Here is a 115,343-nt window from a genome sequence, read left to right on the forward strand (position 1 = left end):
CTGCAACGGTCCATTCCTGTTTGTTAAGCAGTAGTCCTGGTTTCAGGGATAGTTGCATGGCGTTGTCTTTCAGGAATGTGAAAATGCCGCCCAATTTATATTTGGGTTGTCTTTTTACATCATCTACCTGCAGGTTAAAATCTACTACGCCGGTATTGGCAGTAGCAGTGAAAAAGGTATGATATAGCGGAAACGTAGGATGCGCCATACGTGCCAGTGATATATTTGTTTGGAGAGAAGTGTCCAATATTTTTGCATACACTTGCAGACTATCTACCTGTAAAGAATCATAATTGATCTTTGGCAGATTGGCGTGCAGTATCAACAGACTGCTGTCGCTGTTTAAGCGACCATCCATTACCAGCGGCACTTCCATACGTAGCGCAGGTAACATGGCCTGTAAGCTTTTAGGCCATACCAGGGAAGCATTCCATGATAGTAACTGACCTGCGGGAACTTTAATGATGTTAGTGGAGTCAGGAGGGAGTAATGGTTTGTTGATAACGCCGGTAAAAGCGCCACCTACTTTTCTGTAATCGATATGTCCGTATGCATTGATTAGGCCAAACGGGCTTTTTAGGGTAATGTATTGCTGATCATCGTATTTCGCGAGCAGTGCAATGCTGTCCAGCGGGAATACCTGTCCGTTGGTAGCAATTTGCCAGTTGGTTAAAAAAGCGTTTCCTTCGATGCGTTGTGGTTCAATGCTGTTGAAATCAGCAATCAGATTGCCTTGTATGGTTAGTGGTTCTGTGTACCAGTGCGTGGCATAGAGGTCCGCTTTGGTCAGATCCATGTTCACTTTTAGTCCTTGCACCGTGGTGTCTACCAAGCGGCCGCTGATGTCAAAAGTAGCGGTAATACTGCTGTCGGCACTTTCCCCTTGTGCTTCAAAGTCGCCACTATTAATACCGGCATTTACGCTTACGTTGTGATATGTATAGGCGTTATAGGTAGCTTCGTTTAATTGAATAGCGGCTTTGGCTGCCATTTGTTTAATCGTATAGCCCTGGCCGGTAGCGCTCACTTTTCCGGACATCCATCCATAGGTAGTATCATACAACATGATGCCGGGGTTAGCGCGGAAATAAGGGATACTCACCGTATAGCTGCTGCGAATGCTGTCTGTTATATTTACCAGGTGTGCATTGATGTTGGCGTTAGCGTAATCGCTCTTCAGCTGCAGCTGTGTAACCAGGTCTTTCATCCCTCCTTTGAACATACCGGTAATGAGCATATGCTCTGGTATGCGTGGAGTGTCGGGCAGGGTTCCGGCTGGTAGCCAGGAACGCAGCGGCTTGTTACCAGACTGGATATAGAGGTTCGGCAGATTAGCGCTGAGGAGGTCCGGATTGGCGGCATGAAATACCTGACTATTATCGGCTTTAACCAGGTTCCCTTCATGGTCATTGATGTAAAGTTGTTTGATGTTCAATTCACCCAGTGTTCCTTTTAATATAGCCGCCAGCGTTAGTTCTTTTTTCCAAAGAGGTGCTAACGATTTGTTTTTGCGTGCATCCGGTACAAACGGCAGCCATTCTCCCAATGCTATGTGCACCGAGTCGAGGTTAGCGTCCAGGCCCAGCTGATCCAGTTTATCGGAGATGCCTGCCCAGGAAGGCACCGTTATGAGAATCTGTTTGCGGAAAATGCTTTTATCCGTTTGCAGCAGGAAGTTGCGTAATGCCAGGGTATGTGGCGTAAACAACACATCCATGTTGGCTTTGCGGATGGCAAAACCGGATTTTTCCTGTGCCGTGAGTGATTTTATGGCAACAATGATGCTGTCGGGTTTATACCGGATATTATTGATTTTACTGGAGAAGTGGGTCAGCATCAGGTGATTATAATCCGGATCAGGGCCCGCGGCTTTAGGAGCGGGTCCGCCGTTATCATATTTAAGGGCCAGTTTATCCAGGTTCACCTGTGTGGCGAAAACCTGCCAGGTATTTGGTGTAGTGTCTTTAGGTGCGGAAGGAATGGAGTCTTTGCCAGGTACCATCATTACAAATCCGCTGGTGCTGCTGATGGTCAGATCGCCGACTTGTATACGGGTGGAGTCCTGATCCATACTGCTGTTGCGAAGCAGCAATGCACCAATCTTCCAGGCGGTGGAAATACCGCTGCCATCATCGGAATATACGAAACTACTATTGTTGATCTGTAGCTTTTTCAGCAGCAGGTGCAATGATGAGCTGTTGGTATCTGCAGGCGGCGGCGGTGGCGCCGCAGACGTTACCGCCGGGGCTATATAACTCTGACGGAAGAAGCCTTTCAGGCCATCCAGGGTAATACCTCTGAATGCATAGATTCCATCGTCAATCAATAAATCATCCGGATCTACGTGCAGGCTATCCCAGGTTAATATGGCATTCATGCCACCGGGGGCATCTGCATAACTAAGTTTCACTTTGCGGAGCGAAATGTCTTTTAACCGGAACTGCATGGTGGTACCTGTTTCCGGAGCAATAGTATCAGGGGCTGTTTTTGGACTAACGAAGGCATCTGCCGCAAACTGGTAGTTAAAGGCGGAATCGCCCTGATGCCGGTACACATTTATCAGTACGGTATCCCATTCCAGTTTGTCTATTCTCAGTTCATTATTGATAAGGGATAGCAGGTTATAATGCACTTTCAGTGAGCCGGTATAAAAAAGGGCCTGATTGGAAGTATCACCTACATATACATTGCGGAGTTCCAGGTACTGCCATCCCCTTGCGCGGAGATAGCCGATCTGCACTTTAGTATGTAGTTTCTTGCGCAGGTATACTTCTCCCTGTTCTCTTAAATAATTCTGGACGCCGTTGAGTTGCAATAATAAAACAATCATTACGGGCAAAAGGAGCACCGCAACAATTATCCATATAAGCCATCGCCACCAGGGGCGGCCGTGTTTTTCTCCGGTTTCTGCTGGTTCTGTCACTATGATGTATTACAATAGTCAATTATTGAATATAAACGCAAAAGCACGTTTATGGTTTACTTTACCGGCAGGATAGTTTAACCGGGGCGCTTGCCTTCGGGGAACAACAAAATCCATACCTGAGCGGTACCGGGAGTAAATAGTTATTGCAAGAATACATCAAATACGGTAACGGACATACTATTTTTTGGCAGAAGGCTGACAATGAGGTGAGTAGGAAAATGCACAGATTGACGAAAAGTGATGGATCGGACGGGTGGTGGTTGGTTATTCTTCTTTACGTGTGGCCTGGTTCAAGGCATGTTCATCTTCTTTTTCAATTCTTCTTTTTACTTTATCTACATCTTCAGCAGGAGGAAGGGTTTCTGGCTTTACTCCTCTTTCTACCAGTATTTTTCTGACAGCGGTGTTATTATCCACGTGTTCTTCTGTAATACTGCTTTCTCCTTCAAGGTTTTTCTCTACAACATTGTGGTTGGTGAGTTCCGTTGCCAGGTCTTTGGCCTTGATGGTCAGTGTTGGCAGGAAATCAGCGAGTGGCCGGTTGTCAGGAACCAGTAGCTTTTTCTTCATATCACGGGTATTAAACCCACCAAATAAGGCCTGATCTCCTTTTGAACGGATGCTGGCAAATCCCTTTTCATCAACACCTCTTTCATAAAGAATCCCGGACAATACTTTTTCTGACTGGGATAATTTTTCCCTGGCATTGATACGATCGATGTCCAGTAGTCTTTTTTCAATGACTTCCTGTTTTCGGGTCTGTACAGCAAAATAGGTTTGAGCAAAGGCAATGGGAGCTTTTTGAGAATCACCGTTTTGGGCAATGAGGTAACAGGCGTAGCGGGTAAGGGCGATATCCTGCACTTCTCTTGTTGCATCACTTCCAACAACAACCATTTTGCTGATATCAGCAAAATGGTCAGAAACCAGTATGCCACTGTTTTCGCAAGCAATTTTTGCCTTCTCGATTACTTTTACAAAATTTCTCCATTGTGAGTACCCCAGAATTTCCTGCAATTCTCTGGCGCTCCAGCATTCAATTCCTTTGTGGTCATAACGGGCTTGCTCAAACTGAGCAAACAGCGCTTCAATCAATTCTTTTTTCATGAAAAGAAATGTTTAAAATCATTTCACAATATTGTGAAGCGCAAAAATAGAAGCAAGGAAAATTGCTTTGGTTAACGGAACTTAAACATGCTCAATTTGACTTGAACTAACTCACTGCAACACCGGCTTATTCCTTTGATTGAACCGATATATATAATATTCAAGCTGATCTTTCTTTTCCTTATCTGTCCTGAATTCATCGAGCAGGGCACTGTCCTGTGGAAGGATGTATTTTTTGAGATTGTAGGCAGATAATTCCAGTATTTGACCAGTAACAACGTTCAGTACTTTTTTTAGCGCCACAGGTGTACTGACACTGTTGGTGGTCATATCCGCCTGATTGAGATAGTTGCGGGAAGGTTGAATACCATGTAAGGTATAAATGCAGTAATAGCCGGTTTCTTCTATTTTGTTGAGGCCATTGTCTTTGATGTAGATATTGGTGCCATCGCAGAAGCCCCAGTAATTTTTCACTTTATGTTCCTGGCCAGCGCCATCCCGAAGTACTAATTCGTTTCTGTTTGCCAGCAGGTAGATCTGTGCKGCCGAGCTGCGGTTTTTAATCACCAGGTCGCCTTCTTCAGAGGGATTGTTAGCCTGAAATTCTTCGAATGATTTATATAAGCCCTTTTTCAGCTGCCGCGCATCAGTGATCAGCACCGTTTGTTGCCCTGCGGCAGACAGAGACAGAAGTAACAAAATCCAAAAGCACCCCAATTGTTTCATAATTAACAAATGTATAGGGTTTCGGAGGCGACGGTAGGTAGAAATAGCTGAATGGGGGCATTGTTTCTACTGATGTTGGATTTATGTCTGTAAAATCAGGAGCCTTTAACAATTAATTTGATCTCTTTCCACTGGAACAGGAGCTCCTTTGAGAGTGTTTCATAAACTTCCTGGTTGGACATGTCTACCCATATTTCAATGCCAGCTGTCCAGAAGGGAGTCGTTAGCTCGTTGTCGCCGAACAGTGCGAGGAAGGTGGTTTGGTGGGTAGAGGTTTTGATCTTTGTACGCATTTCCCAGGGAATAGGCTTAAAGGGTTTAATTTTTACGCCTCTCTTTGCAGTAGTTGTATCCTCCACAGATTCCGGAGTAAACAGTAGTAGAATATCGTGTGGATGTCTGGCTGCTGCAGCTGTTACTGCCTCTGTTGACGCCTGTTGTTCGGTCCCCAGGTATTCGAAGTTTGTGGAGATGTTATATTTTTTAAATCGTTTGTTGAGTTCATATTGCAGGTCCTGCACTATTTTCCTGGTAGACATGTTGCCAAAGCAAATAAACAACAATTGTTTTCCCGGATGAGGTGCTGCTGATTGATGTGTTACCTCCATCTGGTAGGTATTCATTTTAGATTGCGCGGTACTTTTTAATATTGAACTACAGGAGATAACAGCCGCCGCCAGGGCAATAAATAAAAGCTTCATTGTACAGGAATATGGTGGAAAAATAGCGAAAATGAGGGGCTTTACAATAATAAGGGGCTAACAGTTTTTAGCTAGTAAACTTTTTTTTAAAAAATATAGGCCGGGTAAAAACCCGGCCCGGCTGAAGGTTACAACAAAATCTAAACCTGCTTATGAGAAAAACTTTAATTAATACAATTGTTTAATTATAATGCCATTGCCTGTAATGAATGGTCCTTACTTTCCAGTTGGGAGCTACCCATCAGGAATTCGTCCACTTTTCTGGCACACTCGCGACCTTCGCTTATTGCCCATACCACCAGTGATTGTCCGCGGCGCATATCGCCCGCTGTGAACACTTTAGGGATGGATGTCAGGTAATCTTTTTCGGTAGCTTTTACGTTACCACGTTCATCTTTTTCTACTTCCAGCTGATCCAGTAAGCCGGTATGTTGCGGATGTACGAAGCCCATGGCCAGTAAGGCGAGTTCGCAAGGCACATCTCTTTCAGATCCCGGTACTTCGGTGAATTTCGCTGGTCGGCCATCTGCGCTGGCAGTCCATTGCAGGTCTACCAGTCGGAGCGCCTTCAGGTTGCCGTTATCATCTCCTATAAAGGATTTGGTAGCGATGGCCCATTTACGGTCTGCTCCTTCTTCGTGAGAAGAAGATGTTTTTAATACCATCGGGTAAGTAGGCCATGGCATATATGCCGTACGTTCGCCGGGAGGTTTCGGTAGCAATTCCAGTTGTGTAATGCTGGTTGCACCATGACGGTTGCTGGTGCCCACACAGTCGGAGCCGGTATCACCACCACCAATTACAATTACATTTTTTCCGGTTGCCCAGATATCGCTGCCATCAACGGCTCTCTCTCCTACTCTTTTGTTCTGTTGTTTCAGGAAGTCCATGGCATAATGTACTCCTTTCAGCTCACGACCGGCAATTGGCAGGTCGCGCGGAATAGTAGAACCACCGGCGAGTACAATTGCATTGTATTCTCTCAGCAGATCATTGGTACTAACGTTAACGCCTACGTTGGCATTGCATTGGAACACGACTCCTTCTTCCTCCATCAGTTTCACACGACGGTCGATTACCCATTTTTCCAGTTTGAAGTCTGGAATACCATAGCGTAAAAGTCCGCCTGGAGCGTCATCACGTTCAAATACCGTAACAGTATGGCCGGCATAGTTTAATTGTGCTGCCGCTGCTAAACCTGCAGGACCGGAGCCAATAACCGCTATTTTTTTGCCGGTACGCATCCGGGGCGCTTTGGCCTGTACCAAGCCTTTATCGAAAGCAACTTCAATAATATGTTTTTCTATCTCCTCAATGGCCACCGGGGGCTGGTTTATACCCAGTACGCAAGCGCTTTCGCAGGGTGCCGGACAAATACGTCCGGTGAACTCCGGGAAGTTATTGGTAGAAGTAAGAATATCGTACGCATCTTTCCAATCCTGGCGATATACGGCATCGTTAAATTCCGGTATCACGTTACCCAGCGGGCATCCGCTGTGGCAAAAAGGCACACCGCAATTCATGCAGCGGGCAGCTTGCTGATTTAATTTGTTATCAGGAAAGCGCTCTACAAATTCATTATAGTGGCCAACCCTTTCCCGGGGGTCTGCTTTCCCGGGCAGCTCGCGTGTAAATTCCAGGAATCCTGTAGGTTTACCCATAATTTTCCTCCACAAGTCCCTTACCTGCAAGGGATATTTTGATGATGAATGTTAATGTTTCTCTTAGTGACCTACTTTCTGGCCCTGTACTTTTCCTGACTTCAACACTGCCTTGTATTCTTTCGGGAATACTTTCACGAAATGACGCAGTTGGTTCTCCCAGTCTTTCAGGATGAACTTCGCCACGGTGCTGTTCGTGTAGGCGTGGTGTTTAGTAATCAGGTCCTGCAGCAAAGCTACATCTTCCTGTGCCAGCGGATCGAGGTCGATCATTTCCCGGTTACAGTGATTGGCGAAAGTGCCTTTTACATCGTACACATAGGCGATACCTCCGCTCATACCTGCACCGAAGTTGCGACCGGTTTCACCCAGTATCACCGCTTTACCATTGGTCATGTATTCGCAACCATGGTCACCTACTCCTTCTACTACCACAGTAGCACCGGAGTTACGTACACAGAAGCGTTCACCTGCTTTACCGCGGATGTAGGCTTCTCCGGAAGTAGCTCCATAGAAGCAAACGTTGCCTGCGATAATATTTTCTTCTGCCTTGAATCCAGCTTCTCCCTGTGGATAAAGGATCAGTTTGGAGCCAGACAAGCCTTTACCGAAGTAGTCATTGGCTTCCCCTTCCAGTTCCAGCGTTACACCTTTAGTGGTGAAAGCGCCGAAGCTCTGGCCTGCAGATCCGATGAATTTGAAGTGCAGGGTATCTTCCGGTAATCCTTCGCTCTTGTAACGTTTGGATATTTCGTTAGAGAGAATAGTACCGATGGTACGATCCGTATTTTTTACAGGGAACTGCTGATATACCCTGGCTTTCTTTTCCAGTGCAGGCTGTGCGGCCTTGAGCAGTTGCCAGTCTATTACTTCGCTGATACCGTGATCCTGTTCTTCCTGTTTGTACAGACCAGTTTCGCCGGCAGGCGCTTCGTTGAATAATATAGGAGACAGATCGAGTTTTTGTGATTTCCAGTTGGTGATGTTATCACGTACCTGTAAGCAACCTACCTGACCCACCATTTCATTGATGGTACGGAAGCCCAGTTCTGCCATGATTTCGCGGAGTTCTTCCACGAGATAGGTGAACAGGTTTACTACGTGCTGTGGATCGCCGGTAAAGCGTTTACGCAGTTCCGGATCCTGGGTAGCGACTCCAACAGGACAGGTGTTTACATGGCATTTACGCATCATGATACAACCTTCTACTACGAGTGCAGCAGTTGCCACACCCCATTCTTCAGCACCGAGCAAGGTAGCAATTGCAATGTCACGGCCGGTTTTTAGCTGACCATCTGTTTGCAGTACTACGCGGGTACGGAGTTTATTTTTTACGAGTGTCTGATGTGTTTCAGCTAAACCAAGCTCCCATGGCAAACCTGCGTGTTTGATAGAGCTTTCCGGAGAAGCACCGGTACCACCATCGAAACCGGAAACCAGTACTACATCGGCATGCGCTTTAGCAACACCCGCTGCAATAGTACCTACACCTGCTTTGGATACCAGTTTCACACTGATACGGGCAGCGCGGTTTGCATTTTTCAGGTCATAGATCAACTGAGCCAGATCCTCAATAGAATAAATATCGTGGTGAGGAGGCGGAGAAATCAGACCTACTCCTGGTGTGGAGTGTCTAACTTTCGCAATCCATTCATCTACTTTATGACCAGGTAATTGGCCACCTTCGCCAGGTTTTGCACCCTGCGCCATTTTAATCTGTAACTCATCGGCATTGGTCAGGTAGTAGCTGGTAACCCCGAAACGGGCGCTGGCTACCTGTTTAATGGCAGAACGCATAGAGTCGCCGTTAGGCAGTTGCTCATAACGCAGCTCATCTTCCCCACCCTCACCGGTATTACTTTTAGCACCAATGCGGTTCATGGCAATGGCCAGTGTGGAGTGTGCCTCATGAGAAATAGATCCAAAGCTCATCGCACCGGTAGCAAAACGCTTGAAGATGCTGGTGGCCGGTTCTACCTCATCGATTGAAATAGACGGACGGTTAGGCTTAAACGAAAACAGGCTACGTAAGGTGGCTGCTTTTTCGCTTTGGTCATTTACCGCTTTGGAATATTTCTTGAATGCAGCGTAATCGCCCATGCGGGTGGCCAGCTGCAGGTAGTGAATGGTAGTAGGATTAAAGAGATGGAATTCTCCTTTACGTTTCCACTGATATACACCACCTTCTGTTAAGCGCTGAATAGGCGTTTCTTTACGACCGTAGCCCATCCAGTGTTTTGCCAGTGTTTCACGGGCAATATCATCCACGCCTAGTCCCTGTATACGGGAAACGGCGCCCGTGAAATATTTATCAACCGTTGCCTGGTTGATACCCAGTATTTCAAATATCTGTGCTCCCTGGTATGACTGCAGGGTAGAGATGCCCATCTTGGAGAATACCTTGAGAAGGCCATCACACACAGCTTTGATATAATTCTTTTTAAGTTTGTCTACATCCAGCGAAGTATCCAGCTTGTTGTTCAGCTTCATATCACGGATGGTGCTGAGTGCCAGATAAGGGTTGATGGCTGTTACGCCAAATCCCAGCAGGCAAGCAAAGTGGTGTACTTCCCACACATCGCCGGCTTCAACAATCAGTCCTACCTGGCCACGGTAACCCTTGCGGATCAGGTGGTGGTGAACAGCGGAAGCAGCCATGATAGAAGGGATCGCAGCGTGTTCAGAGTCAATGGCGCGGTCAGACAGAATGATTACTTCAAAACCATCTTCCACAGCATCTACCGCGTAACGGCAAAGACGGGCCAATCCTTTTTCCAGAGAGCCGGGCTTACCGTCTGCTTTGAAATAGGTATGTAATGTTTTGGCCTGGAATAAGCCAGTGTCGATACTGCGTATTTTTTCAAGCTCATGGTTGTTGAGGATCGGATGACGCAGTGCCAGTCCATGGCAATGCAGCGGATCTTCATTGAGCAGATTACCATTATTACCTACAAAAGTAGCCAGTGACATTACCAGTCTTTCCCGGATAGGATCAATTGGCGGGTTGGTTACCTGTGCAAATAACTGTTTGAAATAGTTACACAGATGTTGTGGCTGGTTGCTCAGTACTGCCAGCGGGGTATCGGTACCCATAGAGCCAACAGGTTCTTTGCCATCAATAGCCATAGGGGCAATGATGTGATCCAGGTCTTCAGTGCTGTAACCAAATGCGCGCTGGTATTTAAAGATCTGATCATGTTCCAGGTGAGTAAAGGTTACTCTTGGTTCAGGCAGTTCTTCCAGGCGGATCTTATATTTATTCAGCCATTCGCCGTACGGTTGCTGGGAGCAGATTTGTTGTTTCAGCTCTTCATCACCAATGATACGGCCCTGTTCCATGTCTACGATAAACATTTTACCAGGTTGCAGACGGCCTTTTTCTTTAATGTTTTTTGGATCGATCGGTAATACACCGGCTTCAGAAGCCATGATTACACGATCATCTTTTGTTACCACGAAGCGGCTCGGACGTAATCCGTTACGATCCAGGGTAGCGCCAATGATTTTACCATCGGTGAAGGAAATGGAAGCAGGTCCGTCCCATGGCTCCATAAGGGAAGCATGGTATTCGTAGAATGCTTTCTTTTCTTCGCCCATATCTTCATTGCCATCCCAGGCTTCCGGTACCAGCATCATCATAACATGCGGCAAAGAGCGGCCTGTCATGGTGAGCAGTTCAATCACGTTATCAAGACTGGCAGAATCGGATTGGCCTTCTTCCACGATAGGAAGCAGCATTTCCATCTCTTCAGTAGTAAAAAACTTAGACACAAAGTCCCTTTCGCCGGCACGCAGCCAGTTGAGGTTACCTTTCAGGGTATTGATTTCACCATTGTGTGCAATGTACCGGTAAGGGTGTGCCAATCTCCAGCTGGGGAAAGTATTGGTAGCAAACCGGGAGTGGATGAGCGCAAAGGCAGAAACCATTTTCTCATCACTCAGGTCTGTATAATAATGACGCACCTGGTAGGTGGTCAGCTGACCTTTATATACAATTGTTTTATAAGAGAGCGATGCAATATAGAACAGCGACTTTTCTTTCGGTACTGTATTGCGAACGGTTTTGGAAATGTAGTTGCGGAGTACAAATAATTTGCGCTCGAAAATTTCCGGATCACTGATATGATAAGGACAGGCGATAAATACCTGTTCAATTTCTGGTTCTACAGAAAGGGCTGTTTCACCGATACCATCCGGACGTACTGGTACTTTGCGGTAACCTAAAATTTCCAGGCCTAATTTTTCTGCGCTGCGTTGAAATATCTCACGACACTCTTCACGCCAGCGTGGTTCTTTCGGAAAGAAGACCATGCCTACACCGTATTTCCCAAATTCCGGCAGGCGAATACCCAATTTCAGGCACTCGTCATACAGAAACTCGTGTGGCGTTTGAAACAGTATTCCTGCACCATCTCCCGTGTTTTGCTCACAACCGCAGGCTCCGCGGTGTTCCATGTTTTCCAGCATGGTTAAGGCATCACGAATGATATGGTGGGATTTACGACCCTTAATATGGGCAGTAAAACCTGTTCCGCAGGCATCATGTTCAAATTCCGGACGGTATAAACCTTGCGTTTGCTTCACTTCATCCATTTGGTTTAGATTTTTTGCTTTGGCACACTCCCCCCTCTGACTTACGCCGCGGGTGATGGTGTACGATATAATTCGGGAACGGTTTAAAGATACTAAAGGAATGCGGTATTTTTTGTATAAACTTTTGTCAGACGGTTAAAATTTAGGAAAAAATAAAAAAAAGCCACTAATTGTTAGAATAATTGAAAAAATGAAAGCTCCCCGGAGGTAAATTGAAGTGTTTGATGAGCCCACATGGAAAGGATGCAAGGGGGAGCCTAAAGGTTCAGGGTTACAACTTCGCATGGTAAATAATTAATATGAGATGAAAATGACTCAAACAGGAAAAGGCGATCAAGTTGAAAACCTGGGGATAGTCTATAAAGAATGAATGCTACAGGTCTAAACCTGCCAGCTGCCCGAAAGCCTGCATCACGGATATTTTAGAGGGAATTTTATCTTCGTTGTCGCTAAATACGCTTTTATGATATAGTGCATTAAGAGCACCATCATTACCTGCAGAAGTGTATTGTGATTATGCAGACTCTGTCGATGACCCGCTAAGTACCTATAGAAGCAGTGCAGGAGAGGTGGACTTGATGCGGGGATGAGTTCCGGATGTATAACCGGGATGAAATTGAATCAGCAAATGGATGGAGGTCAGAAGTGGCCATAGCAGGGCTGCTTCAGTATCAGGCTGTAGCTGAGGAAAGAGATAGACTATTGAAAGGAAACAGGTATAAAGGGATTATTCATCAAAATATCTCCGGAGGCAAAATAGCTTTATTCCAGTTGAATGACAGCTGGATATGCGTGTGTATAGATAAGTTTGGGAAGCAATTTCGTCCGCTTTGGGTAAGTACGTTTATGAGCATATTTGGGTACTTGTGGCGCTGCCACTGCAATAATATCAGCTGCCACATATTGTCTGTTGGCGGATGGGCCGTCTTTGTACATCGCTCTTACCTGGAAAACCACTACCAGTGAACCTTTCCCGGGTACCTCCAGCGAAACATTTGTTTCCTGGAAAGTGGTATCCGGATCTACCATGAGGGTAACCGTTTCGCTACCCGCCACCTGACGTGATGTAAAATCAATACGCGTTGCGATCACTTTTACTTCCAGGGCAGCAATACTTTTATACCCGGCGATGGTTTGTGCGGGAATATTTAATACCCCGTTAGGGAGAAGTCGGGGAGCCACCGTAAAGAAACGATCTACCCCGGTATGCTGATTGAAGCGGAAGCCAGTAAGGGCCTCATGATGATCGCCGGCAGCAATGAGTAGTTTGTTGAGCCGATTGATGTGGCCGCCGTCACAATGGATATCCAGGTGAGCGTAGAAAGTATGACGGATAAAAGCGCCCTTTCTGCTGGCAATGCCGAAGCGACGGGATGCGCGGCGGGTAGCAGCCGTTTGCTGCACGCTTTCGGGCATGGAGCGCAGGAAGTAGTTGCCATTGCGCCTATACCCTATGAGATTGCCGAGTTTTCCCGTAAAGGAAATGATAGACATTTGTTTTGCCATGGGAGATTATTTTGATAAGATAAATATAAGATAATCCGGGGAACCTGTTTCCGGGGCAGATGGAAGATTGGCTAAAGCCAGTGTATCGAGTATTGTATAATATTCAAAGATAATTCGATGGGGATTTGATAATGGCTAACGGGAGTGTATAGGCATTTAGAGCATATTGAAAAAAGATATTCCGCCTGTTTTCAACTTGATCCGAAAAGGGTTTGTACCGAAGAGAAAACAGGGGATAAAAATGAAGGGCCAACCAAATAGACTTTGGTTGGCCCTAACGGGTAATATTTTATTGCGATCGAATTACAAACTAAGCCATGGACCGTAACCATTGGCTTTTGTCCAGGTTCGCTGAATCAGATTATCACTAGGTCCTTTAACAAAGATATCCATTGACAAGGAGTCTGGAGATGCTACAGCAGGTGCAGAATAAATGCTGGCACCAATACGATTCCAACTTTTCCAGCTGTCGGCAACTGACCAGTTAGTCGTGATAAGTTGATGGTTATTGCCCAAAGCAAAAATATCTACATTAAGATATCCTCTTGCAGTAGCAGCTGGAGCGGAATAAATAGAACCACCCAGATTGCTCCATACAGTTCTATCACTCTCTTTTGTCCATATTCCCTGTACCAGGTGATTGGCATTATCCTGCGCATACATCTCTATTGAGTTAGGATAGCGGGAAGCGCTGGTAGCAGCTGAAGACACAGTCGTCACAAAATTCTGCCATTCGTGCCACCCCTCTCCTTCTACATAATACCTGGTTTGCAAAACGTCATTAGCGCCTCTTACCAGTACGTTGATAAAATCGGCACCTCTGGATGCAGCATTGGGAGCAGAAAAGAAGTAGCCACCGAGGTCTGTCCATTGACTCCATCCGCCGGTCGGGGTCCAGGTTTTGAAGATGAGGTTATTGGATGCCCCTTTTGCAAAAACAGCAATTTTGTTTTCATCGCGGGAGGTGGCAGAAGGATCTGAAGTAAGCGTTCCTCCCAGGTCCGTCCAGGCAGACCAGCCGGTACCAGGTGTGTACACTTTCTCCAGAAGCGTATTGTTCTTGCTTCTTACGAATAAGTGCAGCTCTTTGGTGCCTTTTCTATAAGTAGCAGTAGGGACATTGAAATTACCGGCTGCATTGCCATAAAACTGGTTTAAGGCAACCACGTCATTTGGATTAAACGGATGATCCTCATTATTTAAACAGCCGGACATCCAGCTGAAAGCGGCTCCGCTGGTGGGTGTGCCATCAATCTTAATAAGATCTACCTGAGTATCGTTAGCTTTAGCTACCTGTGTATAAGTACAATGGTAAAGATTGTCTGCATAGGTAGTATGTCTGATTCCAATAGCGTGACCAATTTCATGGGCAATCAATGTCGCCAGTCGTTTTTCATCCAGGTTTGTTCCCAGTGCGGTTACGTCCAGGGTTACCGGACTGGATGGGTTTCTGGAAACAGCAGGATAAGCCGGAGTTAATACCAGCGGGCCACCCAGTTTACCATCTTTAATTTGAATATCTGCTTCTGAAGTATTGGCTACTTTTTTAAAGGTAACACGCAGATTAAGTGCATTATATCTTGCAATGGCAATATCCAGTGCATTTGAGTAAGCGGTTGGCAAACCTGTTGCTGAGATATTGATTATACGGGGCAATGCCGTCAGCGTATAAGATAATTTGTATTGGTCGGCTTCAGCAATGAACAGAGCGGTATAGCCTTGTTTGCTGTCCAGATCTTTTTCAGTTAAAAAAAGATCACCCTCTACTACATAACCGCCATTTAGTTTTATTGCATTTAGCGTATCAAAGCCGAGCGCATTGATTTTGCCCATAGTGGAAGCTGGTATTTTTGTGCCCTCTTCCGGGGTAGTAGGATCTTTTGTGCATGCCGACAAAAAAACAGCACCCGCGGCAACGCAGGTAAAAAATTTAGTGTTTAAATTCATTGTTGAGATAATTAATCTTTTGACAATTAAAAGGGTTACAGTATATGTGTTAGTATAGGAACCAGATACCGATCAAGCAATAACAATCGCAGTCAAAAATAGCCGAAAAACAAAAGCAAAAAAAAGTGAGGCACGCATAACTATCCCTTTAGCATGTAACTCCCGTTTTTTCCCGACAGAAAAAATGAGGTCAAACCTGCGGACCACGCAATTTATATGCGCTATGTGAAAAATTTTTGCTTATCGAGAGGGATGTTTGGAATAAATTTTTCCTTATCCCAATTCAAATTATCAACCTGTACAGAACCACTGTTTTTGGACCATAACCAGGTAAAGACAAATCAATTAATTCCCCTATGAGGTTATGGTTCAAACAGGAAAACAGCCCTCCCGTTTTTTATCTGTACCCGTAAGGGCTCTCCTAATAAACTCTCATTTTGCATCCTGTCCAGGGCAGTCACTACATAGATGTACGTTTTCCCCTTTACGTAGGTAATGTCTTTATACACCGGATCGGGCATTTGATCCAGAATGGAGAGGATTTTCGTCGGGTCGCTTACGTTAATCGCTTCATTTTGCTCAAAGCGGTATAGTACATATTGTTTGGTATGGCCACTGGTATCGTCATCCGACCAGTGTAATTCCAGTCCGCCGGGTCGCTCAAACGCATCAATGAAATAAGGTGCTTCCGGCGTTTGTTTGGGCAGCCACGACATTATCGGTCTCAGGGCCGGATATTTAAAAATGCCGTTGCGCAACAACGTTTCTACGCCGAGAGGGTTCCCTCTGAAAGATGCGGCGCTATAAAAAATACTTCCCTGGATCGTATTTAATGTCCTGGCTTCTTCCACCTGAGCAGGTATCTCGTTTGGATTTTTCCAGGCAGCATTGCTGTTTATACGGTATACGCCATGACCAATATACACCTGCCGGCCATAGCTGTGTTGTCCCCACCAGTTCAGCAATATTTCGTAATCTACCAGCCGGTGTCCCCGTTCCCAGTATAATTGTGGTGCTACATAATCAATCCACCCTTTTTTCAGCCACTTCAGGATATCTGCATAAAGGTCGTCGTAGTTGGTTTGACCACCTTTAGTGTAAGAACCTTCGGGATCTTTATCTTTATTACGCCATACGCCAAAAGGACTGATACCGAATTTCACCCAGGGTTTTTCTGCCTTGATGGCCACGCTCAACAGCTGTATAATCGCATCTACATTGGCGCGGCGCCAATCATCTTTCATCATGTTATTACCATACAAACGATAAGAGCTGTTATCGGGAAATTCTTTCCCTGGCGCACGATATGGATAGAAGTAATCATCGAAGTGTACGGCATCAATGTCATATCGTTTTACCACATCACGGATAACCATGGTAACATATTCGCGTACTTCAGGAATGCCCGGATCAAAATACTTCTTGCCATCGTAAGTGAGGAACCATTGTGGTTTCAGGCGGGTAATGTGATTAGGAGCCACGCTGCTGCGGCTTACGTTGAACACGGCACGGTAAGGGTTAAACCAGGCATGAAACTCCATCCCGCGTTTATGAGTTTCCTCTACCATGAACTGCAAAGGATCATAATATGGATTGGGCGCCTGTCCCTGCACACCGGTAAGGTATTCGGACCAGGGTTCGTATGGAGAGGGATAAAAAGCATCTGTAGCCGGGCGAACCTGTACTACCACCGCGTTCATGCCATTACGTTGTTGCTGATCAAGTAAAGCGATGAACTCCTGCTTTTGTTGTTCTGTACTCAGCCCGCGCCGGGATGGCCAGTCAATATTTTCAACAGTGGCTATCCAAACGGCCCTTAATTCGCGTTTGGGTGGCAATTGTGCCCACGACTGCTGCATCAGAATGATCCATAGAATTGTACCTGCTATAAATTGCTTCAACATCTGCCTTACTTTTAACCGTAAGATGCGAAAATAGCAAAAACCGGGGCTGATGCGATATAATTATGTGATTCTTATGAAGATAGCTTGTTTATTCTTTTTCCACCTTCACCTTCATTACCGGCGCTTTATAATCATCTGCCAGGTATTCCGGCGGTACTGTACTCGTATTTCCGTCTCTGTGAGCAATAAAATGCGGCGACATAATTTCCACGCCGGCAGCATTGAAATGATCAATGATATTGCGGTGAAGATCTGAATAAATCAGGGCCATTTTATGTGAATGGTCGGTATACACATTGATTTCATAGGCAATGGCAAAATCGTCCAGGCTTGTTTGCAATACAAAAGGAGTTCTGTCTTTCATAATACCATCTGTTGCCATGGCAGCACCAATCAGCATTTCATGAACCTGTTTCCATGGCACATCATAACCGATAGTAACAGTGGTATGCAGTATTAGCCCCAGATCCTTACTGGAAGTAGTAAAGTTGATGGTATGACCGCTTAATATACTGGCATTGGGGACGGTGATTTCTTCGTTTTTTATGGTGCGTAACCTGGTGACCAGTAAATTTTTTTCAATGACATCACCGGTGATCTCCCCTATTTTCACCCGGTCGCCGATTTTAAAGGGACGCATATACGTAATTACAAAGCCAGCTATCACATTTGAAATGGCGGAGGAAGAGCCCAGTGAGAACAGGATACCAAGGAAAACAGATACACCCTGAAATATTTTTGAGTCGGATCCCGGCAGGTAAGGAAACACCACAACAAACATAAATGCATATAACAGGAACTTGATACCGCTGGCGGTAGGCCTTGCCCAGTCTGCGTAAAAGCCATTAATCGTTAAGTTGCCGGTAGCGATTTCTTCTGCGAGGTAGTTCACCAGTTTTACCAGGTATCGGGTAATAAAGTATATCACCAGTATGGTAAGTAATTTAGGGAGATAATGAACAAAGCCCAGGAATATTGATTTAACCGGAGACAATGTCCAGTCGATGAGTTTATCCGCGATGCCTTTAGTCCAGGGAAATATGCTGAATACAAAAGGTAAGGTGATGTAAAAGATGAACAGGATAAAGATGATCCGTGCAATGCGGAGAACATTAAATACAATCCCTACCTGCTTTTGCTGATTCAGCAGGGCATATTCTTTTACTTTCACGCCTTTGAAGTAACGGTCTTTTTCTCTGACTATTTTTTTCCGCAGTCGTTTGAACAGCCGGTTGATGCCATATACAATCGCTGAAAATATCACGATAATCAATAGCAGCCAGCCTATGCGAATGAGTATACTTTGCAGGCTGTTATCTTTCTTTTCCTGTAGTACGGCTTTTTTGATGATAGCTGCATAATCCTGTGCCACTGTCATTTTATCCTGGCTAAGCCACAGCGCATCATCATCGGTAACACTCAGCAGCACCAGATCATTATAGGCAACATCTATATTATTTTCATTTTGTATAGCGCGAATAGAGTCTGCTGCAAAAAAGGGATCGTCAGATAGTTTTGCCAGTTTGCGATTGATATTCTGGGCTCTGTCGCTGGGTTGCAATGGCCCCAGTTTATTGTAAATATAAAAAAGGGTATCGCCGAAAGGGACCACGGGGAAGCCGCTATGAGTGGCTTTCAGCTGATTAATACGTAGCAGGTTGGCTACTTTCTTCAAGGAGTCGGCCTGTTCAAAGGAGTTGAGTTTTTGTTGCAGTTCTTTTTTTCGGTTGTCGTTATCGTTGCTGAGGAGAAGTTGTTGCTGCAATGCTTTCTTTTGTGCTTCATCTGCTTTTTGCAAAGAATCATTTTCCCGGAGCAGGCGGGTGGTAAGTACCAGTTGTGTATCCGCAAGCGAGTCGCGGGAGGCTTTGCTGCTATCACTTTGTGCGGGGCACAATAAGCTGATACTAACCAGTATAGTAGTGATGAAAAGGGTAAAAACAATTCTCATTCCCGAAGCTTTTCTTTAAAGTACGGAAAATTCGGGGAGTAGCTACCCGCTAAAGCGATGAAAATTTATAAAGTCAGGAAAACGGATGAACGGAGTTATACCTTTCTCTTGGTATACTGACTATAATCCGGCAAGGTAGCTTCATATTCCTGGTGCATCAGGGGAGATGTAAGCAGGAAGTCGGCGGAGGCGCGGTTGCTGGCCATCGGGATATTCCACACTACACCCAAACGGAGTAAAGCYTTGATATCCGGATCATGTGGCAATGCTTCCATGGGATCCCAGAAGAAAATAATGACGTCGAGTTCCCCGGTGGCCACCAGGGCGCCGATTTGTTGATCACCGCCCAGGGGGCCACTCAGTAACTTTCTTACAGATACGTCCAGCGCCTGTTCTATCAGTAGGCCGGTAGTGCCGGTAGCATATAGTTCATGGCGACTTAATACCGTTTTATTATAGATAGCCCACTCGATCAGCTCAGCTTTCTTGTGATCGTGAGCAATCAGTGCTATCCTTTTACGTGCTTTTAATACTTTCGTTGTTTGCATATCTGTTACAAAAGTAATAAGTGGGCCGCAATAAATAGATGTCGAATACTGTAATGTTTTAATGTCTTTCGTTGGTATCCAGTGTAGCCAGGTCGCGGTCAAAAATATATAGACCACCTTTATCCTCTCCTATCAGCTTTAATTTGTCGAGGATGTGCCGGGCCAGGCGCTCTTCTTCAATTTGTTCAGTTACATACCATTGTAAAAAGTTATGGGTGGCATAATCTTTTTCACTGAGGCACATATCTACGAGATTGTTAATCTCTTTGGATACCGCCAGCTCATGGCTAAACACCTGCTCAAAAATTTCATGGATGTTTTTGAACTTCACCGTAGGCTGTTTCAGAGCGGGAACCAGGCCGTGTCCTCCGCGTTCGTTAATGAACTTCAGTAATTTGAGCATGTGAGTCCGTTCTTCATCGGAGTGACGATATAAAAACTGAGCCACCCCATTAAAGCCCTCTACCTCTGACCAGGAAGCCATAGCAAGATAATATTGGGAAGAGGCTGCTTCCATTTCTACCTGTTGATTGAGCGCGGATTGAATTTTCGGCGAAAGTTCTTTCAGTAGCATGACAAAAAATTTGTATAATTAGGAAGATTGAGGTGTGGCGGGGATATCAATGATGCCTATGACCAGATTGTTATTTTCAATAGCGCACGTTTAGATGCATCCCGAAAATCTGCCCGAAAAATGTTACCTTTGCATAAGTAAATTAGGATAAAATGATTAAAACAGGAAATCCAATCATCAGCATATATACGGAAATGACGCCTAACCCGGAAACCATGAAGTTTGTGGCAAACAAACTTCTGTATCCTGGTAAAAGCATTGATTTCCCGGATGAAGCCAGCGCTAAACCATCTCCTTTAGCCATCGAGTTGTTTAGCTTCCCTTTCATTAGAGGGGTGTTTATTATGGCTAACTTTATTACGCTTACCAAAACCAGCGAAACTGACTGGAACGATATAATTCCTACGGTAAAAGCCTTCCTGAAGGAATACCTGGAAGACTCCCGCCCTGTTATCAACGAAGATGAGGTAGTGATTACCAAAGACACTGCCAGCAACGAAGTGAGTGCAGATGACACGGATGTGGTAAAACGTATCAAGGAATTACTTGAAAACTACGTGAAACCGGCTGTAGAAATGGATGGCGGCGCCATTCAGTTCAAAGATTACGACAACGGTACGGTAACACTGATGTTACAAGGTTCTTGCTCAGGCTGTCCCTCTTCCATGATTACGCTCAAAGCCGGCATTGAAGGCATGATGAAGCGTATGATCCCTGAAGTGAAGGAAGTTGTGGCAGAAGCCGAATAAGCCATAGTTGAGTGAATGATAGTGTTAAACGAAAGCACAGTCTTAATGGCTGTGCTTTTTTTTAGCGTTGTAGCCGTTGGGGTTGATAAATACTCACCGTTGCACGCAGACGAATAAAAGCTAAAAAAGCAGATGAAAGGATTATTACTGGTATTTGCCGGTCTGGCCCTCGCCATGCAGCCGGCACAAGCCCAAAGAAAGAACGGCGTGGATAGCGCATCCGCCGTTATTACCTATGGCTTCGGCAGCAATGGTAAAACCATACCCGGCAATGAACTGCAGTTGTTCGTAGATCATCAGCGCGGTCACATCGTTTCCGGCAAAGGGAAACAGAAAGAACAACAGTTCCTGCAAATGTCTGAACAAGTAACCTTGCAGGTATTAAGTCTTCCTAACAACGAAGTATACACGCTGAAAAAATCGTTTAGCGAATACGCTACGCCGGAATTACTGCCGGATACCGCTACCATCCTGGGATATGTTTGTAAGAAAGCAAAACTCTTTATCCGTTCCAATACTATTGAAGTATGGTACACCAATGCCCTGACATTGAAAGGAACGCCTAACATCACTATTGCTCCGGGCCTTGGACTGGTGCTTAAAATCGTACGCAACGGTAACAGTGAGACCCTGGCAAAGAAAATAACCTATCGTAAAATAACGGACGCAGAGTTGGCCTGGCCAACCAATACCGGTACTATGGTAAATGATGCCGCCTACATGAGGCAGGTAATCGACAGCCGTTATACTACGCTCCCTGTTTTTAACCAGGAACAGATCAGCTGGGGAAATAATCCAGCCAACCCACAGGGGGAACAATTAAATCAAACTTATCATTACGCTGGTGGTACAGTTATACTGAAAAAAGTATCGCTGCCTGCGGTAAAGAAAGGTGAAACACTTTTTGCAGAGCTTACCCAATACTCTAATGGCGATGCTTATGACAGAACGGGTTCTGTATTTATGATACCGGCAGACAAAGCCACCTCTTTCCTGGATGGTTTACAAAAAGGCGTACAGGCCTTACCGTTATTCACGGCTAACAATGGTAACCCATACCATGGCATGGTAGCTACAGACAACTATTTACCGGCATTGGAAATACTACGCTTCTTCACGCCATTCGGGGTAAGACAGTTTAATAACCAGGTGAAAATAGCCGGTTATAACTGGGCAGATTCAGTGATCTATAAACAGGATATTACAGAGCTGCATAATCGCCTCCAGGGCGATGTATGGCTGGGTGTATATATTGGCAACTATGATAAAGGTGGCCATAAAGTAAGCCTTAGCCTTAAATATTATCCAGGTGATCCGGAAGATGAAAATCGCCCCGCTCCCAACTGGATATACCCAATCTTTAACACGACTAACCTGATGGAAATGGCCGGACAGGAATATGCTACCCTGTTCGACAAAGATTCTCTGAAGGTGACGGTGAATATTCCGGAAGGACTTAAGAACGTGCAACTGCGCTTTCTTACTACCGGCCACGGTGGCTGGGGTGGCGGCGATGAGTTCAATCCAAAACAGAATGAAATTTTTGTAGATGGTAAACGGATCTATCATTTTATTCCATGGCGGACAGATTGTGCCACTTATCGCCTGTCTAATCCGGCTTCCGGTAACTTCGGCAATGGCTTGTCCTCTTCTGATCTGAGTCGTTCCAACTGGTGCCCGGGTACGCTCACTTCACCGGTAATTATTTCGCTGCCGGATATCACACCAGGGTTGCATACCATACAGGTGGCTATTCCACAGGGCAAGCCCGAAGGTAGCAGCCAGAGTTTCTGGAATGTATCGGGAACACTGATTGGAGAAAAAAAATAGTTTTGTTGTCAATAGTTGCTGCGGAAATTTGAGGCAGCAACTATTGACAACATCTGGGAAAATTTATCCACTTTCGCACTATGAATGATTTATACCAGGGCTTTTTGGACGGCCTGCATCAAATGACTTTACTGGAAGGAATAGCTGTATTCTTTGCTGTCTTGTCGGTCATCTTTCAAAAAAATAATAATATCCTGGTATATCCTACGGGTATTATCAGTACTGGTATTTACACTTATCTCTTGTCGCGTGCGCATTTTAAGCTGTATGCCGATGCCACGCTGAATGCCTATTACCTCATTATGAGCGTATACGGTTGGATATACTGGGCAAAGAAAGGCCCTTCAGAACCGGTAACTCCCATTATGAGAAGTAGCAGCAGGGAGTTGACGACCGCCATTTTTATTGCGCTGGCCGGCTGGGGAATTTTCTACTTCCTGTTAAGCCGTTTTTCGGACTCCAATGTACCAGTGATGGATGCTTTTGTTTCTGCCAGTGCCTGCGCAGGTATGTGGTTGTTGGCAAAGCGAAAACTGGAAAACTGGATATTGCTGAATATATCTAACCTGGTGGCCATACCATTGCTGTTTTATAAGCACCTTTATCTGACAGCGCTGCTTACTGTGTTTTTATTTATCATTGCCATATTCGGGTATATTGGCTGGAGAGCAATTGTGCAGCAAAGAGAAACTTCTCATCAATGAAGAAAGTAGTTGTTATAGGTCCTGAATCTACAGGCAAGAGTACCCTCAGCGAAAAGCTGGCGGCCCATTTTAATACGGTGTGGACACCGGAATATGCCCGTGAATATATTGACCAGCTCGATCGTCCTTATGAGCAAAACGATCTGCTGGAAATAGCTGCCGGTCAGATAGCACTGGAGCATCAACAGGCCATGAAAGCAAATAAGGTCCTTATTTGTGATACTGATTTGTATGTAATAAAAGTATGGAGTGAGCATAAATACGGAAATTGTGATCCCCGCATCTTAAAGCAGATTGCCAAACAACATTGTGATCTCTATCTGCTGACTTACATTGATCTGCCCTGGGAAGAAGATCCACAAAGAGAATACCCTGATCCGGATATGCGTACTTATTTCTATAACATTTATAAAGATATTGTGATGGCTTCCGGTGCCCGCTGGCAGGAAATCAGGGGGAGTTATGAAGAGCGCGAAGCGCTTGCTATTGCGACCGTACAGCAATTACTGGACCTGCCATAATTATTTTCTCCCCGTTACCAGTTCCATAATATCCGGATCAGGCGCCAGGTTACGCATTTGTACGAGGATTTTGCGCTGACGGTAACTGGTAATTCTTGCCGGTGGATTAATTGTGTATTTAACAGGATTCGGCAAACAGGCGGCTATCATCGCAGCTTCTTCGCGGTTAAGACTGGCCGCATTTTTATTGTAATTGGCCAGGGATGCTGCTTCTACGCCAAATACTCCTTCACCCATTTCTGCTACATTAAGATATACTTCKAGGATACGCTGCTTGCCCCATATTTTTTCAATCATGAAAGTAAAGTACACTTCCAGTCCTTTACGAAACCAGCTACGGCCCTGCCACAGGAATACATTTTTTGCTACCTGTTGACTGATGGTGCTGGCTCCTTTTATTTTTTTACTCTGTTGGTTATGCTTCATTGCCTTTTCAATAGACTTGAAGTCAAAGCCGTTGTGGTCGGTGAAGAGCTGATCTTCGCTGGCTATCACCGCGAGTTTGGCGTGCTGTGATATTTCATCATAGCTTACCCATGTTTTTTGCAATTTTTTATCTGTTCCCCAGAGACTAAACCAGCTGGAGATTTCAGTGATGGTAATAGGCGGATTCACCCATTTCAACAGGATGATATAAACAAATTGTGCAACAATTAAAACCAGTAGTACTCTCCTCAATCTCCTCCACGTTCTGGGTACAATGCCTTTTAAATTCATCGCGTAGGTTTAGAAAAATCGGGCCGAAAGGTAGGCTAAAAAGCTGAAAGTGAAACACAATCGTTAACTTTATATATGCTATTAAACGTACACCCTGATAACCCGAATCCGCGCCATTTGAAAACAATTGTAGAATGTTTGAAAGATGGGGGGATCATTATTTATCCTACTGATACGGTATACGGTTTAGGCTGTGATATTACCCAACATAAAGCCATAGAACGTATTGCGCGGATTAAACAGATAGACCCAAAAAAGGCGCACTTTTCCTTCATCTGTTATGACCTGAGTCATTTATCTGATTATGCGAAAAGTGTGGATACGCCTATATTCAGGATGTTGAAAAAAGCATTGCCGGGTCCATATACTTTTATTTTACCAGCCAGCCGGTTGGTGCCCAAGTTGCTGAAGACGAAGAAAGACACCGTAGGTATAAGGGTGCCGGACAATAATATTTGCCGCACCATTGTAAAGGAGCTGGGTAATCCACTGATGAGTACCACCCTGCCCATAGAAGATTATGTAGAAGAATATACGGATCCGGAAATCATTTATGAGAAGTTTGGAAAGCAGGTAGACATTGTAGTAGACGGCGGCCCTGGAGGCATGTCGTTTTCCACAGTGGTAGATTGTACTGGTGCTGAGCCGGTATTGATTCGCGAAGGAATTGGCAGTTTCGAGGAAATATCCTGATAAAATAATTTTTATGAAAAGGAGATGGTGGGTATTGGTCGTTGGTATTGTGTTGGGCAGCAAAGTTGCCGGGGCACAAACATTTGCACTGAAGCCGGTGAAGTTATTACCGGTTGCTAAAACTACTTATCTCCCGCCTGTTCCCCCACCCGTTTACCCCGTTTATATGATGGCGCCTGATACTTATTACAGGCAACACTTCGGTTTTTTCTGCAAACAGGAATGGACCTGGCAAAAGCATACGGGCTTGCCGGTAAAACTCCGTTTGGGTAATTATTCTTACACACAACAGCTGGAAGGAAAGCATTAAAATCTTTTATGATATTGGTGTTGGCCGGTAATGATTGACATTGTCAACTAAGTATATTTGCCAGAAGCAAATATATTTTCTGAGTGGTTAGCCATTGGCAGTTAGCTTTCAGTAAATGTAAGGGATGATAAAATATTGATCTTCGCTGCATTTACTAAAAGCTAAAAGCTAACTGCTAATGGCTATTATTTAATACCCAGTTTCTTTGCAACATCTGCCGGTAAAGCTTTTTTGTTTACCATGAAGCAGGTGGTTTTATATGCGAAGTAAGGTTCAGAAGCATAGAAATATCCCTGGCCAGGATTGTCTGTACCCCAGGAGTTTTTCACGCGGAAATATTTGTTGCCGTTCTGATCTTTTGCCAGACCTACAATGTGCATACCGTGATCATCCTGTGTTTCGAAGTTATCGAAGGCCTGCTGACGCAGTTCAGGAGTGATGGTTTTTTCTTTACCTGGTACCAGGAAGGCGTTTCTCTTTTCTTCAGCAGACATGTCGGCCCAATCCTTTTCAGGAACGATCGCCAGACCATCTTTAAAGTTGAAGCCTTTTTCACTTACATCTGCAGCCCATGCAATGGAGTAACCATTCATGATGGCATTTTCAGCGATGTTAGTAAAGTCATTCAGGTTTACGTTGTATACTTTCTCCCAATTCCAGTTGTCCGGAACTTCCAGTACAAACTGTGAATTGTAAGGATGGTGTGTAAAAGAAGAAATCAGTACATAGTCATCTGCATTGATACCCAGTTCTTTTGCAAAAGACTGCGGCGTGTAGCTTTTACCGTTATACTGAAATTTCTCAGGTGCTTCTCCCATATAGGCATTCAGGACACCATCAAAAGCTTTAGACCAGTTAGGGTTGATAGTGCCGGAGGCATTACCGATTTTATTGGCCATACCTTCCAGGAGACTTTCCATTTCGGCGTGGTTATACATTTTGTCTTTGTTGCCATCGTATACGCTCTGTGGAACCAGACCGTATTCGCGGAGGCACAACAAATCATCCGGGAATCCACCACCTTCACCGAAGTTGGCTTTACCATGCATACGTACATAATTCGCAGCTTTCAATGGATACATTTTACGTACCACATACATTTCGCTGAGATTCAGGCCCTTGTTTTTGCCTGTGCGCAGTATTTCTGATTCAAAAAAAGACAAGCCGGAGAAAGACCAGCAAGTACCAGTACGTCCCTGGTTCTGTACATCACCCGCATCCAGATTCTTTAAAACAGTGAACTGGTATTTGCTTCCCTCCACATTGGTATTGTTTTGTGCAAATGCGCCTATGCTGCAAAGCATGGCTGCACACATCATCCATTTCTTCATGGTGTATAATGATTGATTTTTAAGACAAGGACCAAAAATAAGGGAAAGCAGGTATTTGACTGGTGAAAAGATGGATGAACGGAGCTTGCTACAGCTACTGATTTAACATTGTTCAGATGAATTACAGTTATTTTTCCTGGTACTGACCTCGGGTAATCTCCCATTCCCAGAGATCTTCTCCTTCTTTATTTTTAATAGTACCTACAAATCGCATTCCTGCTTTTTGTAATATTTTAACGGAAGCATTGTATTCTTCCTCTGTATGGGCAATCACACGTTTTACGTAAGAATGCCCAAAGGCAAATCTGATCAGGGCTTCTGCCATTTCTGTGCCCAGTCCTTTTTCCCGGTAATCTGCGGTTATTTCATACCCCATTTCTACCAGCCCTTCTTCATTGGGCTTGCCTTTAAATCCGCCTGCACCAATCAGGCGCTTATCGGCGCGATGTAATACCAGGTAAAAGAACCAGCCCAGCATGGCAGGATCATTGCGTAACTTATCATATGCTACAAGGACCATTTCGGGATATTCTGTCCACCCGTCCTGAATAGAAATGCCAAGCAGGTCGGCCAGATGATCGTTGCCCTGTAATAGCAATTCGAAATGCTCTAGTGAGCACGGCAACAATTGTAGTCGAGGTGTTTGGATCATATTTGAAAACTAGTAAACTGTTTTGGGAAATACAATAGCGGGAGCAAGCTTTTTAGCTTTTAGCCAATACCGCGAAGATCATTCGCTGCATTTGCCAAAAGCTAAAAGCTAACCGCTAAAAGCTGTATCAATGCGCTTCTAGCCAGTTATTACCAATACCCATTTCTGCTTCTACGGGAACAGACAGTGGTAAGGCATTACGCATAAGATCTAATATAAGGGGTTTAATGATCTCTAATTCGGAACGATGTGCATCAAACACCAATTCATCATGCACCTGCAAGAGCATGCGGGATTTAAGATTTCGTTCCTTAAATGCTTTATGGATCGATATCATGGCCAGCTTAATCATATCGGCCGCGGTACCCTGAATAGGCATATTGATCGCATTCCTCTCTGCAAAGCCACGCACTACCGCGTTGGAGGAGTTGATATCTTTCAACCATCTTTTCCTGCCCAACAGGGTTTGTACATAACCATTCTCCTGCGCAAACTTCACCTGGTCTTCCATGTATTGCTTGATAGATGGATATTGCGCAAAATAATTGTCGATCAGCATTTTCGCTTCTGCACGCGGAATACCGAGGTTCTCTGATAATCCGAAAGCACTTACACCATAGATAATCCCGAAGTTCACACTTTTCGCATTGCGGCGCATATCCGATGTAACAGCATCCAGCTCTACATTATATACCTTGGCCGCAGTAGCCGTGTGAATATCTATTCCATTTTGAAACGCTGCAGACATTTCTTTGTCTTCACTAATCGCTGCAATAATACGCAGTTCTATCTGCGAGTAATCCGCAGATAACAATACGTACTCTTCATTGCGCGGAATAAACGCTTTGCGTATTTCACGCCCCCTGTCTGTGCGGATAGGAATGTTCTGCAGGTTTGGATTATTGGAGCTTAAACGCCCGGTAACAGCTACCGCCTGATTATAGGAAGTGTGTACACGATTGGTCCGTTTATTCAGCAATAACGGTAACGAGTCTACGTAGGTAGATTTGAGTTTGCTCAGCTCACGGAAAATGAGAATATCTTCTACTATTTTATGTTTGTTGGAGAGCTTTTGCAGCACATCTTCACCAGTAGCATATTGGCCGGTACGCGTTTTCTTGGCTTTAGGATCCAGTTGTAACTTTTCAAACAGTACCTCTCCCAGTTGCTTGGGGGATGCCAGCTTGAACCGTACACCAGCCTGTTCGTATACACTTTCCTCTGCGCGTTTGATTTCTTTTTCCAGCTCTTTGGAATAGTCTGCCAGCGCCAGGGTATCAATGGCAATGCCTTCGTACTCCATGTCTGTCAGCACCGGTACCAGCGGATTTTCTATCTCGTAAAATACTTTGTCCACTGCTTTATCCGGCAGCATGGGCAAAAATACTTCTTTGAGTTGCAGGGTAACATCTGCATCTTCTGCCGCATATTCCTTGATCTTTTCAATTTCAACATCCCGCATGTTACCCTGCCCTTTTCCTTTTTTGCCAATGAGCGATTCTATGGAAACCGGCTCGTAGCCAAGGTATTGAGCGCTTAATACATCCATGCTTCTGCGTCCTTCCGGCTCAACGAGGTAATGTGCGAGCATGGTATCAAATACGGCAGTAGTAATATCCACACCATACCATTTCAGGATCAGCATATCATACTTCACATTTTGTCCTATCAGGATAATGCTCTTATGCTGAAACAGCGGCATGAATTCATGGATAATGGCACGGGCAGCAGTATTATCTGCCGGCAAAGGAATATAATATGCTTCTCCCTTTTTAAAAGCAAAGCTCATTCCTACAATATCCGCTTCGTTGGCGTCTGTACCAGTGGTTTCTGTATCAAAAGAAACTTCCTGCTGCTGCAGCAATTGGGCTAACAGTGCGGTTCTTTTTTCCAGCGTATCTACCACTTCATACTGATGCGGCGTATTGTGAATATTTTTATCAGCCATCAGGATGTTACCTGATTCAACGATCTCTGTGGTAACCGTAATTTCTTCTGTAACGATGGCTGTTCCAAACAGGTCAGTTTGCACTACTCTTGGTTTGGCATCCGGACTGGCGCTACCGCCAAATCCCTCTCCCAGTATTCTTTTACCAAGGGTTTTGAATTCCAGTTCTGTAAATATGCTGGTGAGTTTTTCTTTATCACAGTCCTTGATGCAGAAGTCTTCTTCATGAAAGCTTACCGGCACATCTGTGATAATAGTAGCCAGTTCTTTAGACATGATCGCATTGTCGCGACCAGCTTTGATCTTCTCGCCCATTTTTCCGCCAATATTATCGGCATTTTCCAGTATATTTTCCAGGGAATGATATTGTGCCAGTAGTTTCATGGCGGTTTTTTCACCGATGCCCGCAATGCCCGGAATGTTATCCACGGCATCACCCATGAGACCTAAAATATCAATTACCTGGTGTACATCTTTGATCTGCCATTTCTCACAGATTTCCCTGGGCCCCATGATTTCTTCCTTGTTGCCCATGTACGGGGGTTTGTAGATAAAGATGTTATCTCTCACCAGTTGTCCGTAGTCTTTGTCCGGCGTTACCATGTATACGGTATAACCGGCGTCGGCGGCCTGCCAGGCCAGGGTACCTATTACGTCATCGGCCTCATAACCATCCAGCTCTACTACTGGAATATTAAACCCTTCTATGATGCGTTTAATATCCGGCAATGCATCCAGGAGATCCTCCGGTGCATCCTGCCGGTTAGCTTTATAATCAGTATAGGTAGTATGACGCTCAGTAGGCGCGTGCGTGTCAAACGCTACGGCCATATGAGTAGGCTTTTCTTTATTGATGAGATCCAGTAAAGTAGTGGTAAAACCAAACTGCGCATTGGTATTTCGACCCGCACTGGTGATGCGGGGATTCCTGATCAGGGCGTAATAAGCCCTGTAAATCAGTGCCATGGCGTCCAGTAAAAATAATTTCTTTTCCATCGCTAAACCTACAAGATTTAATTTGAATCTGCAAAATTAAGATAGTACCACAATATACGGTGAGGGTGTAACTTTAGTGCTGAAAAAAAGTAAGGAATGAATAAAATTTATCATCTGTCTACCTGCAGTACCTGTAAAAAAATACTGGAAGAAACCAATGCAAAAGAGCGTGGGTTTATTTTACAGGATATCAAGAAAGAAAAAATTACGCCGGAACAACTGGATGAAATGCATGCCTTGTCAGGTAGCTATGAGTCATTGTTTAGCCGCAGATCCCAACAGTACCGGCCTATGGGATTACATGAAAAAGATTTAAAGGAATCAGATTACCGGGACCTTATTCTACAGGAATATTCTTTTCTGAAACGGCCGGTGGCCATCGTTGGTGATAAGATCTACACCGGTGCGGATGTGAAAAATATTTAATCAGGGGTTGAATTCATTGCACTTCGGGTAAAGCGTATTTTTTACGGCCCTACTGAGGGGGAACTAATTTTGAATTTACATCACAAAATGACGATGCTGAAGTAAAGAATGAGTAATCCTTGTGACAAATCACCGGAGGCTGCCTGTTTTAACGCAGGCAGCCTCTTTTAGTGAAGAAGGTTTACAGGGATTGTACAAATTGTTGTACTACCTGCCGGTACTGGTTCATATCCTGTTCATGATGAAATGACCGGAATGGAAAGCGGGACGCTTCTTCCAATGCGGTTTTCAAATTGAATTGTTCTTGTGAAAGAGAATAAAAATATCCTTTTTCCATCAGGTATTCGCCCAGGTATACCTGTTCTGATTGGCCAGGTGTAGGGATAAGTATGGCTTTTTTATTCAGTTTTGCGAGGTCCATCAGGGTAGTATAGCCGGAGCGGCTTAACACCATGTCAGAAGCCAGCATGGCATCATTTAGTTCGCTGGCATTCAGGTGATTAATCTGTGTAACGCCGGGAGCTACCTGTTCATTCTGCGGTGTACCAGGCTTGCCACTTACGATTAGTGCCGTGATTTGCAACGACTTAATCTGATCCAGGATGAGTTTTTCCAGATTAGACCGTTGTGGTTCTGGTCCGGAGATCAATACCAGCAGGTCATATTTTTTTTCTACATTGGGTTTGGGCTCAAACCGGCTCAGGCAACCAATATAGGTAGTATGGGGCGGTAACTTGCCGGGGTGAGCCAACTCGCCAGAAAGATTATTCTCGCCGGCAAAATCCGGGATCCAGCAGGCGCCATATTTGTTAATAAAACTATAATTTATCTTTTGCAGGGTCCGCTCTATCCAACCACCGAAAGGTGTTTTTATCAGCAGCTGATGTGTGATGAAAACAGTGGGTATTTTTTTATGGTATAAGCCAAAACGGTTATCCGAAATAACTGCATTTATTTGATACTCAGCTACTATCTTCTTCAGCCATCGTTGCTCATACTTTATGGAGCGGTATATTTTGGGGATTTGCTGAATAATTTTCAACCCAAAAAACTGCCCTTTTTGCGCATATTTAATGCGATAGCCAGGTAGTGGAAATATGGTCAATTGCGGGAATTCCTGCTGCAATAAAGCAGCATGCTTTCCTTCAGCGGCAATAAAAACCTGACAACCTGCGTTTAGCATTTCATGGATCAAGGGAATATCCCGGGTGGCGTGGCCAAGGCCCCAGTCGAGGGGAATTATAAGAATTTTTCGGTCGGTTCGGATTGTGGACAAATAATTTAATATTTTTTACGAATTTAGCTTAAATTACAAATGGGCATTGTTAAGAAAAGGTAAACTCTTTTAGACAGGTTTTTAAATAATAGCTAAGTATATTAAACTGCAGTATGAAAAGTATAAAATGGATCGTAGTCATTTTTCTATGTGGAAGTTTAGCAATGGAGGGATGTAAGGTTTTTAAGAAAAACGATTGCGGTTGTCCTACCATGAATAAAAAACGAATGCACTGATAACGATCTGCTTGACAACTAACGAATTGACAACTAACGAAGACTTTGACAACAGCTGACAACTAACAATTTTTACCTTATCTTTTTGGATTATCCTTGATACCTGGCCAAACAATATTTCGGGGAACAGTCAAATTTTTTATTCATGAAACCTGTAGATAGAGATTTATTAATCTTGCTACATGAAGATAGGTACACGGAACAGCAGATACAATCTGCGGTGAGACAAATCAGCGAAATGCTTTCGTTGATTGAGACGATGGATTATCTCTGTGCAGTTATGGAAGTTATGGATTGTAACAAGAGTCGTATTACCAGCAAACGATCTGTGCTGGAAAAAGCAATTTCACGTAAGTCGCATAAGCCTTTCGAATTTATTATTCACAAGAACTAGTAGCTTTATCTCTACAAAATTCCCGTTATAGTAGTTTTGACCCGCTGCCTTATCTGTCCGATTTGCTTTTTTTTAAATTCTTGTTGTAAGTTCGCCATCAATTAAATCTAATTTACTGATGGCAGATTTTTCGCACCTGCAGGATTTTCTACATCCTGTTTCTAAGGCATTTCTCAACGATGACGAGGAGTATGATCCATTCCAAGTTGGCGGTGTGATTGATGTGTACGAAGACGATCACCAGCCGGACATCGATGCCGCTGATATTATTTTGTTGGGTGTAGGAGAAGAACGGGGAAGTGTATCCGGCAAAACAAATACAGGTGGGCCTGATGCTATTCGCCGTGAATTTTTCCGCTTGTACAACTGGCACCGCGATATTAAACTGGCAGATGTGGGCAACCTGCTGTCAGGCGCTTTTCTCGCGGATGCATATGCTGCAATGAAAACGGTTGTAGCAGAATTATTAGCAGCTAATAAAACAGTGATTATTTTAGGAGGGTCACATGACCTTACCTATCCACAATATAAGGCCTATGCTTCCCAGCAACTAATTATTGAGGCCACCGTAGCAGATGCACTGATTGATCTTAAAGAAGACTCCAGTGTGCGCAGTGAACGGTTTTTAATGGACATACTTACAGAACAACCCAATTACCTCCGGCATTACAATCATCTCGGTTTTCAAAGTTATTTCGTACATCCGCGGATGTTAGAAACGCTGGATAAATTACGCTTCGATTGTTTTAGGCTTGGACGTATTCGTGAGAATATGGAAGAAGCTGAACCCGTGTTGCGGCACTCCGATTTATTCAGTCTGGATATTAACATCATCCGGCATACTGATGCACCGGCCAACCAGCTTTCTCCTAATGGGTTTAGTGGTGAAGAAGCCTGTTCGCTGGCAAGATATGCGGGCATGAGCAGCCGTCTCTCCTCTTTTGGTATTTATGGTTATCGTCCGGAAAAAGATAAAGAACAACTCACTGCCAGGCAAATAGCTCAAATGCTATGGTATTTTATGGACGGGCGTGCGGTAAAGAATAAGGAAGCCTTGCTGGATGATCGGGATGCTTTCTGGGAATTTCATATAGCCTTCTCCGATATAGAAACTGTTTTTCTGAAAAGCAAAAAAACTGGCCGCTGGTGGATGCAGTTACCCGACAGGGAATTTGTTCCCTGCGCGTACAATGACTACCTCATGGCGAGTAATAACGAGATGCCGGAACGTTGGTTACGTCATCAGGAAAGGCTGTAGTCAATCCCCGATAGTAGCTGATTCTATTATTTGGATATGCTACCATATTCAAATAATAGAATCACTAAATATTAAGTAGTGTTCTTAATCGTGCTTTTAGAAAAGCGGCTTTGTTGTCTGTTGATATCATGTCATCGTCCAGGCCTTCCATGGTGCGTTTATGCATCTTCTCCACCCGCTCATCTATCTTCTTAAAATACTCTTCTTTTTTTTCTTCCCAGGCTCCTTGTTCTGTCTGGAGTTGTTGTTGCCGGCCCGGTGTGAGGCTGGAATAGAGGTGTTGTAAAGTGTGATTCAGTAAGCTATCCAGTTGTTTATAGTAAGTAACTGCACAGTTATACATGCGCTGGTTATTACCAAGACATTGCTGGTAGTGGGTTTCGAGTGTGTCCAGCGCTGATTGTTGTTTTTGTGAATACGCTTTGGTGCACAGAAAAACCAATAGGAATAGGACTAGGTTTCGCATAGGTACTGTGTGAGCAGCAAATATACGAAAATAACATTCTGAAAAATGTTAATATTTAATTGGCTTGTTTATCACCAATTGACCCGGTACATACATCGCCCTGGGGAAGTCCATTCAGCCATACCCGGAGTGCTTCGGTGCGTTGATGGGTTAATTCGGACAGGTAATTGGCTTTGCACATAGGAAATACACTACCATAACTTTTTGACGAAGCGGGGTACATGGCTTTCACCTGCGCATCCCGGAATTGTATCCAGATACGCTGCGCATCTTTCAGGTTTTGAATAAATGTTTTATTGGGCGCATAATCTTTCAGAATCAGCTGATAGATTTCATTCAGCTTTTTATCGGCATCCTTATATTCCTGTGCTGCCTGTTTATTCAGTTCTGCCTGTGACTGTGAAAATGCAGCCATACCACCTGTCATTAGTAAAAGAAAAATAAAAAGAGATTTCATGTAATTAAGGTTTGAAGAATTTAAATGAATATACCATTGGTAGTTTTCCTTCCATTCCCTTGATATAAAAGCGACCTTCTTTCTCAACGGTGTTATTAAAGCAGTTATAGGGAGAATAATCAAACTCCTGGAACACTTGTAGCTGCAAGCCTTGCCCGGTTAATGCGGAGATGATTTCACTCAATGGATGATTCCAGGAATAGGACTTATTTTGAATGTTGCTGCTACGGTCGGTATAAGTGCCTTCCGTTTCTTCTATAATAGTTTCTGTATTAAAGTAATCGTACGTGATGGCTTTAAACTGATCATCCAGCATCCAGAGTACCGGATGAAAATCTGCCATAATAAAATAGCCCCCTGGCTTTAGAAAATGATTGACTACCGCAGCCCATTTATCCAGGTCCGGTAGCCAGCCAATAGTACCGTAAGACGTGAATACACGGTCAAATGTACCGGTTAAATGTGCCGGGGCACTATAGAGATCACAACAAATAAAACTTGCGCTGTTTTCCAGTTGTAATTGCTTCGTAAATTCTTTGGCCTGGCGTATCGCTGCATCCGACAGGTCAACGCCGGTGACCTGTGCTCCCATTCTGGCCAGCGATAAGGTATCCTGTCCAAAATGACATTGCAGATGCAGGATATCCTGTTGCGTTACATCTCCCAGCAAAGTCAGTTCTATTTCCTTCAGTGATGTTTTACCGCTGAGGAAGCCAGGTACATCATAGAAGTCAGATGTAACATGAACGGCTGTACGTTTATTCCAGAGCTCTTTGTTCGTTGAAATATAATCTGCTGAAATTTCCATAATTGCTGATTTATATGAAAAGATACTCTTCATTTTCCATTTGTCGCTTGAAAGTTACTTTTGCTTTCAGGGCATTGAATACCTTTAAAAATTGTATCCAGCCAGGCATTGGTGGTGTTGTTTACTTCTTCAAAAGCATGGAGGGTAAAGGTTTCTTTTTCATTTGTTATTGCGATTTTACATGTATGATTCAGGGTTTCCAAAAATAAAAAGGTTTCCATTAATGGAAACCTTTTTAAACTCTTCTCAGATATGACTGTATCTTATATTACCACTAATTCATAGAAATCACCAGGTGTAAAGTATTGTTTAGCCAGGTGTTGTAATTCCTCAGCAGTAATTGTTTTGATTGTTTGAATATTATTATAGAAATAATTTTCGTCCAGGTCATTTAGTATCAGGTTTTTCCACCGCTGAATTAACTGGAAAGCGCCATCGAGGTCGCCCAGAATGGATCCTATCATGTAGTTGCGCACCAGGTCCAGCTCTTCTTTTGGAACCGGTTCCTCTTGCAGGCGTACCAATTCTTTATATACTTCACCGATGGTAGATTCACAAACATCCCGTCCTGCTTCTGTTTGTATATTCAGTGCGCTGGTTTGACGGAAGTTGTATAACTGGGAATAGATGCCATAAGTATATCCTTTTTCTTCCCGGATATTGCTCATTAACCGGGAGCCAAAGTAGCCACCGAATATGGTGTTTAATACCAGCATCTTTGGAAAATCAGGATGGTAGCGGTTAGGGAAATGACGTGCAATACGTACCGCGCCCTGTACGCCATTCTCATCATTGAAAATCCTGAACTTTTTTTCTTCAGCAGGCTGAATAGGCAGATCGAGCTTTACCAGGTGTGCCTCTCCATTCCATGGTGTGCTGCCGAAATATTTGTTCAGCAAAGCAATCATGTTGGCGGGTTGGTTGCCGGCTACAAAGATCTTGCAGTTGTTATAAGTATAATGCTTTTTATAAAACGCTTTCAGTCCTTCCGTTTGCAGGGCATCATAAGCCATCATGGTGCTTACGCGGCCATATGGGTGAAAGTCGCCAAACAGATATTTATCAATAAAGCGGTTGCCCACGAAATCGCATTTCAACAGGTTTACCGCCAGTTTTTGTTTCTGGTTCTGCTTGTACAGACTTAACTCTTCTTCCGGAAATATCGGATCAAGAATTACTTCCTGTAATATGGGTAACAGCACTTCTGTGTGTTTCGTCAGGCAGTGCAGTGTGTAGGTTGCATTTTCATGGTAGGCGTTACGGTTCAGATAGGCGCCATGATAATCTACACTTTCATTTATTTCCTGTGCGGTGTGTGTGCTGGTGCCATTCTTCATCAGGAAGTTGGTAGCAGCGGCTTCCAGGCTTTCGCTTTCATACCAGCTACCTGCCGGAAATACCAGTTCCAGTTGTAATGTTTCCTGCTCATCGGATTTCATTACGTACACGGGGATACCATTGTCCAGTTTGAACTGTTCATATGGTTTCAGCTTTATATCAAAATCCACCGCATCTTTAATGGGAGGGGCTATCGTTCTGTTCATCGGGTCTTATTTAAACTGTAATGGGCTGTAAACAAGCCACAGATTTAGTTTGCAGCGTAATAGTAAATAGTGTTGGAATTCTTTTCATCAAGTAACAGTTTTGCTTCTTCATGTAATTCTGCTGCCGTTACTACTTCGTAATTTTCAAATTCGTGGTTCATCCCTTCGGCATCGCCAAGCAGTTCATAAAAAGCCAGGTTGTTGGCGCGGTTCAGTAAACTCATATCTTCAAAAGCCAGTAAGCTTTCTACGCGGTTTTTTACTTTTTGCAGCTCTCTTTCTGAGATCACTTCGTTTTGTAATTTCTCGAGTTCCTGTTGTATGGCTTTTTCAGCGTCTTTCATCTTTACGCCTTTTACCAGTTTGCCTTCAATGGTGAGTAACCCGGCATCGAGGCTTCCAAAATGATAACACTCAATGTTGCTGAATAGTTTCTTTTCTTTTACCAGTACCTGGTGCAAACGGGAGGAACTTCCTCCGCCCAGAATATCGGAAATCAGATCTGCCGCATAGTAACGCTTGTCGGTGCGGGCATACATATGATAGCATTTGTATAACGCATCCAGTGGCACATTGGCTTTTACTTCCAGTTTATGTGCAGCTGTCTGTGGAGGTTCCACGGGCAGGTTGCGTTGGTATTTTTCTCCGGAAGGAATATCTCCAAACCATTTCTCCGCCAGTGCTTTCACCTGTTCTACGGTAACATTACCGCCAACGGCAAGGATCGCATTGACCGGCCGGTAATACTTAAAGAAAAATGCTTTCACATCTTCCAGTTTAGCATTTTCTATATGAGATAATTCCTTGCCTATGGTCATCCAGCGATAAGGATGGGTGCTGTAGGCCAGCTCGCGCATTTTATGCCATACATCGCCATAGGGCTTGTTGATGTAATGTTCCTTAAACTCTTCTGATACTACTTTGCGTTGTACATCCAGGCTCTTTTCATCAAAGGCCAGGGAGAGCATACGGTCGCTTTCCAGCCAGAAGCCTGTTTCAATATTTTCTGCAGGCAACTGAATATAGTAGTTGGTCAGATCACTGGTAGTATAGGCGTTATTCTCTCCTCCAGCCATTTGCAGGGGCTCATCATAAGAGGGAATATTAATGGAGCCGCCAAACATCAGGTGTTCAAATAAGTGGGCAAACCCCGTTTGTGCAGGGTCTTCATCCCTTGCGCCTACATCATACAGTACATTTATGACCGCCATAGGCGTGGTGTGGTCTTCGTGAACAATTACTCTCAGTCCGTTTGCCAGCGTAAACTTATTATAATGGATCATATCTTTTTATTGGTCAATATGGTAAAAATAGGGAATTACGGGTAGCTTTTGACAGCTTTTAGGGTTTAGCTGTTCGCTTTTAGCAAAAAATTGGGAATGGTATCCTGGGATGGTCCGTTGCATCTGACTGAAAGGTAACGGCTAAACGTTAGCAATTTACTCCAGGTAAAGTTCTTTCCGGTCGTAATTGATGGTAAGCGTAAAGTCCTTCCAGATATCATAACCAATGGAGCCGGCTACTTCGGTAAATACGCCCAGGTCGTCAATATCTTTGCTATAACTGACGGGTACATTTTTAATGCTGTGGCCCCCCATTTCCAGTGAGGGAACCGAACTATTGATATAGTATAATACTTTGACCATATCCTGTACCCTGTCTGTATTAACAGTAGGCAGCAGGGTATTGAGTTTGTTTTTGTCTACATAAGGCCAGTTGAAAAGGATGCCATAATCGCCACCGGTAGTAATGTGGTAGTGGCCGGGTAGCCTGCTGCCATTGGGTAGTTGTATAGAAGCATCTATTACCGGGGTGGTAAAATTAAGTTGAAAATGCAGTAAACGGCCGGTGTTGCCAATAGGGGTTTTCCCTGCTTTGTATAATACCAGTTGTTGTTTGCGGTAATCAATTTTTACAATATAGGTTTTCATCAATGCTACGCCTATGATGCCGTCTACAGCGCCCAGATCATCCAGGTTCTCCAGGTAGGCTTTTACATAAGGAAGGCGTTGTTCCTGCAGATACAATACATTAAGGGTGGTTACTGCTGTTTGCACCATTGCGTTATTGGTGCCACTCATATAGGCTTCTGCGGAACTTTTGAGGCGTAATCTGGCGGCGGTGGTGGTATGTAACACCGTTACTTCTGCTCCGCTGTCAAAAATAAAATGCAGGGTATCCGTACTGCCGGAAATCAGCATAGGAATGATCACATGTTTATCCACCAGTTGGAAAGGGATCACTGCCACCGGCTTTTTATTTTCGTTTGCATCTGCAGATGGTGTGCTTTTACGCTGTGCGTAGGCAGACATCAGGGCATTGCAAGAAAACACGGCTACTATCCATAAAAAACGCCACATGACACAAATAACGTCAAAGTATGCTTTTTATTGGCAACTTTTTGATGAGGAGGTCTTTGTCCCGACTGATCAGGCAAATGGCCCGGGTACCTATATTTTTTAAAATTTCCCTGAATAGCTGCAGGTTTGGGCCGAGGTTATTGTTGATGGCCATAATAATATCGCCTTTCCTGAAGCCCGCTTTTTCTGCCGGTGAGCCTTTGATAATATCAGTTACTTCTACCCTGCCATTGATCAGATAAATGATCAAACCTGTGTAGGAGTAGTCAAACATATCCCGGAAATGCGAGTTGGGCACCATGTATATTTCCTTTTTGCTGTAGTTGAGCGTGATATTAAAACGTCTCAGCAAATCATTGCCTATCATACCTCCCAGAAAAGGGTAGGCGGTAACGTTAGTTTTATCATCGAAGATGTAAGTGGGCACGTTCCGGAAGCTGTAGTTGCCGATGCGGAATTCATTGATGGTGGTGAGAGACATAGCCATCTTACCTCCCAGGCCCTGGGCTTCTGTTTGAATCATTCTTTTGCTACGACGCCTTTTGCCCTGCAGTACACTACTGTCGTTTACAAACTGAGTAGAGAGCAATAAGCACATACCTGCGCCGGTATCAAAATAATAACGGTTGTTGATGGTTCTGAGGCCGGTTTTTAACGGAGCGGATATCAGCGGTATTTGTGTAAGAGAAGGTTTCAGGAGTTGTCCACCTTTTGGGTAAGTATATTTTCCTTTGGAATAGATGAGGATTTCCTCTGTGTCGTAATCTATGGTGACGATATACCTGCTCAGTAAACTGAATCCCATGATACCGTCTACCTGTATACCGTATACCTGGCTGATAAGTTCATAGTCGTTGATATGGAAGTCAAGACTATCTACTGTGAGTCCGGGCAATTTCAGGGAATGATTGCGGGCAAATGATACGGGTTTGGAACTGCCCAATCCTTTGATGATCCGGTCTGAAGGTTCCATTTTGATGCCCAGCCTCATGCAGGTGGCGGTATCGAGGGAAATGCCGGCACTACCTGTATCCAGGATAAATTGCAGGGTATCCGGATAATTACTGACTAATGCCTGGACGACAACTACCCCTCCATAGTATTGTTTGAAGTGGAAACGGGTGATGAGCATGGCTTCGCGAGTACTATCGTTGTAGGACGTGGTATTTCCGGCTTGTGCTCTGGTTGATGTGCCGGCGGTGGCTGCCAGGAGCAGCATAACGTGTAACAGAATTGGTCTAAGCATACTGGGGGATGCAGGGATGTATATGAATCTAAATTTAACATTAAAAAGTGTTCGTATAAAATATATTTATTACGGGCGGTTATTTACCTAAATACTACCTTTGCCTAAGTTTATTCCCGGTTAGAAATATTAGCAAATGGAACTTCAGGATTTATATAAAAAGGCGCAGGATTTCGGATTTCTGACAGCAGCAGAGGGTGTTTATATGTTTGAAAACGCACCGCTGGCGGAACTGATGGAGATAGCCAATGAGTTAAGAAAGCAACAGGTGCCGCATGGTAAGGTAACCTGGCAGATAGACAGAAACGTGAACACCACCAATGTGTGCACCGCCAACTGTAAGTTTTGTAACTTTTACCGTATTCCAGGCCACAAAGAGGCTTATATCACACCCATAGAAGAGTACAAGAAGAAGATTGAGGAAACCCTGAAATATGGCGGTGATCAGCTGCTGTTGCAGGGAGGCCACCATCCGGAGTTGGGCCTCAGCTTCTATGTGAACCTCTTTAAAGAACTGAAGCAGTTATATCCTGAATTAAGATTACATACCCTCGGGCCCCCCGAGGTAGCTCATATCACCAAGCTGGAAAAAAGCACACACATTGAAGTATTGCGTGCTTTGCAGGAAGCTGGTATGGACAGCCTTCCCGGCGCCGGCGCTGAAATACTGAACGATCGCGTACGCCGTTTGATCTCCAAAGGTAAATGCGGTGCACAGGAATGGCTGGATGTAATGCGGGCTGCTCACAAGCTGAATATCGCTTCATCTGCCACCATGATGTTCGGCCACGTAGAAACAGTGTTGGAACGCTTTGAACACCTGGTGGATATCCGGCAGGTACAGAGCGAAAAACCGGAAGGACACTACGGTTTCACCGCCTTTATACCATGGACTTTTCAGGATGTAGATACGTTGCTGGCAAAAATCCGCGGTGTACATAACATGACTACTGCAGAAGAATATATCCGTATGATTGCGATGAGCCGTATCATGTTGCCGAATGTTAAGAACATTCAGGCATCCTGGTTGACGGTTGGTAAGCAGGTAGCGCAACTTTGTTTGCATGCCGGTGCCAACGACTTTGGTTCTATCATGATCGAAGAAAATGTGGTAAGTGCTGCAGGTGCGCCACATCGCTTTACTTACCTGTCTATGCAGGAAGCGATCCGCGAAGCCGGATTTGAACCACAGTTACGCACACAACTCTACAAATTCAGGGAACTCCCTGCTGCCATCGAAGAGCAGGTTATAAATTACTAGAAGCTGTCATTAATTACAAAAGGGCATTCCGGTTTTCGGGATGCCCTTTTTATTGTGTATAAACCACTCATTAGCAAATCGTTAACAAGTGACAAAGAATTGTTAAAACTGTCATGTAGATGTTACAAAATGCTCCCTTCTACGTCTAACAGATACAAACTAATCAAACTAAAGGAGGGAATATGAAAAAGCTGGGTCTTATCATGGCAGGATTTGCAATCATAGCCATGGCAGCCTGTACAAGCACCAAAGTAACGTCTTCCTGGCGTTCTAATGATGCACAGCAGCTGCAGAAGGAAAACAAAATAATGGTGATGGCACTGGTACCTCAGAGAGATCGCACGTTGCGCAGCCAAATGGAAAACTATACAGTAGCGGAACTTAAAAGAAAAGGATATAATGCCGTGTCGGCACTACAGACTTACGGCCCTCAGGAGTTTGGCAAGATGACGGAAAAACAGGTAGTGAAACAATTACAGGGTAGCGATGTAAATCAGGTGATGACCATTGTAATGCTGGATAAAGGCAGAGAAAGAAACTTTGTTCCTAACTATCAGCCTTATGGCTATTATGGATTTTGGCCTTATTACTCTATGTGGTCTTCCAGAATGTATGCGCCCGGATATTATACCTACAACATTAAATATCAGTGGGAAGGTAATCTGTATGATCTGAAGAGTGGACAAATGTTATATTCTGTGCAGTCACAGTCTTTTGATCCGCCAACAACCGAAAGGATGGCCGTTTTATATGCCCAGCAAGTGGTGAAAGATATGGCCAGACAGCAGTTATTGACAAAGCAATAAACAGGAATTAGCATTTAGTATTTAGCCGTTGGTTTTTAGATTGCTCTACAAGCAGACTAAGAACCAACGGCTAAATACTAAATGCTGGTTGGATTTTACGTTAAATCGGTGTAAGTTTAACGCCCCTTTAAATCCAGCTATGTTCGAAATTACTGTAAATGAAAATATATACCTGCGACAACTGCAACTGCAGGATGCCCCACTGGTATATAAACAACTGGATGTGTCGCGGAAAAGTCTGCGTAAGTTTTTACCCTGGGTAGATTATAATACCAACGAAGAACATTCCCTCCGTTTTATACAATTAATGCTCCGCAAGGCAGAAGAACAAGAGGCTGTTGCATTGGGAGTATGGTATCAGCAACAGTTTTGCGGCGTTATTGATTTGCATGGCTGGGATCATCAGTTACAAAAAGCTGAAATAGGCTATTGGATAGGCGAGCCGTTTCAGCGCAAAGGCATTGCTACCGCAGCTTGTAAAGGACTGATCTCTTTTGCTTTTAAAAAACTACACCTGAACAAAATAGAAATCCGCTTCGTGTTACAAAATGAACGGAGCGGGCAAATCCCTATTAAGCTGGGGTTTGCCCGTGAAGGAACGTTACGCCATAGCGCCAAACTGCATGGGCAGTATGTGGATATGGTGGTAATGGGTATTCTGCGGCAGGACTGGAAGTTCTAGCTTTGCAGGGATTTCCGCACCTTACTGTGTTTTTTACCGTAAAACTGATAGATCAGCATTCCTATTGCCATCCATATAATGAGGCGTAGCCAGGTATCCCAGGGCAGAAACGCCATCATTACCGTACAGGTAAGGATGCCCATGATGGGGACAAAAGGAACCCAGGGGGTTTTGAATGCACGCGGTGCATCAGGCATAGAACGGCGCATCATCCATACCCCCGCGCATACTATTACAAAAGCCAGCAGGGTGCCTATGCTGGTCATCTCCCCTACTACCCTTATCGGTACCAGCGCAGCAAATAAACTTACAAACGCGCAAAAGAGGATATTGCTTTTCCAGGGAGTACGATAACGGGGATGTACATCTGAAAATACTTTTGGTAACAATCCATCTTTTGACATGGAATAAAATACCCTTGACTGTCCCCATAAATCCACCAGTATGACGGAAGTATAACCAACGATAATGGCCAGAATAATCATTTGCCCCAGCCATTTAAACGGCGTATGTGCAATGGCGATAGCCACAGGTGCCGCACTGTTTTTAAACTCCTGGTAGGGCGCTAAACCCGTTAGTACGTGCGCAAAAAGAATAAAGAGCACTGTGCATACCGCCAGTGAGCCCAGAATGCCGATAGGCATATTGCGCCGTGGATTTTTGGTTTCCTGTGCAGCCGTACTTACAATATCGAAGCCCAGGTATACAAAGAAAATGACGCCAGCGCCTCTCAGGATGCCGGAAACGCCGTATTCGCCGAAGTTCCCGGTGTTTTTAGGAATATATGGGGTGAGATTGGCCGGCTGTATATATTTCCAGCCCAGAATGATGAAAACGAGCACTACCCCTACTTTCAGGGATACTACCACTGCATTCCACAGCGCAGAGCCCTTGGTGCCGCGTATTAAAATGGCAGACATTAATATCACCACCAGCGCAGCCGGCAGGTTAAAATAGCCGTGTGTAGTTACACCATTGGCCAGGGTAACGGTTTCAAAAGGAGAATGTATAAATTGGGCAGGAACGTATACTTTATACCTGGCCAGGAATTCTACCAGGTAGTTGGACCAGCTGATGGCTACTGTGGCGGCGCCTACGGAAAACTCCAGCACGAGGTCCCAGCCAATAATCCACGCCAGTTGCTCCCCCATAGTGGTATAAGCGTACGTGTACGCACTGCCGGCCACTGGTATCATGGAGGCAAATTCGGCGTAGCAAAGGCCCGCAAAAGCGCAACCTACTCCCGCAACGATAAAGGAAAGTGTAATGGCTGGTCCGGCGTTATTACCGGCTGCAGGCCCTGTCAGGGAAAATAACCCTGCTCCGATAATAACACCCAAACCCAGCATTAGCAGCTGGAAGCCGTTCAGCGTACGTTTCAGCGTATGCTTACTTTCATCGGCCGACTCGTTGAGCAGCCATGATAAAGGCTTTTTGTAATATTGTTTCATTAGTATACCCTACTATTTTAGTGGACTAGTGTGCGAAAGTAGGATATATTTATGAATTTAAGCGATATCGCAAATTCCGATGGCCTGTGTGAGAGAGGCAATCTGATCTTTGTGTGCGGGAATAAACTCCTGCGCCACATGACCTTTGAAACCAGTTTCATAGATCGCCTTCATAATAGCCGGGTAGAACAGTTCCTGGGTTTCATCAATTTCATGACGACCCGGAACGCCACCAGTATGGTAATGTGCTATATATTCATGATGATCACGGATATTGCGGATTACATCTCCCTCCATAATCTGCATATGATAGATATCATATAACAGCTTGAAATTAGGAGAACCCAATGATTTACAGAGTGCTACGCCCCATGCAGTGTGATCGCACTGATAGTCGTGGTGATCTACTTTACTGTTCAGCAGCTCCATTACCAGGGTCACTTTTTTCTTTTCTGCATAGCCAATGATCCGCTGCAATCCTTTGGTACAGTTGTCAATGCCTTCCTGATCGCTCATGCCATTACGGTTACCCGAAAAGCAGATTAAGTTGGAGAAGCCGGCTTTTGCGGTTTCGTCTATATAATGTTTGAAATATTCTTCCAGTTTATCGTGGTGTGCTACGGTATTAAATCCTTTGGTGATGCCCCATTCAGGACCGTTGCTGGCTACCATGGCGGTGATCATGTCATTCTTCTTCAGTATGGAGAAGTCTTTCGGATCTACCAGATCAATAGAATGAATGCCGATATTTTTAGCGGCTTTGCACAAATCATCCAGTGGAATACTATAACACCACGCGCATACGGAGTGGTTAATTTTGCCTTTTAAAGGCTGGTCTACTGCGTTTTCATGTGCAGATACCCGGTTAGTGAGAGATGATAGCGCGGTGGATGCCAAGGCCATGGTGGCTACTTTTTTAATCATATCGCGGCGTGAGTTTTCCTGATGCATAAAAAGGTTTGCTTTAAATGGAGATCAATGTAGTTGAAATTATGCTTACTTACAAGCCCCTGCTCCCTTTTTTGGGATGAAAAAAGACGTGGAAATACGGATTTTATTTTTTGAGTAGAACTATCTGCTGTCCTACTACGTTTATATGTTAAATTGCAGGTAGTATTCACAGTTTGGTAAGTAATTTGTTTAAGTACAGAAAAGCGGAGGTTGATATGGACAAAAAATATACTCCCAGTTTATGGATCTGCATCCTGATGGACGTTTTAGGATGCGCCAGTTATGCGGTACCGGTTTTAGGAGAAGTCAGCGACTTTATTTGGGCCCCCATTTCTGCCATTATTTTCTACCGCATGTTTGGCGGTACACTTGGCACCTTTGGTAGTGTTTTTAACTTCATGGAAGAATTATTTCCCGGAACAGATTTCATCCCCACCTTTACACTTTCCTGGGTGTTGAAACGAGTGCTGGCAGGAAGAAGAAGAACGGTATCTATTTAAATAGCCGAAAGCAAAAAGGCGAAAGCAAAAAGCTATTGAAGCGAAAGACCAAAGCGGATAGTAATTCCTCTCTGACGTTTCGCTTCAATAGCTTTTTGCTTTCGCCTTTGTTTAAAATCCTCTGCCCGGACGGAATCCTCCGCCTCCGCCGCCCCGGCCTCCGGGGAAGCCCATACGGTTACCTCTGTCTCCGCCTTTGGTATTACCTCCAAATTTGTTCAGGAAGTAGGTGAAGCTCACCATAAAATATTGTTGCAGCACATTGCTTTGCGTATCCTGGATATAGTTATCAGCCACCGAACGGGTTACACTGATATACTGTCTCAGTAAATCAAAGCCCTGTACCTTAATCATACCTTGTTTCTTAGGGAATACATACTTTGAAATATTGGCATTCCACATAGTAGAAGTCAGATTATATCCTACAGGTCTGCCGCGGTTTAGGGTGCAGGTGATATCACTGCCTATCATAAAGCCTTTAGGCAGGTTGATGTTAAAGTCGGTGTTGATGTTGTAATCCAGGTAACGGGTATCTTTCTGATTGTCATTTGCTGCCTGCGTATAGTGGACAGCGTTATAGTTGATACTACCGCCCAGTGATACATCCAGCAGCTCCTTATACATATAATTCACATTGGCAGACTGAGATAACTGCAACGTCCCTGTGTAACTGGTGGTATTATTTACCATAATAACATCCCTGCTGTAGCCGATAGTAGTACCAGTATTCAGGTTTTGTCCGGGTGTTTTAGACAATGGAATAGAGTTGTGCACCATACCGCGGACACTAAAAAATCCATTTACGTTAACAGGTTTCACGGTTTGCTTACCAGTCGTATTATCCAATGTGGTGGCGTTGATGATTTTATTCATCGAGTACGATCCGTTCAGGGAGGCAAACATACCACGGAAAGTGATATTGTTAAACTGGTTGAAATTGATGTTCAGGTTATTGTTGAACGATGGTTTAAGGTCCGGATTACCCAGCTGTATGTACAACTGATTGCTGTTGTCCGGCACGGGCGCCAGCTGCTGCACGGTAGGCTGTTGCGTGCTTCCGTTATAGTTGATGCGTAACCGTTTGCTTTTTGAAAACATATAGTTAAAAGAGGCCTGCGGTGCAAAATTAACTGTACGTTGCTGAATGAGTGTGTCTTTCCCTGTGAGGAAAGAATGGGTGGTATTATCCAGGTTGTTGAACAATACATTCAATCCGAAAGAGTAATCGTATTTCAGCTTGTTGGTCCGTATGGATAGCCCGGCCTGCTGGTTCAATGTGCTGTTGGTGAAAACGTTGCTCAGTGAGTCATTCATGAGGGTGTATTCATCTTTTCCTGCATCATAATCATAGGTATACTTGGTACTGGTGCTGTTGTATTTCGTGATACCATAGTTCGCTTCAAGGTAACGGTCTCTCCCTATAGGCTCTGTATATGTGAGGTTGACACTTTCATTGCGACTATCGGTATTGATCTGATTACGCTGGTTAAAAGCATTCACACTATCTTTATCGAAGAAGTAAAAACTGGACTTCACATAGTTTTGCTGATCGTTATTACTGTTGCTGTAATTGAAGTTTGCACTCAGTGACCGGCCTTGTTTTTTAAACCTTTTACGGAATAACAGTGAACCGCCAACGTTGGTATTATTGCCCTGCCCATCGTTTACTGTAACACCTTTGTTGATCGAGTCTTTAGCAGTATTCAGCGACACATTATTGGTAATACTATAGCTGTTCCCGTTAGTAAGGGAATAAGTGGGTGTAAAGATCAGGGAATGTAATGAATCGATCGTATATTCTATACGGGCCGAAATGCGGTTATTGCTGTTATCTGTTTGTGATACGGAATTAGAATTATCGTAGGTGGTATTTGACTTACCGGCTTTGTCTGTGGAGAAAGTTTGTCTTTCCTGTTTTTGTTCTACATCCGTTTTGGTATCATTGAAAAAGTAGCTACCATTTACGATCAGTTTTTTGCTGAAGTCCTGGTTAAAGTTCAAACCGGTGTTCCAGTTCCGGGTGATACCGGAATTGTTACCACCGCCTCCGAAGCTTTGTGCCATGCCACGCATGCCTCCGCCTCCACCACCGCGGCCACCACCTCTTCCTCCGCCGGCGGAACTGAAGCTCATCTGATCCTGCTGTGTATAACCCATGTTGTTCACATTGTTACCGCCGCCTAACAGTGACATCTGTTGATTTTCACGGAAGCGGTTTAAGCTAAGGGAAATACCATAGCGGTCATCTGTTCCATACCCTGCTGTGGCGCGGCCAAACATCCCTTTTTTCTTATCTTTTTTGATGGTGATATTGATTGTTTTTTCTGTTTGTCCATCATCGATCCCGGTAAATTGTGCCTGATCAGATTTTTTATCTATCAGCTGTACTTTATCAATGATGTTTGCAGGAAGGTTTTTGGTGGCCAGTTTCGGGTCATTGCCGAAAAAGGGTTTACCATCTACCAATACTTTTGTAACGGTTTCACCTTGTGCGGTGATCGCGCCATCTTTATCCACTGTAACGCCGGGTAATTTTTTTAGGAGGTCTTCAACTACCGCATTCTCGCGGGTTTTAAAGGCATCTGCATTAAATTCAAGGGTATCTTTTTTCACTACAATCGGTGGTTTTTCGTCCACGATTTCAACGGTGTTAAGATTTACGCCTTTATGCCCCATCGCAATGTTGCCGAGGGAAATATCTCTGTGGTCGGGAGTTATCAGTACTTGTTTGTTGAGCGGTTTGTAGCCCAGGAAGCTTACATAGAGGCGGTAGGCGCCATCTGCCACACTGGTCAGTTCAAAATTGCCTTTGGTATCTGTCATGGTCGTGCTGGCAACGCTGGAGTCTTTTGCATTTAGCAGCACTACTGTGGCAGCCGGCATCGCCTCCCTGCTGCTGGAGTCAGTCAATTGGCCTTTAATCTTTCCTTGTTGCGACTGGGCCTGGGCATATGATATGCCCAAACCCAGTATCAGCAAGAGTTGTATAAGTTTCTTCATAAATGAAATTAACAGGAAAGGGGAAAGTTAGGATGAAATTCACTATTGTTGTTGCCGCTTACGTAATTTATCCATTTCCTGTTTCCTGATTTCTTTCATTTGATCCTGCGTTATTTTTTCAGCGCCTGCAGGGAGGCTCAGATCTGCATCTGTTATGGCTTTCAGGGTTACATTTTTTGCAACGAAAGAACGGTTACTGCCTTCTGCTGACAGTACTACTGCATTGTTTTCAGGTAATAAGCCATTGAGAGGAGAAAAGCTGAACGGTAGTTCTGTGGTATACCAAACAGTATAAGTGTCGTCTTTCAGCTGTATGGTGGCCTTTTTGCAGTTGTATCCGGCTATTTTTTTAGTCTTGTCAGATGGCTTGGTATTAGCGGTAATGATGAAATCCTCTTCTGTGTAATAAGTTTTCTTATCATCGCCAAAGGTGCTGAATACCTGTTCGTATTTTTTGTTGGCCAGATCTACGTACTGGGCGTTGTTACCACGACCCATGCCGCCACCGATGCCGGGTCTGCGTCCGTTGCGGTTGCTGGTATCGCCTTGTGGACGCTGTCTTCTGCCTGCACTGGTGTCGCCATCGGCGCGTTGTCTTCTGCCGCCACCAAAGTCAGGACGTTCTATGGTGATTTTACCAATGTTGTTACTGAAAGTAAAGGTTTGTTTGAAAGTGATGACATCCGGGATAGGCGGTGCATCATCGCCACCGCGCTGGAAACCGCGCATGCGCTCTGGATCTGTTTTCGCAGTGACTTCATATTCAATAGTACCTGATTGCTGTGCAAATACCGGGCTGGTAGCAGAGAGCAGCGTGGCTGCCGCGAAGAATAAACGGGTAGTTCGGTTCATACCTGGTTGTTTTTGTTATCACAAAAATGCTCCTTCGCTTTCATTTTTTGGGTTAAAAAGCTTTATTTACTGTTATTTACTGTTAAGGCCTATCTGTAAGCGTTAATCTTCCTTATTTACTGTTAATTACTGTTAAGAGATTAGCCTGTATTAAGCCGGGAATGGATAGTTTTGTAAGGATCTTAAAATGCTTCATGAGACAAAGAATCAGAAATATCCTCATCCTCATGTCTGTCTGTATCCTGGGTATATTTCTATTMCAGGGCTACTGGCTGTACAATTCTTACAAGCTGAGAGAGGAACAATTCAGCAAAGAAATTAATGAATCGCTTCGTATGGCGGTTTTTAATAAACAGTTTTCTGATGTACGCCGCTATATCAAATATTTCGGGAAGGATAAAGATTCATTGAACCGGCCTATGAGAGGGCTCGCTGATCAGCTGGAAGAAATTGGTATGCCTAAAGGGAAACGATTCAGGGGCCAAAGAGACTTTGACCGCTATCCTGGTCCACCTCCACCAGAAACCCTTCATAGTGATTCCCCCTCAAAAGTTTATGTGGATACTTTAGCCAGACAGATCTCTGAAATACTCATTACCAATAACTTACATAATGATAGCACTAACCTTGTAAAGCTGGATTCCGTTTTTAAGGTAGAACTGGCGAACCGGCAAATTGCCACGCCATATGAAATGGATACTTTTCATCTTAACTATAGCGGCTTTGAAAGAGAAAGTTTCAGAGACAGTATCCGCCGCCGTGAGCCCCGGCAAACGGCCAAGATCCCCTTTAACCCTGCCAGCAGTCTTTTTGTACAGGCCAGCTTTGATTCTCCCCTGCAGTTTATTCTGCAGAAAATGATCTGGACCCTGCTGAGTTCATTGGTGCTACTGGTGCTGACCACCCTTTGTTTTGTTTATATGCTGAGAACAATCCTGAAACAAAAAAGGTTGTCAGAGGTAAAGAATGATTTTATCAACAACATGACACATGAGCTGAAAACGCCTATTGCCACTGTGTCTGCTGCGGTAGAAGCATTACAGAATTTCAATGCGCTCAACGATCAGCGCAAAACACAAACCTATCTCGACATCTCTAAGAATGAATTACAGCGCTTATCCGACCTGGTAGAAAAGGTACTGCACATTGCTGCCGAAGAAAAAGAAGATATTGAGTTGTTCCGCGAAGAAACAGACCTGAATGAAGTCATCGATAATATACTGTCCAATCATCAGCTAAAAGCAGGAAAACAGCTGCAGCTGCGCTACGACAATAACCTGGCCGGTAAAATGGTGTATGTGGATAAAACACATTTATCCAATGCTATCAATAACCTGGTAGATAATGCGATCAAATATTCCGGCGAAGTGGTACAGTTATATATACAAACCAGCCTGGAAAATGGTATCTTAAAGATCCGTGTGAAAGATAACGGTATTGGTATCCCGAAGGTGTACCATGGAAGTATCTTTGATAAGTTTTTCCGGGTCCCTACAGGTAATCTGCATAATGTGAAAGGCTTTGGTTTGGGTTTGAGTTATGTGCAAAAGATTGTGGAAATGCATGGAGGTACTATACATGTGCAAAGTGAGCCGGATAAAGGCAGCGAATTTACTATTATCATCCCTTCAGCATAGCAACAATAAATAAAAGACGTTATGGCAAAAGTATTATTAATAGAAGATGAAGTACAGCTCGGACAGATTGTAAAAGACAGTCTTGAAATGCGGGGGTTTGAAATGTTGTATGCGGCCGATGGCAAGGAAGGTTTACGTTTATACCAGCAGGAGCACCCGGATGTGGTAGTACTGGATATTATGATGCCTAATATGGACGGGTTTACTGTTACGGCAGAAATCCGTAAGCAGGATAAATTTACGCCGATCATCTTCCTGACGGCCAAATCGCAGACAGCAGATGTGGTGAAGGGTTTTGAACTGGGAGGGAATGACTATCTGAAGAAGCCTTTCAGTATGGATGAACTGATTGTACGCATTACCGCTTTACTGAAACGTTTCGGCGACAATCCCGGCACCCGTGAAATGGAAGAAGGAGCCGTATCTATTGGGCAGTATGTGTTTAATTATACCAAGCAAACCCTTGCCCGCAATAATACCATTGATTTCCTGTCTCACCGCGAGGCGGCTATTTTACAGCGGTTATACAACAACAAAAATGAGGTAATGGAGCGGAAGTCGGTATTGTTGGATTTATGGGGAGATGATAATTTTTTTAATGCCCGTAGCATGGACGTTTTTATCACAAAGCTCCGCCGGTACCTGAAGGATGATTCCAGGGTACAGATTGTGAATATCCGCGGAGTGGGTTATAAATTGATTTTTTAGCGGGCGGTACTCATATTGGGGTCTACTTCAAAAGTGATGTATACACGGGTACCCTGTACGGTGTTCTCTTCTCCCGCGAGATCAGTAATTTCAATATTAAACCGGGTATGATACGTGGAACTATAAAGGGAGGCTCTCTCCATGCATATTTCCATGCCCCGGGAGTGATGGTTATTCGTCTTCAGACCATCATGATGATATTGCAGGGCTTGTACGCGGCCTATGCCGTTGTCGGTTACTTCACAGGCGTAAAGATTAGTTTGTAGCTGCATCCAGCGAATATGTAGTTGCCGGTCTTTTTCCTTATGCATCAGCCCATGCCAGATGGCATTTTCTACAAAGGGTTGTACCAGCATACAGGGTACAGGTAATGCAGAAGGAGAGATTTGGGGATCGGTGGTGAGCGTATATTCAAATCCGTTATTGGTGCGTAGCTGTTCCAGTTTCAGGTATAGTTCCAGCATATCAGATTCTTCCTGCAAAGAGATAAAATTTTTATCTGCCAGCATTAATACTTTCCTCAGCAACATGGCAAATCCGGAAATATATTCCTGGGCCAGGGCTGTTTCTCCGGTCATAAGGGCGGTATAAATACCATTCAGGCAATTGAACAGGAAATGCGGATTTACCTGCGACTTCAGGGTGAGGAGCTTTAGTTCCGACAATTGTTTACGGAGTAGCAGGAGTTCCTTTTCCTGTTGGTTGGTATGGCGGACCATGGCGACTTCACTGCCTTTGAGGACAAGGTAACGGGATCTGTAATGGAGGAAAAGGAGTAAGAAAACGATAGATACAGCCGTAACAAGTGACAGCAGTGTTGTGTGTATAGTTGTAGGCATACCCCTTCAGATTTGCTAATGAAAATATACGTCATTTCCGGGAAATAAGCTATGGGTTTATGCCGGTAGATTTACTTCTAATCGCTTATCTTTGTTGTTTATGGAACAGTTAGTACAGCAAATAGCAGCCTACAAAGAAGAAATAGCGGCTTTTACGCCTGCCGGCGCAGCGGATCTGGAACAGTACCGCATAAAATTCCTGGGTACAAAAGGTATCGTGAAAGCTCTTTTCGGGGAGATGAAGCAGGTACCAAATGACCGTAAGAAAGAATTTGGGCAGATATTAAACGAATTTAAACAACTCGCGGAGTCCCGTTATGAGCAGTTCAGTGATCTGAAAGATGCTTCCGGCGCAGATACCGGCGATATTGATTATACTTTGCCGGCGGCGCCACACCGGCTGGGCACCCGTCATCCTATCAGTCTGGTGCGGAATAAAATTATCCGCATATTTGAGCGTCTGGGCTTCAGCATTGCCGAAGGTCCTGAAATTGAAGATGACTGGCACAACTTTACTGCATTGAATTTACCGGAAAACCACCCGGCCCGCGATATGCAGGATACCTTTTTTATCAGCAAAAATCCCGACTGGTTGCTGCGTACCCAAACTTCCTCCGCCCAGGTGAGGGTGATGGAAGCAGGGAAGCTGCCGATCCGCATTATCAGCCCGGGAAGAGTATACCGTAATGAAACCATTTCAGCCCGTGCACACTGCTTCTTCCACCAGGTAGAGGGATTGTATATAGACGAAAATGTTTCTTTCGCGGATCTTAAACAAACGCTTTACCACTTCGTGAAAGAGATGTTTGGTGAAAATACGGGCATTCGTTTCCGCCCCTCCTATTTCCCTTTCACTGAGCCCAGCGCCGAAATGGACATCGTATGTTTCATTTGTGGGGGTACTGGTTGCCCCGTATGTAAACAAACCGGCTGGGTAGAAATACTGGGTTGTGGAATGGTACATCCGAAAGTGTTAGCTAATTGCGGCATTGATCCGGAAAAATATACCGGCTTCGCCTTTGGTATGGGAATAGAACGTATTACCATGCTGAAATATCAGATTAAAGATTTACGCCTGTTTTCCGAGAACGATACCCGTTTCCTGGAACAGTTTGAAGGTGCTATATAGCGGTTACATTATTTAGTTATTTATATAAATGCAGCGGAGTTCTTCGCTGCATTTATATAAATAACCCACCTGAAAAATCCTCAAATAGTGATTCAATCTATTGCCGTATGCGGCGCAGGTACCATGGGTGCCGGAATAGCACAGATAGCAGCCTATAGCGGATTTAATACGTTGTTGTTCGATATACAACAGGAAGGTCTGGATAAGGCGAAAGCACAAATTGAGAAGAGTTTAACGGTAGCGGTAGAAAAGGGTAAACTGGCTGCTGAAGAAAAAGAGCTTATCCTGCAGCGCATCCGTTTTACCGCCGAAATTGAAGATTGTATAGCCGATGTGATTATTGAAGCTATAGTAGAAAAAATTGCCGCCAAAACAGCCCTGTTTAATCAACTGGCGGCTATCAACGCTCCGGATACCATCCTTGCTACCAATACTTCTTCCCTTTCTGTTTCTGAAATAGCGGCGGCAGTAGTAGGTCATTCTTCCAGAGTGGTGGGAATGCATTTTTTTAATCCTGCACACCTGATGAAGCTCGTGGAAGTGGTGAGTGGTAAAGATACTGCTCCCGAAGTGGCAGACACTGTGTATGCACTGGCGCAGAAGATGGGTAAGGTGCCGGTCAGGGTGAAGGACTCCCCGGGATTTATTGTCAACAGGGTGGCCAGGCACTATTACCTGGAGGCCATGCATGTGGCAGCACAAGGACAGGCCGACTTCAGTACCATTGATCAGCTGCTGGAAAGCGCCGGTTTTAAAATGGGGCCTTTTGCCTTAATGGACCTGATAGGTAATGATGTGAATCTGGCAGTAACACAGTCGCTATACGATGCATTTGCCCAGGCTCCCCGTTTTAAACCGAATGCACTACAGGAGCAAAGGGTAAAAGATGGTAAGCTGGGACGCAAAACGGGATTGGGTTTTTACAGGTACGAACAATAGTTTTAGTTATTTTTGGTCCTCTTATAGTTTTAGAATTTAGTCTTCATGATTTTAGTCACCGGCGGTACAGGTTTTTTGGGTAGTCATTTAATTCGGGCATTAGTTGCTACAGGGAAACCTGTAAGGGCATTGTACCGTCAACAACCTTCTCCCCGGTTGCAGGATATTTCAGATAAGATAGAATGGGTACCTGGCGACATCCTGGATATATTCACCCTGGAAGATGCGCTGGCAGGTGTAACTCATGTATATCACTGTGCCGCGATGGTTTCTTTTCAGGCGGCCGACAAAGATCGTCTCCTGAAGATTAACGTAGAAGGAACGGCTAATGTGGTGAATATGGCATTGGATGCTGGTGTTAAAAAGCTGTTGTATGTAAGCTCGGTAGCTGCCATTGGCAGGGCTAGGGATAATGCCGCAGTGAATGAGGAATGTGAGTGGCAGGACAGCAAAAACAACTCTCGCTACAGCATCAGTAAGTTCCAGGGCGAAATGGAAGTGTGGAGGGGGATTGCTGAAGGACTGGACGCCGTGATTGTAAATCCATCTATTATTTTAGGCGCCGGTTTCTGGGATGATGGATCCGGGGCATTGTTAAAAAATGCCTGGAAGGAATTCCCCTATTATACGGAGGGTGTAAATGGTTTTGTAGATGTGGAAGATGTGGTGAAGGCTATGATACAGCTGATGGACAGTGATATCAATGCAGAACGGTTCATTCTGTCTGCCGACAACTGGGGGTATCAGCGTCTTTTTACTACTATGGCACATGCCCTGGGTAAGAAGCCGCCGCATATCGCTGCAAAGCCCTGGATGGCGGAAGTAGTGTGGCGTTTGGAAAAAGTGAAAGGGATGGTGACGGGAAAGCATCCACTGGTAACAAAAGAAACTGCCCGTACCGCACAAATGAAAGTTAATTACGAAAACACGAAGGTGTTGAATGCGTTGCCGGGTTTTCAGTTCCGGTCATTGGAAGATACCATTAAACAAATTGCAGCTGCTTTCCTGCAGGAGCGTTCCGGAAAGCAATAAAAGCGCAATGGCGGCATCTTTTGCCGTTGGCCGGGAGAGTGGTATCGCCTTATTCCCGGATGCCTCAAACGGGTGTTATTTTAAATCAGTACGTATCTCCACTAGAACAAAAACGCCGCGATAGCCGCCGACAGCGTTTTAGCAATTTCAGGATCTGCTTCCCTGCTTACCCACACTCTTGGTTTGTCGCCGGGTATTACAGCCGCCACTGGTTGTCCGCGATATTGGAATTCATAGCATATGTTTTCATAAGAATTCACCTTGCCATAGCGGTTATGTGCCGTGATGCGTATATCTGTATCCGTAGATCTCAGGACGCCTACCGGTTTGTTTTCGTTCAGTTCCAGGTAATGGGGGGCTTTAACGATCATTTCCCAGCGCTTTAGCGGCTCATTTTTGGTGCCGTTGATCAGGGTGTAGCGAAGGTCGGTGCCAGCAGCCAAACCACTTAAATAAGACGGTAAATCACGGTTGGTAAAGGCGACGGCGGAAGTGTTCATGGTCTGTACCAACAGGTGTTCGCTATTGCCGTTCAGATAAAAATTAAAGGCGTTTTTAGGGTCTTTAATGAAGGTGGCCTCCGCTACTCCATTTTTGCGGGAAGTAGTGGAATAAAGGCCAAAAGAGATGGTTTTAGCGGTAAGCCAGCCATCTTTCACCTTGGTTGCCCATTCCTGGTCGTTGCTATAGAGAGAACTGGTGGTATTTGTCTTTTTGGTGGTGCTGCAGCTCCAGAGGAGCAGGGGGATTAAAGCGGCAAATAATAGCTTCATGAAGCGGGTGGGTTTTGAATGTGGTAGCACGGGTTAAAGCGGATTGTTTATCTGCTTTGCGGCAAATAAACAATCCGTTGTTGAAAAGCCTATTTGAGATCTTTTACTTTTTCCCATATCTCAGGAATGCGTTTGATCCAGCTGATTTCTTTCTTTCTTTCGCGGGCATCAGTTACCGGGCTGCCAAAGTATATTTTACCACCTTCGAGGTCACCAGGTACTCCGCTTTGTGCAAGTACAACGGCGCCTTTTCCGATAGTGAGATCTTTGTTCACACCTACCTGTCCCCACAGGATTACATTGTCTTCAATATGGGCTTTACCAGCGATACCTACCTGTGCAGCAATGAGGCAGTTCCTGCCGATTACAGTACCATGACCTACGTGGATCATGTTATCCAGTTTGGTGCCACGACCAATGATCGTGTCGCCACTTACGCCTTTGTCGATGGTACAGCCGGCGCCAAGTTCCACATCGTCTTCTAAGATCACCCTGCCGCAGCTTACCATCTTATCATACATGACTTCCCGTTCCGCTCTTTTCTTGAAGTAAAAAGCATCTGCACCGAGTACGGTACCTGCATGAATCACTACGTTATCTCCTATTACACAGTGATCGTAAATAGTTACGTTAGGATGAATCAGACAGTTACGTCCAATACGCACATGATTGCCAATGAATACGTTGGGTTGAATTACAGTGCCTTCTCCAATGACAGCGCTATCGCTGATGGCTTTGGTTGCCGGTTCAAATGGTCTGAATCTTTTTACCAGTTTTACGTAGGCACTGAAAGGGTCATCAAGTACCAAAATTGCCTTGCCTTCCGGACAATCTACCTTTTTGTTAATGATGATAATTGTTGCTGCCGAATGCAGACTGGCGTTATAGTATTTCTCAAAGTCAACAAAGGAAATATCTCCTGGTGTTACCTTATGAATTTCATTGATGCCAGTGGCCATCAATTGACTGTTGCCAATCAGCTCTGCGCCTATGTATGCTGCTATTTCAGTTACTGCAACAGGTGCTTCGAACTTCATATACTCTGAATTATTAAAGAATGTTAAAGAGTAACAAAGGTAGTGAATCAACGATTGCAATAATCAAAATATGGGGAGATGATGACGATGTTCGGAAAGTTTCAATCTGCTGTTATCCACAATTATTTTAGTGGTGTGAATAAATTTTTTTGTAAAATTTTTCTTTTGTGATGAAATTCTTTTTAATATTGTGTAGGGAATTTTGTTTCCCTGTACTTACTAACCCATTCACATAACAAGAAAGTCTGATTGTTAAAACGGTCAGACTTTTTTTATTGCCTCTGAAACCCGCACGAATAAAGCGTTACAGCTGATCGCTATTTTATCTTACTAAAAAACATACCTACTGCTCAATTACTTTTTTACCTTTTTTAAGCGAGTCCGGTGAAAACCGACCAACCCTCATTTTTTATGTTTTTTGGGAATTTTACCCTGGAACGGCGATTTTTTATCCTTTTCAACCCAACTTTTTTATGTTTTTTATGATTCACCCGAAGCGTGAAAAATTAAACGAATCCTTATCACTGATTTTTGGTTCTCCTGTGAATCATAAAAAACATAAACAACCTGGTTTAGATGGACTTGCTAAACAATTGTGAATGTGGTACTTGTCGCCACAGACGTGCATCAAAAGCCATGCAGATGTTGCGTATAAACGGCTTGCCTTTAGCTGTCACCACCACCTTTTGAGGAGATACCTGTACCAGTTCATCCTTCTCCAGCTCCTGTAGTCTTTGCAACCCATCTATCACAGCATCGCATTGTGTGTCTGCCTTATGCCAGGTAGTTTCAAAGTGACACATCAGGTCGTGAATATGTTTTCTCAACAGCAGGTCTTCTTCATTGAGCAGGTGGCCACGTACCACCGGAAATTCTCCTTTGTTGACCAGCTCCTGCCAGGCATCAATCTTTTTCTCATTCTGTACATACGCGTACCAGTTATCACCAATGGAAGACGCGCCCAAACCCACCAGCAGGGAGGTGTGAGAAACCGTATAGCCCATGAAGTTGCGGTGTAACCTCCCCTGTTTAAAAGCAGTATCTAACGCTTCTCCCGGCAGCGCAAAATGGTCCATCCCGATCTCTGTATATCCATTGCTGTCGAGAAGCAACTTGCCCAGTTCATACAGCTGTCTCTTTTCTTCATCTCCCGGTAAATCTTCTTCTGTATATCTGCGCTGACCAGTACCTTTTATCCAGGGAACATGTGCATAACTGTAAAAAGAGATCCGGTCAGGGTGTAATCTAACCACCTTGTCGATGGTGTTTTGCATACTGTTGGTCGTTTGCAACGGCAGCCCGTAAATCAGGTCGAAGTTGATGGAAGTAAAACCAATCTTCCTGGCGTTCTCTACTACAGAAGCTACCATCTCAAAAGGTTGCAGGCGGTTAATAATTTCCTGTACCCGTCTGTCGAAATCCTGTATCCCCAGACTAATCCTGCGGAAGCCCAGGTTGTATAGTGTTTGCAGATGCTCTGGTGTGGTATTGCCCGGATGACCTTCAAAACTGAGGGAGGCATCAGGAAGTACTTCCGCAAGACTGTAAATACCTTTCAACAAGGTGGTTAAATTTTCTGCACTGAAGAAAGTAGGGGTGCCTCCTCCCAGGTGTAGTTCGCGGATACGCGGCTTGCTGCCAAACATATCTGCATATAGTTGCCACTCTTTCAGCAAAGCAGCTATATACGGCACCTCTACGCCGTGATTAACGGTGATATATTTATTGCAACCACAGTAGGTACACATGCTTTCGCAAAACGGAAGATGAATGTAAATGCTGATGCCCTCCTTACCGTTGGACTCCAGAAAGGATTTCTTCAGCAACGCTTTCCATCTGTCCGGATTAAAACTGTTTTCTTCCCAATATGGTACGGTAGGGTAACTGGTATACCGCGGCGCGGCGACATTATATTTACTGATGAGGCTCATGATATCCTATGATTTATGACAACAATTTTCGACGACATGTTCACTATGTGGTACCAGTGTAGGACTGATATAAGGGATGCCCAGGTTCAGGCCCCGGAGGATCAGCAATATCCCCATTACGCTCACTACAACCGGTATCATGCTCCGCATTTTATTTCGGACAGTAAGACTGATCAGATGACTGAACCAGGTAACTCCTGCCATAGCTGGTAGTGTGCCTGCGCCAAAGGCAGCCATGAACAACATTCCTTTCAGCACATCGCCAGTAGCAATAGCGCCGGCAATTCCCAGGTATACAAGTCCGCATGGCAGGAGTCCGTTCAAAAAGCCAATAGCATACAGTGTGCTAAAGCGTTGTTGTTGCAGCAACCTGCCCAGCAGGGATTTTATTTTTGTAGTAAATGCGTTAGGGAGATGTCCGCCTTTTGTCCAGCGGATACCAGTGTATTTTAGTGTAGCCACCAGCAACAACAAACAGCCGGTAATGATAGATAACCATTGCTGCAGCCCGCCCAGGTACAACTGTTTTCCTAGCCAACCAAAGACGAGTCCTAATATGGAATAAGCACTGATACGACCGGCATTATACAGTAGTATACCTGCCATCTTTTTGCTGCCGGTAAGATGTTGCACCGGTAACGTTAAGGCAATAGGACCACACATACCAATGCAGTGAAAGCTACCCACAAAACCCAGCATAAAGGAGGCGATCATAGTATCCGTTTTATTGGTTAGTTAATATTGATAGGTTGTTCCTGGTAAAATGGCCGGTCATTCATCATCCATTGCACCTTGAAACGATACAGCCCTTTGATGAATAACTGTCTGTTTATCAATTGATGTCCGGCATCGTCAGGCTGTAATGGCAGCTGTATATCTTTCCCTGAATCGGAAGGCCGGTAGAAGGTAACTTTGCCTGTAATCGCTTTGCCCTGCAGCTCATGTGGGAACGTAAGCAGGATACCTTCTGCCGCTTGTGCAACGTTGACAGGGGCAGAAAGACCCGATGCATTTTGCTTACCGTCTATTACCTGCTGATATTTTAGTTCTTCACCATAATAATCCGGCGTCACCATATCTATTTTGGTACGCATACTTTTGGTGACCAGTGTTAAAATGCCGGCAGCAAACACTACAAATACAATAATGATCTTGTGTCCCCAGTTCATAATAATCAGTTTAAAGAATGTTATGTCGATACCTGCTTACTGCACCGGGCCTAAAAAGGTGGTACGTAACCTGGTAATTTTTTCATGATGCTCATAAAGCCCTATGTATAGTGTGGACTTGCGCTGATGCACCATCGTCTTTGGCAGTACAATAAAAAACGTACCTTCTCCCTGTCCTTCAGCTTTTACATGGATCACGGCATTACCAATCATCGACACCTCTCCGTTCTCGTCTTCCAGCTTCAGCTCAAGGGGAATATCTTTACTGGTTTTGTTCACCAGCTTAATGCGGTAGAGGTTAGATATACTATCTACTCCCCGCTCCTGGTATAACATTCCTGCGGTGCGCATGATAGTACCGCTCACCGGTTTACGGCTGCCGAGCATAAAGCTGATGACTAGCAGCAGCAATGTCAGCACTGTAGTATATACTTTTAACCTGGTGGTAAAACGCAGCTTTTGTTGTTGTGCAATCCCGTTTTCAGAAGCATAGCGTATCAGTCCTTTCGGCCGGCCGGTTTGTTCCATCATGAAATCACAGGCATCTATGCAGGCGGTACAGTTTACACACTCCAGCTGTGTTCCATTCCGGATATCTATACCCGTAGGGCATACCTTTACGCACTGCATACAGTCGATGCAGTCGCCATGCGCCCTGGAATCGTCTTTACGGAACTTACCACGGGGTTCTCCCCTTTTGTAGTCGTATGCAACCAGGATGGAGTTTTTATCAAGCAATACCCCCTGCAAACGACCGTAAGGACAAACAATCGTGCAGATCTGTTCCCGCATAAAGGCAAATACACCGTAGAATACTCCGGAAAACACCAGTATAGCAATAAAGCCACCGGTATGAGCCGAGAGAGGTTCCGTAATGATATGGCCCAATGCTTTGGCGCCAATGATATAAGCCAGGAATATATTGGCGATAAGAAACGACAGCGCGTAAAAAGCCAGTTGCTTCCCTGTTTTGCGGATTATTTTGTTAGTGTTCCAGGGTGATCGCTGCAATATTTTCTGAGCTGCGGCATCTCCTTCTATCCAGTATTCCAGCCGGCGGAAGAGCATTTCCATGAAAATGGTTTGTGGACACATCCATCCGCAGAAGAGCCTACCGAAAGCCATGGTGAATACTACGATGAAGAGAATGAATGACAGCATCGCCAGTCCGAAAATGAAAAAATCCTGTGGCCAGAAGATAGCGCCAAAAAGTATAAATTTCCCCTCTATCACATTCAGCAGCAATAAGGGCCTGCCATTTATAGAAATAAACGGCAGGCTGAAAAAAACACTAAAATAAAAGAGGCTCACCCAACTGCGGATATTATACCAGCGCCCATTGGGCTGCTTCGCGAAAATCCAGTTGCGCTTGCCTTGCTTATCAACGGTGGCTATCGTATCTCTGAATGTGCTGTCGGTCATGATGTATTCTGTTTATCCCTGCTTGTCAATGATGCTGTTGTATCTATGCCTGTACTATTGGTTTACTCCTTCGTTCCCTGTGCTTCCTTGGCATTAGGTGGGTTGCTGCCATGTATAGACTTAATAAAGCTGGCCAGCTGCGCCAGTTGTTTTGGAGAGAAGTCTTCCTGCCATGCTTTCATCCCTTTATCGGCCACGCCATATTTAATGGTTTTAAAAACCTCATTTATTTTACCGCCATGCAGCCAGTAATCGTCTGTAAGATTAGGCCCTACCACCCCTTGTCCCTGTGGCCCATGACAGGGCGCACAATTAGAGATGAACATCTTCTGACCGGCAGCTATGTCATTAGGATCAGCGAGCAGGGTGACGTTGTTTTCATCAATATTGCTGGCGGCTTTTTTGAGGTATTCCTGTTTGGCAACAGCTGCTTTTTCTTCTGCAGCGGCCAGTTCTTCCAGCTGGCCTGGCGCTGAATGTGATATTTCTGTTCGCCAGAAGTACACGATCCCAAAACATACCGTGAAAATGAAACCCCATTTCCACCAGGGAGGTGTAGGGTTGTTTAATTCATGAATACCATCAAAATCGTGGCCCATGTCTTCATCAGCTTCTGCTACAGCATCCACGGTTTTGGTATTGTTTATTTTCTCCAACCAGGATACCTGCGGTTTTCCCGGTACCGGTACTTTAGCTGGCTTACGCTTGCGTTTAATACCTGCCAGGAAGCGTAACACAAATAACAGGCTGATGATGACCAACAGTTCCACGATGATCACAGATACCAGCAGGTAAAAGGACGTTTGTGATAAATGAGTGAAGTAAGGAGAAGAAGCCGATGCAGGATCTGCTGACATGGCAAATGAGGATTGACTCATGAGTGTCAGTGAGACAATACCTATGGTGACCAGGGCTTTGCCGGCATCTTTTTTCATCTTCTCTCTGAAAATATCCATAGCGCCTAGTACGACATTGCCAAGAAGAATAATGGCCAGCAGCAGCCCACCAATTACTACGAGCAACAGTAAGGCAACCGGATCATATAATTCTGACGGAGCATTGGCGCCGCTATCGGCGATAGCCGGCATGCTACATAATAAACTGCCGCTGAGTAGCTGTATAAACCGTTTATTCATACGTTTTCTTTTACAGGAGATTAGTCTCATCATTATCTAAAGGAATACGGCTGATCTGATCCACCATTTTTTTATCTGCTTTAAAAGCCCATAACGAAGCGCCTATGAAGAAGGTAAAGAGCAACAGCAGTGATGCCATCGGATAAACGCTGATGCCGGCTATGGATTCCAGGTAATTAATGAACTTCATGATGTGTGATTTAAAATGCTTGTTTATCGGCTACAGGCGCCGGTTTAGGTGCAGACTTAATATCTTTCCCCATGCGTTGCAGGTAAGCTATCAATGCAATGATTTCACGATCTGCTTTAATGGGCAGCTTATCTTTTTGCAGAGATGCCGCAATTTCCTGTGCCTGTTTTTCGAGATCAGCGTTTGCCTGTTTTTCATAGCCCGCCACATAAGGTACTCCCAGCTTGCGCATCACATTGACCATGGCCGGTGTTTTGCTTTTATCTACCCGTTCCTCAAATAACCACGGATAAGCAGGCATAATAGATCCCGGCGACATAGAGGTTGGATCCAGCATGTGATTGAAGTGCCAGGAATCAGGATACTTGCCGCCGATACGCGCCAGATCCGGACCGGTACGTTTGGAGCCCCACTGGAAAGGATGATCATATACAAACTCACCAGCTTTGGAGTATTCACCGTAGCGCGCTACTTCATCGCGGAAAGGACGTATCATTTGTGAGTGACAGTTATAACAACCTTCTCTTAAATAGATATCACGACCATGTAGTTCCAGTGGTGTATATGGTTTTACACTGCTGATAGTAGGGATGTTACTGCGTATCAGGAAGGTAGGCATCATTTCCAGCAAGCCACCTATGGATACCACTACCAGGCTGAATACCACCAGCTGTAAAGGACGGCGTTCTATCCAGTTATGCCAGTGAGCTTTGCCATGGGTAGCAATAACTTTAGGTAATGGTGCCGCTTCCGCTGCTTCGTTGGCAATGAAGGAACCGCGGCGGATGGTTTTGGAAAGGTTCACAATCATTAACACCAGCCCACTGATATATAGCATACCTCCTATTGCGCGCAGAGCATACATGGGCACTATGGTGGTAACTGTTTCCATGAACTGATACTTCAGTTGTCCCTCTTCCGTAAACTGTTTCCACATCATGCTTTGTGTAAAGGCTGCCCAGTAAAGCGGAATTACATAAAAGATGATGCCCAGTGTACCGATCCAGAAGTGGGTGTTGGCCCATTTGCGGGAATATAGTTGTGTATCAAAGAGGCGCGGAATGAGCCAGTAGAGAATTCCGAAAGTCAGGAAACCATTCCACCCCAGTGCGCCCACATGTACGTGTGCAATGGTCCAGTCTGTATAGTGACTGATGGCATTTACGTTTTTCAATGATAACATCGGACCTTCAAAAGTGGCCATACCATAGCAGGTAAGTGCTACCACAAAGAACTTAAGGATAGCATCTTCTCGCACCCGGTCCCATGCACCGCGTAGTGTTAGTAAACCATTTAACATACCTCCCCAGGAAGGAGCAATGAGCATAATGCTGAAGGCGGTTCCCAGCGACTGTGCCCACTCAGGCAGGGCAGTGTACAACAGGTGATGCGGGCCCGCCCAGATGTAAATAAAGATCAGTGACCAGAAGTGAATAATAGACCAGCGGTAGGAATATACCGGTCTGTTGGCCGCTTTAGGTACAAAGTAATACATCAGTCCGAGGTACGGAGTGGTCAGAAAAAAGGCTACTGCATTATGTCCATACCACCACTGTACCAGTGCATCCTGCACGCCCGCATACCAGCTGTAACTTTTGAACAGGGATAATGGGAACTCGAAGGAGTTAATAATATGTAACATGGCAATCGCTACCCAGGTACCAATGTAAAACCAGATGGCCACGTATAAATGAGATTCGCGTCTGCGTAAAATGGTGCCCAGCATATTGGCACCAAATACTACCCAGATAAGGGTAATGGCGATATCGAAAGGCCATTCCAGCTCTGCATATTCTTTACCGGTAGTATAGCCGAGGAATAAGGTGAGGGCGCCGCCAGCGATGATGGCCTGCCATCCCCAAAAATGTATTTTACTTAACAGGTCACTGAACATACGTGCTTTACATAACCGTTGCAGCGAATAGTACACACCCATGAATATACCGTTACCCACAAAGGCAAAGATCACAGCATTGGTATGCACGGGTCTTAATCTGCCAAAGGTGATGGGGGCAAATCCCATGTTAAGGCCAGGGATCACCAGTTCCAGCGCAGCCCAGAGACCGGCCAGCATGCCTATCAGCCCCCAGAACATACAAGCGTAGGCAAACCATTTTACCGTGCGGTTGTCGTAATAAAATTTTTCGAGTGACATAGTGGTATTTAAAGGTGTTGATGAATGCGTTTATTCGTTTACGTTATCATGTTTATCCTCAAACAGGATGCGGTGTGCCGGGGAGAAATCATCTTCGAACTGCCCGTTTTTTACAGACCAGATGAAGGCTGCCAGGAAACCCAGTGCTACCAGTAAACTGGCTCCGAGTAATATGATGATAACGCCCATGGATGTAGTTATTTAATGAGAATAAATCGTGCTGTTTCCAATGCCTGTAAAGCATGTATCTCGTTGGCAGGAAAGGAAAATACGTCGCCGGTTTCCAGTATGGTCACCTCTTCGTTCAGCATAAATGCGATCCTTCCTTCGAGTATAAGTATCATCGCATTTGCCGGCGATGTATGCGGTGGAATCTGGTGCCCTTGCTGCATAATAAGCAGTGTGGCATCAAAGCGTTTAGTTTTCAGAATAGCACAGCTCTTCACTCTTTCATTTCCTGCTACCTGCATTACGTTCATACCTTTCATTTGCTGTTTGTTGTGATGTAATACAATGCTGCATTTCCGGCATGCCTCACCCGCTGCGTGTAAACAGTCACTTTTTTTGCGACTGCTTACACACCCATTTCATGCGAGTTTCAAATGAGGTTTGCTTAGATTATACTATGTATGTTTCGTGTGATAGCAAAGGTAGCCTCCTGGTGCGGCCACTACTATGACTTTACTCAATCAGGAATATGATTTTTATCAGTCATTTGCTGTAATCCTTTATTGTAAAGCTTTTTCCCCTGCCACTCACTACATGCGTAAGTGATCAGTATAATACTGATGGAACTTGCAGGCATTAGAATAGCAGCTACCAGCGGTGATAAAATTCCTTGCACAGCGAAGTATAAACCAGTGATATTATACAGGAGCGACAACGCAAAACTCACAAGGATAATTCGTTTGTTGGCTTTACATAACTGTATGAAATTGAATAGTAAAGGAAGTTGTTCCGCCGCCATAATACCATCGCTGGCAGGTGTAAAATTGTTACTGTCTTCTGTGAGGGAAATGCCGATGTCACTTTGTTTTAATGCACCTGCATCATTTAATCCATCACCAATCATCATTACCTTTTTTCCTTGTTGTTGAAGGGAGATGACGTAAGCGAGTTTATCTGCCGGCTGTTGTTCAAAAAGCAAGGTGGCATTGTCGCCCATGAGTTTGCGTAGCTGAGTGGCGGTATGGTTGTTGTCTCCGGAAAGTACAGACAAGGGGTAATGTGTTTGCAATAATTGCATTAATTGCCATAACCCGTTGCGATAGGTGTTTCGGATCGTAAACAGTCCGGCAGGTTTTTCATTGACAGATACGTATACAATGCTACCCTCCTGTTCGTTTTTTTTATGCGCCCCGATGAAGTCAGCGTTGCCTAAACGGATAAAAGATCCATTTACCCAACCACATACGCCTTTTCCTGTAAAGTGTTGAAAATCATGTATGTGTTTTGTATTTGGGGTGCCGCAGTATTGTACAATGGCCTTGCTGAGTGGATGAGTTGACTGTGCAGCCAGTGTTGCAATCATCACTTCCTGCTCTGGTGTTAACCGGGTGCCATAGTATATAACAGAGCTTCCGGTTTTGCCTGTCAGTGTACCTGTTTTATCAAAGATAATATGTGTGGTGGCCGCCATATTTTCAATAGCCTGTGCATTACGAAGATAAAGCCGCTGCCGGCTGAGGATACGTAATATATGTCCGTTGGTAAACGAAGATGCCAGTAGTAATGCACAGGGGCAGGCAATAATCAGGATGGCTGTAACGGCAGGCCATATACGTGTTGGTTMCTGAATAGCCCAGAAACCTGCTGTGATGGCGGCAATCAATAGTACTACCCATGTAAAATACCGGCTTAGCAAATGCACAAAGGAGACTTGCCTGGTGGCTTTATTTTTGAGTTCATCCCTGTTCCATAAACTGGTCAGGTAACTTTGTGCCACTTCTTTAATGGTCAGTATTTCCAGGTTGCCCTCCAGTTGCCGCCCCCCGGCATAAATAATTTCTCCGGTAGATTTGCTCACAGGGGCGGATTCTCCCGTTACGAAGCTGTAATCTATCAGTGCTTTACCTCTTACAATAATGCCATCTGCCGGCACCAGCTCATTATTATGAATGAGGATGGTATCGCCGGTTTTAAGTTCCGGCAGCGTGGTGGGAATTTCTTTCTCCTCTTTAATAACGCTGACGGCAATAGGAAAATAAGCAGTATAGTCCCGGTCAAAGGAAAGCCCCTGGTAGGTTTTATCCTGCAGCACTCTGCCTATCAGCATAAAGAAAACAATGCCTGTCATAGAATCGAAGTAGCCCGCATGTCCCTGCCATACTTCCACGAGGCTACGCGCAAACGTAACAAAGACGGCCAGTACAATAGGAACGTCTATATTCAGAAATCCATGCTTTAAGCCGCTCCAGGCTGATTTATAAAAGGCCTGCGCACTATAGAAGAGAACTGGCAATGCCAGTACCAGGTTCATATACCGGAACAGGCGGTTAAAACTTTCTTCCAGTCCGCCTGCGCCGGCAAAGTAATCCGGGAAACTAAGCAGCATGATATTGCCGAAACAAAACCCGGCTACGCCCAGTTGATACACCAGCTTACGATTGGTCCCGGGTTTTTTATGTTGCAGATCCTGCAAACTGATATACGGTTCATATCCGATAGCCGTCAATATTTCCGCTACCCTTCTTAATGATGTTTGTGGATGAGAAAAGATGATGAGTACTTCTTTTTTACTAAAGTTAACGGTTACACGTTGTATGCCATTTTCCAGCTTGTGCAGATTTTCCAGCAACCATAAACAGGAGCTACAATGGATTTGGGGAATGTAGAAGTTTACATGCGTTTGTGTTTCATCTTTGTAGAGATATAACTGTTGCGCAATTTTTTCATCGTCCAGAAAAGCGAACTTGTCTCCGCGCACAGCAATACGTTGATTAATACCAGGTTTGTTGTTAAGGTCATAATATTCACAGAGATCGTACTGGTTTAATATTTCATAAACCATTTTGCAGCCCTGGCAGCAGAAAATTTTTTCCTGCAGCGTAATGTCTTTATCAGTACAGTCTTCCCCACAATGGAAGCAGGTAATTTGTGTATTGGTGTGCGAAGTAACAGCCATTAGTCAATAATTACGTTATTAATATCGTATTGGGTGATCACTATGGTATGGCCTGGAATGGCTGCGGGGTAAAGGTGCATTTTACCAAACAGTAATGGCTGCAAATCGGCAGTAGCAGGGAGGTTTCGGTCTTCTTGTCTTTCCTGGTTAAAATAAGTCATTACCTGTTCTGCCAGGTGGTGAACAGGGAAATGGAATTTGTTGGCAATAACATTGCACAGATTTCCGGGTGTTTGTTCATGGAAATTGATGATGGAATAAGCGAACATGAAGCGGACGTTTTATATTGCTACAAAAGTACCGGTAGCCGTAACGGGGGGCAATGATATGCGTCAAGGGAAAGTATGACATTTGTCACTTTAGCTGTTAGCCGTTAACTTTTAGGGGGTGGATGTGAGGAGTAGGTTAGTCCTGCAGGTTGGCGGTCCTGATAATTTCGGGCAAGTCGAGCAGGCGGATTTTTTTGCCTTCCAGTTCTATCATGCCGTCTTTCTTAAATTCAGAAAGCAGGCGTATGGCAGATTCGGTGGCGGTACCAACGAGGTTGGCGATTTCATCGCGAGACAGACGTACGCTGAGGGTATGGCCGTCTTCTTCGAGGCCATAGGTTTCTTTGATGAAGAGTAAAGTTTCTGCGAGTCGTTCTCTTACCGGCTTTTGGGCCAGATGAGTGATTTTCAGTTCTGCCTTGCGCAGCTCACTTGATAAGATACGCATCATTTCAAACGAAAGGGAGGCATCTTTCTGGAGAATGCTGAGAAACAAGTCTTTAGGGATGAAGCAGATGGAGGAGTCTTCCAGCGCGGTAGCTGTGGCGGTATATCTTTCGTTACTGAGCAATGCTTTGTAACCCATGATATCGCCGGCTTTAATGAGGCGTACGATTTGCTCGCGGCCGTCATCGCCACTGTGAGATAGTTTTATCTTGCCGTCATTGATACAATATACGCCGAACGGGTAAGCGCCTTCGTGGAAGATCACCTGTCCCTTTTTGTATATGGAGCACACCTTTGCCTCTGAAATTTGTTCCAGATTGCACTGTTCCGCTTTGCAGAATATTGAAGAGAAACGATCCTTACAGTGATGACACGAAGGATTGTGGAACGATGTAGCCATAATCAATTTGCAAAAGTACTAATTTACGGCTCCTTAACCAAAGCAAAAGTATTCGTGGCGCTTTATTATTATATTATTTATAAACCATATGAGGTTTTGACGCGCTTTACTCCGGAAGGCAATAAAGCTTGTTTGGCAGATTATTTCAAAGTGCCGTCAGACGTATACCCGGTGGGCCGGCTGGATTACGACAGCGAGGGCTTGCTTATTCTCACAAACGACAAGGCGTTGAATCAGCGATTGTTGTTGCCGCAGCATGCACATGAAAGAGAGTATTGGGTACAGGTAGATGGGGCTGTTACGCCGGAAGCAGTGCAACAGTTACAGGCAGGTGTGCAGATCAACGTAGATGGTAAGCTATACCGGACCAAACGCTGTATGGCAGAGATATTCCAGGAAGAGCCACTATTGCCGCCCCGTAACCCTCCTATTCGTTTTCGCAAAAGCATCCCTGCACCCTGGATCAGGATGGTGCTGGGCGAAGGAAAGAACCGCCAGGTAAGACGCATGACTGCCGTTGTTGGATTTCCTACGTTGAGGCTTGTCCGTTATCGCATCGAAGATATTACCATTGCTGGCATGCAGCCCGGAGAAATGGTGCAGCTAAGCCGGGAAGAGATTTATAGTAGGTTGAAGCTGAAAGCATAAAGCCCAAAGCAAAAAGCCACCGGAGCGATACTTAAAAAGATTTCGCTTTATATTCGCTCCGGTGGCTTTTTGCTTTGGGCTTTATGCTTTCAGCTTTTTTAACTAGGTTTGTCACCTACAAATTTCTATTATGCTGAAATCAATGACCGGCTTCGGAAGGGCAGAAAGCACAAGAGGCGAAACTAGTATCGTAGTGGAGATCAAATCGCTGAATGGTAAGCAGTTTGAAGTGAATCTGAAGTTTTCTCCTTTGTTAAGACCCTATGAGTTCGACATCCGCGCCCTTATGCAACAAACATTGCAGCGGGGGACACTGGATGCAACTATTAATATCCGTCAGAATGGGGCTACCCGACCGGTTGTGATTAATACAGACCTTGCAAAATATTATTACCAGTCTATCACCATGCTGGCAAACCAGCTGGAACTGCCTCAGGGCGATATGCTCAACGTACTGATGAAATTACCGGAAGTGGTAAGTCCTGCTACCGAGCAAATGACAGACGAAGAGTGGAAAGACGTGGAAGATACCCTGCGCCAGGCATTAACCGATCTGGATACCCATCGTTTAGATGAAGGACAGATGCTGGAAGCTGACCTGCAACAACGTATAGAAAACATTGACGCCTCTATGCAGAAGGTGAAAGAACTGGATCCGCTGCGTAAAGATCGTATCCGTCAACGCCTGGAAGGATTGCTGGCTGAACATGTAGGTAAAGAAAATGTAGACAGTAACCGACTGGAACAGGAGCTCATCTTCTATCTGGAAAAACTGGATATCTCAGAAGAACTGTCCCGACTGGAGAATCATCTGCGTTATTTCATGGAAATATTGAAAGATACTGATTCTGCCAAAGGAAAGAAACTGGGTTTTGTGTTACAGGAAATTGGTCGCGAAATAAATACAACCGGCTCCAAAGCCAATGATGCCGGTATACAGCAATGGGTAGTGTTGATGAAGGATGAACTGGAAAAAGCCAAAGAACAAGTTTTAAACGTTTTATAGTAAGGCGAATACCGTATGAACAGACTTTTCCTGGCAACAGCAGGCTTGTTATTGTTGGCTGCAGCCTGCAAGCCGCCTAAAATGGACACTTACGAGAAGAACCTGGAAATCCCGGGGCATGAGTGGACGTATGATTATAAACCGTCTTTTGAAGTAAAAATACAACCGGAAGACACGGCGTATCTGTATAACATTTATGTAAACATCAGGCATACAGATGCTTACCCTTACAGCAATATATGGCTGGTGGTAGGAACGCAGACTCCCGGCGACAGTACCGTCAAAGAACAGCGGGTGGAATTACCACTCGCTGAAACATCAGGCAAGTGGGCAGGTTCCGGTCTGGATGATATTTATGAACACCGCGTATTCATTCAACAGCGCGCGATCCTTAATAAGCCAGGGATCTATAAGTTTACCTTTGAACAAAATATGCGGCAAAATCCGCTACCCCATGTGATGAATGTTGGCTTGCGGATTGAGAAAGCCGGTACGAGGCAATGATGACAAAAATTTTCAATAAAATGCAGGAGGGCAAATCCGTTTCCCTCGTCTATTTTTTAGTACTGGCATACACAATAGCAGCCCTGGTGTGGTGGGGCATTCTCCTGTTCAGACAAAGTGAACAGATCAGCGGCTTTGAACGGCAAAATCTCTATTTACGTGTAGACAGTCTTGCTCAACCGATCGCTCATCAGCTGGAATTGCAACGCATTAACAAGGAAGAGCATATGCGCTCTTTCAAATACCTTGGCGAAGGCCTCATTTTTTTAGGTATCATTTTACTCGGCGCACTCTTTGTATACAGGGCAGTATGGAAATATATGAAGCTCAGCAGACAGCAACAGAATTTTATGATGGCCGTCACGCACGAATTGAAATCACCTATTGCAGCCGCCAAATTAAACCTCGAAACCATCCGCAAACACCGGCTGGACGAGGAAAAACAACTGAAGCTTATCAATAATACCATTCGTGAAACCAATCGCCTGGACCAGCTATGTAACAACATCCTGCTGGCAGCGCAACTTGAAACACACAAATATCAACTGTATAAAGAACCGCTCGATTTTTCAGCATTGGTGGCAGGTAGCATCAAAGATCTGGATGGCCGCATAGGCACCCATCAGATAGAAGCTGATATTTTACCTGATATATGGCTGGATGGTGATAAACTAACCCTACAGATTATACTCAGCAACCTGGTGGAAAATGCCGCCAAATATGCACCCAAGAACACCGTTATCATTGTAAAACTCTTTGAAAGCGATGACCAGCTGAAGTTACAGGTAATTGATGAAGGACCGGGGATACCGGAAGAAGAAAAAAGAAGAATCTTCCTGAAATTTTATCGCGTTGGTAATGAAAATACCCGCAAGGCGAAAGGCTCTGGCCTCGGCTTGTTCCTTACCGCAAAGATTGTGGAACAGCACGGCGGCGAGATAGAAGTAAAGGATAACTTACCTGTAGGTAGCTGCTTTGAAATAACCTTGCCTGAATATTCCGTGCAAACGGCGTAAATTAGATGACGGATTGATGAATACCGGAGAATCCGGATTCGATGTAAAATCAAACAATAACACATGAAGGAAGCGACAAAGGCATCAATACTACTGGTGGAGGACGAAGAAAATCTCCAGGAAGCGCTGAAGCTGAACCTGGAGCTGGAAGGATACGAGGTTACCGCAGTAGACAACGGCACTGCTGCGCTAAAAGCAGTAAAAAACGAATATTTCGATCTCATTATACTGGACATCATGTTGCCCGAAATGGATGGTATCGCGGTATGCGAAAACATCCGTATTCAGAACAATGAAATACCTATCCTGTTTTTGAGTGCCAAAAACAGCAGCGCAGACCGTGTGCTCGGACTCAAGAAAGGCGGCGATGACTACATGACCAAGCCGTTTAACCTGGAAGAACTGTTGCTACGGGTGGAGAAACTTATCGTAAAAAACAAGAAGATCCAGGACAAAGACAGCGTGCCCAATGTATACCGCTTCGGAGACAATATGATCGATTTCGCTGCACAGGAATGCGTAGGCAAAGATGGTAAGCATTATGAGCTGAGTAAGAAAGAAGCCATGTTGCTCAAATTACTCATCGAAAACAAAGGCGAAGTAGTTACCCGCGAAAAAATACTGCAGGTGGTGTGGGGATATAACGTATACCCTACTACCCGTACCATCGACAACTTTATACTCAACTTCCGGAAGTACTTCGAAGAAGACAGCCGCAACTCCCGCTATTTCCACTCTGTCAGAGGTGTAGGATATAAATTCACCGAAGCATAGAAATAGCTTTTGGCCATTAGCTGTTAGCTATTAGGCAATGCAGCGCATGTTCAACATATCGTGATCTTCGCTGCATTGCCTAATAGCTAACAGCTAATGGCTAAAAGCTGTCTCGCCACTTTTCACCTTATTCTCCCCGGTTTCCGTTAAAATTCAACCTCGTAGTAAATCCCACTTTCTTAAGGTGATTAATTAGCCGATATTTATTCCGCTTATATGAGAAGAAGATCATCTTCCTGTAAACCTAATATGTGGCACATTATTACACAGAAATAGTCTTTGCTGCGGAGTGGCCGTTCTGGCTGTTTTTTTTGTTAAGTCTCGTTACCCTAATAGTATTTTTTACCCTGCGTGAAAGAAAAATCAGGAGAGCCTCAGCGAAAGAAATAACCAAACACCATACACAGATAAACCTGGAGCTACATGCTTTCCAGGCGCAAATGGACCCTCATTTTATCTTCAATAGCCTCAACGCTATTCACCACTATATTCTTACGACCAGTACAGATATGGCTTCGCTGTATCTTACCCGCTTCTCCCGTTTAATGCGCCTCATGATAGGCAACTTCAACAAAGAATGGATTTCCCTGCAGGATGAACTGGATGCACTTGAACTATATATACAGCTGGAACAACTGCGGTTTGACGAACAGTTCAACTACCAGCTGAATGTGTTGCCTGAAGTAAACAAGCAGTTTACCCTGATTCCTCCTCTGATCATTCAGCCATACGTGCAGTATGCCATCTGGCACCGGATCCTTCTCCGACCCGAGAAAACAGGCGGAGAGCTGTTGATCACCATCCGTAAAGAAAAAGACCGGCTTCTTATTCAACTGGAAGATAATGGAATCCTGATCACCGAATTGCTGGATAGTACCGGCGAACGGCAGGCCTCAGGAATAGATATCGCTTCAGAAAGATTGTATATGATGAGCGAGAAATACCATATGCAAGCCAGCATCAAGGCATTGCAGGTATACGATGAAAAACTGTTGCCAACTGGCAACCGCTTAATTATCAGTATGCAGCATGTAGGCAACCGGCAATCCCTGGCGGGCTGAGTCTTTAATTGGAAATATGCCATTAATTGTTTAATTTCTACATGGATTTTTCGAATCAATGACCATATTTAGCAAGATCTCACTGCAAATCTGTAATACCCGGACTTTTAATACAATCTGATCAAATGCGTACCATTATTGTGGACGACGAGAAACATAGTCGGGATGCGCTGCTAATAATGTTGGAGAGGTATTGCCCGCAAGTTACTGTTCAGGCCGTTTGTAGTAATGGTGCTGACGCCATCACTGCTATTAATGAATTACAGCCCCAATTAATTTTCCTGGATGTGGAAATGCCCGGCATGGATGGTTTCGAGGTACTGGAAGCCTGTCATCATCACGATTTTGTTGTCATTTTCATCACAGCCTACGATCAGTATGCCCTGCAGGCCATTCACCACAGCGCATTGGACTACCTGCTTAAGCCCATTGATATTCAGGAATTGAAAGATGCGGTAGAAAAAGCCGGCACCCAAACCCGCGCAGATAGTACCGACAAGGTAGATAACCTGCTGCTATTTCTGCAACAGCATATGTACCAGGACGAAAGACTGGCACTGCCTACTATGGAAGGTTTACGCATGGTAGCCGCTAAAAATATTATCTATTGTAAATCTGCCGGTATCCAGACAAAGCTGCATTTACAGGAACCCGAAAAGCCGGTAATGGTATGCCGCACTCTCCTCGAAATGGAAGAATGGCTCTCTGATAAAGGCTTCTTCCGGGTACACAACAGCTTCCTGATCAACCTGTCATTTATGGACAAATATATTAAGGGAGATGGAGGCGAAATAATTATGTGTGATGGGTATAGCGTTCCGGTAGCGCGTGAAAAGAAACATGATTTCCTCCTGCGTATAGAACGGTTATAGTGTTTATAACCGCTTGATGTAAGCACAACTGATCCATCCGTTTTTACCGTCTGCCAGTTCTATTTTGCAGTAGTCCGCCGTGGCATCTGTGATATGTACTTTCATACCCTCTCCTACTTCAAATGCATCGCGGCTGTTTTCATCGGGAGAGGATTTTGCTTTGATATTGCTGTTCATCACAATACCGGATTCGTGGTTGTTGGACGAGAGATAGGTGTCGATGGCCATGAGCAGGTAAAGTAAGCATAATGCGCCCAACACATAACTACCCCAGCGGAGGAACTTATTTCTCCATCCGGGAAGAAAAGTATTGAGCATAATGCCCGTAATCAGCAACCAGAATAACACTACAGTACCTATTGCCCATCCATTGGCTTTATGAAGATGTTGTAACTGTAGCCACCACTGCTGAAAAAACACCAACGGTAATTCTTCCACAAAGCCATTTACTTTTTGATTGGCAATTGCCAGGTTATGCTTTACAGCAGGATCGTTGGGCGATAGCTGTAATGCTTTTTCGTAACTATATATAGCCTGTCCGGTTTTACCTGCTTTATACCAGGCATTACCAGCATTGAAATAGAGTTCTTTTTGAGCATGACCTTCGTCCAGCAGTTGCTGATAAGTCCTGGCAGCTTCAGTATACTTGCTCTGGTTGAAAAGAAGGTTAGCCTGCTCAAAGCGTTGTTGCTGGTTGTTTTGAGGAACCTGCGCCTGGCTAACGATTGCTGTCAGCAGCCATGCTATTGCAAAAAAGACCGGTTTAATATTTCTGTAGTTCAGCATTTTCGCCTTTCGTTAAATAGTTAGTTCTTCAACGCTTCTTCCAGGTTACTGATAATGCCAACAGCCTTTTCATAAGTGCCCTGCATTTTACGGTCATCCTGACCAGGTGCATACAGTGCTACTTCACAGTTGTCTATCAGGTTAAACAGTTCGTGGGTATTGCTGCCGTTGATACTGCGGGCGCTCAATTTATCCTGCACGAGTTGTTTGCTCAGATCAGCCATTGGTATTTTCAGTTTCACACTGAGGTATCCCCATACAGCGCGGGAAGTTTCTTCATAAAATGCTTTATCCTTTCCTTCTTTCAGGTAGCGGGCGGCCAGCTCCAGTCTTTTCAGTGCTACCTTATTGGCATAACGGTGCTTCAGGATAGCTGCATTGGTAGTATTATAGTCTTTTCTGCGTTTGTAGAAAATGATACCTGCAGCAATCAGCAATGGCAATAACAAGAGAATATAGAACCAGGGGCTGAGAATAAACCAGCTGTGACTCCTTGTCCAGTCGAGGATACCGGTATTATTTTTCACCAGGTCATTTTTGCCGGTGCCATAATCCTGTTTATCCTGTTTAATATGTTTGCCCTGGTCAATGTGTACATTGAAAGGTTGAGAGCGCAGTGTTTTAAAGCTGTTGGCAGCCGGATCAAAGTAAGAGAATTCAACGGCCGGAATGGTATGATCTCCGGCTTCCTGCGGCATCAGTACATACTCGAAAGTACGGCTGCCGGAGAGCGGGTTGCTGTTCTTTTCTATGTCATCGGTTACCTTGGGGTCGTACCTGTCAAACCCGGTAGGGGTTTCTATTTTAGGAGAGTTGAGCAGGTTTACGTTACCCTGTCCGCTGATGGTTACCTTTAGGGTGAGGGCATCATCGGTGGTCAGTTTATTTTTATCTACTACGGCCGTCATGTTGAATTTACCTACGGCGCCATTATAGCTGATAGGTCGTTCATCAACAGGAACGGGTTTTACATTGATCTTAATCGGGTTGCTTTGTATTTTGTACGGAACATCCTGGTATTCAACTTCGGGCCGGTTAAAGAAGTCATCGAAGAAGGGATCTTTAAAGGCTGGGTCATTGAAGAAATCTTCAAACGGATCTTTGGCGCGGCCACCACCTCGTTTGTTACTGACCATTTTCACCAGGCGTACCTGGTTGTCTACTTCCACAGGATCCAACTCCAGTGCGCCTGATTGCAGGGGGAACAGGAGTGTTTTGCGGATGGTAAATACTTTATAGGGGATACCATTGACCCTTTCTTCCGTAGCCTGTGGAGGATTGGGTAGCTCAATATCTTTAGCGGAAAAGCCTTTGAAAGCCGGTACTTTGGTAACACTTGAATTAGTTGGGAGGCGTGTATAAAGTTTATACGTGGCCGTTAGTTGTTCACCTTCGTATAGGTTGGTTTTATCCACATCTACTTTCAGGAAAATATTCTTCTTCAGTTTTTCATTGATGTCTTCTCCCTTTTTCAGGAAGCCTTCTGGCAGGTCTTCCCCGCCACGGTGGGGCTGGGAGCCGGCTGAAGCCTGGGGCACCTGCTGTTGCGGTTGTTGCTGCTGTTGGGCATTGCCTTTTCTTACCTCAATTAAAACCGGATTTGATTTAACCACGTTTCCATTGACGCGGGCTTGTGCGCCGGCAATGGTGAAGCTGCCTACATGCTTGGGTTGCAGCAGGTAGCTCAGTGCAATGTATTCAGAGCGCTTGCCATTGAAGATAGATTGCCCCTGCATTTGCGAGGGCCCCTGCAATACTTCAAAGTCTTTGAAACTGGGTGGTGTAAAGCTGGCAACATTCACCCCGTTTTCCAGCATAAACTGAATCTGGAACGGTTCATCCTGCGTCACAGTGTTATTGCTCACAGTGGTAGTAAAGCGGAACTCCTGAGCGGAGGCGCAGGCTACCAGTCCTAAACAAAACAAAATGGAGTAAATACACTTCCTTATGCAATATCTGTACATCATAATTATGTCAACAAATTTAACCAAAGCCGCACCGGAAGCGCTGTAAGGCCCCGTTAAAAGTTAGTTAAAACATTTTAATATGTTCTTATTTAGTTATTTGGATAATTTGTGTTGAAACAAATCTCCCAATAACAATCTCCCAAAATAATAAATGCTTTAAATATCTCCCAGCATGGGTCTAAGCAAAATTTCTTCAATAACGGTTTGTTTGGCCATGGTCCAGGCAGACCATATCACGCTGGCAATATCTTCGGGGGGCATCATTCTGTCTGGGGCCGCTTCAAAGCCTTCCCATGAAGCTGTCAAGGTAGGTCCCGGACTCACGGCGGTTACCCGGATATTGTGGGGTATCAGTTCTTTCCGCAGGTTTTTGGTAAAACCGAGCAGGGCATATTTGGTGATGCTGTAGGAGCCTCCATTAGGATAAGCCCCATAACTGGCAGTAGAACACATATTGAAAATATGGCCTTTACGGTCGGCGATCATAGCGGGTAATAGGGCCCTGGTGAGATGATAAGCACTGTATACGTTTACGGACATCAACTTTTCCAGCAGGCCATCTGCTTCTTCATGGAGACTACCAGGCACAAAGATCCCGGCGTTATTCACCAGTATGTCTACACGGGAGAAGGTGGATTTGATTTTCTCTCCAAAAGCCAGCACCTGTAATTTATCTTCCATATCTACCACCTCCGCCAATACGGTTACTGCCGGATTTTTTTGCTGAATATCAGCTTTGGCGGTTGCCAGGGTATCTGCATTTCTTGCACAAATCGCTACATTAAAGCCTTCCAGCGCCAGTTTTTCCGCAATAGCCTTTCCAATGCCTTTGCTGGCGCCCGTAATTACTGCATTCATAGTTTCGTTGATTAGTGCAGTAAAATAACGAATTTACTTTTAACAGACAGGGGTGCTTCCATCATGCCCGAGGTATTTTGTACCTTTGCGCAGTCATGAAATACAAACATCTTTTCTTTGACCTGGACCATACACTCTGGGACTTTGAAACAAATGAACAGGAAACCTTGCTGGAGCTGTACAACAGCCATGGTTTGGAAAGTAGAGGAATACCATCTTTTGAGGCGTTTTCCGTTTCTTATGTGGATCACAATGAACGCTTGTGGGATCGCTTTCGCAGAGGATTCATTACCCGCCGCGAATTGCGCGACAAACGCTTCCGCCTTACGCTGGTTGATTTCAAGATAGGAGATGAAAAACTGACGCAAAAGATCAGTGAGGAATTCCTGCAAATCCTCCCTTACAAAAAAGCATTATTTCCCGAAGCAAAGGAAACGCTGGAATACCTGGCAGCAAAGGAGTATCCAATGCACATGATCACCAATGGGTTTGAAGAAACACAGCTGCTGAAAATGAAAAATTCCGGTATTGACCAATTCTTTACGCATATTGTTACCTCTGAATTAGCGGGCAGCTTAAAGCCTTACCGCGAAATTTTTGACTTTGCCATCAGCAGAGCTGGTACCAGTGCTACAGAAAGTGTAATGATCGGAGATGCGATGGAGCTGGATATTAAGGGGGCTCACGGTGTGGGTATGGACCAGGTATACTTTAATCCTGGCAAACCACCGGTCGATTTTCAGCCTACTTATGTTATCAGCCATCTGCGGGAGCTGAGAGAAATATTATAAATAGCTGAAAGCATAAAGGATAAAGCAAAAAGCCATTGAGGCGAATGACTTAAGCGGGTATTAACCTTTCGCTCAGATCATTCGCCTCAATGGCTTTTTGCTTTATCCTTTATGCTTTCGGTTTATTTTTAGTGGCTGCAGCCATTCTCAGGCTGGCGGTTTTAGACGGTTGCTGGCAGCAGCTTTTACCTTTTGCAGTGGTTTTACAGGTGGCAGCAGAACAGTTCTTTTTAGTGGACTTGTCTGCGGTTTTGCTGTTTGTTTTTTCCTGGGCAAATACAACACCTGCCAGTAACAGGAGGGCTGCAGCGCCGGTAAAAGCTTTCTTTATCATAAAAATGCCATTTAGCTATTAAAGATACTAGATTTTAGCTATAACAGATACACCGCCCTGCACTACTTCTTCCAGTTTTACCGCTACTTCGGTGCCAATGGGGAGGTAGAGATCTACACGGGAGCCGAACTTAATAAAGCCCATTTCCTCATTCTGTTTTACATCCATTCCTGGTTTCAGGTAGTTCACAATTCTGCGGGCCAGGGCGCCGGCAATTTGTCTTACCAGGATATCCGTTTTACCGTTGCCGATCACCACGGAATGTCTTTCATTTTCAGTAGAGGACTTTGGATGCCAGGCCACCAGGTATTTACCTGCATGGTATTGCGACAGTTTTACCACACCGCTGATAGGATTACGGTTTACATGCACGTTAGCGGGACTCATAAAAATAGACACCTGCAGGCGTTTATCTTTGAAATATTCCGGCTCATATACTTCTTCAATCACCACTACCTTACCATCGCAGGGAGAAACTACCAGCGAATCTCCTGTTGTGTATTGTCTTGCCGGAATCCGGAAGAAGGATACGATGAACAGGAAGAATGCCAGGGATATAAGAGATACTGTCCAGCAAAGGCCGGATGAATTACCGAACCAATAAAATACTGCTCCGTTAATTAACGCCAGTACCAGGAATACAAGGGAAATGGTAGCAAATCCTTCACGATGGATCTTCATTGTTTTTTTATTAAAATGATTGATTTATGTGTTTAATCAAAGTGCGAAGTTAGTTCAATTCAATTTTTTCAGCATACGAAATTATGATTAAGCCATCATAAAGAACTGAACATAGATCCAGGCGAAGGGAGCGGCCAGGAGCAATGAGTCGAAACGGTCCATGAATCCGCCATGGCCGGGCATGATGCGGCCGGAATCTTTTACCCCAGCCATTCTTTTCAGTTTGGACTCTATCAGATCCCCGATAGTGCCGAATATGGCGGCTATGAGCGCCAGGGCTATCCAATGCTGCAGGGCCAGGTATCCGGCTCCCCAGAAATGACCATATATGCCTGCAGTGGCTACTGCCAGGATCATACCGCCAACAGTACCTTCAATGGTTTTTTTAGGAGAAATGGCCGGTGCAAAGGGGGTGCGCCCAATAAGCGATCCCACGATATAGGCCATGGTATCATTTATCCAGATGAAAATGATGAGCAGTAAAGGAATCAGCCATCCCGGGGCAGTACCTACGTCCGAAGGCGTGTAGTGAATATTGATGGCGTTGAGCCTAATATTTATCAGCAGCCCGAATGGAATGATGATATACAGCAGTCCAATGGCCGAGTAGCCTATGTTCTTTAAAGAGAAATCTTTACTCATTAACACTTCTCCCAATGGCATTACCAGCAGGAAAATAACAGCTATCCACCAACCAATAAGGCCAGTGGGGATGTGGGCTATCTGGAAATTATTGCCGGTAAAAGTGAGGAGTATAGCAGCTCCGGCGATGGTGGCTCCCCATTTATGCCAGGCAGGAACACCCGCATAATCAGGATCTATATGCCGGATTAATTTAAAGTACTCCTGCAGGGCGAAACAGCCAATCAGGAAAAAAAGCAGAAAAAATGTATAGTCGGTCCATAGGATACCTCCCAGCATTACTGCCACAAACACAAGCGCAGAGGCAGTGCGGGTGAAAAAAGTCTTCATTATGCTTAAATCTGGTGATTAAATTGCTGCCCGCAAATGTGGATAAAATAACCCGTTGGAGCAAATCCCTGTCAGACACCAATCAAGTGGGTAGACGCCTGACAGGAGTTGATACCCCTACTCAGGATCTACCTGGTTGGGGTCGCCGGTGGGCAGATTGTTGTGATTATGCACCAGACTTTTGGCAGTTTCTTCCTGGGTTTGATGAACATATAGTTCCGCCTGCCCAGGTAAGGTAATGTTATAGGAAGATGACTGCCTGTTCAGTAATACCGCTTCTACACCATTGTCCAGCAGCATTCCTTTCACTATTTCTGCTTCAAATGGCCTGTCACTTGAAAAAATTTTAACCCAGTCTTTTTCCATAATTATAGCTTTAATGTCTTAGTAAGATTACAAATTTTCGTCCATTCCTATTTCGTCTACCCCGTCTTTCTTTTTTTCCTCCACCGGATCAATCATCGACATAGGTGTTGATTTTTTACTTAACGCCCAAAACAGAGCAATGGTTACAGGAATACTCAAAGCTACATAATACCAGGCTACAGGTGTGTCTTTCATCGGATCATCCTTCATCATGCCATGCTGGAAAAGGTATAGCATAACTACCTGTGAGCCATTGTTGAGTATATGTGCCAGGATGCTTAACCAGAGGTTGCCACTGATCACGTAGATGGCTCCCAGTCCAAAGCCCAGCACCACACGGGGCATAAAGCCCAGCATTTCGCCATGAATGGCGCTGAATAGAATAGACGTGATAAATACGCTCAACCATACCTTACGGGTGGCTTTTATGACAAGACGTTGCAGCACACCCCGGAAGAACAACTCCTCCCCGATGGCCGGTATAATGGCTACCAGTACCAGGTTGATAAAGAGGTCCTTCATCGTAGGCATGCGTAACATGACTGCCAGCAGCTTTTCTGCCATGGTCTGCATATCCTTCGCAGATTGGGATATAGGCCAGGTTTCATTCCATTCGCCTAACAGGCCTGCCAATGGTAATACGCCATACATGGCAAACAGGGCAATCACTATCTGGATACCTTTAGGTGCCGGTTTTAAACCAAGATAGGTAGCAGGATAAGGCTGCCACAGATAGGCAAAAAGCGCGGCTGGCACAAAGAATGCCACGATGGTATAAAAGAATTGTGTTATTTTCAGATAGCCGATGAGGTTAGGATCATTAAAGGCACCACTTTGAATGGCCTCCAGGCTTTGTCCGGTCATAGCAGGCGTTATAGTCTGCAACGCTGCAATGTATAATGCAAAGAACCCAAAGAAAAAGCCCAGGAAGGTAACAAACTGTAATAAAGTGGAAGACTGCTTCAGATAACCGGTCATAAGAAAATACTGTATTAAATTTTGCGTAAATTTACAGCGCGAAATCCAGTTTTTGCAGTTACGTATTGATCATTACAGCTGGTTGGCGTTAGCTGTTACTGCAAAGAAATCCTGCTTGTAAAAGAAATAGTATATAAAACATTAAAATAATAACTACGGCAAAACCTGCTGTGGTTATATAAATTATGGTGAAGATAGGAAATATTGAATTGGGAGAATTCCCTTTATTACTGGCGCCCATGGAAGATGTGAGCGATCCGCCTTTTCGTGCGGTGTGCAAGGATAATGGGGCCGATCTCATGTATACTGAGTTCATATCTTCGGAAGGACTGATACGTGATGCTATCAAAAGCCGTAAAAAGCTGGACATTTTCGACTACGAACGTCCGGTAGGCATACAGATTTTCGGAGGTGATGAGGAATCCTTGTCATTGGCCGCGCAGATCGTAGAAACCACCAACCCTGATTTACTCGACATCAACTTCGGTTGCCCGGTAAAGAAAGTAGCTTGTAAAGGCGCTGGCGCAGGTATCTTGAAAGATATACCTAAAATGGTAAAACTGACGGCAGCCGTAGTAAAGGCAACAAGACTGCCAGTCACCATTAAAACCCGCCTGGGCTGGGACGATGATACCAAAAATATTGAAGAAGTAGCGGAAAGGCTGCAGGATGTGGGGATCAAAGCCCTTACCATTCATGGCCGTACCCGCACACAAATGTATAAAGGTAGTGCCGACTGGACACTGATCGGAAAAGTAAAAAACAATCCACGCATACAAATTCCTATCTTTGGTAACGGTGACATATGTACGCCGGAGCAGGTAATTGCTGCAAGACAGAAATATGGTGTAGATGGGGTAATGATAGGCCGGGCTGCGATTGGTTATCCATGGATTTTCAGGGAGATCAAGCATTTTATGAAGACTGGCGAACATTTGCCACTACCAACTGTTTTAGAAAGAGTGGAAGTTTGTAAAAAGCACCTTCACCAATCAGTTTCCTGGAAGGGAGAAGTAGTAGGCATACTGGAAATGCGCCGCCACTACACAAATTACCTCAAAGGGTTGCCACATATAAAGGAATTCAGACAACAATTAGTAACTTACAATACATTAGCTGAAATAGAGGAAGTACTAGACGCGGTGGTGTTACAATACAAGGACCATATATTCGAAAGGGCTGCTCCCCAATTAGCTGCACACGATTTTCTGCCGGCTGATACTGAAATGGCCGGTTGTAACGTTTACGGATAAACGGATAAACCCCAGAGTATAAAAAAATAAAAATACTTTCACATGACCACAATTAAAAATCTGAAAAATGAAGTCTGGAAAGACTTACAGATTAAAAACAAATCTGCCCTGCGTAAAAAATACGCTGTATCAAACATGGGGAGAGTGATCAGTTATCATGAAAGTACCGAAGATGGTAAGCTGCTCACGGGGTCTACCGTGGAAGGCTATACGGTATTAAACGTAAAGCCCGCAGATAGCTATCAGTCACTCTACCTACACCGGGAGGTGGCCAAACTTTTTAGTAAAAAAGGAGGACGGGCGCATAAATATGTGATTCACCTGGACTACGATAAAAAAAATAATAAAGCAACCAACCTCCAATGGGCAACCAAGGAGGAAATGGAAGAGCATCAGCAAAAAAGCCCTGCGAAGCTGGCCTATAAAGAAAAGCAACGTAACCGTGTAAAAGGTCTGAAGCTGAATGTGACCAAAGTAAAAAGCATTAAACGCCTGCTGAATAAGCCTGGTAAGAAAACTATGAAGCAGATTGCTGAGCAGTTTGATATCAGCGAAATGCAGCTTTACCGCATCAAAAGCGGTGAAAACTGGGGGCATGTAACATTGGATTAAAGCCTGGATTTCCAGGAGTGATCATATATGATGTTGTCTAAACTGTGGCCATACTACCAGTATGGCCATAGTTATTGGTGGCTGGTACTACAGCACCCCTCTCACCATCTCCCCCAACATCTTCCGGTAATGTGCACTGTCCTGAAGTACCGGCTCATATCCCAGGATAATTACCTGTTTTCGTGCACGCGATAACGTTACTAACAACTTACGGTCTACTTCTATCTCTTCTTCTTCCCAGTTAAACTGTCCCAGGCACTGTAATGTCTGCACCTGCGCCGCATGATATACCGCCAGGGAAACGATGATAATGTCGTTTTCAGAGCCCTGGAAGCGTTCTACGGTATCTATATTGATGTCCTGCAGGGCAGTATCTTCTGCTATCAGCTCGCGGATAAGACTGATTTGTGTACGCCATGGCGTCACCACGCCCACCGTGTCTTTACTGAAGCCGGTGCCATAACGACTTTTCAGATGTTGTAACAAGGATACTACCCATTGCGCCTCCGTTCTGTTCATTTTGGAAGTCGCCTCATAGGGGCTGGCAATAAATATCTTTCTTCCTAAAGATAAAATCCGCTCCCACCCTATGTTTTCATGATCCTTATACAAATCAAAGCCTGCCTGTTGTTCCGGCTTTCCGGAAGACAACTGTCCCGCATAGTAATGATTGACCAATGCAGCGATACTGTCGTGCATCCGGAAATGTGTATTCAGCATGCCCCAGGCATGGCGCCAGTGGCTGGTTTTACAGCGTAGTATTAACCTTTCGAAAATCGAAGTCCGCAGATCACGGATGCCCAGCTCCACTAAACAGTGGGCTTTTACCCGGCAAAAATATTCTTCCTGTGCTACCACCGGCGGCAGCTGATTCTGATCTCCTATCAGGATAAATTTGCGGAAAGGCATCAACAAGCCCAGCAGCTGGGGTTCTGTTAACTGAGATGCTTCGTCCACAATTAAAGTATCGGTAGGAATCCCCATCATTATTAATTGTTCCAGACGTGTGGCCATCGTGGCTACCGTGGCCACAAATACCCGGTGACTGGTAATATAGTTACGGGCCTCGTCCAGCGAGCCATCCAGGCAATATTGTTTCAACGTTAGCGAAGCCTCTGAGCTGCGACCACCCATACGGAGATGGGTAATATTTTTAGCCGTCAGCTTATGACAGATTTCCTCTACTGCTTTATTGGTAAAGGCAACAATAATTACGTAGGTATCCTGCTTAACCATTTCTCCTACGATGGTGGTTAACAGGGAAGATGTTTTACCAGTGCCCGGAGGTCCCTGTAAAAGGTAGTAGTCCTGTGCTTCCAGGGCTTGCTTTACAATCTGTTCCTGGTTGGGGTTAAACATAGCTGGTGTGGTACGTTGCAGCGGGTACCAGCGTGGAGTGGTAAGTCCCAGCAGCATATTGGTGCGCTCCCGGTAGCGTGGCGAAATCACATGAAACAGCGAAGCCGCTGCAGTCCAGTAATTAGACTCGTATATGTCGTGTTCAATAATCCATTCATCAAACTGCCGGAAAAAATCCAGGGTCATCTGCCGGTTATTCAGAGAAAAACTCAGCTGCTCTTTTCCCACTTCCTCTATCCTGCCTTTCAGCAGCTGTTGTTGCATGGGCTGCAGTTCTGTGCTGGTACGCGGGTAAATAATTGCGGTATCTCCCCGGCGGAAGTTATGACTAACGGGTACGACTATATCAAATAATACAGAACTGTTTATCGTATCAAATTCCCGGAAACGTAGTCCTGGTATAATATTGAAGCGGGAAAGCTTGTCTTTTTCCTGTTGCAGCCAGAGTGCGGCAAATCCATCGGCATCATCTTCCCGGTTAATTTCTGAAAACATACCGCACTTTGCCTGCAGGTATTCACGCAGCATAAACGCCAAAAACTCGTGGTAGTAAGCTTTTGCCACTGGTGGGGCTGTTTGCCAGGCCTGTTCAAAGGAGGTAAAATGTGCCGCGCTGAAAGATGGTAGTCCAAGCGCCGCTGCCGTGGTAATGGTAGACAACACTTCAAACTCACAACCTGCCAGCCGGAGGAGCATGCCCACTACTTCATTGCGGAGCAGTAATAAATCATTTTCTGTGAGATGGGTACTGCTCACATTCCTCAATGGGCTGGTTGCTGCGGCGGAGTACAGGATGGCCGAACTACCTTTGCGGTGCCGGCCAAAGGTAGAACGGAGCAACAGGTTATATCCTACTACCTGCATTTCATGGTTCTTCCAGGTATTGAAGTCCGGGCACTTTCCACTTTTCAACTCGAATATTTCTTTACGGTATTCATCGGTATCATCTTCTGCCATCAGGTCCAAACGTCCTTGCAGCCCGTATTGGGCGGAGAAGAAGGTGGGCTCTATACGTACCGGTTTGTCCTGTAGCTCTTTCACTGTATTGTGGAGGTTTCCCCAGTGATGCTGCCGGATATCGCGGAACATTTCGTTTATTTTTTCCCTGCCGTAGGCTGCCGCCTGTAGCACGTTTTCAGCTACCGCCTCTACAAAGGAGCTTTTGAAATCTATTTCCCTGTTGCGCAACATCTCATCGAGCAGTGCATTCACCAGGTTTCCCTTGAATGCTGCCGGGCTGGATTGCTGCGGCGTCAGTTTTTTAACGAGATATAATAAGCGGTTAGGACCTTTATGGGTAAAGCATTCCGCCAGGTCACTGATATCGATGAGCAGGTCGGGTTCCAACACCACCTGGCTTTCGCTGGTGGTGGCGTATTCATGCCCTTCTGCACCCTGTCGGCAATGAAGCACGTTAATGGTGTCGTAAGGACGTAACAGGCCGTGTAACGATACTACTGTAACCGATTCCATGTGTTCCAGCCGTAGCTGGAAATCGCCTTGTTCATCATTTTTTACATCCAGCAGCAGGATATATTTTCCCTGAGCCCCTGTAGTGAGTGGGCCTACGGCAGTTACCATGCATTTCAGGAGGGCTAAGCTACCGGGGCGGTGCTGATACGCCAGCGATAATTTGTGTGCACCTGAAGGAGCGTAGATCTCTGTTAATGCTGTAGGTGGTTCTACCTGGTAGCACCATGCCACCGATTCGGTAAGGGCTTTAATACAAAGTAAGTGTTCTGTTTCCTGCAGGGGGAACATACCACGTGTAGCCTTGTTCGTTAGTATGCGCAGGGCAGTTAGTTGTTGAAGAATATCAGGAGGAACTGTCTGCCGGTCAAAGAAGAATTGCATGCGTGCAAACAGGTTCCCGAAGGAGCGGGTTTCTTTCCTGGTAAGTTCTCTGAAAAGGATTTCCAGTATCTGTTTATAGTGTCGTGTTTTTTCTTCTGTATTCTCAACACCGTGAGCTTCTTTAATCCTGGCGTAAAACGCAGTTGCTGTGTGTAATGCCTGCATAGCTGCAAGGTAAGCAGAAAGCGAAAAGCAGAAAGCAAAAAGCTTTTGTAGTGGATGAGAAGTGCGATTAAATACGCAGGTTGGGCGGGGAATGTCCGCTGCAATAGCTTTTCGCTTTCTGCTTCTTGCATGGATGCAGCATTTGTTATACCTTCCGTAGGATTTAAAGTGTAAACATAATTTGTTATGTCAGCCAAAAAAATAGCCATTATAGGTGGAGGAAATCTGGGCTCGGCCATTGCCCAGGGATTGCTGAAGAGCGGTTTTTCAAAGGCCGGTGATATCACTGTTACCAAGCGTAATACCAGCACCCTTTCTGCGCTGCGAGATGCGGGCGTAAGGATAGAAACGGATAACGCTGTTGCCATCCGCGAGTCAGAAGTGATTGTGGTGGCATTAAAGCCGTACAATGTGCGGGAAGTATTGCAGGAGTTCCAATCATCTTTTGATCCGAAGCGGCATATACTGATCAGCGTGGTTACCGGTGTGAGTATCGATGACCTGGAACATGTAGTGCCAGGAATGCCGGTAGTACGTGCTATGCCCAATACCGCTATTGCCATACAGGAATCTATTACCTGTATTTCGCATAAACATGCTACCGAAGAACAGATCCGGTATATAAAAACCATGTTTGATCAATTGGGCGCTACTGTTACCATCGATGAAAAGCTGATGGATGCTGCCACCGTACTGGGGGCTTGTGGTATTGCCTTTGCTTTGCGTTATATCCGGGCCAATATACAAGGCGGTATTGAAATAGGCTTTGATGTACGCACCGCCAGTCTTATTGCGGCACAAACGGTAAAGGGGGCAGCAGAACTGCTGATCCGGGAAAACCGTCATCCGGAAGAAGAAATAGATAAGGTAACTACGCCCAAAGGCTGTACTATTGCTGGTTTAAATGAAATGGAGCATCAGGGGTTCAGTTCTTCGCTGATAAAAGGGATTACAGCATCTTATAACAAAATAGTAAAAGATTAGTCTTTCCGGGGGTATTCAAAGAAGAGGAACTTTTTCTTTGCCAGGTCAAAATCTTTCCAGTTGTCCGTATCTGCCTGTATCCCAAAGACGCCGGCGGTAGGCACGTTGTCTATTCTGATTTCTTCCGTCAGGTAATTGGCGAAATCGGTAATACCGGGATTATGTGCAAATATGGCCACTGCGCCGAAGTCATCATCTATTTTGGTAATGACTTTCAGAAAGGTGGCTGCATAGCAGAGGTAGAGTTCTTCTTCCAGCAGGATGGCCTGTTTGGGATACTTCCACTCGCTGGCCATCATTTTAGCAGTAGTTCTGGCTCTTTTGGCCGGGCTCGAAATGATTAATTCCGGCACCATACCCCGTGTAATGAGGTGTTGGGCCATTTCCGGGGCATTTTGTTTTCCCCGTTTATTGAGGGGCCGGTCAAAATCATCCATGTCTGGATCTGTCCAGCTGGATTTAGCATGACGTATAAGTAGTAATGTTTTCATGGGCTGAAAACCGATAGTTAACGAAAACGAAAATACAGATTTTACAGGAAGTTAACTTGTTAGACTTATACTGTTCGCGGGAAAGGGGTTATTTAAGATAAAATTAACATGGAAACATTTAGCCATCTGATGTAGGCTGATGGCTTAAAGGATAAAGCAAAAAGCGATTGAAGCGAATGATTAAAGCTGGTATTCACCTTTAGCTTTGATCATTCGCTTCAATCGCTTTATGCTTTATCCTTTAAGCTTTATGCTATTAAATTAATATCCTCTTTCGTTTTTGCCTTCCATGAAGTTCATAAATGCTTTATTTACGACACGGTTGCCGCCCGGAGTAGGGTAATTACCAGTAAAGTACCAGTCACCCAGGTTATTCGGACAAGCCTGATGTAAGCTTTCGATAGATTGATAGATCACTTCTATTTCGGCACGGATACCGCCGGGGTTGAGGATTTCAGCAATTTTTGCGGAGATCTGTTCCGGGGTAAATGGTTTGTATATATTCTTCACTACGTTTTGTGCGTGAAGGGTATTGGTGCGTTGCAGTTCCTTACAAAGACCATAAGCTTCGTTCAGGATATGTTCCTTGCCGTGGTCTTTCAGGAGAGCAATGGCGGCCTGGAAGGCTACGAAATCGCCCATCTTGCTCATATCAATACCATAGCAGTCCGGATAGCGGATCTGAGGGGCGGAAGATACGATGATGATCTTTTTAGGTCCTAAACGATCCAGCATTTTAACGATACTTTCTTTTAAAGTAGTACCGCGAACGATGGAATCATCTATTACCACAAGGGAGTCAATTCCGGGTCTTACTTTACCGTAGGTGATATCGTACACGTGTTGTACCATTTCATTACGGCTGGAATCTTCGGTAATGAACGTACGCATTTTTACATCTTTGGTAGCGATCTTATCGATGCGGATACGGCGGTTCACCATTTCAGTGAGCTTTTCCTCATCAAAGTCGTTACCCCAGGAAAGAATCCGTTCTACCTTTATTTTGTTGAGATAATCTTCCAGTCCTTTTAACAGGCCATAGAAGGCTACTTCAGCGGTGTTTGGAATAAAGGAGAAAATGGTATTGCGGAGATCATTATCGATGGCCTTTAAAACCGTACCGGATAACAGACGGCCCAGGTCAGTACGTTCMTTGTATATTTTTTCATCGTTACCACGAGAGAAGTAAATCCTTTCAAAGCTGCAGGCTTTACGTTCTTTAGGTTCGAGAATTTGTTCGATGCTGTAGTCGCCGTTGTTTTTAACGATGAGGGCATTACCTGGCATCAGTTCCAGTACTTCATTTTCCCCTACGTTAAAGGTGGTGCGGATAGCGGCTCTTTCGGAGGCAGCCACAATCACATCTTCATTAATGTAGTAGTAGGAAGGACGGATACCATGTGCATCACGGATTACGAAAGCATCTCCGGAACCAATCAGACCGCAGGTATGATAACCTCCGTCAAACATAGAGAATGCCTGCTGCAGGATTTTTTTGATATCAAGGTCATTGCTGCCTTCATTATCTTCTTTAGCGAGGAAATGGTGTACCACTTCCAGCATAGCGGCGAGATCGCTGTTTTTGTGTACTTCACCTGGTTCTGCTTTGGAGAACTCAAACAGTTCATCCGTATTGATCAGGTTGAAGTTACCTGCCATAGCGAGGTTACGGGCAGGAATGGTATTGTAGCGTACAAAAGGATGGCAGAGTTCCACGTTGTTTTTACCCTGTGTAGCATAACGGATATGTCCCATCATGAGTTCACCGAGAAAGCGTACATGGCCTTTCATCAGCCCTGGATATTTGGTAATTTCCGGCTGATATTTTTCTATCTCCTGTATTTCGTCACGTACTTTTGCGAAGATATCACCGATCGCTTGTGGAGCTGCACTACGGATGCGGTGCATAAAGGGAACGCCGGGTTCGGTGTTCAGTTTTACGGTAGCCAAACCAGCGCCATCCTGGCCTCTGTTGTGTTGTTTTTCCATGAGCAGGTACAGTTTGTTTAGCCCATAGAAAACGCTCCCATATTTTTGTTGGTAGTAGGAAAACGGTTTTCTTAATCTTATAAATGCCAGACCGCATTCATGTTTGATCGCATCACTCATGGCAGAAAATTGAAGTCGCAAAGGTACGGCAAAAAAGGAGAAAACCAGAAAGGGGATGGTAAAGGTATCAGGCTTTGCTGATAAGCTATTAGCAGTTAGCTATTAGCTTTTAGTGTTTTATGTTGTGGGGTGTATAGTTAAAAGTGAAGAATGGCGTGGAGGCGAGGGTGTATCCCGGTTAATTTTTGCCATAAAAAAAGCGGAGATAAAAGCTTTTCGCTCCTATCTCCGCTTTATTCACTGCTGATAGCTAAAAGCTAACCGCTGATGTTATTGTTTGGCCAGGGATGCCATCCACTGGCTGATGTGATTGCAGTTTTTGTATTCCTCATCTACGTGTACATAGAAGGTTGGTATCTTTTCGATAAGCCATTTGTTGATAGCTTCCGCACGTTTGATATCCAGGGTACGTTGCTGTATGCGGGAGTAGTCATCCGTAAGATTTTCTCTATGTGGTTGAGAGCGTGTTTTCAGGTAAACGATACGTACCGCCTGGCGGCCGCTTTCGTCTGTGAACTGCACAGGTGCAGAAATTTTACCTGGTTTCAGGGTGTCGAGCATCAGTACGATGTCTCTTTCGCCTGGATCGTCCAGTTGATCAATGGTGATCAGGGTGCTACCATCGCCTGTTTTAGACTGGAGCATACCACCATCAAATTTGGCGCTTGGCGCGTCGCTGTATTTAGCAACCGCTTCGGCAAAGTTAATTCTGCCTGCCAGGATGCTGGAGCGTATAGAATCCAGTTTGGCGATATTAGCTGCCAGGTCGGATTTGGTAACAGCTGCTCTCAGGATGATGTGTTGCACGGTGATGTTATCGCCGGAACGTTTCAGCATCTGGATCAGGTGGTATCCGAACTGGGATTTAACCGGAGAAGACAGTTCGCCTTCTTTCAAACGGAAGGAAGCGGCCATGAACTCAGGATCCCAGTTTTTATCACCGCGGTTGAGTACCATGATACCCTTGTTATCCTTTACGCTTGGATCTTCGGAGTACAGGATAGCCAGTGAGGTGAAGTCTGATTCCTTGTTTATTACACGTTTTTTGAAATCGAGGAGGCGCTCAATGGCGTATTGGTCCATTTCGCGGGTAGCCTTCGGTGTTAACACGATGGTACCTATTTCCAGTTCTGATTCGTAAAATTTGAGACTATCTTTAGGGATGGCATCGTAGAAGCGTTTTACTTCTGACGGTGTTACTTTTACCGGTTCAATGATTTTGTTACGCATTGCCTGTGCCAGCAATCCTTCCTTGATGGGTGAACGGAAGCGTTCGCGGAGCTGGTAGATGGAGTAGCCGGTAATTTCCTTCATCTTTTCTTTGGAGCCGTACATCTGTTCGAAATAGCGGATACGGTTTTCCATTTGTGCTTCCACATCTCCATCACTTACGGGTAAGCTGTCTCTTTCCGCTTGAAGCACCATCACCTTCTGGGAAATCAGCATTTCCAGGGTTTTGCAGGCAGCATCAGGCATCAGATTTCCATCTGGTGAGTTGTGCATCTGATCGGCCAGCGCCCCATCCATATCGGATTTGAGGATAATCTTATCCCCTACTACGCCGATAATCTTGTCTGCAATCAGTTTCTGCTGAGCCGAAGAGGTTTGCCATAGCAGCAAAGCGCCTGCGGATAATGCTAAAAGTTTCTTCATACAAAAGCGGTAAAAATCAAAAATAACCATTTAAAGGTCAGTAGCATAGGGAAAGTCGATGGATTTAACAAAAGTTTAGATAAGCAGGGAGAATTCAGCTGTTAGCCTTTAGCTATTAGCTTTCAGGAAAAATGCAACGGAGAAAAAAACGGCTACAGGTTTTACGCTGATAATCGCTCTTTTCTCCGTTGCATTTTTCCTGAAAGCTAATAGCTAAAGGCTGATAGCTGTTTTATAATGTTCTCTTTACTTCTACTTCTTCAAATCCTTCGATGTTATCGTTAGGTCTGAGGTCGCTGAATCCACGAATACTCAAACCACACTCCATGTTGGCGGCCACTTCCTTCACGTCATCTTTATAACGTTTCAGGGAGCCGAGTTCGCCGGTGTGAACCACGATACCATCGCGCACCACGTTGATACGGGTGTTTCTTGTCAGCTTGCCATCGGTAACGAAGCAACCTGCCACGGTAACTTTCTCGAATTTGTAAGTTTCGCGCACCTGAACGTTGCACACCACTTTCTTTTCGATTTTTGGTTCCAACATACCTTCCATGGCGCTCTTGATTTCATCGATCGCGTCATAGATGATGGAGTAGTTACGGATCTCGATATTTTCTTTTTCCGCCAGCTTAGCAGCCTGGGAAGAAGGACGTACCTGGAATCCGAGGATGATGGCGTCAGAAGCGGTAGCCAGCAATACATCGGATTCTGTGATCTGACCTACTGCCTTGTGTACGATGCTGATAACGATTTCTTCGGTAGACAGTTTCTGCAGGGAATCGCTCAATGCTTCTACGGAACCATCAAAGTCGGCTTTGATGATCAGGTTCAGCTGTTTGAAGTTACCCAGTGCCAGACGGCGACCGATTTCATCCAGTGTGATGTGTTTCTTGGTACGGATACCTTGTTCACGAACGATTTGAGCTCTGCGGTTAGCCACTTCTTTTGCTTCAGACTCGTCTGCGAACATTTTGAATTTCTCACCGGCCTGTGGTGCACCGTTTAAGCCGAGCACCTGTACCGGCATAGATGGACCTGCTTCTTCCATTTTCTGACCACGTTCGTTGAACATGGCTTTGATTTTACCGAAGAAGGAGCCGGATACAATGGTATCGCCCTGACGGAGAGTACCGTTTTGTACCAGCAGGGAGGCTACGTAACCGCGGCCTTTGTCCAGTGTTGCTTCCACGATACTACCGGATGCTTCGCGGTCTGGATTTGCTTTCAATTCCAGCAGTTCTGCTTCCAGCAATATTTTTTCGAGGAGGATATCTATATTCAATCCGTTTTTAGCGGATATTTCCTGACTTTGGTATTTACCGCCCCAGTCTTCTACCAGGAGGTTCATGCCGGCCAGTTGTTCTTTAATTTTTTCAGGGTTGGAGCCTTCTTTATCCACTTTATTGATAGCGAATACCATTGGCAGACCAGCAGCCTGGGAGTGGGATATTGCTTCCCTTGTTTGTGGCATGATGGCATCATCGGCAGCTACCACGATAACAGCGATATCTGCTGCTTTGGCACCACGGGCACGCATCGCTGTAAACGCTTCGTGACCAGGTGTATCGAGGAAGGTGATTTTTTTACCACTTGCGGTAGTAACCTGGTAGGCACCGATATGCTGGGTGATACCACCGGCTTCACCGGCTACCACGTTTGCACTACGGATATAATCGAGCAGGGAGGTTTTACCATGATCGACGTGACCCATGATGGTCACAATCGGAGCACGTGGTTCCAGGTCTGCAGGATCATCTACTTCGTCTTCATCATCGGATTCTTCTGCATCTTCCAGACCGATGAATTCCACTTCGTAACCAAATTCGCCGGCCACCAGTTCTATTACTTCCGCATCGAGGCGTTGGTTGATAGATACCATGATACCGAGGCCCATACATTTAGAGATAACTTCTGCGAAGCTTACATCCATCAGGTTAGCCAGTTCGGATACAGAAACGAATTCTGTTACCTGGAGTTTGTTGTCTCCATCTCCTTCCTTCGCTTTCTGGTGGGCTCTTTCTTCACGTTTTTCTCTACGGTGTTTAGCTTTCACGTTTTTACCGCGACCGCCACCGAGTTTGGCCATTGTTTCCTTGATCTTATTCTGGATCTCGTTCTTATCGATTTCTTTTTCTTCGGTAGTGCGTTTGTCTTCGCCACGGTTACCCTGACCTGGTCTGTTGTAACCGCCGCCGCCCTGGCCTGGCCTGTTATAGCCACCGCCTTGACCGCCTGGTCTGTTACCACCACCGGTTCCGCCACCTGGACGATTGTATCCGCCACCTTGTCCGGCTGGTCTGTTACCACCACCGCTTGCACCGCCTTGTCCGGCTGGCCTGTTATAGCCTCCGCCCTGACCCTGACCTGCAGGCCTGTTGTAACCACCGCCACCGGTTCCGGTGTTGGCGCCGCCGCCTGGACGGTTATTATTGTTGCGATTATCGCCTTGTGGGCGATTTCCGCCACCACCCTGGTGTCCCTGACCCTGATGACCGCCACCGCGGTTATCATTATGGTGAGGGCGATTTCCGCCACCACCTTGTCCGCCGTGTTGATGAGGGCGATGTTCGCCCGGAGTGCCACCTTCTTTGCGGTCGCCTTCCTTGAAATCTTTAGGCTGAACAGGTTCGGGTTTCTTTTCCACGATGATACGCTTGCGTTTGCGTTTTTCGTCCCTGCTAAAGTTGTTCTTATTATTATCGCGTCTGTCAGATTGAACTGGCAGCTCAATTTTGCCGATTACTTTAGGGCCGGTTAATTTTTCGGCCTGAATATTTTCAATGACAGCAGCACCAGCTGGTTCGTCCTGTGCCTGAGGGGCAGCGGGAGGAGGTGTTGGTGGTGTGTTATCGACAGCAGCAGTGGGTTTGCGATGTTCTGTCTTTACGACTTGCTTAACAGGAATGTGCGCCGGTTCTTTGACTGCAGCCGGTTTTGCCTCTTGTAATACTTCTTCCACTTTTTTAACTACAGGTTTATCTTCAACCGGTGCGGCTTTTTCCGTTTTTTCTGTCGTATCGGTCTTTTCTGTTTTCGCTACTTTCTCTGCCGGAGGGGTAGTTTCGGCTTTAGGGGCTTGTTCTACTTTTACGGCTTTATCAGCTTTCTCAACTGGTTTTTCAGTTGGAGCTGTAGTTGCTTCCTGTACAGGAGGGGCAGGAACTGGTTTAGGTTCCGGTTGTTTTTCAGCAACGGGAGGAGCAGGTATAACTGGTGCCGGGGTAGGTTTTTCTTCCTTCACCGGAGGTTTTACAGCTTCAGGTTGCGGAGCCGGAGTTTCTTCCTGTTCTGCTTTTTTAGCAACTGGTTTTTTATTGCGGTTTAATGCGTCCAGATCGATGGTAGTAATGACTTTAGGGCCGTTAATTTTCGGCGCTTCTGTTTTTACTGTTTCTGGTTCAGCCGGAGGAGGCGTTGCCGGTGCTTTAGGAACTTCCGCAACAGGGGGAGCTGTAACAACGGGTGGTTCAGGCTTCGGTTCTGCTTTTTCCTTTGCGGGAGGTGGTGTTGTTGCCGGGGCAACAGTTGCCTGTGGTTGTGGTTCCGGTTTAGGGGTTTCCTTTACTGGTTCCGGTTGAGGCTCACGTTTTTCTTCCTTAGGCGCTTCTGCTACTGGAGCGGGAGTTGCCTCATTTTCTTTATTGGTATTCTTTTTAGCCGCCGCTTCCGCTTCCTCCTTCTCTTTCTTCTTCATCGTTTCTAACACGCTTCCTTTGGGCAGGGCTATCTGGTCGCTTTTGCGCTTGTTAGCCTTGTCCTGCTGGAACTCCGACTGCAGTGCTGTGTACATAACAGCCGTAAGGCGGGCATTGGGAGAACCAAAGCCACCCATGTCAAAGCCTTTATTGCCAAGGAAATCGATGAGGGTTTCCTTACCAATATTAAACTCCTTGGCTGCAGCCAGCAAGCGTGGTGTGTTGTTTGTTGTTTCAGGCATATCGTATTTCGGGCCTCCCCTGTTTCCCGTTTCTTCAAAACGGGATGTTTTTTTACGTTTAAACAATAACTCGAAAAAATCAATTCCCTTTCTAATAAGGCCTTTACCTGGGAAGGGTTGTGGCTCGGCTTTATTCTTTGTCAAACTCTTCCTGTAATATTCTTCTTACATCCTGCACTGTCTCTTCTTCCAGATCTGAACGGCGAACCAGTTCTTCAACAGTCAGTTCTAATACGCTGCGGGCAGTGTCACAACCTATTCGCTTCAGTTCATCTATTATCCATTCTTCGATTTCATCCGAGAATTCTTCCAGATCGATATCAAACTCAGACTGTTCTTGTGCTTCATCACGGAATACATCAATCTCAAAACCAGTCAGTTCGCAAGCCAGCTTAATGTTTACGCCTTTTTTACCGATGGCCAGTGATACCTGGTCAGGGTTGAGGTAAACGGAAGCATATTTGTTTTCGTTATCCACTTCCATGCGGCTGATTCTGGCGGGTGTTAAGGAACGCTGAATCAACAGTTGAATGTTGGTGGTAAAGTTAATGATATCTATATTTTCATTTCTCAGTTCGCGCACGATACCATGTATGCGGCTACCTTTCATACCAACGCAGGCACCTACCGGATCGATACGATCGTCGTAGGATTCTACTGCCACTTTGGCTCTTTCACCAGGTTCACGAACTATTTTCTTGATCACAATCAGGCCGTCAAAGATCTCAGGCACCTCAATTTCCAGCAATTTAGCAAGGAAGGATGGATGTGTACGGGAGAGAATGATGAGTGGTGCGTTGTTTTTCATTTCCACTTTCTTCACCACCGCTCTTACGTTCTCCCCTTTTTTGAAATAATCTGTGGGGATTTGCTCAGATTTAGGCAAAATTAACTCATTCCCTTCATCATCAAGCAATAAAACTTCTTTTTTCCAAACCTGGTATACTTCACCATTTACAATTTCACCTGCTTTGTCGGCGTATTTCTTGACCAGAATATTCTTTTTCAGGTCGCCGATACGGGCAGATAAAGTTTGTTTAGCCGCCAGGATAGCCCTGCGACCGAAATCCATGATCTCTACCTCTTCATATAAATCTTCACCTACCTGATAATCCGGTTCTACCTTGATAGCTTGGGAATATGCGATCTGTGCGTTTTCATCTTCTACTTCTCCATCGGTTACGATGGTACGACGGCGTAATATTTCAAGGTCACCTTTTTCGGTATTTACAATCACGTCAAAATTCTCATCTGAGCCATACTTTTTCCGCAGCAGTGTTTTGAACACATCCTCCAGGACCTTCATCAATGTAGGACGGTCGATATTTTCCGCCTCCTTGAACTCGGTAAATGACTCAATCAAGTTAATACTAGCCATGTTTAGTTGTTATATTTTAAAACACGATGCACACCTTTGTGTGCTTTATTTCATTAAGTTTTAAATCGGTTGATTTCTTCTCTTTCTTCTTGCCTATCAACTCTTCAATGTTAATCTCTTCTTCGGTTGCTGATTGCAGGGTACCTTCCTTTACTGAGCCATCCAGCAGGGTTACTTCCACTTTGCGTCCAATATTTTTAAGGTATTGTCTGTGCAGTTTGAGCGGTTCATCCAGTCCGGGGGACGAGACTTCAAGGGAGAAATCATTGTTAGGGAACAGTTCAGCTGCTTCCAGCAAAGGATATAACTGACGGTTAAACGACACCAGTGTAGCCACCGGCACCCCTTTATCTCCGTCCAGAAAGAGCTTGATATTGTTAGTGGGCTTAATTCTGATGTCTACCAAAAAATTGTCGGGATCGTTAGCCAGCAGTCCTTCTGCCATTTCCCGGATAGTTTTTATCACGTGTTCGTTTGCCATACAAAAAGCGCGAAGGGGACAATATCTCGTCCCCTTCGTTTGAATCATTTTTCCTCATACAAAATTAGGATTTTATTTTGATTGAAAAACTATTTCTTTAACTTGTATATAAATATTTAGATGAGAGGCTCTGCCATCATTCATATGTATTTTTAAAATATTTGATGTGAGCACTGCTTTCTGGCAAAAAATAAATATAGAACTGATTGCCTGGCCCCTGGGGCTGGTTCTGCTATATTTAATGACACCCGATGAAAATGCCGCTAGCTTATGTTTACTAAAAAACCTGGGCATCCCCTTTTGTCCCGGTTGCGGCTTAGGCCACGGTATCCATTATTTTTTACATGGCCAATGGTCTGCTGCGATCCACCATCACTGGCTGTCGCCCCTGGTAGTAGTGGTATTGCTATACCGCACCATACAACTGGCCCGCCTCCAATACGTTGACCTTAAACAACAATAAACCCAATACTATGACCGCTTTTTCATTCGTAACGCTTCCTGGAATTGAAACCGAGGAGTTGATATGGTTACAGGAACTCACTAAAGGCTATTCTGAAGAAAATAAACAACGTTTTCTGACTGTATACCAAAGCAGACGTAAGGATCCGCAGACTGTTCTTATCTGCAGCCTGATTGGATTGCTCGGTCCTGCAGGAGTTCAACGCTTTCTGTTGAACCAGATTGCCATGGGAGTTATATACTTCATTACACTGGGCTTTTGCTTTGTGGGAACCATCATAGACTCCATTAACTACCGCAAAATGGCCTGGGAATTTAACAAGAAAGAGGCATTAACCTGCGTTGCTTTGCTTGGATTTTAATCCTACCGGAAAGTTAAAAAAACCTTAAAATGAGGTGATTTTCAAGGCGCCGGATACTATATTCCGCTAACTTCGCACCATTATGTTGAAATTTCTCTTTTCCATATTTATTGCCTGGCTGCTGTACAAGTTGGTATTTGACCTGCTCATACCGGGCTATAAAATGACCAAGCAAGTACGTAGGCAGATGAGCGATATGCAGGATCATATGCGGCAGCAATATGAAAGCCAACAAGGTGCGCAGCCGGGAAATCCCAAGCAGCCCTCCTCTCCTCCTGAACCCAAGAAAGTGGATAAAGGAGATTATCTTGATTTCGAAGAAATTAAATAACAAAAAAGGCTGGTTTACTAAACCAGCCTTTTTCTTTATACCGCACTTGCCGGGCGGAAAATATCCAGTATCGTTTTAGGAGCTTCCAGGTGAATGGTTTGTAACCCTACTGCTTTAGCCCCTTCTATATTAGGTAAAAGATCATCTATAAACACTGTTTCCGCCGCTTTCAGCCCATTTTCATCCAATACCATCTGGTAAGATGCTTTATCCGGCTTCCGCTGCCCCATCAGATGAGAATAGTACGCCCGGTCGAAGAAACTACTCAGAGAAGGGATTCCCCGGGTTTCCTGCAGCATCCTGTTGAACTCCTCCAGGTGAATAGCATTGGTATTACTGAGTAAATAAAGATTATAATGTTGCCGCAACTGCTGCAATAACTGCAGGCGCTGTAACGGGAAGTCGAGTAACATGGCATTCCACGCAGCCTTTAACTGCTCATCTGTTACGGTTTCCGGTACATGCTGATGCATTTCTGCGAGAAACTCCTGCGTTGACACATGCCCTGTTTCCAGGTCGTTAAACAAACTGGAGCCATGAAACTGCGAATACAGCTCCTTAAAGTTCTTCACCCCCAGTTGGGTAAAAGCGTCGCTGGTAAGCTGGTAGTTAATATTGAGAATTACGCCACCCAGATCGAAAATGATGTTTTTGATGCCTTGCATATGGTGAAAGATTGAAGGCAAATTTATTAAAGTATAGGCGTAAGCGTTGGGGTAGAAAAAATATTTTAGGTTAATTCAATAAAATAATTAATTTTGCCGTCCCTTGAAAAGGGGAATTTTTGTTCTTCGGAACGGGTCCTATAGCTCAGTTGGTTAGAGCACCTGACTCATAATCAGGGGGTCCCTGGATCATGCCCAGGTGGGACCACACTACAGGAAAGGCTTTCAGCGGATTGACGCGGAAAGCCTTTTTTCATTTGATACATGTTTTGATACATACTGTGGATCAAGTTGAAAACCTGGGGGAACCGCAAAAAATATTAAGCATATAATTTAGTTAATCAGTAGAGAAAAAAACGCTACATCCCATACACCTTTGAGTGCATTCTTAATTGCAGCTATACCTGATTTGTATGAACTGGTAGGTTCCCAGTTCCAGAAAATCAGCCAGGGAACCACCAGGATCCAGTACTTTGGCATTTTTTAAATTAGAAGAAGTGCCAAAAGCCAATGGCAAGCCCCGCTTATTGTAACTATCTGCTTTAATAGGGTTATTCAGGCTGTACATCCTGTCCAGAAATTGCCAAACAGGATGTGTTCTGTGCATATTAATTTTGTTGTCGTAATCACTTATAATAAGGCTATCCCTTAGCCCAGGGGTAGACCCAGGCAGAAATAAAACTTTTACCAAATTACCTTTCGTATCATAGGTATAGTACCTTGTAAGTTTGCCATATCCCCATCCAATAGAGTCTTCTGTTTTACTTATTCTCCCAAGGTTGTCGTATTCAAATGTAGCATATCCACGAATAAAAAGATTTGGTACAATTGGCGATGGTCTTGGAACATCGCCCAGTAATCCGAACTGAAAGATGCTGTCGAACACAATTTTATTTTCATGATAGTAATACCTATGCCAGGTCTCAAACTCAGTGCTGTTGGGAAACAATGTAATATAGTCCGTAAGCCGGTGAAATTTATCATATCTGAATTGGTAGTTAGGGAAGCCTGTAGAAGGTGCGGCCCTTATTACACTTACGGGGTTTCCTATTGCATCATAGTTAAATGTTATGCTGTCTGGTCTGGCATCAAAACTCCCTTTAATATTTAAAATGTCACAATATGACAAAGGGAAATTATTGCCTGGCTCCTTTTTACAGCTGATGGTAATAAGCATTGTAATGCCAACGAAAGAACACAAATGAATAAAGTAGTTCGTTTTCATAAAACTGAATTTAGGTTTGAGGTTATAATAACATTGATTGGAATAAGCTAAAGGAAAACCCACGTGGATATAGGCAATTACGTACAGAAGAAGCAATAAAAGAATGATCTTCATCAACATTTTGTAATTCTTTTCTTTTTCAGCGATAGCCTCGCTATCTATCGGCCTTTACGGACCTTGTGCATGGCATTTTCATTTTACATATTTAGAAAATGCCTTACTGAGTATCCATATTAATTTATGATAAATTGGATATTGAACATATAGATTGCCTTTTGATAGATATTCTTTTATCAGTATTAATATTTTGATTGTCAATTGTATTTAAAGGTGAAAACCTTCTCTATCCTCTCTCCCCATTTATTTTTCCCATGATTTATTCCAAACCGACTAACTTTAACGTTAGTACGAAATATTCGTTACATAGGTTCGGATGCCTTTTCAGAAAATAAAATACTTATCCCTTGAACCCCTACTGCTGTCATTAAATTAAAAGCACAAATTATATTAGAGTTTAACAACGATGCCATCGGCGACGTTATTAAGAGATCAGCTGCCGTTAACATTTGCCTTATGCTTCTGTTCTGTCGCTTTGATATTTTATTTTCATGTCTGATTTTACTGATATCCCTAATATGCTATAGGGCAAATCAAATTATCAAACTTTGCAAAAAGAATCCGAGAAGGCGATGATTAGGCAGGTAGTAGTGAGTGTCCCATCTGTAGTAAAAGATTAAACAAAGAGAAAGAATATACTTAGCAAGGGAAGGATTTAAGGTTTAGTAGTTTGGTGAAGGTGGTTAGTGCGTTTGGAATGACGATGGAGGAGTTTTTTGGAGAAGGATATTAAACTTTGTTTTCAATAACGGAAGATAGATTTTTACAATCAGATCAGCCCTAATTGAGCTTGGGCGATCAAGTTGAAAACCTGGGAGATAGTGTAAATTTTAAGCAAACAGTTTAGTTAATCTACAAAGGAAGAAGCCTGCCAGCTGCCCAAAAACCTGCATCACGGATATTTTAGAAGGAATTTTATCTTCGTTATCTCTAAATACGCTTTTAAGATATAGTGCATTAAGATCACCCTTTATTATAGTCAACATTACCTTTTCATTATGTAGACGCTGTCGATGCTATGCTTAGCACCCGCTATGTACCTATAGAAGCAGCGCAGGAGAGGTGGACTTGATGCGGGGATGAGGTCCGGATGTATAACCCCGATGAAATTGCATCAGAAGATAGATGGCGGTCAGAAGTGGCCATAGCAGGGTTGCTTCAGTGTCAGGCTGTAGCTGAGGAAAGAGATAGACTATTGAAAGGAAGCAGGTATAAAGGGATTATTCATCAAAATATCTCCGGAGGCAAAATAGCTTTATTCCAGTTGAATGATAGCTGGATATGCGTGTGTATAGATAAGTTTGGGAAGCAATTTCGTCCGCTTTGCGTAGGTACGTTTATGAGCATATTTGGGTATCTGTGGCGCTGCTACTGCAATAATATCGGCGGCCATATGTTGTCTGTTGGCGGATGGGCCATCTTTGTATAGGGCTCTTACCTGGAAAACTATTACCAGTGAGCCCTCCCCGGGTACCTCCAGCGAAACATTTGTTTCCTGGAAAGTGGTATCTGGCTCTATCATTAATGTAACCGTTTCGCTACCCGCCACCTGACGTGATATGAAATCAATACGCGTAGCGATCACTTTTACTTCCAGGGCAGCAATACCTTTATACCCGGCGATAGTTTGTGCGGGAATATTTAATATCCCGTTAGGGAGAAGTCGGGGAGCCACCGTAAAGAAACGATCTACTCCGGTATGCTGATTGAAGCGGAAGCCAGTAAGGGCCTCATGATGATCGCCGGCAGCAATGAGTAGTTTGTTGAGCCGATTGATGTGGCCGCCGTCACAATGGATATCCAGGTGAGCGTAGAAAGTATGACGGATAAAAGCGCCTTTCCTGCTGGCGATGCCGAAGCGCCGGGATGCGCGGCGGGTAGCCGTGGTTTGCCGTACGCTTTCAGGCATGGAGCGCAGGAAGTATTCGCCATTGCGCTTATACCCTATGAGGTTCCCGAGTTTTCCCGTAAAGGAAATGACAGACATTTGTTTTGCCATGGGAGATTATTTTGATTACTATAAATATAACATAATCCGGGGAACCTATTTTCTGGACAAATTGAAGATTATCTAGAACCAGTGTAATGAGTATTGCATAATATTCAGCGATAGTTCAGTGGGGATTTGAGAATGACAAATGCCAGTGTATGAGCATTTAGAGGATATTGAAAAAAGATATCCCCCAACTTTTCAACTTGATCCACCATTTTTGCCATGTCATACTACAGTAGAATTATCTGAATTCAATTTCTTAAATTGTTATTAGATGAAGCAGGTGGAAGGAGGATAGAGCCATTAGCATTTCAGCGATATCTGTTATATATTAGTGGCATCAAAGATGGTGTACATTTCTTAAGAATAAATGCTAAAAAAGAATTGTATTGTGCCAGGAAATTCTGATCTGATAGCTATTGTTTAAAATCAAGATCGTGTTAACCTAATCATCAAATTATATTTTCAAATTTATCTCTCTATGAAATTTTCAAAATTATTATTGCTGTTCCTTTTATCAGGTTCATTGAACGTTTTTGCACAAAATGCTTTACCTGCCGCCAATGGGAATGTGGGCATTGGAACGGCCACTCCCACCAGCAGATTGCAGGTAGTGGACAATGGCAGGAATTATTATGTAGACAGGGGGATTCCCGGACAATCAGATGATAATATAACCGAAAATTACATCCTGCTACATGTTATGTATACGGGTACTATTTTGCCTGCCGATTATCATGTAATGGGACGTTTTAGTGCTGTGAGAGGCAGTCAGGTTGGATCAAACCGGAAATGGATCGTTGATGTGAACACAGCTTCTGCGTACAATAAGAATACCGGTAACCTGGTGTCTTTTAGTGATCGTGCTGCGTTGGTGACACTAACGTACAATTCGATTCAATATCTGGCGGTTTCCATTCCTCAAGCGTCAACCCTTTTCAATTTCTCCTTTACAGGATATGCTATGAATGATGCTTTAAAACTAGTGAAGGGTAATGAGGTCACTGATGTAAACATCTTCAATGCCACAGAGGAAGTGGGAATCCAGGGGGCTGTTGTGATAAAAAATGCCGCAACTTCTAATCGCCTGGTCCTCGCGGGCAGTGACACTACTTACTCTAATATAATGGCGATTACTCATGGAGGAATGAACAACTCTCAATTGTATATCGGAAACACTGCATCCAACTATCCTGTAATTACGCAGCGTAATTCCAATATCATCGAAAGCTACAGGGATCTGCATATCGGAGCGGCTAATATCGGCAGCAAAATTATTTTCGAAAATGGAAGAACCGGTACCACAATAGGATCTTCTATGGTAATTGCAGGTAACAAAAATGTAGGCATCGGCGTGGATAATCCGACCTACAAACTCACGGTGAACGGTGCCATCGGCGCAAGAAGCGTAAAAGTAACCCAGGAAGCATGGGCCGATTATGTATTTCATCCGGATTATAACCTCCCGAAGCTTCCTGCTGTGGAACAGTTTATAAAAGAGAACAAACATCTTCCCGGTATCCCCTCTGAAAAAGAGGTGATCGAAAAAGGAATAGACCTGGGAGAAATAAACAAATTATATCTGCAAAAGATAGAAGAACTAACGCTGTACGTTATTGATCTGCAAAAGCAGGTAGATGTGTTGAAGTGCAATACAAAAACACAGAAAAGTAACCGAAAACGATAGTCTCTCCGGAAGGCTTTCAGGGTACAAACACTGAAAGCCTTTTCTTTTTTTGAATCAAAGGGAAATAGGCGAGGTATTAAAACCTAAGCTGAGAGAATAGAATGAATTACATAATAATATTTATAACATATTGAAAATTATCAATTGCATAAATGAAATTATTTCCCCAACCAGCGTTTAATACCACCCTCCTCTCCTTTCGTTTTCTTTAAATTATTTCCCTATGATAAAGTTAAACCTACTAACTTTAACGTCAGTACGAAATACTCGTAACATAGGTCCGGATGCCAACCCGAAAAATAAAATATTTATTCCTTATACTGCTTTGTGTTGTTACCAGGTTAAACGCACAACCCACGCATGTTTTAACAAATGATGCTGTTTTACAGATTAAAACGTATGATGTACTGCGGGATAGTCAGTATAGCTTTGATCGGATACTGAGAGATACCACCCTGGCTTTTTCGCAGCATACTTTATTAAACACTGCTGCTACTGATTACTACTGGGTGAAAGTGGTGGTGGAAAATCCCTACCCCAATAAGGAGAGTTATCGGCTTTCGTTATCGCTACGGCTAAATTATACCCTGTATTTTTTTGATAGCACTCACGGCAAATGGGTCAGTCACCGCGCTGGTTTAGCAGTCCCGGCTCAACAAAGGGAAAGAGAGGTGGTTCCGCTTTTTTTTCAGGGAGACACCAAAAATACGCTGTATATAAAAATCGATATCCGCGACATACAATCTTATGGATATAGTATACAACCATTTATTATACTGGAAAAAGAGATTTCCTTCGATGGGCGGGAAAGTTTTTTATGGTATTCCTGGCTGGTGGGCGTGTTTATATTATTCAGTTTCTGCGGCTATAGCTTATATACTTATTTGCAGTTAAAGGATAATATTTATGGTTGCTACCTGGCAGTACAGATTGGCGGAATTATTTTTGTTACCTCGTTTAAGCATTTTTTTAACCTGTTTTTTCCGGTTGCTATATGCAATGTAAGACTGAACCCGGATGGAACCGTCTATGCCTATGATCTCAATGCTTTCTTTTTACATGTGGCGTCCGCGATTATTGTTTCGGGAGCTGTTCAGCTGACCCGGATATACCTGCGTACGGAAAAGCTGTTGCCTCGCTGCGATAAGGTGCTTAAATATCTTACGTATGGTTATGTCTGGTTTGCATTAGTGTCTGCCGTTATTACCATTACAGGATTATATTATTTAGATAGTTTCACATTGTTGTACGATAATATTCTCATCGTATCCATAATGTTAACCGTTATCCTGACCTGCTTAATTGCCTATAAATACAAAGTAAGAGCCGCCAAACATTTTTTACTGGCGAATATATTGCCGTTACTTTTTATCGTCATTTTTGCCACATACTTCATTATTCATTCATCGCCACCTTATGTAGAAAACCGCTTGCTGTTGCCTGAAATGGCTATATTTTCCCAGATATTCACATTTGCGGTAGCACTATTGGCCCGTATCCGGGTGGTGAATGAGGAGTTGAAAATAAAGGAACTGGAGCTGGAGAAACTGGAAACAGACATTGCACAGGCCATGTACAAATGTGAGGTGATTGAGAAGGAAAATGAGCAGATTGTGCTGACTATCCAGGAAGAAAAGGACAAGAATGATTTGTTACAACAAAAGCTGGAAGCCAATCAACGTGAACTCGTTGGTAACAGTTTGTATATACATCAAAAAAATAAATTGCTGGCAGATCTGAAAGATCAGCTTCAGGATATTGATAATCTTTATCCACATGTTAAACATCCCGGCTTAAAAAATATTAAGTCTTCCCTAAAGGATGGGCAGCACCTGGACGCAGAATGGGATAAATTCAAATTGCATTTTGAGCAGGTGCATCCCGACTTTTTTGAAAACCTGCAAGCCAGTCACCCTACCCTGACCAAAAACGAACTAAGACTGTACGCCTATTTCCATATTCATTTGTCTACCAAAGAAATTGCCGCGTTACTTAATATAGAACCAGCCAGTGTAAGACAGGCGAAAGCAAGGTTAAATAAAAAGATGAATAACCCCACAGGTTCTATTTCATCCTCTCCGGAACAAAATTAATCCAGATTTATATAACTATTAGAGAATCAATTATTTACAGACTTGTTCATCCGTGTATACAACGAAAGTTTTGCTATGTGTATACACTTTGTCGACACCTGTTATTGGTTTATTTATCGTGGATGATATCTCTTTACAGAAAATTCCAGATGGTTGGAAGCGCACTCATTTGCCTTGTTTTATTGATACAGGACGAATGAGTGCAACGCATCTATTTACCTGTTGTAATAACATAGTAGCGATCATCCTGGGTTAAAATTGAACCAATAAGAGATTATGCGTAATAAATCCTGTATCTGTTTATTCCTGTTATCCGGTCTTTTCCTGCTCTCCCTACGTGGTATGGCTCAATCTTTCAGCAAAGCAGCAGCGTTACTGGAGCCTTCCGGGACCCAATATTTTCAAAATCAGTACCTGGCCAATCCTGCCATGGCAGGCATAGATACGGGGTTGCACATCAATGCTTCCTACCGGAATCAATGGGGGGATGTTGCAGGTGCGCCCGTCACCAAATTTTTGTCGGCCGACGGGAACATCGGTAACAGAGTGGGTGCGGGATTGCGGGTGTTTAATGATGCTGCCGGCTTACTCAACCGCACACGGATAGCACTCACCTATGCTTATCACCTGCCATTAAGTGATAAGGGACAGCAGTTAAGTTTCGGACTTTCGCTTGCGCTTAACATGCAACGTTTAAATACCAAAGACCTGAGTGGAGACCCTAACGATCCTTCTATCGGGGCATTCAACCGCCGGGATGATTATTTTGAAGGCGAATTCGGAATGGCCTATACAGATGGCCATTGGAATCTGCAAGCCGCCGTTCCTAATATAAGAGGGCTGGTTACAGGAGACAATAATGAAGTAGATGGCGGTAATACCTTTTATTCCGCTGCCTCCTACCGGTTTACATCCGATGCGGTGATCAGCAGCGTGGAACCAAAGATTTGTTATCGTGGCGTAAGAGGCTATGATAACATCTTTGATATAGGCGTCAACGTGGCCGTACTAAATGAGGTTGCCAACGTATTGGCAATATATCATACCTCTAAAAGCGTGACTGCCGGAATTGGGGTGGATATCATGAAAACTTTAGCGATCCGGGTTTTGTACACAGCTCAGACCGGGGGAATCAAAACCTATGTTAATAATACTTATGAAATAGGGGCTACCATCCACCTGTTCAGATAATCTTAGTCAATCCATCATTATTATTCTCTGGATTTCCGAAGAATAGTATCCTTCCTCTATGCTTTTTTAATGAGTCTATATGAATCATTCTCTACTCAATAACATTAAGTTACTGCTCCTTGTATTTATTATGCTGTTCGGCAGCTACCTGGTAAAGGCCGCAGATGTAGCTCATCGTGTGCCTCCTACAGCAACGCTGTCAATGCCTCTGAAATCCAATTCCACCACGGCTATTATTACGGTTACATTCAGTGAGCCGGTGGTAGGGTTTTCGGTAAGTGATTTCAGTTTAAGCGGAATGCCGGGTGCTTATGTGAATAACTTGATGGCAACGTCAGATCCCCGTTTATATACAGCCACTGTACATTTTCCTGCTGCTGTAACCGGCGTGCTTTCTGTTAGCTTGCCTGCAGGGATGTTCACTAACACTGTTGGAGATAATAATATAGCTTCCGGCGTTGTGAGTATTTCGGTGGATAATGTAGCACCGGTGATTACAGCTGTAAGCGTGCCTGTAGCGGGAGCATATCAAACAGGAGATCCCTTTGTTTTTATTGTTGATTTTTCCGAAGCTGTCGTTATCAATCCTGTTGGTGAAACACCTTATTTACCGGTAACGATAGGTTCCAGACAAGTGATGCTCCCCTTATACGTTCCTGTTAGTCCGACGAGTATGATGTTCAAGTATACCATACAACCGGGGGATCAGGATCTCGATGGCATAGTCGTAGGACCAGCATTGACGATTTCATCGGGAACTATACAGGATATCTCAGGGAATAACGCTGTAATGACACTGAATAATGTAACGGATGCCAGTGGTGTCTTAATTAATTCAAAGATCCCGACAGTGGATATAAGCGGCCCGGGACCATCGATCGTAAATGGTCCTTTTCAGATCCTTGTAGTATTCAGCGATTTCGTATCCGGACTTACCGCATCAGACTTTACATTAGTAAATGCTACGGCCAGCGAGCCAACAACTACCGATAACGTTAATTTTTTTGTAGACATCACCCCTATTACCGATGGGCTGGTGAGCGTATCACTTCCTGCAAATTCGGCGGTGAATTCAGGTCCGAATGGTAACCTCGCTTCTAATCAGCTGGATTTGACGGCTGACCTGACGGTACCCACGATTACAAAGCTGGATATCCCCGTTGCAGGAAAATATGGTACTACCAGCACGTTGGATTTTACCGTCCATTTCAGCGAAGATGTAATTGTACAGACAACCAATGGAAATCCTACTTTGGAGTTAACCATCGGAGGGAAAACAGTAGTGGCAGACTTTACTGCCTGGGTAGGTAATGATGCGTTGACCTTTAGCTATAAGGTACAGGATGGGGATACAGATATGGACGGTATTGCACTGGGAGCCAGTCTATTGCTGAACGGCGCCCGTATCCGGGATGCCGCCAGGAATAAGGCGAATCTCACATTGCCTGCCGGTACTGATCCAAGCGGAATTACTGTGAATACAGTACGTCCAACAGCGGTATTATCCACCACAGCACCTGCCCTGGTAAATAATCCGTTTACCATAACACTCGTTTTCAGTGAAGCCGTAACAGGGTTAACAGCATCAAGTTTCCAGACAACCAATCTCTATTTTGATGGGATCACCACAACAGATAATATCCACTATACTTTAGACGTAGCAGCAAATTTTAATGGCCCGGTAAAGATATTGTTGCCGGCTGATGGCGCTGTGAATGGCTATTCAAGCGGGAATAGTGCCTCTAATGAGATCATCCTGATGGCTGATTATACGGACCCCAAAATCACAAAGCTAACCTTACCGGCCAACGGTACCTACAATGTCACCGGTGTTCTGAACTTTACAGTGGAGTATAATGAAGTGGTGTATGTTACAACAACCGGAGGCACACCTAATATACCCATTACCATAGGAACAAAGGCGGTAAAGGCTTTCTATGCCTCCGGATCCGGTACCAATACATTGGTTTACAGCTACGCCATAAAAGATGGTGACAAAGATCTGGATGGCATATTGTTGGGGCGTGATATTGGATGGGGCGGTGGACGTGTTAAGGATCTGGCGGGAAATGATGCACTTACCAGACTGCCAGCAAATAATACTGTTGGCATTACGGTGAATACTACGCGCCCTTCAGTTGTTTTGTCAACTACGGCACCAGCTGTGTTGAAAGATCCATTCCAGGTAACGGTTGTTTTTAGTGAAGCAGTGACGGGACTTACCGCGTTTGATTTCATTATGACAAATGCGAACGTAACTACTCCGCAAACGAACGATAATATCACTTATACAATATGGGTAACACCTACCGGTAACGGCCCTGTTAGCGTATCGCTTCCTGCAGATGTTGTAGAAAATGCTTTGCAAAACGGCAACACCGCATCTAACGAGATTGCGGTTACTGGTGATCTTACACCACCGGTAGTTACACAGGTAGACGTGCCGGCAGATGGTTATTACCACGCTTCCGGTACATTAAGCTTTACAGTAGCATATAGTGAGAATGTAATTGTCAATACAACAGGTGGAACACCTTCTCTGGCGGTGATTATCGGCGAAACAACAGTGCAGGCGCAATATACCGGTGGCTCCGGTACCTCTCAGCTGACCTTTGATTATGTAGTGCAGAATGGTGATGGAGATATGGATGGTATTGCTGTTGGTGTAAATCTTATGTTGAATGGCGCAGTGATCAGCGATGTAGCGGGTAACAATGCTGCGCTTACACTGCAAAATGTGGCGGCTACCAACGGAGTATTAGTCAACACAACACATCCCACTGTAACATTATCCACCACGGCTCCGGCTATACTGAACAGTACATTTACCATAACCGCTGTTTTCAGTGAACCGGTAACGGCACTCACAGCAGCGGGTTTCAATCTGGTGAATGCGATGGCAGATGTGCCGCAAACAACAGACAATATTACCTACACGATAGATATTTCGCCGATGACGAATGGGCCTGTAAGTGTATCACTTGCTGCAGATGCAGCGGTGAATACGGGGCAAAACGGAAACACGGCATCGAATCAAATTACTGTGACTGCCGACTTTAAGCAGCCTAAAGTAACGCAGGTAGATATCCCCGCCAATGGATATTATAATGCCACGAAGACGTTGAGTTTCGTTGTTCATTTTGATGAAAACGTGATCGTGAATACCACCAATGGTATTCCGCTGATGGCTATTAATATGGATGCAGCAACTGTTCCGGTTGAATATGTAAGTGGTTCCGGTACCAATGCGCTGACATTCAGTTATGTGATACAGGACGGAGATATGGATGTAGATGGTATTTCAATTGGCCCAGCCATTTCATTAGGTGCGGGCGCCACCATCCGGGATGTTGCGGGTAATGATGCGAACCTGATTTTCCCTGGCAATGTGGATGCAAGCGGCATATTTATAAATACCGTGCATCCGGCTGCTGTATTATCTACAACCGCTGGTCCTGGTGTGAATGGATCATTCCCTGTTACGGCAACTTTCACGGAAGTAGTGAATGGTCTTGTTGCAACAGATTTCACCGTTACCAATGGCACGGCCAGCAATTTGCAGACGATCAATAATATCACGTATACTTTCTCCGCAACTCCCACTGCAGATGGTGCTGTCAGTGTGCTGTTGCCAGCAGATGCAGCCATTAATATTGGTGACAACGGCAATACCGCCAGTAACACGCTCAGCGTAATCGCAGATCAAACAGCACCGGTAATTACCCAGGTAAGTGTACCTGCTAATGGTTACTATAAGGCCGGGAGCACATTAACCTTTGCACTGCAATACAGTGAGAATGTGGTGGTAGACATTACTCAGGGCCGGCCAACCATAGGAATAAATATTGGTGGCACAACAGTTCCGGCGGTTTATACCAATGGTTCCGGTACGCAGGTGTTATCCTTTAGTTACACGGTACAGAATGGAGATATGGACATGGATGGCATCGCTCTATATAGTATTATGGTTATGAATGGAGGTACTGTCAAAGATGCTGTTGGCAATTATGCGCAGACTTTATTGAATAATATTGCCAGCACCACCGGGATATTTGTGAATACGGCGCATCCAACAGTAACACTGTCTACCGCTGCCGCAGCCGTTGTGAACGCGCCGTTTACCGTAACCGCTGTCTTCAGCGAAGCGGTAATAGGTCTTATCGTAGCAGACTTTGCATTAACCAATGCTACTGCTGCCGCGCCGCAAACCGCGGACAATATCACCTATACTATTGTCATCACACCGATAACTGATGGAGCTGTCAGCGCTTCATTGCCGGCAGATGTAGCCGTGAATATTGGCGGCAACGGTAACACTGCGAGCAACACGATTAGTGTAACAGCAGATGTGACGGCGCCGGTAGTAACACAGGTAAGTGTACCTGTAAATGGTTATTATAAAGCTGGCAGTGTGTTGA

Annotated in this window: 98 protein-coding genes and 1 tRNA gene (2 of these 99 running past the window's edge); 37 read left to right on the plus strand and 62 right to left on the minus strand. The window is 44.6% G+C overall.

Translation table 11 applies throughout. The features are described 5' to 3' along the window. The 12 genes from AC1DCV_RS14830 to AC1DCV_RS14885 form a co-directional block, all read right to left on the minus strand. Nucleotides 1-2,923, minus strand: the 5' portion of a protein-coding gene (locus AC1DCV_RS14830) for a translocation/assembly module TamB domain-containing protein (RefSeq protein WP_477023858.1). It extends 2,162 nt beyond the left edge of the window; the window shows 2,923 of its 5,085 coding nt (coding positions 1-2,923); the start codon lies at nucleotides 2,921-2,923; its stop codon lies beyond the left edge, outside the window. A gap of 267 nt (nucleotides 2,924-3,190) precedes the next feature. Then, on the minus strand, nucleotides 3,191-4,033 hold the full coding sequence (gene dinD, locus AC1DCV_RS14835; protein ID WP_477023859.1) for a DNA damage-inducible protein D: 843 nt from the start codon (nucleotides 4,031-4,033) through the stop codon (nucleotides 3,191-3,193). A gap of 111 nt (nucleotides 4,034-4,144) precedes the next feature. Further along, complete coding sequence (locus AC1DCV_RS14840) at nucleotides 4,145-4,759, minus strand: hypothetical protein (RefSeq protein WP_477023860.1); 615 nt, start codon at nucleotides 4,757-4,759, stop codon at nucleotides 4,145-4,147. Nucleotides 4,760-4,854: 95 nt separating this feature from the next. Beyond that, on the minus strand, nucleotides 4,855-5,460 hold the full coding sequence (locus tag AC1DCV_RS14845; RefSeq protein ID WP_477023861.1) for a hypothetical protein: 606 nt from the start codon (nucleotides 5,458-5,460) through the stop codon (nucleotides 4,855-4,857). Nucleotides 5,461-5,645: 185 nt separating this feature from the next. Continuing rightward, nucleotides 5,646-7,121: a glutamate synthase subunit beta gene (locus AC1DCV_RS14850; RefSeq protein WP_477023862.1), complete on the minus strand. Its 1,476-nt coding sequence runs from the start codon at nucleotides 7,119-7,121 to the stop codon at nucleotides 5,646-5,648. 63 nt (nucleotides 7,122-7,184) lie between these two features. Continuing rightward, complete coding sequence (gene gltB / locus AC1DCV_RS14855; protein ID WP_477023863.1) at nucleotides 7,185-11,714, minus strand: glutamate synthase large subunit; 4,530 nt, start codon at nucleotides 11,712-11,714, stop codon at nucleotides 7,185-7,187. A gap of 762 nt (nucleotides 11,715-12,476) precedes the next feature. After that, entirely contained in the window at nucleotides 12,477-13,220 is a 744-nt protein-coding gene (locus tag AC1DCV_RS14860) for a hypothetical protein (RefSeq protein ID WP_477023864.1), read from the minus strand. 303 nt (nucleotides 13,221-13,523) lie between these two features. Then, a complete protein-coding gene (locus AC1DCV_RS14865; RefSeq protein ID WP_477023865.1) occupies nucleotides 13,524-15,167 on the minus strand; it encodes a M57 family metalloprotease in 1,644 nt (547 codons plus the stop codon). A gap of 362 nt (nucleotides 15,168-15,529) precedes the next feature. After that, nucleotides 15,530-17,071: a glycoside hydrolase family 10-like protein gene (locus AC1DCV_RS14870; RefSeq protein WP_477023866.1), complete on the minus strand. Its 1,542-nt coding sequence runs from the start codon at nucleotides 17,069-17,071 to the stop codon at nucleotides 15,530-15,532. Between the two features lie 88 nt (nucleotides 17,072-17,159). Beyond that, a complete protein-coding gene (locus tag AC1DCV_RS14875; RefSeq protein ID WP_477023867.1) occupies nucleotides 17,160-19,022 on the minus strand; it encodes a mechanosensitive ion channel family protein in 1,863 nt (620 codons plus the stop codon). A gap of 95 nt (nucleotides 19,023-19,117) precedes the next feature. Then, on the minus strand, nucleotides 19,118-19,570 hold the full coding sequence (locus AC1DCV_RS14880; RefSeq protein ID WP_349258196.1) for a methylglyoxal synthase: 453 nt from the start codon (nucleotides 19,568-19,570) through the stop codon (nucleotides 19,118-19,120). 58 nt (nucleotides 19,571-19,628) lie between these two features. Then, a complete protein-coding gene (locus tag AC1DCV_RS14885; RefSeq protein ID WP_331965408.1) occupies nucleotides 19,629-20,144 on the minus strand; it encodes a ferritin in 516 nt (171 codons plus the stop codon). A gap of 152 nt (nucleotides 20,145-20,296) precedes the next feature. Between AC1DCV_RS14885 and AC1DCV_RS14890 the strand changes: the two genes are divergently transcribed. The 4 genes from AC1DCV_RS14890 to AC1DCV_RS14905 all read left to right on the plus strand — a co-directional run bounded on the left by AC1DCV_RS14890 (nucleotide 20,297) and on the right by AC1DCV_RS14905 (nucleotide 23,948). Next, a complete protein-coding gene (locus AC1DCV_RS14890; RefSeq protein ID WP_133807858.1) occupies nucleotides 20,297-20,893 on the plus strand; it encodes a NifU family protein in 597 nt (198 codons plus the stop codon). Between the two features lie 132 nt (nucleotides 20,894-21,025). Continuing rightward, the gene (locus tag AC1DCV_RS14895; protein ID WP_477023868.1) at nucleotides 21,026-22,723 is read left to right on the plus strand and encodes a PNGase F N-terminal domain-containing protein; all 1,698 of its coding nucleotides are present in this window, start codon (nucleotides 21,026-21,028) and stop codon (nucleotides 22,721-22,723) included. An 80-nt stretch (nucleotides 22,724-22,803) separates the two neighbouring features. Beyond that, entirely contained in the window at nucleotides 22,804-23,427 is a 624-nt protein-coding gene (gene pnuC / locus AC1DCV_RS14900; RefSeq protein ID WP_477023869.1) for a nicotinamide riboside transporter PnuC, read from the plus strand. Beyond that, complete coding sequence (locus AC1DCV_RS14905) at nucleotides 23,424-23,948, plus strand: AAA family ATPase (protein WP_477023870.1); 525 nt, start codon at nucleotides 23,424-23,426, stop codon at nucleotides 23,946-23,948. Before pnuC ends, AC1DCV_RS14905 begins: the two co-directional genes overlap by 4 nt. Here AC1DCV_RS14905 and mtgA read toward each other — a convergent pair whose 3' ends face one another. After that, nucleotides 23,949-24,665, minus strand: a complete 717-nt coding sequence (gene mtgA / locus AC1DCV_RS14910) for a monofunctional biosynthetic peptidoglycan transglycosylase (RefSeq protein ID WP_477023871.1) — start codon at nucleotides 24,663-24,665, stop codon at nucleotides 23,949-23,951. It lies immediately after the preceding gene. Between the two features lie 75 nt (nucleotides 24,666-24,740). Here mtgA and AC1DCV_RS14915 point away from each other — a divergent pair, with 75 nt between their 5' ends. Both AC1DCV_RS14915 and AC1DCV_RS14920 read left to right on the plus strand, forming a co-directional pair. Next, complete coding sequence (locus AC1DCV_RS14915; RefSeq protein WP_477023872.1) at nucleotides 24,741-25,358, plus strand: L-threonylcarbamoyladenylate synthase; 618 nt, start codon at nucleotides 24,741-24,743, stop codon at nucleotides 25,356-25,358. Nucleotides 25,359-25,371: 13 nt separating this feature from the next. Then, complete coding sequence (locus AC1DCV_RS14920) at nucleotides 25,372-25,668, plus strand: hypothetical protein (RefSeq protein WP_477023873.1); 297 nt, start codon at nucleotides 25,372-25,374, stop codon at nucleotides 25,666-25,668. 185 nt (nucleotides 25,669-25,853) lie between these two features. Here the strand turns inward: AC1DCV_RS14920 and AC1DCV_RS14925 are convergent, their stop codons facing one another. The 3 genes from AC1DCV_RS14925 to polA all read right to left on the minus strand — a co-directional run bounded on the left by AC1DCV_RS14925 (nucleotide 25,854) and on the right by polA (nucleotide 30,595). Continuing rightward, a complete protein-coding gene (locus AC1DCV_RS14925) occupies nucleotides 25,854-26,999 on the minus strand; it encodes a C1 family peptidase (RefSeq protein WP_477023874.1) in 1,146 nt (381 codons plus the stop codon). 127 nt (nucleotides 27,000-27,126) lie between these two features. Next, nucleotides 27,127-27,651 carry a GNAT family N-acetyltransferase gene (locus tag AC1DCV_RS14930; RefSeq protein ID WP_441578335.1) on the minus strand — a complete coding sequence of 175 codons (525 nt, stop codon included), beginning with the start codon at nucleotides 27,649-27,651 and terminating at the stop codon, nucleotides 27,127-27,129. Nucleotides 27,652-27,778: 127 nt separating this feature from the next. Continuing rightward, nucleotides 27,779-30,595, minus strand: a complete 2,817-nt coding sequence (gene polA, locus AC1DCV_RS14935; protein ID WP_477023875.1) for a DNA polymerase I — start codon at nucleotides 30,593-30,595, stop codon at nucleotides 27,779-27,781. A gap of 96 nt (nucleotides 30,596-30,691) precedes the next feature. On the opposite strand from polA, the gene AC1DCV_RS14940 reads away from it, so the two are divergent. Then, complete coding sequence (locus AC1DCV_RS14940) at nucleotides 30,692-31,021, plus strand: arsenate reductase family protein (RefSeq protein ID WP_477023876.1); 330 nt, start codon at nucleotides 30,692-30,694, stop codon at nucleotides 31,019-31,021. A gap of 181 nt (nucleotides 31,022-31,202) precedes the next feature. Here AC1DCV_RS14940 and AC1DCV_RS14945 read toward each other — a convergent pair whose 3' ends face one another. Beyond that, nucleotides 31,203-32,297 (minus strand): glycosyltransferase, encoded by a 1,095-nt coding sequence (locus AC1DCV_RS14945; RefSeq protein WP_477023877.1) that lies wholly within the window; start codon nucleotides 32,295-32,297, stop codon nucleotides 31,203-31,205. Nucleotides 32,298-32,678: 381 nt separating this feature from the next. On the opposite strand from AC1DCV_RS14945, the gene AC1DCV_RS14950 reads away from it, so the two are divergent. Together AC1DCV_RS14950 and AC1DCV_RS14955 are read left to right on the plus strand one after the other, a co-directional pair. After that, nucleotides 32,679-32,927, plus strand: a complete 249-nt coding sequence (locus AC1DCV_RS14950) for a hypothetical protein (protein ID WP_089764628.1) — start codon at nucleotides 32,679-32,681, stop codon at nucleotides 32,925-32,927. A 118-nt stretch (nucleotides 32,928-33,045) separates the two neighbouring features. After that, a complete protein-coding gene (locus tag AC1DCV_RS14955) occupies nucleotides 33,046-34,185 on the plus strand; it encodes a formimidoylglutamase (RefSeq protein ID WP_477023878.1) in 1,140 nt (379 codons plus the stop codon). Nucleotides 34,186-34,249: 64 nt separating this feature from the next. Here the strand turns inward: AC1DCV_RS14955 and AC1DCV_RS14960 are convergent, their stop codons facing one another. The 8 genes from AC1DCV_RS14960 to AC1DCV_RS14995 all read right to left on the minus strand — a co-directional run bounded on the left by AC1DCV_RS14960 (nucleotide 34,250) and on the right by AC1DCV_RS14995 (nucleotide 41,066). Continuing rightward, on the minus strand, nucleotides 34,250-34,651 hold the full coding sequence (locus AC1DCV_RS14960) for a lysozyme inhibitor LprI family protein (RefSeq protein ID WP_477023879.1): 402 nt from the start codon (nucleotides 34,649-34,651) through the stop codon (nucleotides 34,250-34,252). A gap of 55 nt (nucleotides 34,652-34,706) precedes the next feature. Next, nucleotides 34,707-35,108: a lysozyme inhibitor LprI family protein gene (locus AC1DCV_RS14965; RefSeq protein WP_477023880.1), complete on the minus strand. Its 402-nt coding sequence runs from the start codon at nucleotides 35,106-35,108 to the stop codon at nucleotides 34,707-34,709. A 4-nt stretch (nucleotides 35,109-35,112) separates the two neighbouring features. Next, nucleotides 35,113-35,916: a class I SAM-dependent methyltransferase gene (locus AC1DCV_RS14970; RefSeq protein ID WP_477023881.1), complete on the minus strand. Its 804-nt coding sequence runs from the start codon at nucleotides 35,914-35,916 to the stop codon at nucleotides 35,113-35,115. Nucleotides 35,917-35,945: 29 nt separating this feature from the next. After that, nucleotides 35,946-36,137 (minus strand): hypothetical protein, encoded by a 192-nt coding sequence (locus AC1DCV_RS14975; protein WP_477023882.1) that lies wholly within the window; start codon nucleotides 36,135-36,137, stop codon nucleotides 35,946-35,948. A 42-nt stretch (nucleotides 36,138-36,179) separates the two neighbouring features. Beyond that, on the minus strand, nucleotides 36,180-37,460 hold the full coding sequence (locus AC1DCV_RS14980; protein WP_477023883.1) for a M16 family metallopeptidase: 1,281 nt from the start codon (nucleotides 37,458-37,460) through the stop codon (nucleotides 36,180-36,182). Between the two features lie 44 nt (nucleotides 37,461-37,504). Then, complete coding sequence (locus tag AC1DCV_RS14985; RefSeq protein WP_477023884.1) at nucleotides 37,505-38,743, minus strand: M16 family metallopeptidase; 1,239 nt, start codon at nucleotides 38,741-38,743, stop codon at nucleotides 37,505-37,507. A gap of 156 nt (nucleotides 38,744-38,899) precedes the next feature. After that, nucleotides 38,900-39,820: an aspartyl protease family protein gene (locus AC1DCV_RS14990; RefSeq protein WP_477023885.1), complete on the minus strand. Its 921-nt coding sequence runs from the start codon at nucleotides 39,818-39,820 to the stop codon at nucleotides 38,900-38,902. Between the two features lie 13 nt (nucleotides 39,821-39,833). Further along, complete coding sequence (locus AC1DCV_RS14995) at nucleotides 39,834-41,066, minus strand: aspartyl protease family protein (protein ID WP_477023886.1); 1,233 nt, start codon at nucleotides 41,064-41,066, stop codon at nucleotides 39,834-39,836. 136 nt (nucleotides 41,067-41,202) lie between these two features. Here AC1DCV_RS14995 and mqnC point away from each other — a divergent pair, with 136 nt between their 5' ends. The 3 genes from mqnC to AC1DCV_RS15010 all read left to right on the plus strand — a co-directional run bounded on the left by mqnC (nucleotide 41,203) and on the right by AC1DCV_RS15010 (nucleotide 43,815). After that, nucleotides 41,203-42,327, plus strand: a complete 1,125-nt coding sequence (mqnC, locus tag AC1DCV_RS15000) for a cyclic dehypoxanthinyl futalosine synthase (RefSeq protein ID WP_477023887.1) — start codon at nucleotides 41,203-41,205, stop codon at nucleotides 42,325-42,327. Nucleotides 42,328-42,509: 182 nt separating this feature from the next. Further along, nucleotides 42,510-43,133, plus strand: coding sequence for a hypothetical protein (locus AC1DCV_RS15005; protein ID WP_477023888.1), 624 nt, complete (start codon nucleotides 42,510-42,512; stop codon nucleotides 43,131-43,133). Between the two features lie 139 nt (nucleotides 43,134-43,272). Continuing rightward, nucleotides 43,273-43,815 carry a GNAT family N-acetyltransferase gene (locus AC1DCV_RS15010; protein ID WP_477023889.1) on the plus strand — a complete coding sequence of 181 codons (543 nt, stop codon included), beginning with the start codon at nucleotides 43,273-43,275 and terminating at the stop codon, nucleotides 43,813-43,815. Here AC1DCV_RS15010 and AC1DCV_RS15015 read toward each other — a convergent pair. Beyond that, nucleotides 43,812-45,266, minus strand: coding sequence for an amino acid permease (locus AC1DCV_RS15015; RefSeq protein WP_477023890.1), 1,455 nt, complete (start codon nucleotides 45,264-45,266; stop codon nucleotides 43,812-43,814). The two genes, AC1DCV_RS15010 and AC1DCV_RS15015, sit on opposite strands and share 4 nt — an antisense overlap. Before the next feature lie 57 nt (nucleotides 45,267-45,323). After that, nucleotides 45,324-46,217, minus strand: coding sequence for a hydroxypyruvate isomerase family protein (locus AC1DCV_RS15020; protein ID WP_477023891.1), 894 nt, complete (start codon nucleotides 46,215-46,217; stop codon nucleotides 45,324-45,326). Between the two features lie 215 nt (nucleotides 46,218-46,432). Between AC1DCV_RS15020 and AC1DCV_RS15025 the strand changes: the two genes are divergently transcribed. Next, the gene (locus tag AC1DCV_RS15025; protein WP_441578318.1) at nucleotides 46,433-46,717 is read left to right on the plus strand and encodes a hypothetical protein; all 285 of its coding nucleotides are present in this window, start codon (nucleotides 46,433-46,435) and stop codon (nucleotides 46,715-46,717) included. Nucleotides 46,718-46,828: 111 nt separating this feature from the next. Here the strand turns inward: AC1DCV_RS15025 and AC1DCV_RS15030 are convergent, their stop codons facing one another. After that, entirely contained in the window at nucleotides 46,829-49,717 is a 2,889-nt protein-coding gene (locus AC1DCV_RS15030; protein ID WP_477023892.1) for an outer membrane beta-barrel protein, read from the minus strand. A 42-nt stretch (nucleotides 49,718-49,759) separates the two neighbouring features. After that, the gene (locus AC1DCV_RS15035) at nucleotides 49,760-50,569 is read right to left on the minus strand and encodes a GLPGLI family protein (RefSeq protein ID WP_477023893.1); all 810 of its coding nucleotides are present in this window, start codon (nucleotides 50,567-50,569) and stop codon (nucleotides 49,760-49,762) included. Nucleotides 50,570-50,763: 194 nt separating this feature from the next. Between AC1DCV_RS15035 and AC1DCV_RS15040 the strand changes: the two genes are divergently transcribed. Continuing rightward, the gene (locus AC1DCV_RS15040) at nucleotides 50,764-52,206 is read left to right on the plus strand and encodes a sensor histidine kinase (RefSeq protein ID WP_477023894.1); all 1,443 of its coding nucleotides are present in this window, start codon (nucleotides 50,764-50,766) and stop codon (nucleotides 52,204-52,206) included. 21 nt (nucleotides 52,207-52,227) lie between these two features. After that, nucleotides 52,228-52,914 (plus strand): response regulator transcription factor, encoded by a 687-nt coding sequence (locus AC1DCV_RS15045; RefSeq protein ID WP_477023895.1) that lies wholly within the window; start codon nucleotides 52,228-52,230, stop codon nucleotides 52,912-52,914. Here AC1DCV_RS15045 and AC1DCV_RS15050 read toward each other — a convergent pair. Then, nucleotides 52,911-53,753 carry a sensor histidine kinase gene (locus AC1DCV_RS15050; protein ID WP_477023896.1) on the minus strand — a complete coding sequence of 281 codons (843 nt, stop codon included), beginning with the start codon at nucleotides 53,751-53,753 and terminating at the stop codon, nucleotides 52,911-52,913. The two genes, AC1DCV_RS15045 and AC1DCV_RS15050, sit on opposite strands and share 4 nt — an antisense overlap. Before the next feature lie 100 nt (nucleotides 53,754-53,853). Here AC1DCV_RS15050 and pheS point away from each other — a divergent pair, with 100 nt between their 5' ends. The 3 genes from pheS to AC1DCV_RS15065 all read left to right on the plus strand — a co-directional run bounded on the left by pheS (nucleotide 53,854) and on the right by AC1DCV_RS15065 (nucleotide 56,853). After that, a complete protein-coding gene (gene pheS / locus AC1DCV_RS15055; RefSeq protein ID WP_441578312.1) occupies nucleotides 53,854-54,882 on the plus strand; it encodes a phenylalanine--tRNA ligase subunit alpha in 1,029 nt (342 codons plus the stop codon). 87 nt (nucleotides 54,883-54,969) lie between these two features. Further along, nucleotides 54,970-55,821, plus strand: a complete 852-nt coding sequence (locus AC1DCV_RS15060) for a 3-hydroxyacyl-CoA dehydrogenase family protein (protein ID WP_477023897.1) — start codon at nucleotides 54,970-54,972, stop codon at nucleotides 55,819-55,821. A 45-nt stretch (nucleotides 55,822-55,866) separates the two neighbouring features. After that, nucleotides 55,867-56,853 carry an NAD-dependent epimerase/dehydratase family protein gene (locus tag AC1DCV_RS15065; RefSeq protein WP_477023898.1) on the plus strand — a complete coding sequence of 329 codons (987 nt, stop codon included), beginning with the start codon at nucleotides 55,867-55,869 and terminating at the stop codon, nucleotides 56,851-56,853. A gap of 101 nt (nucleotides 56,854-56,954) precedes the next feature. Here AC1DCV_RS15065 and AC1DCV_RS15070 read toward each other — a convergent pair whose 3' ends face one another. The 14 genes from AC1DCV_RS15070 to AC1DCV_RS15135 form a co-directional block, all read right to left on the minus strand. Further along, entirely contained in the window at nucleotides 56,955-57,626 is a 672-nt protein-coding gene (locus AC1DCV_RS15070; protein ID WP_477023899.1) for a hypothetical protein, read from the minus strand. An 89-nt stretch (nucleotides 57,627-57,715) separates the two neighbouring features. Beyond that, entirely contained in the window at nucleotides 57,716-58,663 is a 948-nt protein-coding gene (locus AC1DCV_RS15075) for a UDP-3-O-(3-hydroxymyristoyl)glucosamine N-acyltransferase (RefSeq protein ID WP_477023900.1), read from the minus strand. A 572-nt stretch (nucleotides 58,664-59,235) separates the two neighbouring features. Next, nucleotides 59,236-60,594, minus strand: coding sequence for an oxygen-independent coproporphyrinogen III oxidase (gene hemN, locus AC1DCV_RS15080; RefSeq protein ID WP_477023901.1), 1,359 nt, complete (start codon nucleotides 60,592-60,594; stop codon nucleotides 59,236-59,238). A gap of 6 nt (nucleotides 60,595-60,600) precedes the next feature. Next, nucleotides 60,601-61,308: a sulfite exporter TauE/SafE family protein gene (locus AC1DCV_RS15085; protein WP_477023902.1), complete on the minus strand. Its 708-nt coding sequence runs from the start codon at nucleotides 61,306-61,308 to the stop codon at nucleotides 60,601-60,603. A gap of 17 nt (nucleotides 61,309-61,325) precedes the next feature. Beyond that, nucleotides 61,326-61,763 (minus strand): FixH family protein, encoded by a 438-nt coding sequence (locus tag AC1DCV_RS15090; RefSeq protein WP_477023903.1) that lies wholly within the window; start codon nucleotides 61,761-61,763, stop codon nucleotides 61,326-61,328. Nucleotides 61,764-61,799: 36 nt separating this feature from the next. Then, entirely contained in the window at nucleotides 61,800-63,185 is a 1,386-nt protein-coding gene (gene ccoG, locus AC1DCV_RS15095) for a cytochrome c oxidase accessory protein CcoG (protein ID WP_477023904.1), read from the minus strand. Nucleotides 63,186-63,247: 62 nt separating this feature from the next. Further along, nucleotides 63,248-64,321: a cbb3-type cytochrome c oxidase N-terminal domain-containing protein gene (locus tag AC1DCV_RS15100; protein ID WP_477023905.1), complete on the minus strand. Its 1,074-nt coding sequence runs from the start codon at nucleotides 64,319-64,321 to the stop codon at nucleotides 63,248-63,250. Nucleotides 64,322-64,331: 10 nt separating this feature from the next. Further along, nucleotides 64,332-64,511: a CcoQ/FixQ family Cbb3-type cytochrome c oxidase assembly chaperone gene (locus AC1DCV_RS15105; RefSeq protein ID WP_477023906.1), complete on the minus strand. Its 180-nt coding sequence runs from the start codon at nucleotides 64,509-64,511 to the stop codon at nucleotides 64,332-64,334. Between the two features lie 10 nt (nucleotides 64,512-64,521). Then, on the minus strand, nucleotides 64,522-66,666 hold the full coding sequence (gene ccoN, locus AC1DCV_RS15110; RefSeq protein ID WP_477023907.1) for a cytochrome-c oxidase, cbb3-type subunit I: 2,145 nt from the start codon (nucleotides 66,664-66,666) through the stop codon (nucleotides 64,522-64,524). 30 nt (nucleotides 66,667-66,696) lie between these two features. Further along, nucleotides 66,697-66,855: a cbb3-type cytochrome oxidase assembly protein CcoS gene (gene ccoS / locus AC1DCV_RS15115; protein WP_477023908.1), complete on the minus strand. Its 159-nt coding sequence runs from the start codon at nucleotides 66,853-66,855 to the stop codon at nucleotides 66,697-66,699. A gap of 8 nt (nucleotides 66,856-66,863) precedes the next feature. Next, complete coding sequence (locus tag AC1DCV_RS15120; RefSeq protein WP_331958334.1) at nucleotides 66,864-67,154, minus strand: cupin domain-containing protein; 291 nt, start codon at nucleotides 67,152-67,154, stop codon at nucleotides 66,864-66,866. Between the two features lie 197 nt (nucleotides 67,155-67,351). Further along, the gene (locus AC1DCV_RS15125) at nucleotides 67,352-69,790 is read right to left on the minus strand and encodes a heavy metal translocating P-type ATPase (protein ID WP_477023909.1); all 2,439 of its coding nucleotides are present in this window, start codon (nucleotides 69,788-69,790) and stop codon (nucleotides 67,352-67,354) included. Further along, a complete protein-coding gene (locus tag AC1DCV_RS15130; protein WP_477023910.1) occupies nucleotides 69,790-70,059 on the minus strand; it encodes a hypothetical protein in 270 nt (89 codons plus the stop codon). The genes AC1DCV_RS15125 and AC1DCV_RS15130 overlap by 1 nt, the downstream gene beginning before the upstream one ends. 136 nt (nucleotides 70,060-70,195) lie before the next feature. Next, entirely contained in the window at nucleotides 70,196-70,906 is a 711-nt protein-coding gene (locus AC1DCV_RS15135; RefSeq protein WP_477023911.1) for a Crp/Fnr family transcriptional regulator, read from the minus strand. A 54-nt stretch (nucleotides 70,907-70,960) separates the two neighbouring features. On the opposite strand from AC1DCV_RS15135, the gene AC1DCV_RS15140 reads away from it, so the two are divergent. The 7 genes from AC1DCV_RS15140 (at nucleotide 70,961) to AC1DCV_RS15170 (ending at nucleotide 76,787) form a co-directional block, all read left to right on the plus strand. Then, a complete protein-coding gene (locus AC1DCV_RS15140; protein WP_477023912.1) occupies nucleotides 70,961-71,554 on the plus strand; it encodes a pseudouridine synthase in 594 nt (197 codons plus the stop codon). A gap of 130 nt (nucleotides 71,555-71,684) precedes the next feature. After that, nucleotides 71,685-72,560, plus strand: coding sequence for a YicC/YloC family endoribonuclease (locus AC1DCV_RS15145; protein WP_477023913.1), 876 nt, complete (start codon nucleotides 71,685-71,687; stop codon nucleotides 72,558-72,560). A gap of 15 nt (nucleotides 72,561-72,575) precedes the next feature. Next, nucleotides 72,576-73,064 carry a gliding motility lipoprotein GldH gene (locus AC1DCV_RS15150; RefSeq protein WP_477023914.1) on the plus strand — a complete coding sequence of 163 codons (489 nt, stop codon included), beginning with the start codon at nucleotides 72,576-72,578 and terminating at the stop codon, nucleotides 73,062-73,064. Further along, nucleotides 73,061-74,080: a sensor histidine kinase gene (locus AC1DCV_RS15155; RefSeq protein WP_477023915.1), complete on the plus strand. Its 1,020-nt coding sequence runs from the start codon at nucleotides 73,061-73,063 to the stop codon at nucleotides 74,078-74,080. Before AC1DCV_RS15150 ends, AC1DCV_RS15155 begins: the two co-directional genes overlap by 4 nt. A gap of 63 nt (nucleotides 74,081-74,143) precedes the next feature. Beyond that, a complete protein-coding gene (locus AC1DCV_RS15160) occupies nucleotides 74,144-74,854 on the plus strand; it encodes a response regulator transcription factor (RefSeq protein ID WP_291915691.1) in 711 nt (236 codons plus the stop codon). A gap of 251 nt (nucleotides 74,855-75,105) precedes the next feature. Beyond that, the gene (locus tag AC1DCV_RS15165) at nucleotides 75,106-75,915 is read left to right on the plus strand and encodes a sensor histidine kinase (protein WP_477023916.1); all 810 of its coding nucleotides are present in this window, start codon (nucleotides 75,106-75,108) and stop codon (nucleotides 75,913-75,915) included. Between the two features lie 125 nt (nucleotides 75,916-76,040). Further along, nucleotides 76,041-76,787 carry a LytR/AlgR family response regulator transcription factor gene (locus AC1DCV_RS15170; protein WP_477023917.1) on the plus strand — a complete coding sequence of 249 codons (747 nt, stop codon included), beginning with the start codon at nucleotides 76,041-76,043 and terminating at the stop codon, nucleotides 76,785-76,787. Nucleotides 76,788-76,790: 3 nt separating this feature from the next. Here the strand turns inward: AC1DCV_RS15170 and AC1DCV_RS15175 are convergent, their stop codons facing one another. The 3 genes from AC1DCV_RS15175 to AC1DCV_RS15185 form a co-directional block, all read right to left on the minus strand. Next, complete coding sequence (locus AC1DCV_RS15175) at nucleotides 76,791-77,573, minus strand: tetratricopeptide repeat protein (protein WP_477023918.1); 783 nt, start codon at nucleotides 77,571-77,573, stop codon at nucleotides 76,791-76,793. A gap of 20 nt (nucleotides 77,574-77,593) precedes the next feature. Then, the gene (locus AC1DCV_RS15180) at nucleotides 77,594-79,540 is read right to left on the minus strand and encodes a BatD family protein (RefSeq protein WP_477023919.1); all 1,947 of its coding nucleotides are present in this window, start codon (nucleotides 79,538-79,540) and stop codon (nucleotides 77,594-77,596) included. Between the two features lie 156 nt (nucleotides 79,541-79,696). After that, entirely contained in the window at nucleotides 79,697-80,398 is a 702-nt protein-coding gene (locus AC1DCV_RS15185; protein ID WP_477023920.1) for an SDR family oxidoreductase, read from the minus strand. Nucleotides 80,399-80,493: 95 nt separating this feature from the next. Between AC1DCV_RS15185 and AC1DCV_RS15190 the strand changes: the two genes are divergently transcribed. Beyond that, complete coding sequence (locus AC1DCV_RS15190; RefSeq protein ID WP_477023921.1) at nucleotides 80,494-81,189, plus strand: YjjG family noncanonical pyrimidine nucleotidase; 696 nt, start codon at nucleotides 80,494-80,496, stop codon at nucleotides 81,187-81,189. Nucleotides 81,190-81,298: 109 nt separating this feature from the next. On the opposite strand, the gene AC1DCV_RS15195 is transcribed toward AC1DCV_RS15190, so the two are convergent. From AC1DCV_RS15195 to AC1DCV_RS15215, 5 genes are all read right to left on the minus strand, one after another. Beyond that, complete coding sequence (locus tag AC1DCV_RS15195) at nucleotides 81,299-81,523, minus strand: hypothetical protein (protein ID WP_477023922.1); 225 nt, start codon at nucleotides 81,521-81,523, stop codon at nucleotides 81,299-81,301. A 27-nt stretch (nucleotides 81,524-81,550) separates the two neighbouring features. Continuing rightward, nucleotides 81,551-82,204: a phosphatidylserine decarboxylase family protein gene (locus AC1DCV_RS15200; protein ID WP_441578287.1), complete on the minus strand. Its 654-nt coding sequence runs from the start codon at nucleotides 82,202-82,204 to the stop codon at nucleotides 81,551-81,553. An 87-nt stretch (nucleotides 82,205-82,291) separates the two neighbouring features. After that, on the minus strand, nucleotides 82,292-83,176 hold the full coding sequence (locus AC1DCV_RS15205) for a phosphatidate cytidylyltransferase (protein ID WP_477023923.1): 885 nt from the start codon (nucleotides 83,174-83,176) through the stop codon (nucleotides 82,292-82,294). A 117-nt stretch (nucleotides 83,177-83,293) separates the two neighbouring features. Further along, the gene (locus tag AC1DCV_RS15210; RefSeq protein ID WP_477023924.1) at nucleotides 83,294-83,542 is read right to left on the minus strand and encodes a putative signal transducing protein; all 249 of its coding nucleotides are present in this window, start codon (nucleotides 83,540-83,542) and stop codon (nucleotides 83,294-83,296) included. A 27-nt stretch (nucleotides 83,543-83,569) separates the two neighbouring features. Continuing rightward, nucleotides 83,570-84,520, minus strand: coding sequence for a CPBP family glutamic-type intramembrane protease (locus AC1DCV_RS15215; RefSeq protein WP_477023925.1), 951 nt, complete (start codon nucleotides 84,518-84,520; stop codon nucleotides 83,570-83,572). A 185-nt stretch (nucleotides 84,521-84,705) separates the two neighbouring features. Here AC1DCV_RS15215 and dusB point away from each other — a divergent pair, with 185 nt between their 5' ends. Next, entirely contained in the window at nucleotides 84,706-85,773 is a 1,068-nt protein-coding gene (gene dusB / locus AC1DCV_RS15220; RefSeq protein WP_477023926.1) for a tRNA dihydrouridine synthase DusB, read from the plus strand. A gap of 42 nt (nucleotides 85,774-85,815) precedes the next feature. Beyond that, nucleotides 85,816-86,385, plus strand: coding sequence for an NUMOD4 domain-containing protein (locus tag AC1DCV_RS15225; RefSeq protein WP_133807162.1), 570 nt, complete (start codon nucleotides 85,816-85,818; stop codon nucleotides 86,383-86,385). 87 nt (nucleotides 86,386-86,472) lie between these two features. Here AC1DCV_RS15225 and AC1DCV_RS15230 read toward each other — a convergent pair whose 3' ends face one another. Then, the gene (locus tag AC1DCV_RS15230; protein WP_477023927.1) at nucleotides 86,473-89,763 is read right to left on the minus strand and encodes an AAA domain-containing protein; all 3,291 of its coding nucleotides are present in this window, start codon (nucleotides 89,761-89,763) and stop codon (nucleotides 86,473-86,475) included. Between the two features lie 186 nt (nucleotides 89,764-89,949). On the opposite strand from AC1DCV_RS15230, the gene proC reads away from it, so the two are divergent. Beyond that, nucleotides 89,950-90,747 carry a pyrroline-5-carboxylate reductase gene (gene proC, locus AC1DCV_RS15235; protein WP_477023928.1) on the plus strand — a complete coding sequence of 266 codons (798 nt, stop codon included), beginning with the start codon at nucleotides 89,950-89,952 and terminating at the stop codon, nucleotides 90,745-90,747. Here proC and AC1DCV_RS15240 read toward each other — a convergent pair. The 6 genes from AC1DCV_RS15240 to AC1DCV_RS15265 all read right to left on the minus strand — a co-directional run bounded on the left by AC1DCV_RS15240 (nucleotide 90,744) and on the right by AC1DCV_RS15265 (nucleotide 100,799). Next, nucleotides 90,744-91,238 (minus strand): SixA phosphatase family protein, encoded by a 495-nt coding sequence (locus AC1DCV_RS15240; RefSeq protein ID WP_441578280.1) that lies wholly within the window; start codon nucleotides 91,236-91,238, stop codon nucleotides 90,744-90,746. The genes proC and AC1DCV_RS15240 overlap by 4 nt on opposite strands. A gap of 261 nt (nucleotides 91,239-91,499) precedes the next feature. Further along, nucleotides 91,500-93,227, minus strand: coding sequence for an amidophosphoribosyltransferase (locus tag AC1DCV_RS15245; RefSeq protein WP_477023929.1), 1,728 nt, complete (start codon nucleotides 93,225-93,227; stop codon nucleotides 91,500-91,502). A 390-nt stretch (nucleotides 93,228-93,617) separates the two neighbouring features. After that, nucleotides 93,618-95,000 carry a peptidylprolyl isomerase gene (locus AC1DCV_RS15250; RefSeq protein WP_477023930.1) on the minus strand — a complete coding sequence of 461 codons (1,383 nt, stop codon included), beginning with the start codon at nucleotides 94,998-95,000 and terminating at the stop codon, nucleotides 93,618-93,620. Between the two features lie 232 nt (nucleotides 95,001-95,232). Further along, nucleotides 95,233-99,084, minus strand: coding sequence for a translation initiation factor IF-2 (gene infB, locus AC1DCV_RS15255; protein ID WP_477023931.1), 3,852 nt, complete (start codon nucleotides 99,082-99,084; stop codon nucleotides 95,233-95,235). Continuing rightward, nucleotides 99,071-100,318: a transcription termination factor NusA gene (gene nusA, locus AC1DCV_RS15260; RefSeq protein ID WP_133807155.1), complete on the minus strand. Its 1,248-nt coding sequence runs from the start codon at nucleotides 100,316-100,318 to the stop codon at nucleotides 99,071-99,073. The genes infB and nusA overlap by 14 nt, the downstream gene beginning before the upstream one ends. Nucleotides 100,319-100,334: 16 nt before the next feature. Further along, nucleotides 100,335-100,799 (minus strand): ribosome maturation factor RimP, encoded by a 465-nt coding sequence (locus AC1DCV_RS15265; protein WP_441578276.1) that lies wholly within the window; start codon nucleotides 100,797-100,799, stop codon nucleotides 100,335-100,337. Between the two features lie 166 nt (nucleotides 100,800-100,965). On the opposite strand from AC1DCV_RS15265, the gene AC1DCV_RS15270 reads away from it, so the two are divergent. The 3 genes from AC1DCV_RS15270 to AC1DCV_RS15280 all read left to right on the plus strand — a co-directional run bounded on the left by AC1DCV_RS15270 (nucleotide 100,966) and on the right by AC1DCV_RS15280 (nucleotide 101,954). Continuing rightward, nucleotides 100,966-101,262 (plus strand): DUF2752 domain-containing protein, encoded by a 297-nt coding sequence (locus AC1DCV_RS15270; RefSeq protein WP_477023932.1) that lies wholly within the window; start codon nucleotides 100,966-100,968, stop codon nucleotides 101,260-101,262. Between the two features lie 10 nt (nucleotides 101,263-101,272). Continuing rightward, a complete protein-coding gene (locus AC1DCV_RS15275; protein ID WP_477023933.1) occupies nucleotides 101,273-101,623 on the plus strand; it encodes a TM2 domain-containing protein in 351 nt (116 codons plus the stop codon). A gap of 82 nt (nucleotides 101,624-101,705) precedes the next feature. Next, nucleotides 101,706-101,954 carry a hypothetical protein gene (locus AC1DCV_RS15280; protein WP_441578273.1) on the plus strand — a complete coding sequence of 83 codons (249 nt, stop codon included), beginning with the start codon at nucleotides 101,706-101,708 and terminating at the stop codon, nucleotides 101,952-101,954. A gap of 35 nt (nucleotides 101,955-101,989) precedes the next feature. Here AC1DCV_RS15280 and AC1DCV_RS15285 read toward each other — a convergent pair whose 3' ends face one another. After that, nucleotides 101,990-102,619 carry an HAD family hydrolase gene (locus tag AC1DCV_RS15285; protein WP_477023934.1) on the minus strand — a complete coding sequence of 210 codons (630 nt, stop codon included), beginning with the start codon at nucleotides 102,617-102,619 and terminating at the stop codon, nucleotides 101,990-101,992. Between the two features lie 134 nt (nucleotides 102,620-102,753). On the opposite strand from AC1DCV_RS15285, the gene AC1DCV_RS15290 reads away from it, so the two are divergent. Beyond that, nucleotides 102,754-102,827: transfer RNA gene (locus tag AC1DCV_RS15290), tRNA-Ile, on the plus strand. A 180-nt stretch (nucleotides 102,828-103,007) separates the two neighbouring features. Here AC1DCV_RS15290 and AC1DCV_RS15295 read toward each other — a convergent pair. Together AC1DCV_RS15295 and AC1DCV_RS15300 are read right to left on the minus strand one after the other, a co-directional pair. Then, entirely contained in the window at nucleotides 103,008-103,844 is an 837-nt protein-coding gene (locus AC1DCV_RS15295) for a hypothetical protein (protein WP_477023935.1), read from the minus strand. Between the two features lie 1,372 nt (nucleotides 103,845-105,216). After that, nucleotides 105,217-105,960: a hypothetical protein gene (locus AC1DCV_RS15300; RefSeq protein ID WP_477023936.1), complete on the minus strand. Its 744-nt coding sequence runs from the start codon at nucleotides 105,958-105,960 to the stop codon at nucleotides 105,217-105,219. 475 nt (nucleotides 105,961-106,435) lie between these two features. Here AC1DCV_RS15300 and AC1DCV_RS15305 point away from each other — a divergent pair, with 475 nt between their 5' ends. The 4 genes from AC1DCV_RS15305 to AC1DCV_RS15320 form a co-directional block, all read left to right on the plus strand. Next, on the plus strand, nucleotides 106,436-107,641 hold the full coding sequence (locus tag AC1DCV_RS15305) for a hypothetical protein (protein ID WP_477023937.1): 1,206 nt from the start codon (nucleotides 106,436-106,438) through the stop codon (nucleotides 107,639-107,641). A gap of 284 nt (nucleotides 107,642-107,925) precedes the next feature. Beyond that, nucleotides 107,926-109,734, plus strand: coding sequence for a 7TM-DISM domain-containing protein (locus AC1DCV_RS15310; protein ID WP_477023938.1), 1,809 nt, complete (start codon nucleotides 107,926-107,928; stop codon nucleotides 109,732-109,734). A 276-nt stretch (nucleotides 109,735-110,010) separates the two neighbouring features. Further along, the gene (locus AC1DCV_RS15315) at nucleotides 110,011-110,925 is read left to right on the plus strand and encodes a PorP/SprF family type IX secretion system membrane protein (RefSeq protein ID WP_477023939.1); all 915 of its coding nucleotides are present in this window, start codon (nucleotides 110,011-110,013) and stop codon (nucleotides 110,923-110,925) included. Between the two features lie 79 nt (nucleotides 110,926-111,004). After that, nucleotides 111,005-115,343 carry part of the coding region annotated (locus AC1DCV_RS15320; protein WP_477023940.1) for an Ig-like domain-containing protein on the plus strand (this coding region is incomplete at its 3' end). 106 nt of the annotated region lie beyond the right edge of the window, so 4,339 of the 4,445 annotated nt are shown.

Source organism: Chitinophaga sp. 10T418 (assembly GCF_056394125.1).

Coding starts and splice junctions, on each gene's coding strand:
- AC1DCV_RS15045 (WP_477023895.1), top strand. CDS start 52,228: ATGGCAAAAGTATTATTAATAGAAGATGAAGTACAGCTCGGACAGATT.
- AC1DCV_RS15315 (WP_477023939.1), top strand. CDS start 110,011: ATGCGTAATAAATCCTGTATCTGTTTATTCCTGTTATCCGGTCTTTTC.
- AC1DCV_RS15230 (WP_477023927.1), bottom strand. CDS start 89,763: ATGCAGGCATTACACACAGCAACTGCGTTTTACGCCAGGATTAAAGAA.
- AC1DCV_RS14870 (WP_477023866.1), bottom strand. CDS start 17,071: ATGTTGAAGCAATTTATAGCAGGTACAATTCTATGGATCATTCTGATG.
- AC1DCV_RS15285 (WP_477023934.1), bottom strand. CDS start 102,619: ATGCAAGGCATCAAAAACATCATTTTCGATCTGGGTGGCGTAATTCTC.
- AC1DCV_RS15070 (WP_477023899.1), bottom strand. CDS start 57,626: ATGAAGCTATTATTTGCCGCTTTAATCCCCCTGCTCCTCTGGAGCTGC.
- AC1DCV_RS15015 (WP_477023890.1), bottom strand. CDS start 45,266: ATGAAACAATATTACAAAAAGCCTTTATCATGGCTGCTCAACGAGTCG.
- AC1DCV_RS15195 (WP_477023922.1), bottom strand. CDS start 81,523: ATGATAAAGAAAGCTTTTACCGGCGCTGCAGCCCTCCTGTTACTGGCA.
- AC1DCV_RS15200 (WP_441578287.1), bottom strand. CDS start 82,204: ATGAAGATCCATCGTGAAGGATTTGCTACCATTTCCCTTGTATTCCTG.
- hemN (WP_477023901.1), bottom strand. CDS start 60,594: ATGAGCCTCATCAGTAAATATAATGTCGCCGCGCCGCGGTATACCAGT.
- pheS (WP_441578312.1), top strand. CDS start 53,854: ATGGAACAGTTAGTACAGCAAATAGCAGCCTACAAAGAAGAAATAGCG.
- AC1DCV_RS14875 (WP_477023867.1), bottom strand. CDS start 19,022: ATGAGAATTGTTTTTACCCTTTTCATCACTACTATACTGGTTAGTATC.
- AC1DCV_RS15240 (WP_441578280.1), bottom strand. CDS start 91,238: ATGAAAACATTACTACTTATACGTCATGCTAAATCCAGCTGGACAGAT.
- AC1DCV_RS15035 (WP_477023893.1), bottom strand. CDS start 50,569: ATGAACCGAACTACCCGTTTATTCTTCGCGGCAGCCACGCTGCTCTCT.
- AC1DCV_RS14920 (WP_477023873.1), top strand. CDS start 25,372: ATGAAAAGGAGATGGTGGGTATTGGTCGTTGGTATTGTGTTGGGCAGC.
- pnuC (WP_477023869.1), top strand. CDS start 22,804: ATGAATGATTTATACCAGGGCTTTTTGGACGGCCTGCATCAAATGACT.
- AC1DCV_RS14930 (WP_441578335.1), bottom strand. CDS start 27,651: ATGATCCAAACACCTCGACTACAATTGTTGCCGTGCTCACTAGAGCAT.
- AC1DCV_RS14970 (WP_477023881.1), bottom strand. CDS start 35,916: ATGGAAATTTCAGCAGATTATATTTCAACGAACAAAGAGCTCTGGAAT.
- AC1DCV_RS14950 (WP_089764628.1), top strand. CDS start 32,679: ATGAAACCTGTAGATAGAGATTTATTAATCTTGCTACATGAAGATAGG.
- AC1DCV_RS14905 (WP_477023870.1), top strand. CDS start 23,424: ATGAAGAAAGTAGTTGTTATAGGTCCTGAATCTACAGGCAAGAGTACC.
- AC1DCV_RS15120 (WP_331958334.1), bottom strand. CDS start 67,154: ATGAAAGGTATGAACGTAATGCAGGTAGCAGGAAATGAAAGAGTGAAG.
- AC1DCV_RS15135 (WP_477023911.1), bottom strand. CDS start 70,906: ATGGCTACATCGTTCCACAATCCTTCGTGTCATCACTGTAAGGATCGT.
- polA (WP_477023875.1), bottom strand. CDS start 30,595: ATGGAAAAGAAATTATTTTTACTGGACGCCATGGCACTGATTTACAGG.
- AC1DCV_RS15275 (WP_477023933.1), top strand. CDS start 101,273: ATGACCGCTTTTTCATTCGTAACGCTTCCTGGAATTGAAACCGAGGAG.
- AC1DCV_RS15205 (WP_477023923.1), bottom strand. CDS start 83,176: ATGAAGACTTTTTTCACCCGCACTGCCTCTGCGCTTGTGTTTGTGGCA.
- AC1DCV_RS14865 (WP_477023865.1), bottom strand. CDS start 15,167: ATGAATTTAAACACTAAATTTTTTACCTGCGTTGCCGCGGGTGCTGTT.
- AC1DCV_RS14885 (WP_331965408.1), bottom strand. CDS start 20,144: ATGCTACTGAAAGAACTTTCGCCGAAAATTCAATCCGCGCTCAATCAA.
- AC1DCV_RS14985 (WP_477023884.1), bottom strand. CDS start 38,743: ATGATCCATTATAATAAGTTTACGCTGGCAAACGGACTGAGAGTAATT.
- AC1DCV_RS14915 (WP_477023872.1), top strand. CDS start 24,741: ATGCTATTAAACGTACACCCTGATAACCCGAATCCGCGCCATTTGAAA.
- AC1DCV_RS15185 (WP_477023920.1), bottom strand. CDS start 80,398: ATGAATGCAGTAATTACGGGCGCCAGCAAAGGCATTGGAAAGGCTATT.
- nusA (WP_133807155.1), bottom strand. CDS start 100,318: ATGGCTAGTATTAACTTGATTGAGTCATTTACCGAGTTCAAGGAGGCG.
- AC1DCV_RS14955 (WP_477023878.1), top strand. CDS start 33,046: ATGGCAGATTTTTCGCACCTGCAGGATTTTCTACATCCTGTTTCTAAG.
- AC1DCV_RS15210 (WP_477023924.1), bottom strand. CDS start 83,542: ATGGAAAAAGACTGGGTTAAAATTTTTTCAAGTGACAGGCCATTTGAA.
- AC1DCV_RS15090 (WP_477023903.1), bottom strand. CDS start 61,763: ATGAACTGGGGACACAAGATCATTATTGTATTTGTAGTGTTTGCTGCC.
- AC1DCV_RS15105 (WP_477023906.1), bottom strand. CDS start 64,511: ATGAAGTTCATTAATTACCTGGAATCCATAGCCGGCATCAGCGTTTAT.
- AC1DCV_RS15300 (WP_477023936.1), bottom strand. CDS start 105,960: ATGGCAAAACAAATGTCTGTCATTTCCTTTACGGGAAAACTCGGGAAC.
- AC1DCV_RS15265 (WP_441578276.1), bottom strand. CDS start 100,799: ATGGCAAACGAACACGTGATAAAAACTATCCGGGAAATGGCAGAAGGA.
- AC1DCV_RS14940 (WP_477023876.1), top strand. CDS start 30,692: ATGAATAAAATTTATCATCTGTCTACCTGCAGTACCTGTAAAAAAATA.
- AC1DCV_RS14960 (WP_477023879.1), bottom strand. CDS start 34,651: ATGCGAAACCTAGTCCTATTCCTATTGGTTTTTCTGTGCACCAAAGCG.
- AC1DCV_RS14995 (WP_477023886.1), bottom strand. CDS start 41,066: ATGCTTAGACCAATTCTGTTACACGTTATGCTGCTCCTGGCAGCCACC.
- proC (WP_477023928.1), top strand. CDS start 89,950: ATGTCAGCCAAAAAAATAGCCATTATAGGTGGAGGAAATCTGGGCTCG.
- AC1DCV_RS15170 (WP_477023917.1), top strand. CDS start 76,041: ATGCGTACCATTATTGTGGACGACGAGAAACATAGTCGGGATGCGCTG.
- AC1DCV_RS15190 (WP_477023921.1), top strand. CDS start 80,494: ATGAAATACAAACATCTTTTCTTTGACCTGGACCATACACTCTGGGAC.
- AC1DCV_RS14925 (WP_477023874.1), bottom strand. CDS start 26,999: ATGAAGAAATGGATGATGTGTGCAGCCATGCTTTGCAGCATAGGCGCA.
- AC1DCV_RS15100 (WP_477023905.1), bottom strand. CDS start 64,321: ATGAATAAACGGTTTATACAGCTACTCAGCGGCAGTTTATTATGTAGC.
- AC1DCV_RS15175 (WP_477023918.1), bottom strand. CDS start 77,573: ATGCTGAACTACAGAAATATTAAACCGGTCTTTTTTGCAATAGCATGG.
- AC1DCV_RS15305 (WP_477023937.1), top strand. CDS start 106,436: ATGAAATTTTCAAAATTATTATTGCTGTTCCTTTTATCAGGTTCATTG.
- AC1DCV_RS15155 (WP_477023915.1), top strand. CDS start 73,061: ATGATGACAAAAATTTTCAATAAAATGCAGGAGGGCAAATCCGTTTCC.
- AC1DCV_RS14975 (WP_477023882.1), bottom strand. CDS start 36,137: ATGGAAACCTTTTTATTTTTGGAAACCCTGAATCATACATGTAAAATC.
- AC1DCV_RS15065 (WP_477023898.1), top strand. CDS start 55,867: ATGATTTTAGTCACCGGCGGTACAGGTTTTTTGGGTAGTCATTTAATT.
- AC1DCV_RS15215 (WP_477023925.1), bottom strand. CDS start 84,520: ATGACCGGTTATCTGAAGCAGTCTTCCACTTTATTACAGTTTGTTACC.
- ccoS (WP_477023908.1), bottom strand. CDS start 66,855: ATGGGCGTTATCATCATATTACTCGGAGCCAGTTTACTGGTAGCACTG.
- AC1DCV_RS14850 (WP_477023862.1), bottom strand. CDS start 7,121: ATGGGTAAACCTACAGGATTCCTGGAATTTACACGCGAGCTGCCCGGG.
- mqnC (WP_477023887.1), top strand. CDS start 41,203: ATGGAACTTCAGGATTTATATAAAAAGGCGCAGGATTTCGGATTTCTG.
- AC1DCV_RS15150 (WP_477023914.1), top strand. CDS start 72,576: ATGAACAGACTTTTCCTGGCAACAGCAGGCTTGTTATTGTTGGCTGCA.
- AC1DCV_RS15020 (WP_477023891.1), bottom strand. CDS start 46,217: ATGCATCAGGAAAACTCACGCCGCGATATGATTAAAAAAGTAGCCACC.
- AC1DCV_RS14965 (WP_477023880.1), bottom strand. CDS start 35,108: ATGAAATCTCTTTTTATTTTTCTTTTACTAATGACAGGTGGTATGGCT.
- AC1DCV_RS14860 (WP_477023864.1), bottom strand. CDS start 13,220: ATGGCAAAACAAATGTCTATCATTTCCTTTACGGGAAAACTCGGCAAT.
- AC1DCV_RS15030 (WP_477023892.1), bottom strand. CDS start 49,717: ATGAAGAAACTTATACAACTCTTGCTGATACTGGGTTTGGGCATATCA.
- dinD (WP_477023859.1), bottom strand. CDS start 4,033: ATGAAAAAAGAATTGATTGAAGCGCTGTTTGCTCAGTTTGAGCAAGCC.
- AC1DCV_RS14990 (WP_477023885.1), bottom strand. CDS start 39,820: ATGTGGCGTTTTTTATGGATAGTAGCCGTGTTTTCTTGCAATGCCCTG.
- AC1DCV_RS14895 (WP_477023868.1), top strand. CDS start 21,026: ATGAAAGGATTATTACTGGTATTTGCCGGTCTGGCCCTCGCCATGCAG.
- AC1DCV_RS14845 (WP_477023861.1), bottom strand. CDS start 5,460: ATGAAGCTTTTATTTATTGCCCTGGCGGCGGCTGTTATCTCCTGTAGT.
- AC1DCV_RS15160 (WP_291915691.1), top strand. CDS start 74,144: ATGAAGGAAGCGACAAAGGCATCAATACTACTGGTGGAGGACGAAGAA.
- AC1DCV_RS15280 (WP_441578273.1), top strand. CDS start 101,706: ATGTTGAAATTTCTCTTTTCCATATTTATTGCCTGGCTGCTGTACAAG.
- AC1DCV_RS14890 (WP_133807858.1), top strand. CDS start 20,297: ATGATTAAAACAGGAAATCCAATCATCAGCATATATACGGAAATGACG.
- AC1DCV_RS15010 (WP_477023889.1), top strand. CDS start 43,273: ATGTTCGAAATTACTGTAAATGAAAATATATACCTGCGACAACTGCAA.
- AC1DCV_RS15145 (WP_477023913.1), top strand. CDS start 71,685: ATGCTGAAATCAATGACCGGCTTCGGAAGGGCAGAAAGCACAAGAGGC.
- AC1DCV_RS15075 (WP_477023900.1), bottom strand. CDS start 58,663: ATGAAGTTCGAAGCACCTGTTGCAGTAACTGAAATAGCAGCATACATA.
- AC1DCV_RS15050 (WP_477023896.1), bottom strand. CDS start 53,753: ATGCCTACAACTATACACACAACACTGCTGTCACTTGTTACGGCTGTA.
- gltB (WP_477023863.1), bottom strand. CDS start 11,714: ATGGATGAAGTGAAGCAAACGCAAGGTTTATACCGTCCGGAATTTGAA.
- AC1DCV_RS15250 (WP_477023930.1), bottom strand. CDS start 95,000: ATGAAGAAACTTTTAGCATTATCCGCAGGCGCTTTGCTGCTATGGCAA.
- AC1DCV_RS15025 (WP_441578318.1), top strand. CDS start 46,433: ATGGACAAAAAATATACTCCCAGTTTATGGATCTGCATCCTGATGGAC.
- AC1DCV_RS15180 (WP_477023919.1), bottom strand. CDS start 79,540: ATGATGTACAGATATTGCATAAGGAAGTGTATTTACTCCATTTTGTTT.
- AC1DCV_RS15005 (WP_477023888.1), top strand. CDS start 42,510: ATGAAAAAGCTGGGTCTTATCATGGCAGGATTTGCAATCATAGCCATG.
- dusB (WP_477023926.1), top strand. CDS start 84,706: ATGGTGAAGATAGGAAATATTGAATTGGGAGAATTCCCTTTATTACTG.
- AC1DCV_RS15310 (WP_477023938.1), top strand. CDS start 107,926: ATGCCAACCCGAAAAATAAAATATTTATTCCTTATACTGCTTTGTGTT.
- ccoG (WP_477023904.1), bottom strand. CDS start 63,185: ATGACCGACAGCACATTCAGAGATACGATAGCCACCGTTGATAAGCAA.
- AC1DCV_RS15295 (WP_477023935.1), bottom strand. CDS start 103,844: ATGAAAACGAACTACTTTATTCATTTGTGTTCTTTCGTTGGCATTACA.
- AC1DCV_RS15225 (WP_133807162.1), top strand. CDS start 85,816: ATGACCACAATTAAAAATCTGAAAAATGAAGTCTGGAAAGACTTACAG.
- ccoN (WP_477023907.1), bottom strand. CDS start 66,666: ATGTCACTCGAAAAATTTTATTACGACAACCGCACGGTAAAATGGTTT.
- AC1DCV_RS15085 (WP_477023902.1), bottom strand. CDS start 61,308: ATGATCGCCTCCTTTATGCTGGGTTTTGTGGGTAGCTTTCACTGCATT.
- AC1DCV_RS14980 (WP_477023883.1), bottom strand. CDS start 37,460: ATGAACAGAACGATAGCCCCTCCCATTAAAGATGCGGTGGATTTTGAT.
- AC1DCV_RS15130 (WP_477023910.1), bottom strand. CDS start 70,059: ATGTTCGCTTATTCCATCATCAATTTCCATGAACAAACACCCGGAAAT.